The organism is Pseudomonas sp. AIG, from assembly GCF_977020205.1.
This window is the reverse complement of the sequence record NZ_CDROCK010000002.1, coordinates 171,710-284,013: the sequence shown is the minus strand read 5'-3', so window position 1 is coordinate 284,013 and position 112,304 is coordinate 171,710. Positions and strand designations below refer to the sequence as shown.

The window sequence follows — 112,304 nt, the reverse complement described above, 5'->3', positions numbered from 1 at the left end:
ATTGGCAAAACCATCGCCACGCCCTTCGTTTCCACCTCCCACTACAGCCTGCTCGGTGCACTCAAGCACTGGGGCCTGGACGCCTCGAAAGTCAAAGTGGTGAACCTGCAACCCGCAGAGATCGCTGCCGCGTGGAAGCGTGGCGACATCGATGGTGCTTTTGTCTGGTCGCCGGCGCTGGGAGAAATCCGCAAGACCGGCAAAACCCTGACTGATGCCGCGCAGGTCGGCCAGTGGGGCGCGCCGACCTTCGAGGTTTGGGTTGCCCGTAAAGACTTCGCCGAAAAGCATCCTGACGTTGTGGCCAAATTTGCCAAAGTCACTCTAGACGCGTTTGCCGATTACGCCAGCCATAAAGACAGCTGGACGGCTGAGTCCGAGCCTGTGCAAAAAATCGCCAAACTGACCGGTGCCAATGCCGCTGATGTGCCGGAGTTGCTCGCAGGTTCAGCGTTCCCGGATGCCAAGGCGCAGCAAACCACGGCGCTGCTGGAGGGCGGCACGGCGAAGGCGATTGGTGAGACGGCGAAGTTTTTGAAGGAACAGGGCAAGGTTGAAACGGTGCTGCCGGATTATTCACCGTACGTCAGTGCGAAGTTCATCGCCCAGTAAAAAGCTTCGCGAGCAGGCTCGCTCCCACACTTTGGAATGCATTTTCCTGTGGGAGCGAGCCTGCTCGCGAATGGAGCGACGAGGTTTATAGGGTCTTTTCGAAGATTTTAGAATTACGTTGAAAGTTGTACAGCGAAGCCCGCGCCGCCGGCAGGCGTTCGACGCTGCTCGGCTCGAACCCGCGCTCGCGGAACCAGTGCGCGGTGCGCGTGGTGAGGACGAACAAGGTCTTCAAACCCTGCGCCCGTGCGCGAGTTTCGATGCGTTCCAGCAGCTCATCACCGCGACCGCCATGGCGGTACTCCGGGTTCACCGCCAGGCACGCCAGCTCTCCGGCATCGGAATCGGCAATCTGATACAGCGCCGCGCAGGCGATGATCATGCCTTCACGCTCAACCACGCTGAACTGCTCGATCTCGCGTTCCAGCACTTCGCGCGAGCGACGCACCAGAATCCCCTGCTCTTCCAGCGGACTGATCAAGTCGAGCAAGCCGCCAACGTCTTCAATCGCCGCCTCGCGGACCAGTTCGAATTGCTCCTGCGCGACCAAAGTACCGCCACCGTCACGAGTGAACAGCTCGGTCAGCAGCGCGCCGTCTTCGGCGTAGCTGACGATATGGCTGCGCGCCACGCCGCCACGGCAGGCTTCGGCAGCGGCATCGAGCAGTTCTGCCTGATAGTTGCTGCCAAGGCGTTGCAAATGTGCCGGCACCTGTTGCGGGCGCAGTTCGCGCACCAGTTTGCCGTTTTCGTCGATCAGACCGAGGTCGGCACCGAACAGCAGCAACTTGTCAGCACCCAGATCGATAGCGGCGCGGGTGGCGACGTCTTCGCAGGCGAGGTTGAAGATTTCACCGGTCGGCGAGTAGCCCAAAGGCGACAGCAACACGATCGAACGCTCGTCGAGCAGACGATTGATACCCTTGCGGTCAACCCGGCGCACTTCGCCGGTGTGGTGATAGTCGACGCCTTCGAGCACGCCAATCGGCCGCGCCGTGACGAGGTTGCCGCTGGCCACGCGCAGACGCGAGCCCTGCATCGGCGACGAAGCCATGTCCATCGACAGCCGCGCTTCAATGGCAATGCGCAACTGACCGACCGCGTCGATCACACACTCCAGCGTCGCGGCATCGGTGATGCGCATGCCGTGATGGTAATGCGGGGTCAGGCCGCGCGCGGCGAGGCGGGTTTCAATCTGCGGGCGCGAACCGTGCACCAGCACCAGCCGCACGCCAAGGCTGTGCAGCAAGACCAGGTCGTGGACGATGTTGCCGAAGTTCGGATGCTCCACGCCGTCGCCGGGCAGCATGACGACGAAGGTGCAATCGCGGTGGGCATTGATGTAAGGGGACGCGTGACGAAGCCAATTAACGTATTCGGGCATGAACCTGGGCCTGTAATAAATAGCAGCCTAAAAAGGGGCGAAACGGAAAACGCACAGCGGGCTGATGGTTATCGTCGGAACAGGCTTGGCGACACGCGCGCTCTCCTCATGAATACGGGTTGGGGTGCTGGCAATTTACAGCGTTTGATCGGGCAAAACACAATCCCTGTGGGAGCGAGCTTGCTCGCGAAAGCGGTGTATCAGTCGACATCGAGGTGTCTGAAATGGCGCTTTCGCGAGCAGGCTCGCTCCCACAGGTGTGGATCATCGTTCGTCAGCGGTCAGGCAGTAATGTTCAATCAGTTGCCGTAATAGATGCACGGTAGGCTGCAAACGTGACATTTCCAGGTATTCGCCGGGCTGATGCGCGCAGGCGATATCGCCTGGGCCGAGAACAATGGTTTCGCAGCCGAGGCGCTGAAGATAAGGCGCTTCGGTGCCGAACGCTACTGCTTCGGCGCGATGACCGGTGAGCTTTTCGGCGATGCGCACCAGTTCGGCGTCTTCCGACTGTTCAAACGATGGTACTTCCGGGAACAACGGTTTGTAATCGATCTTCACCTGGTGGCGTTCAGCGACCGGGTTGAGCTTGCGCAGAATCTCCGCGCGCAGGACTTTCGGGTCCATGCCCGGCAATGGCCGCAGGTCGAATTCCAGCGAACACTGGCCGCAGATACGGTTGGGATTGTCGCCGCCATGGATACAACCGAAATTCATCGTCGGTTGCGGCACGCTGAATTGCGGGTTGTTGAATTCACGTTGCCACAACAGGCGCAGGCCGCGCAGTTCGCCGATCGCATCGTGCATCGCTTCGAGGGCGCTGTGGCCCAGGCGCGGATCCGACGAATGGCCGCTCTGCCCAAGGATATCGATGCGTTCCATCATGATGCCTTTGTGCATGCGAATCGGCTTGAGCCCGGTCGGCTCGCCGATTACCGCTGCGCGGCCCAACGGACGCCCGGCCTCGGCCAGCGCGCGGGCGCCGGACATCGAGCTTTCTTCATCGCAGGTGGCCAAAATCAGCAGTGGTTGCTTGAACGGCTGATCGAGCAGCGGCTGCACGGCTTCGATGATCAGGGCGAAAAAGCCCTTCATGTCGCAACTGCCGAGGCCAACCCAGCGGCCATCGACTTCGGTGAGCTTCAGCGGATCGGTCTGCCACAACGCATCGTCGTACGGCACCGTGTCGCTGTGCCCGGCCAGCACCAGCCCACCGGGACCGCTGCCGAAACTGGCGAGCAGGTTGAACTTGCCGGGGCTGACCTGCTGGATATCGCAGTTGAAACCCAGGTCACCCAGCCAACCGGAGAGCAAATCGATCACCGCGCGGTTGGACTGATCGAGGTTCGGTTGGGTACAGCTGACCGATGGCGCGGCAATCAGCGCAGCGAACTGGTCTTGCATGGACGGCAAAGGCATCGCTGACTCCAACTCCCGAATTGAAGTCCATCATAGAGCCATCTGACGCTCGGAATAAACCGCCGCAGGGCGTAGGACGAATCAGTCCTGTACACTGCACGGCCTTGGCAGCCACCTATTCCCCGGCTGCGCTCCCGATCCTGGATTTTCCGGCCATGCAGAAAGAAACCGAAATCAAACTCCGCGTCAGCCGCGAAACCCTCGCTGCCCTGCGCGAGCACCCGTTACTGAAAAAACGCAACAAAAGTGGCTGGGAACGCCGTGAGTTGATGAACCAGTACTTCGACACCCCCGAGCGTGACCTGGCCCAGGCCAAAGTTGCCCTGCGCCTGCGCAAGGACGGTGACGAAGTGATTCAGACCCTCAAGACCCGTGGCCAGAGCGTCGCCGGTCTGTCCGAGCGCAATGAGTACGACTGGAAGTTGCCGAAAGCCAAGCTCGACGTGAAGAAACTCGACGGCGAATGCTGGCCCGAGTCGCTGGCCGAGCTGGATAAGAAAACCCTCAAGCCGATCTTCACCACCGATTTCGTCCGCGAGCGCGCCGAAATCGCCTGGGGCCGTGGCAAGACCAAAGTGGTCATCGAAGCCGCGCTGGACCTCGGGCACGTGGTAGTCGGCAAGCAGAAAGAAGAAATCTGCGAGCTGGAACTGGAACTGCGCGAAGGCGAACCTGCCGCGCTGCTGGAACTGGCCGCTGAACTGGCGGAAACCCTGGCGCTGATGCCGTGCGACATCAGCAAGGCTGAGCGCGGTTATCGTCTGTACGACGCCAACAGCTATTCGCTGAGCCTGCCGGCGCCGGAACTGACCGCGGAAACCCAGCTCGACGACGCCTTCGCCGCGCTGAGCTGGCACTTGCTCGGCAGCAGCCAGCGTCTGGCTGAACAGTACCGTTTCAACGGCCACTGGCGCCTGTTGCTCGACTGGGTCGAGAACCTCGCCGAAATGCGCGCCCTGCTCAGCAGCCTCGGCCAGGCCGCACCGCGCCAGTCGACGCACGACTTGCGCGCTGCGCTGGATGCGTTGCTGGAAGACTGGCGCCCGCTGGTGCAGGCCGGTATCGAAGACGAAGACGTGCGCAAAGCCGCGCCGGAGCAGTTCCTCGAAGAACTCGAAGACCCGCGCTGGGGCCTGTTCTCGCTGACCACGTCGCGCTGGTTGCTGGCCCGCACCTGGACCGCCGAGCGTAACGTGCGTGGCAACCGTCAGGGCGGCGCGCAGTTGCACAGCTGGTTGCCGCGCACATTGGGCGAAGAGGCCACGGCCCTGCAATTGCAGCGTTATCAGCAGCAGCCGGAAGATCTGGCCGAACAACTGCCGCGCATCGAGCGCATTCAGGTCTGGCTGCACCACGCCCGTAACGTGCTGGGGATCCCGGAAATGGATCGCTTGTACGGCGAGCTGAACAAACTGGCGCAACTGGCCAACGAGCCGACGATTACTGACGAACTGCTCGACGCGCGCAAGCAGCAGGCGATTGCGGTTTACCAGAATCGCGCGTGGAAAATGCTGCTGCGCATGTAACACCGCTAAAAGATCGCAGCCTTCGGCAGCTCCTACAGGGTGTACAACCGCCCCATGTAGGAGCTGCCGCAGGCTGCGATCTTTTGCTTTATCGCAAGACAGGCAAGCTTGTGGTGGATTTGATCTCCGACAACGCCACAATCGAATTCACTTCCTGGATCCCCGGCACCAGCGACAGCTTCTCGAAGAAGAACCGCTCATACGCCTCGATGTCCGCCGCGACAATCCGCAACAGAAAGTCCACCGCGCCCATCAGCACATAACACTCCAGCACTTCCGGAAAGCCGCGAATCGCTTCGGTGAACTCGGTGAAGTTCGAACGCCCGTGGGCGTTGAGTTTGATTTCGGCAAAGATCTGCGTGTTCAGGCCGATCTTCTTGCGATCGAGCAAGGTCACCTGTCCGCGAATGATGCCCTCTTCCTTCATCCGCTGAATCCGTCGCCAGCACGGCGATTGCGACAGGCCGACCTGTTCGGCGATCTGCGCGCTCGAGAGCGAAGCGTCCTCTTGCAGCAGGGCAAGAATCTTGCGGTCGTAGCTGTCCAGCTCACTGTGCATAGAAATACCTGAATAACGTTGTATTACGAATTGATCACATCGATCAATCGCCAATAGCGCCGATCATAGCCAAGAAATACCCCGTGCCGAATGTAAAAATTCCTCCAGAGATTTTGGAGACTCGTCATGCCACACCTCGAAGCCGTGAACAGCGCCCCAACCCGCGCCGACGTCTGGAACGTCAGCAACACTCACTGCCTGGCGCAGTATCAGATTCTCGCCGAAGCCGAACCGGATCTGCTGGTGCGCGTGCTCAATCTGTTCGCCCTGCAATTCCTCACGCCCGAGCAGGTCAACGTGCAGCGGATGGACGATTTGATGTCGATCGACATCGTCATGGGCGGTTTCAGTTGGCACCGTGCACAAGTGATCGCGGAAAAACTTCGTAACCTGATCAGCGTTTGCTCGGTGAACCTGCAAAACGCCGACAGCGTCTGGGATGCGCCCGCGCAAGCCGCCGGCTGACAAATCCGGCAACGGCTTCGTCGGGTAGTGGCCCAACGGTCTGCGGGGCCGCGACTATCCTTTTGCGCACTGTCGCTCAAAAGGAAGCCCGCATGTCCGTTCAACTTGCCACTCAGGACCGCTGGCTGGAACTCAACGAGGTGCTGCGTGAACTGGTCGCCCAAGGCTTTATCAGCCAGGACTCGGCGGAGCAGGCGCTGAATGCCCGCCGTCGTCATGCTGCCCACGGTCAGATGCATCCGCTGGAATTCATCGCCAGCCAGCAACTGGACGACCTAAGTCGGCCAGGCAAACACCTCGATCTGGAAAGCCTGACCCTGTGGCTGGCGCAGCAGGCCGGCCAGCCGTATTTGCGCATCGACCCGCTGAAAATCAACGTCGCCGCGATCACGCCATTGATGTCTTACGCCTTCGCGCAACGGCACAAGATCCTCGCCGTGGCGATCGACCGCGATGCGGTGACCGTGGCCAGCGCCCAGCCCTACGTCACCGGCTGGGAAGCCGATCTGACTCACGTGTTGAAGCTGCCGATCAAACGGGTAGTGGCCAACCCGGCAGATATTCAGCGCTTCAGCGTCGAGTTTTTTCGTCTGGCGAAATCGGTCAGCGGCGCCAGCAATGCCGATGCCCAGAGCGGCAATCTCGGCAACTTCGAACAACTGCTCAACCTCGGCGCCAGCGATCAGGAGCCGGACGCCAACGACGCGCACATCGTCAACATCGTTGACTGGCTGTTTCAGTACGCCTTTCAACAGCGGGCCAGTGATATCCACATCGAACCGCGACGCGAACAAGGCACCGTGCGTTTCCGCATCGATGGCGTGCTGCATAACGTCTATCAATTCCCGCCGCAGGTGACCATGGCAATTGTCAGTCGCCTGAAAAGCCTCGGGCGGATGAACGTCGCCGAAAAGCGCAAACCCCAGGACGGCCGGGTCAAGACCAAGACCCCGGACGGCGGCGAGGTGGAGTTGCGTTTATCCACGCTGCCGACCGCGTTCGGCGAAAAAATGGTCATGCGGATTTTCGACCCGGAGGTGCTGCTCAAGGATTTCGATCAGTTGGGCTTCAGCGCCGATGACTTGCGCCGCTGGCAAGACATGACCCGCCAGCCTAACGGCATCATTCTGGTCACCGGGCCGACCGGTTCGGGCAAGACCACCACGCTGTACACCACGCTGAAAAAACTGGCGACGCCGGAAGTGAACCTCTGCACCATCGAAGACCCGATCGAAATGGTCGAGCCGGCGTTCAACCAGATGCAGGTGCAGCACAACATTGACCTGAGCTTCGCTGCCGGGGTGCGCGCACTGATGCGGCAAGACCCGGACATCATCATGATTGGCGAGATCCGTGATCTGGAAACCGCTGAAATGGCGATTCAGGCGGCGCTCACCGGTCACTTGGTGCTGTCGACCTTGCACACCAACGACGCGCCCAGCGCGATCAGCCGTTTGCTCGAACTCGGCGTGCCGCATTACCTGATCAAAGCCACTGTGCTTGGCGTCATGGCCCAGCGTCTGGTACGCACCTTGTGCCCGCACTGCAAGGCGCCGCTGACGCTGGAAGACGAGGATTGGCAAACCCTGACCCGCCCGTGGCAAGCGCCGCTGCCGGGCAACGCGCAACGTGCCATCGGTTGCGTGGAATGCCGAGACACCGGCTATCGCGGCCGCGCCGGGGTCTACGAAATCATGCAACTGAGCGACAGCCTCAAGGCCTTCATTACCCCGGACACCGACCTCACGGCGATTCGCCGGCAGGCCTTCAAGGAAGGCATGCGCAGTTTGCGTTTGTCCGGTGCGCAAAAAGTCGCCGCGGGGCTGACGACGGTTGAGGAAGTGCTAAGGGTGACACCGCAGAGCGAGCAGAAATAAGCCACCACGGAACCGGATCGGGGAAATGGCGATCCAACGCCCTAGTTAACCCCCAGGAGTCACCACATCATGCGTCTCAAACTTGCTGTTGCCACACTGGCCTTGCTGTCCCTTCCCGTTGGTTCGGCCATGGCGGACAGCTTCTGGCGTAATGTCATCTCGTCCGGTGCGACCACCGGTTCGACCTACCTGACGTTCAAGGATCACAAGCTGATCATCGCCGCGCAGGACGATGCCGGCAGTTTCGTTGCCAGTGACGGCGGCATTCGCGGCCCATATCTGGAAGCGGCGATGCAGAAAGTCCGCGCCGACAATCCGGGTCTGCAGGCGACGGACATGGAACTGGCGAATGCGATTCTGGCAAAGAACGCCGTGGCTTCCGAGTAAGCCATCCGCCAACAAAAATGCCGCTCAAACGAGCGGCATTTTTTTGCCTGTCTTCTGAGACCAGCACAAAACCCTGTGGGAGCGAGCTTGCTCGCGAAGGCAATTTCACATCCGAAATATGCGGTGACTGACACGCCGTCTTCGCGAGCAAGCTCACTCCCACAAGGACCGCATACAGTCTGGATGTCAGCGGTAATCATCGACCGGGACACAAGCGCAGAACAGGTTACGGTCGCCGTAGACGTTATCGACCCGGCTCACTGCCGGCCAATACTTGTGCGCCTTGGTGTGCGCATCCGGGGTAATTCCTTGCTCGATGCTGTACGGCCGCTCCCAAACCCCGGTGATATCCGCCAGTGTATGCGGCGCTCGTTTCAGTGGGTTGTCCTCGGCCGGCCAGTTGCCGTTCTGCACTTCAGTGATTTCTGCGCGAATGCTCAACATTGCACCAATAAATCGGTCCAGCTCAGCCTTGGATTCACTCTCGGTCGGTTCGACCATCAAGGTCCCCGGCACCGGGAATGACATGGTCGGTGCATGAAAGCCGTAATCCATCAGACGCTTGGCAACGTCTTCCTCACTGATCCCGGTCTGCGCCTTCAATGGCCTTAGATCGAGAATGCACTCATGAGCCACCCGCCCGTTGCGCCCGGTGTACAGCACCGGGAATGCGCCGGACAGATGCTGCGCGAGGTAATTCGCCGCCAGAATCGCCACCTCGCTGGCGTCCGCCAGTTGCGGGCCCATCATGGCGATGTACATCCAGCTGATCGGCAGGATGCTCGCACTGCCCCACGGCGCGGCGCTGACCGCACCGTTCTGCGCCAGCGGCCCGTCGATCGGTACCACCGGGTGGTTGGCGACAAACGGCGCCAGGTGCGCGCGAATGCCGATCGGGCCCATGCCCGGCCCGCCACCGCCATGGGGAATGCAGAACGTCTTGTGCAAGTTCATGTGCGACACGTCGGCGCCAATGTCCGCCGGCCGCGCCAGGCCGACCTGCGCATTGAGGTTGGCGCCGTCCATGTACACCTGACCGCCGTACTTGTGGATCACTTCGCAGATTTCGCTGATGCCCTCCTCGTACACGCCGTGGGTCGACGGGTAGGTCGCCATCAGGCAGGACAACTTCGCCCCGGCCTCGGCCGCCTTGGCTTTCAAGTCATCGAGATCAACGTTGCCGGCCTCGTCGCACTCAACGATCACCACCCGTAAGCCGACCATCTGCGCCGAGGCCGGGTTGGTGCCATGGGCCGAGGACGGAATCAGGCACACATCACGCCCGCCCTGCTGGCGGCTCTCATGGTATTTGCGAATCGCCAGCAGCCCGGCGTACTCGCCTTGGGCGCCGGAGTTGGGCTGCATGCAGATCGCATCGAACCCGGTGATTGCGCACAGCCAGCGCTCCAGCTCTTCGATCATCAGCGTGTAACCGACCGCCTGCTCTCTCGGCACGAACGGGTGCAGGTTGGCGAATTGCGGCCAGGTGATCGGGATCATTTCGCTGGTGGCGTTGAGTTTCATGGTGCAGGAGCCCAGCGGGATCATCGACTGGTTGAGCGCCAGATCCTTGTTCTCCAGTTGTTTGAGGTAGCGCAGCATCTCGGTTTCGCTGTGATGGGCGTTGAACACCGGATGGCGCAGGTACGAGGTTTTGCGCTGGAGTTGATCCGGGATGCCTGATACCAGCACCTCAGCGTCGAGTTCAGCGACGTTCAACCCATGATCGGCACCGAGCAGAACATCGAACAATTTCGCCACGGTGGTTTCATCGCAGGTTTCGTCGAGACTCAGCCCGACCCGGCCACGGCCGAGAATCCTCAGGTTGATCTGCGTCGCCTGCGCGCTTTCGATAATCGCGGTTTGCGCGCCACCGACGTCCAGCGTCAGCGTGTCGAAAAACTGCGCATTGACCCGTTTGATACCGTGACGCTCCAGCCCCGCAGCCAAGATGCAGGTCAACCGATGCGTGCGCTGGGCGATACGCCTCAAGCCTTCCGGCCCGTGATATACCGCGTAGCAACTGGCGATGTTGGCCAGCAACACTTGCGCCGTACAGATGTTCGAATTGGCCTTCTCGCGGCGGATATGCTGCTCACGGGTTTGCAGGGCCATGCGCAACGCCACGTTGCCCCGGGCATCTTTCGACACACCGATGATCCGCCCCGGAATCGCCCGTTTGAATTCCTCGCGACTGGCAAAGAACGCCGCGTGCGGACCGCCATAACCCATCGGCACGCCAAAGCGCTGGGACGAGCCGAACACCACATCGGCGCCCAGTTCGCCCGGCGGCGTCAGCAACAGCAAGCTCAACAAATCGGTCGCCACACACGCCAGGGCCTGCTGCGCATGCAAGTGATCGATCAACGGCCGCAGATCACGGATCTCGCCGTGAGTGTCGGGATACTGCAGCAGCGCGCCGAATACCTGGTGCTGCTTCAAGTTATCCACAGCGTCGATGATCAATTCGAAGCCAAAACCTTCGGCGCGGGTCTGCACCACGGAAATGGTTTGCGGATGACAGTTCTCATCGACAAAAAACAGATTGCTCTTCGACTTCGCGACACGCTTGGCCAGCGCCATGGCTTCGGCAGCCGCCGTGGCTTCATCGAGCAGCGAGGCGTTGGCCAGTTCGAGGCCGGTGAGGTCGATGGTCAGTTGCTGGAAATTCAGCAGCGCTTCGAGCCGGCCCTGCGCGATCTCCGGTTGATAGGGGGTGTACGCGGTGTACCAGCCGGGATTTTCCAGAACGTTGCGCAAGATGACCGTGGGCGTGAGCGTGCCGTGATAGCCCATGCCGATCAGGCTGGTCCAGACCTGGTTCTGTTCGGCATAACCACGCAGTTTGGCCAGCGCCGCCTGTTCATCCAGTGCCGGTGGCAGGTCGAGCGCGCGGTTGAAGCGAATGCCTGGCGGCACGGTCTGTTCGATCAGTTCGACGCGGCTGCCGAGGCCGAGGCTGTCGAGCATCGCCTGTTGTTCGGCAGTATCGGGGCCGAGGTGACGGCGCAGGAAGGCATCGGGATCGCGTAACTGGCTCAGGGACGGCAACTGGGACATGACGGGCTCTCTCTTGGCTGGCGCTCGGCGTCAATGCAACACGGTCAAACCAGCATAGCAGTCGATATCGGCGCGCACGGCTTGGCGGCCAAGGCTGTTCCGGGCCATGCTGTGGCGCCTGCCTCAGGCGTCCAACCAGCGGATGATCAAAGCCTCATGAGCCAACTGCCGTTCCTGCCATTTTCCAAACCTGTCATCGATGAAGCCACCATTGCCGCCGTCGGCGAGGTCTTGCGCTCTGGCTGGATCACCAGCGGGCCGAAGGTTCAGGCCTTTGAAGCGCAGCTGTCGGAATATTTCGCTGGCCGCCCGGTGCGCACTTTCAATTCCGGCACCTGCACCATGGAAATCGCCTTGCGCATTGCCGGCATCGGCCCGGGTGACGAAGTGATCACCACGCCGATTTCCTGGGTGGCGACGGCCAACGTGATTCTTGCAGTCGGCGCTACACCGGTGTTTGCCGATATCGACCCGGTGACCCGCAACATCGATCTGGATCAACTGGAAGCGGCCATCACCCCGCGCACCAAAGCGCTGATTCCGGTTTATCTCGCCGGCCTGCCGGTGGACATGGAGCGCCTGTACGCCATCGCCCGTAAACACAATCTGCGCATCATCGAAGACGCCGCACAGGCGCTGGGTTCGAGCTGGAATGGCCGGCGTATTGGCGCCACGGGCGATTTCGTGTCGTTCAGTTTTCAGGCGAACAAGAACGTCACCTGCTCCGAGGGTGGTTGCCTGGTGCTGAACACGCCGGAGGAGGCACGGTTGGCAGAGAAGTACCGTTTGCAAGGCGTGACCCGCACCGGTTTCGATGGTCTGGATGTCGATGTGCTCGGCGGCAAGTTCAACATGACCGATGTCGCTGCCACAATCGGTCTGGGCCAGTTTGCTCATATCGAAGCGCTGACGGCGCATCGGCGTGAACTGGCGCGGCATTATTTCCAGTGCTTTGGCGATGACTTTGAAGCGACCTATGGCGCCCAACTGCCGCCAGCGGACTTCACCAACAGCAACTGGCACCTGTTCCAGCTGGTGCTGCCGGAGCGCATGGACGGCTTGCCGGCGCGGGCGACATTCATGGAGCAGATGCAGGCGCAGGGCATCGGGATCGGCTATCACTACCCGCCAATTCATTTGCTGAGTCTGTACCGCGAGCGCGGTTTCAAAGAGGGGATGTTGCCGGTGGCGGAGCGGGTCGGACGGCTGATCGTGTCGTTGCCGATGTTTACCGCGATGAGCAAAGAGGATGTCGAACGCTCGGTCGCGGCAGTGAAAGCGGTGTTGCGCAACGCCTGACAGACACCCATAAAAAAGCCCCGACAGGTCGGGGCTTTGGGGTGTTGCTTAACGCTTACTCGCCGATGGCAGCCTTGTAAGCGGCAGCGTCCAGCAGCTTGTCCAGCTCAGCCTTGTCGCTTGGCTTGAGCTTGAAGATCCACGCGCCGTACGGGTCGGAGTTCAGCAGCTCGGGCGAGCCGCCCAGCTCTTCGTTGATCGCGATGACTTCACCGCTGATCGGCGAGTATATGTCCGACGCCGCCTTCACCGACTCGACCACACCAGCCTGATCTTCAGCAGCGAAAACCTTGCCTACTTCGGTCAGCTCAACGAACACCACATCGCCCAGCGCTTCCTGCGCGTGATCGCTGATGCCCACGGTGACGGTGCCGTCGGCTTCCAGACGGGCCCATTCATGACTTTCGGCAAAACGCAGTTCAGCGGGGATATTGCTCATCTTCGGTGTCCTCGGGAATTGGGTCAGCGGTCATGCCCGCCGGAAAAGGTTAGATCAAAGTTTTGCCATGGCGTACGAAGGTCGGCTTGACCACTCGCACCGGGTACCACTTGCCACGGATTTCCACTTCGGCGCGGTCGGCGGTTGCCATCGGAACACGCGCCAGGGCAATCGATTTGCTTAGCGTAGGAGAGAAACTACCACTGGTGATCTCCCCTTCGCCAACATCGGCGATACGAACCACTTGATGAGCGCGCAAAACGCCGCGCTCTTCCAACACCAGACCGACCAGTTTGTGCGCAACGCCGGCGGCTTTTTCTGCTTCCAGCGCAGCGCGGCCGATGAACTGGCGCGTGGCCGGTTCCCAGGCAATGCTCCAGGCCATATTCGAGGCCAGCGGCGAAACGTCCTGATGAATGTCCTGACCGTAGAGGTTCATTCCGGCCTCAACGCGCAAAGTATCGCGGGCACCGAGGCCGATCGGGGAAATGCCGGCACCGACCAGATCGTTGAAAAAACCCGGCGCCTGATTGGCCGGCAGGCAGATTTCCAGACCATCTTCACCGGTATAGCCGGTACGGGCGATAAACCAGTCGCCGTCGGTATAGCCTTCGAAGGGTTTGAGGTGCTGGATCAGCGTGGCGCGCGACTGGGTCACCAGTTCGGCAATCTTGTGCCGGGCCTGCGGACCTTGAATGGCGAGCATCGCCAGCTCGGAACGCTCGTGCAACTGCACGTCATAATCGCCGAGCTGCGCGGTCATCCAGGCCAGATCCTGATCGCGGGTGGAGGCGTTGAACACCAGGCGATAAGCGTCGTCGAGGCGGTAGACGATCATGTCGTCGACGATGCCGCCGCGCTCGTTGAGCATGGTGCTGTACAACGCACGGCCGGGGCGGTGCAGGCGGTCGACATCATTGGCCAGCAAATGCTGCAGCCAGGCTTTGGCCTGAGTGCCGGTGACATCGATCACGGTCATGTGGGATACATCGAACACCCCGCAATCGCGGCGCACCTCGTGGTGCTCCTCGACCTGCGAGCCGTAATGCAGTGGCATGTCCCAACCGCCAAAATCGACCATCTTCGCGCCTAAGGCGAGATGCAGGTCATACAGAGGCGTACGCTGTCCCATGGGTTTCTCCTTCCGGGCGTGGCGAAGGTGCGGACAGCCGCTGCACGGGTGAAAGCCTTGAAATAGAAGGCTCTCAGCCGATTCCAGCGAACCGGTCTGTCAGACTAACCGCACCGAATGCCGCGCATTGTAGCCGCATGATTCAGGACTGACGACTAAGTGTTTCGGTGCGCCGAGCGGCGAATCAGTCCAATGACCGGCAACAACCCGACCAGGACCAGGGTCAACGCCGGCAACGACGCCCGTGCCCATTCGCCTTCGCTGGTCATTTCAAAGATCCGCACCGCCAGCGTGTCCCAGCCAAACGGGCGCATCAGCAGGGTCGCGGGCATTTCCTTGAGCACATCGACGAACACCAGCAGCGCCGCGCTCAGCGTGCCGGGCAGCAACAGCGGCAGATACACTTTGAAAAACAGTCGCGGCCCACTGACACCCAGGCTACGTGCCGCTTCAGGCAAAGATGGCCGTATACGCGCCAGACTGTTTTCCAGCGGGCCATAAGCGACCGCGATAAAGCGCACCAGATAGGCCATCAACAACGCCGCCAGACTGCCAAGCAGCAGCGGTTTACCCGCACCGCCGAGCCAACCGGAGAGCGGAATCACCAGCTCGCGATCCAGATAACTGAACGCCAGCATGATCGACACCGCCAGCACCGAGCCCGGCAGCGCGTAGCCCAAGTTAGCCAGACCCACACCGGAGTTGATTGCCCGGGTCGGCGCCAATCGCCGGGCGAAGGCCAGCAACAACGCAACGCTGACGGTAATCAGCGCCGCCATGCCGCCCAGATACAAGGTGTGCAGGATCAGCCCGGCGTAGCGTTCATCCAGATCGAAACGGCCGCGCTGCCAGAACCAGACGACCAGTTGCAGCACCGGAATGACGAAGGCGCAGGCGAAGATCAATCCGCACCAGCTCATCGCTGCGAAAGCCTTGAGCCCGCGCAAGTGATACAGCGCTTTGACCCGTGGCCGTTCGTTGCTCGCCCGATTGGCGCCGCGCGCACGACGCTCGCCGTAGAGCACCAGCATCACCACCAGCAGCAACAAGCTGGCCAGTTGCGCCGCGCTCGACAGGCTGAAAAAGCCGTACCAGGTCTTGTAGATCGCCGTGGTGAAGGTGTCGAAGTTGAACACCGACACTGCACCGAAATCCGCCAGGGTTTCCATCAGTGCCAGCGCCACACCGGCACCAATCGCCGGGCGTGCCATCGGCAACGCCACGCGCCAGAAGGCTTGCCACGGCGACTGACCAAGTACTCGCGCGGCTTCCATCAGGCCTTTGCCCTGCGCGAGAAACGCGGTGCGCGCCAGCAGGTAAACGTAGGGATAGAAGACCAGCACCAGCACGATAATCACCCCGCCGGTGGAGCGCACCCGGGGCAGGCGCAAGCCTGTGCCGAACCATTCGCGCAGCAGGGTTTGCACAGGGCCGGCGAAGTCGAGCAGGCCGACGAAGACAAACGCCAACACGTACGCGGGGATGGCGAAGGGCAGCATCAGCGCCCAGTCGAGCCAGCGCCGCCCGGGGAACTCGCAGAGGCTGGTGAGCCAGGCGAGGCTGACGCCGAGCAGTGTCACGCCGACACCGACGCCGACTACCAACGTCAGGGTGTTGCCAAGCAGGCGCGGCATTTGGGTTTGCCACAGGTGCGACCAGATTTGCTGATCGATGGTCTGCCATGAGAGCAGCAGAACGCTCAGGGGCAACAGCACCAACGCGGCGATGGCGAAGACGATGGGGTACCAGCGGCGTTGGGCGGGGTGGGCCAAGGAAACAGTCTCGTTCAAATGATTGTGCCCACGCTCTGCGTGGGCACACATCCTGTGACGCTCTGCGTCACGCTGTCGGCGGCACGACGCAGAGCGTCGATGGATGCATTCCCACGCAGAGCGTGGGAACGATCAGTGTCGCGTGGCGCAGTATAAACGCCGGGTCAGTTCCAACCCGCCCGATCCATCATCCGAATCGCCTCGGCCTGACGCTTGCCCGCCACTTCCACCGGCAAGGTATCAGCAATGAACTTGCCCCACGCCGCCACTTCTTCCGAAGGTGCCACCGCCGGGTTTGCCGGGAATTCCTGGTTCACGTCAGCGAAAATCTTCTGCGCCTCAGGCGTGGTCATCCACTCGACCAGCGCTTTGGCCGCTTCCGGGTGCGGCGCATGCTTGGTCAGACCGATGCCCGACAGGTTCACGTGTACGCCACGATCCGCCTGGTTCGGCCAGAACAGCTTCACCGGCAGCTCCGGCTTCTGCTTGTGCAGGCGACCGTAGTAGTAGGTGTTGACGATGCCGACGTCGCACTGACCGGCGTTGATCGCTTCAAGCACCGCAACGTCATCGGAGAACACGTCAGTGGAAAGATTGTTGACCCAGCCCTTGAGGATCTTCTCGGTCTTTTCGGCGCCATGGACTTCGATCATGGTGGCGGTCAGCGACTGGTTGTAGACCTTCTTCGCCGTGCGCAGGCACAGGCGCCCTTCCCAGTTCTTGTCGGCCAGTGCTTCGTAGGTGGTCAGCTCGCCCGGTTTCACCCGTTCGGTGGAGTAAGCGATGGTCCGCGCGCGCAGGCTCAGGCCAGTCCAGGCATGGGTGGACGAGCGATATTGCAGCGGGATATTGGCGTCGATGGTTTTCGAAGTGAACGGCTGGAGGATGCCCATCTGCTCGGCCTGCCAGAGGTTGCCGGCGTCGACGGTGAGCAACAGGTCGGCAGTGGCGTTTTCGCCTTCGGCCTTGATGCGCTGCATCAGCGGCGCTTCCTTGTCGGTGATGAACTTGATCTTCACCCCGGTCTTGGCGGTGTAGGCATCGAAGACCGGTTTGATCAGCTCATCGATGCGCGACGAGTAAACCACCACCTCATCAGCGGCCTGGGCCGTGGTGCTACCGATCAGGGTCAGGGCCAGTGCAGTCAGAAGACGCTTGGGTGCCAACATGGGAGTGGTCTCTCGGTCGGAAAATGTGGGCCAAATGATAAGGACTCACATTTACCACCTCAATCGAACTCTTTTTGAAGGAGTTACCAGATGTTGCACAGTTTGAACATTGTGGTGCCTGGATGGGCGCCATCGCGAGCAGGCTCACTCCTACATTTGAAATGCGTTCCCCTGTAGGAGTGAGCCTGCTCGCGATGAGGCCATCAGCAGCAACAAAAAAGATCAGGCCTTGGCCAGCGCCGGAAGATCACCGGTCAACCCGAGGGCTTCGCGCACAAACAGCGCCTTCGCCTCCGGCATCTGCTCCACCAACTTCAACCCGGCATTACGCAACCACCTCACCGGCAACGGATCCGCCTGGAACAACCGCTCAAAGCCCTCCATCGCCGCCATCAGCGCCAGGTTATGCGGCATGCGCCGACGCTCGTAACGGCTCAGCACTTTCACATCCGCCAGACGCTCACCGCGTTCCGCCGCTTGCAACAGCACTTCCGCCAACACCGCCGCATCAAGGAAACCCAGGTTTACGCCCTGCCCCGCCAACGGATGAATGGTGTGCGCCGCATCGCCGATCAGCGCCAGACCTTCAGCCACATAACGCTTGGCGTGGCGCTGACGCAGCGGCACGCACAGTCGCGGATCAGCACTGATGACTTCGCCGAGGCGCCCTTCAAAAGCGCGTTCCAGCTCCCGGCAGAAATCCGCTTCATCCAGCGCCATCAAGCGCTCGGCTTCGCTCGGCGTGGTCGACCAGACGATCGAACACCAATCCTGCTGGCCATCACGCTCCAACGGCAGAAATGCCAACGGCCCGTGATCGGTAAAACGCTGCCACGCGGTCATCTGGTGCGGCTTGCTGCTGCGCACACTGGTGACAATGGCGTGGTGCAGATAATCCCACTCGCGCGTCGCCACGCCGGTCAGGCGCCGCACTGCCGAGTTGGCACCGTCAGCGGCAATCACCAGCGGCGCACGCAACTGACGACCATCGGCCAGCGTCAGCAGCCAGTCATCGCCCGAACGACGCATCTGCTCCAGCCGCGCATTGGCGAGCATGCCCAGATCGCAATCGTGCAAACGGTCGAGCAAGGCGTCCTGCACCACGCGGTTTTCGACGATGTGGCCCAGCACCTCGGCGTGCACGCTGCTCGCCGAAAAGTGAATCTGCCCGGTGCCGCTGCCGTCCCAGACGTGCATGTCGGTGTACGGGCTGCTGCGCCGTGCGGCGATGCCGTCCCACACGCCGAGGCGTTCAAGGATTCGCTGGCTAGCCGCCGACAAGGCACTCACGCGCGGTTCAAACGCAGCTTCGGCGTCGAACGGTTTGACGCTCAGCGGGCTGCCGTCGAGCAGCAGGACTTCCAGCCCGCTGTCCTGCAACGCCAACGCTAGGGCGCTGCCGACCATTCCGGCTCCGACAATCAGCAGATCTGCGCGCATGTCCATGCTTTAAACCTGTCTCGCTTGCGGCTTGAGCCGCACGTAAAGGGTTTTACCGACCCGCGCCACCAGATTGCCGGCGCCGTCATGAATGTCGACCTGCAACTGCGGCAGGTATTTCTCGCCACTGGCGGTCTGCCGGCGGATCTCGGCGAGCAAGGTTTCGTCGATGCTGAACCGGGCGAATACCGGGCCTTTGCCCGGCGCAATGAAATCGATGTCGGCGGCCTTGTCCCAGACGATGTACTTCGAGCCAAGGTTTTCCATGAGCATCAGCATGAAGAACGGGTCGACCATCGAATACAGACTGCCGCCAAACTGCGTGCCGACGTAGTTGCGGTTGTACCAGCCGAGACCCATCGACACCTGCACATCGCGAAAGTCATCGCTGATGTGCCGAACCCGTACACCGGCGCCAAGATACGGCGGGTAGAACGTCATGACCCAGCGCATCAACCGCGCCTTGCCGAATTTAGCGGTCAGCCACTTAAGCATCCGGACGCGTTCCCAAACCCATGGCCTGACGGGCAAACCAGCGCTTGGCCGGCGGCAACAGGTCGAGGCCGAGCAGGCCGATATTACGACCCAGCGAGACCAACGGCTGGGTACTGCCGAACAGGCGCGTGACCTGATCGGAGAAACCAACGGTGAGATCCTGATCGAGACGCTGACGCTCGCGGTAAGCCTGCAACGTGGCGAAATCGCCCAGCGGCTTTTCGCTGCCGAGCAAGGCAGCGGCCAGCGCATCGGCATCACGCAGCGACAGGTTGAAACCCTGCCCGGCAATCGGATGCAGGCTGTGCGCGGCGTTGCCGAGCACGGCCAAGTGCGAGCGTACTTGTTCTTCGGCCTCGACCAGCGTCAGCGGATATAAATGCCGCGCGCCGACCTGTTTCAACGTGCCGAGGCGATATCCGAACACACCCTGCAATTCGCTGAGGAAATCGCGCTCGCTCAGATCGGCCAGACGCTGCGCGTCCATGCCCAGACGGGTCCAGACCAAAGCGCAGCGATTCTCCGGGAGTGGCAGCAGCGCCATCGGCCCTTCGTCGGTGAAGCGCTCGAAGGCCATGCCGTTGTGCGCTTCGCTCGGAGTGATGTTGGCGATCAGGGCGCTCTGGTTGTACGGACGCTTGCGCACGTTGATGCCCAACTGCTCGCGCAGACCGGAGCGACCGCCATCGGCGAGCACCGCGAGGTCGCATTCAAGGGTGGTTTCATCGTTGAGGGTCAGGCGATAGCCGTCGGGCAGCGGTTCCATGCGCGTGACTTCCGCCGGGCAGCGCCAGCTGATCACGTCTTTGTCGACGTGTTGCCAAAGGCACTGGCCGAGCCAGGCGTTTTCCACCACATAGCCGAGCGCCGGCACACCCTCTTCCATCGCCGACAAGCGCGCGGTGGAGAAGCGGCCACGGTCGGAGACGTGAATCTGTTTGATCGGCTCGGCGCGGCGGGAGATTTCCTGCCACACGCCCAAGCGTTGATAGATCTGCCGCGAACCGAAGGACAATGCCGACGACCGCGCGTCGTAGCTTGGCTGCCAGCTGTCGCCCGGAGCGAACGGCTCGATCAGCACGATCTTCCAGCCACGCGCCTTGGCCCCGGCCTGCAAGGCCAACGCCAGACTGGCGCCGACCAGACCGCCACCGATGATTGCCAGATTGACTCGACTCATGCCGCGTGTGTCCTTGCTTGCGCCATCAGCGCTTCGATTTCAGCGACGGTTTTCGGTACGCCGCTGGTGAGGATTTCACAGCCCGTTTTGGTCACGACCACGTCGTCCTCGATGCGCACGCCAATGCCACGCCATTTCTTCGCGACGTTCTGATTGTCCGGGGCGATGTAGATGCCCGGCTCAACGGTCAGCGCCATGCCGACTTCCAGCACGCGCCATTCGCCGCCGACCTTGTACTCGCCAACGTCATGAACATCCATGCCCAGCCAGTGACCGGCGCGGTGCATGTAAAACGCTTTATAGGCTTCGCTGGCGATCAACTCGTCGACCTCGCCTTGCAGCAATCCGAGTTTCACCAAGCCTGTGGTGATCACCCGAACCGTAGCTTCGTGCGCCTGATTCCAGTGTTTGTTCGGGGCGATTTCGGCGAACGCGGCTTCCTGCGAGGCCAATACCAGTTCGTAGATCGCTTTCTGCTCGGGCGAAAACTTGCCGTTGACCGGCCAGGTGCGGGTGATGTCGCTGGCGTAGCAATCGATCTCGCAACCGGCGTCGATCAGCACCAGATCGCCGTCCTTGAGCAGCGCGTCATTCTGCTGGTAATGCAGGATGCAGCTGTTGCGCCCGGCGGCGACGATCGAACCATAAGCCGGCATTTTCGCCCCGCCCTTGCGGAATTCGTAGTCGAGTTCGGCTTCAAGGCTGTACTCGTGGAGCCCGGTCCGACTGGCCTGCATCGCACGGATATGCGCCTGCGCCGAGATCCGCGCGGCTTCGCGCATCACCTTCACTTCTGCCGCCGATTTATACAGGCGCATGTCGTGCAGCAGATGATCCAGGGCAACGAATTCGTTCGGCGGCTGGGCGCCGAGGTGCGCCTTGGAGCGGATCACGTTGATCCAGTCCATCAGATGGCGGTCGAATTCGGGGTTGCTGCCCATCGCCGAATACACCCGGTCGCGACCTTCGATCAGGCCCGGGAGGATGTCGTCGATGTCGGTAATCGGAAAGGCGTCGTCGGCACCGAAGTCGCGGATCGCGCCTTCTTGCCCGGCGCGCAGGCCGTCCCACAATTCGCGTTCGGCGTTGCGTTCACGGCAAAACAGCACGTATTCGCCATGCTCGCGCCCCGGCATCAGGACGATGACGGCTTGCGGCTCGGGAAACCCGCTGAGGTACTGAAAGTCGCTGTCCTGACGGTAAACATGCTCGACGTCGCGGTTGCGAATCGCCACCGCGGCGGCGGGCAGGATCGCGATGCTGTTGGGTTCCATCTGCGCCATCAGGGCCTTGCGGCGACGGCTGTATTCCGCTTTGGGGATATGGGTCATGGGCAGATGGCTTTCCCTGGCACGCGATTAATGCAGCGACGGCTTGGCGGCTGGCGGCACGTCGGCTTTCTTGGTTTCCGAGAACAGCAGCAGCGGCGCGACGCGCAGGTACTCCATGACTTCCATGTAGTCATTTTCGCCGTCATCGGACTCTTCAAGGGCGTCCTGCACCTGGGAAATGGCAGCCAGATCCTGCAGCACTTCGGTGGCTTCAGCGCTGAGCATGCTGCTGTCGCGGCAGTTCAGACCGAACCCGCTGAGGAAGCCCTGGCACCATTCGCCCAGTGCAGCGGCGCGGTCGGCCAGCGGTGCGTCATCGGTCGGCAGCAGCAGAACGACGGTGACGTCGTCGCCGGTCAGCTCGCCTTTGACCATCTCTTGCAGGCCAATCAGCGCGTTACGGACGTTGTCCTGGATGTCACCTTCGAGCAGTTCGGCGGCATCGATCAGCCAGCCTTCGTTATCGAAGCCGGCACCGGCGCAACTGCGCCCGAGCAGCACGCCGTGCAGTTCGGCAGGCGAGACGTTGTGGCCGCTGGAGGTCAGCAGGGTGGCAAAGGCTTGGTACGGGGAATTCGCAATGGTCATGGGCAGCTAGGCGCCAGACGGCGCTATGTCTAGAATGAAGGCCTTGTATCCTACATCGACAGACTCGCCAAGACTATTAAAGGCTGTCCGCCAGCTATCCCATCAGACAGACTCCGACCCAGTGGACACAATGGAAGACACCGACCTGCAAGCGCTGATGGCCAGACTCGAACTGCTGATTGGCCGAGTCGAGCAACTTAAGAGTCAAAATGCACTCTTACTAGCTCAGGAAAAGACCTGGCGCGAGGAACGCGCTCACCTCATTGAAAAAAACGAAATCGCCCGGCGTAAGGTCGAATCGATGATTTCGCGCCTCAAGGCCCTGGAGCAAGACTCATGAGTTCAAGCAATAGCGTCACCGTGCAGATCCTCGATAAAGAGTATTCGATCATCTGCCCGCAGGAAGAACGCAGCAATCTGGTCAGCGCCGCGCGCTACCTCGATGGCAAGATGCGCGAAATCCGCAGCAGCGGCAAAGTCATCGGCGCCGACCGCATCGCCGTGATGGCCGCGCTGAACATCACCCATGACCTCTTGCACAAAGAAGAGCGCCCGGACATCCAGGCCAGCGGTTCGACCCGTGAACAGGTGCGCGACTTGCTCGATCGTGTCGATCTGGTGCTCGCCGACGATCAGAACACCACCAAGGGCTGATTCGACTGGCCGCTTGCGGTATACTCGCGGCACTCCCTGGGGTGCTTGCCAGTTGACGATGTCCCTGAGCCGATTCGCACTACCCTGGAAGTTGCACGTTGGGCTGGTGTGCATGTCCGCTAGACGGAAAGCCTTAAAGTCTACTGCATCTTCCACCTTGAACTTTCGGGTTCAAGGGCTAAGTTGACAGCGGTTCATCCGGGGAGCCTGATTCGAATCCGATGTCGGTGAAAACTGACATCGGATTTTTTATGCGTACGTTTTCGTCCAACCTGCCGAAGCCGAACCATGACCGAACCCGCGCTGCTGCCCCGCCCGCAACTCCGTCGCCTACTGCGCAAGGCGCGCCGTTCGCTGAGCAAAAGCGAACAACGCGAGGCCGCCAAAGGCCTGTACCGGCAATTGGCGCAAGACCCGCACTTTCGCCGGGCCAAACACATCTCTCTGTATTTACCCACCGACGGTGAAATCGATCCGCGCCTGCTACTGCGTGAAGCGCAGCGTCGCGGCAAGGCGACTTACCTGCCGGTGCTCAGCGCCTGGCCACGAACCAAAATGGTTTTCCAGCGCATTCGCCCCGGCGAGAAACTCAAACCCAACCGCTTCCGCATTCTCGAGCCACGGGCCTGTCTGGCACAGCAACGCAAAGCCTGGGCGCTGGATCTGGTGTTGTTGCCGTTGGTAGGGTTCGACGATGTCGGCGGGCGACTGGGGATGGGCGGCGGTTTTTATGATCGTAGCCTTGCCTATCTGGCCCGACGCAAAAACTGGCGCAAGCCGACTTTACTGGGTCTGGCCCACGAATGTCAGAAGGTCGAACGATTGGCGCAGGCAAGCTGGGATGTACCGTTACAAGGCACGGTCAGCGACAAGGCGTGGTATTTCGCGGGATAGGACGCCGCGCAGATCAGCGGCGTCGAGAAAGCAGTTTCAGCGTTTGAAGGCTGTCGACTGTTGAACTTGTTGTGCGACTTCGATCGGCGCATCGGCCTTGTTGGCCCACAAGCTCTGCGCGTAACCGGTGGTCACGACACCCAAGCCAAACAAAATTACCAAAGTCCATAGTAAATCCGGTTTGCGTTTCATCGATTGCCCCCCTCAAGGCACATCATCACGATGACAGCAGCGGTTTCCGTTTGTAGGCCGTGCAGCAGCGTCAAGCTTTAAAGGCCGGCATTTTGCGACAACGTGAACCTGCGCGCAAACGCTGACGTCAACCGACTGTCGGTTTGTCATAAAATTGCCCGACAACCTGCCCGATGACCGTTTCAGGAGCAAAAAACCATGGCCTATTGGCTGATGAAGTCCGAGCCCGACGAACTCTCGATCAAAGGTCTGGAAAAACTCGGCAAAGCGCGCTGGGACGGGGTTCGCAACTATCAGGCACGCAACTTCCTGCGCGCGATGGCGGTGGGCGATGAGTTCTTTTTCTACCATTCCAGCTGCCCGGAGCCGGGAATTGCCGGGATTGGCAAAATAATCGAGGCGGCGTACCCGGATCCCACCGCACTGGAGCCAGAGAGTCATTATTTCGATCCGAAGGCAACGCCGGAGAAAAATGCCTGGAGTGCGATTGATGTCGAACACGTCGAGACGTTTGCCCGGGTGTTGAAGCTGGACTATCTGAAGCAGCAGACGGCGTTAGCGGAGATGCCATTGGTGCAGAAGGGTTCGCGGTTGTCGGTGATGCCGGTCACACCCGAGCAGTGGGCGGCGGTGATTGCGCTCAAACCCTGAGGAATATGTTGCTTGAAACATCGCCATCGCGAGCAGGCTCACTCCTACAGGGGAACGCATTCCAACTGTAGGAGTGAGCCTGCTCGCGATGAGGCCAGCCCGGACAACGGATGACTTATTGGATGATCAGGTTGTTGAACAACAGATCTTCAACCACCGGCTTGCCGGTCTCGTCATTCATCACTTGCTGGGTCTGCTTCAAGGCTTCCTGACGCAGCTTCTCTTTACCTTCGATGCTGCCCATCGCCTCGGTCGTCTGCTGAGTAAACAGCGCCACCAGTTGATTGCGGATCAACGGTTCGTTGGCCTTGACCAGTTTCGCCGACTCCTCGCCGGTCACACGCAGCGCCACGTCAGCCTTGAAGACCTTGAGCTTCGGCGTGCCGTCCAGGCCGTAGTTGCCCACGAACGGCGGGCTCAGGGTGATGTAGCTTACCTTCGGCGCCTCGCCTTCTTTGGCTTCTTCGGCCAGCGCTGCCACAGGCAGAGACAGGGCCAGCAACAACATGATCCACGCTTTCACAATTCGCTCCTTATCCGGTTTGCGGCCTAGCATAACGACCCGCCGCGCAAGCACAAGCTTATGGCTGACTATCAGGGCCGGGCATGCTCGTTGACCCGTTGACTGACACACCTACACTTATCGGCCATCACTCCCAAAGGAATAGCCCTGATGAAAGCCGTGCTGTGCAAAGCCTTCGGCCCTGCCGAATCGCTGGTGCTGGAAGACGTCGCCAGTCCTGTCGCGAAGAAGAACGAAATCCTGCTGGAGGTGCACGCCGCCGGGGTCAACTTCCCGGACACGCTGATCATCGAGGGCAAGTATCAATTCAAGCCGCCCTTCCCGTTCTCGCCGGGTGGCGAAGCGGCAGGTGTGGTTCGCGAAGTCGGCGAAAAAGTCAGCCACCTCAAGGTCGGCGATCGGGTCATGGCCCTGACCGGTTGGGGCAGCTTCGCCGAACAAGTCGCGGTGCCGAGCTACAACGTGCTGCCGATTCCGCCGTCGATGGATTTCAACATCGCTGCCGCTTTCAGCATGACCTACGGCACCTCGATGCACGCGCTCAAGCAGCGCGCCAACCTGCAACCGGGCGAAACCCTGCTGGTGCTCGGTGCGTCCGGCGGCGTCGGCCTGGCGGCGGTGGAAATCGGCAAAGCCATGGGCGCCCGCGTCATCGCGGCTGCCAGCAGTGCCGAGAAACTGGCGGTGGCCAAGGCTGCCGGCGCCGATGAGCTGATCAACTACAGCGAAACCAGCCTCAAGGATGAAATCAAACGCCTCACCGACGGCCAGGGCGCCGACGTGATTTACGACCCGGTCGGCGGCGACCTGTTCGACCAGGCCATTCGCGCCATCGCCTGGAACGGCCGCCTGCTGGTGGTCGGTTTCGCCAGCGGACGCATCCCGGAACTACCGGTCAACCTCGCCCTGCTCAAAGGCGCGGCGGTACTCGGCGTGTTCTGGGGCTCCTTCGCCCAGCGCCAGCCGCAAGACAATGCGGCGAACTTCCAGCAATTGTTCGGCTGGTTCGCCGAGGGCAAGTTGAAGCCGTTGGTGTCGCAGGTCTATCCGCTGAGCAATGCGGCGCAGGCGATCAATGATCTCGGCCAGCGCAAGGCTGTCGGCAAGGTGGTGGTGCAGGTGCGCTGAGTAACTGCCTTGTCAAAAGGCCAGATCTACCCGACTGGGTAGCTCTGGCTTTTTTATGCGCACAGCAAATTCGACGCCCCTTGCAACACTCTTTATTAATTTGGCGGTAACTATGTACCGCAGTCATTTCGGCAAATATCGATAACTTAATGCCATACAGACACAAGGAGTAACTGTATGAGCGATCAAAACTGGCGCCGGGGTCACTTAGACTTACCCACAACTCACGTCATAGCAAACGAGAAACAGACCTACTCTATAACCAATGATGGTGGTGGATATGACGCAAGAGCGCGTAACAACACCTTAAGACCAACCGCGGCCAGAGAATCTTTAAAACAACGAGCTCCAATAGACAGCGACTACCAGCAAAAACTGATCAACCTTCCTAATCAGATCCAGATGGAGATCTCAAACTCTGGCGCCACTCGCGCGACGACAATCCTCACAACAGATCCAGCAAGTATCGCGCATGACAAGGTAATCATCGACAGGCTGACACAACAAAAGTCTCAGCTTTTACAAAACAGCCTGGCAGAAGCAAACTCGTTTTATGGCAGTGACCCGCACAATAAATCCGAAAAAGAATATATAAACGCGTTCAATAGTTACCTCCAGCAGGACCGCCGCCCGGGTGAGACTTACCAGCATTGGGCAAGAGCCTACTCCGCCGGCTATACGGTAAAACTTTATTCCGAGTCCATCCGTTTGCTGAATGAAAGGTCTCATCAGCTTGGTGTTGCTTATATGAATGCACTTGCTCGTCAGGAAGCGGAACGACAAGCGCAAGCCGCAGTTCTGGCTTTGAGAGCAAAAGCCGAGGCCGAGCATGCGGCCAGAGTCGCAGCGCAGATTGCGAAAGCAAAGGTCGATGCTGAGTACGCGGCCAACATCGCGGCGCAGACTGCGAAAGCAAAAGCCGATGCTGAGTATGCAGCCAGAATCGCGGCACAGATTGCGCAGGCTGAACACGAAGCGAGGGAAGCAGCACTGTGGGAAGCGGAACAAAAGAAAGCAAAAGAGCAAGTGAGAAAGCGTGAAGCGAAAAAACAGGCCGAGCGGCGAAAAAAAATAAGGGTAGCGTCAAAGGTTGCCGCTGACTTTGACTCGATGCTGAACCAATTCACTCACAACCGGCCAGAGGATATCGACGAGAAGCTGCGGTGGATGAACGACACCTACCAAGGGCTCCGAGCCAAATACCTCGAAGTGTCCAAAGCCGAGAACGCGGTCGGAGGTTTTTACCGGGCACCGGGAGAGGAAAACCGCTGGAACGCTTTGAATAACGCTCAGAACGAAATCAAGACGTTAATTCGTCTAAAACACAAGATCGAAATAGTACAAATACCCCCAGCTAGCGGCGCAATCATCGCTGCTCGACCACTGGTTAGCACCACAGACGGACTGATTGCCGGGTTTGAGGGGTCGCCATTTTCTCTCAATAATGCGCTGAGTACTCTAAACAGCTTACGCACAGCGATCACCAGTGGCCCTATAAGCACATTTCTTGCGTTGGTTTTCTACTCACCATCATTGGGAAATGGTGAGATTCAGCGCAACCCTATAGTCCTCACCATCCCGCTTGCGCAACTAGACCCTGACAAAAAACACGAGCGCATAGGTCGCCCGGCAACCCTCCATGGAATCAGCAGTCGCGTGACGTCGTCCATTCGAGGAGACCATACACAGCTTATTCTTGAGTCAACTGATTACAGTTTTCCGGTAAGAGTTCGGCAGGCAGTTCTGGACTCCACGACAAATCAATGCACCTTCACGACAGAAGGTTTGGTGCCGATCACACTGACCTGGACACCGAAATCTCCTCCCGGGATTGCCAACTCCAGCAGCACCGAATTGCCGATCACGCAATCCCCAATCCGGATCTACCCTGGCGCTCGAGTTACACAAGTTGATGCCCGGCTGGATGACCATCCTGCATGTAGCCATGATGATCCGGATGATTACATTCTGGAGTTTCCGATAGAGTCGGGAATCGAATCCATCTACATGATGGCCACTCGTGGTGGCCCGCGGTATGAGCCGGGGACGGCTACAGGCAAGGGGCAAGATGTCGGCGAAAATTGGTTGGCCGGCGCGACACAATCAAGTGGCTCCCCAGTCCCTGCACAGATTGCCGATCAGTTGCGTGGTCAAGATTTCAGGAATTTTGACAGATTCAGAGAGAAATTCTGGCGCTCGGTCGCTGCTGATCCGAAACTTTCCAAGCAATTCAGCAAAGCTGATCTCAAGTTATTAACGAACGGTGCAGCTCCCAGCACTGACGAGGTAGACTCTGTTGGCCGAAGGGACAAATACGAAATTCACCACATAGAACATATCAAAGACGGCGGCGAAGTTTATAACATTGACAATTTAACTATAATAACCCCTAGCGCGCATATAGAACTGCACAAGAACGGTATAAAGCCATGAAATTAAAAGATAAATTTGAAGACTATACCGAAGCTGAATTCCTGCTTTTTGTGACGGAATTTTTTGAAGATACAAATGGACTTACCGGCGACGCACTAAGTGCATACACAAGCAATCTCGCACTTCATTTTGAAAAAATAACTGAGCACCCGAAAAAGCGCGCCGTTATATTTCGCCCGACACCCGACCGCGAAGACAGTCCCGCAGGAGTCGTAAAAGAAATCAAAGAATGGCGCAAAGCAAACGGCAAACCCGGCTTTAAACCAGAGTAATGCGACGAAACAGCGCCACACAGTGGTGCTGTTTCGCATCAAGGTCAAAACAACTCACGAATCTCCGAAGGCAAAAGACTCACATACTTACGCGAAGGGCTATCCCGGCACCCTCGCACAATAACCGGAATGCGCTTGTTCAATTTGGCAATCATCGCCAGTCGCTGCTCATCCGGTAGCTGAGACTTGTGGAAGATATTGGAAAGGTAGGCCCGGGTGTGCACGAACACCTTTGTATCGATCCACGAATACTCGGCAATGCTTGCGAGATTTTCGTTGATGGTGCGGCACTTCAACGCTTTTAGTTGTTGGTTGACGTGGATGGGTTGATCCAGATCGAGCCTGAACACCATGGGCGCGATAATGGTCTTTTCAGCGGGTGTATCACCCTCTACCGACCAGGGCTTGAAGCGCCACTGGGCGACGGCGGCTCTGACCGCTTCAGACAATTGTGGATGGTCACTGCGAAGGATATTTACCTTGCTGATCGAACCGTCTGCGTGAGCAATGAAGCTGATCTGCACCTCACCGGTGACGCCTGCCCTGAACAGAGCCAGAGGGTAGGTCGGTTTCGGATTGTTTTCAGGTATCAAAAAAACTTCGGATGCGTGCACCCACCCATCGACCCACAACAGACACATAACAAAAACCCACCGCATGATCCCCCCTTCGCAACTGAAAGCCTCTTCCGGCAACAGCACAAAGGTTACGGAGCAATGGCTTTTAACTGAATGGCGCAGCTTCGCCTTTAAGCGCAGGACATTTCCTAATCACCAACGGTAAATCGAGTAAAAAACCTGCGCGAAGGGTCGCAGGTAACTTTTCTGACGGACGTTTAGCCACCACTTGCGTCCGCAATGTCGCCCGGCATCAGATGCTCCTGAACCTTTTCGCTACGCGACTCAACCAACTGCCCGCTGTCATCGAAGCGCAGAACAATCAGCCAGTCATAAACATCCACCGGCCACTTCGGCTGGCCGATCAGCGCCGGGCCATCGCCGCCGAACGCAGCAATCAGTTTATTGATGTGGCCGTGATGCCAAGCGATCAGCACGGTTTTCGCCTGATTATTCTTGCGCAGCGAGCTGACCAGTTTGTCGACGTCGTTATTGGCGTAGGGCTGTTCGATGGGCAATTGCAGGCGCTGGGACAGTGGAATCAGTGTCTGACGCGGTCGTATGCTTTCCGCACTGTCGGCGGTAGCGATCAGACGTTGGGGCGTAAGTGTCTGGTCGTCCAGCTGCAACGAAGTGAAATAGTCCGCGTAGGCAGCGGCGCGCTGTTCGCCCCGAGCATTGAGTTCACGGCCGACCTCAGGCTTTTCCGCATGGCGGACGATCAACACGGTGACATTGCGCAGGCCCGGCGCTGCAGAACCCTGTGCGAAGCTCAACACCAGCACTGAAGCAGCCACCACAGCAACCATCAACAGTCTGGGTATTAGCCTGCGAACTTTCGGGGTCATCGTTTATCTCGCGAAATCAGTCGATCGGGAGATCGCGAGTCTAAGACACAACGTCCCGAGCGCGACAAAAACGCCCCGTTCTTACAGCTGAGCGACAGGTTCGTAAAAGAACATGCGACTTCCAACATTTTCCGCTATTTGCTCGATGCGAACCGGTGCTATTTTCGGTAACGAAACTGTAACATTCGCATCCGCAGTCAAAACAAGAAATCTGGAGCTCTTGAATGTTTGCTTTCTTTCGTCCTGCCGCACATCAGGCTCCATTGCCTGAAGAAAAAATAGACAGCACCTACCGACGCCTGCGCTGGCAGATCTTCGCCGGTATTTTCTTTGGCTATGCGGGTTACTACCTGCTGCGCAAAAACTTCTCGCTGGCCATGCCGTACCTGATCGACGAAGGCTACAGCCGCGGTGATCTGGGTCTGGCGATGTCGGCGATCGCCATTGCCTACGGCTTGTCGAAATTCCTCATGGGCCTGGTGTCCGATCGTTCCAACCCACGCTTCTTCCTGCCGTTCGGCTTGCTGGTCTCGGCCGGGGTGATGTTTGTGTTCGGTTTCGCGCCTTGGGCAACGTCCAGCGTGACCATGATGTTCATCCTGCTGTTCATCAACGGCTGGGCCCAGGGCATGGGCTGGCCGCCAAGTGGCCGGACGATGGTGCACTGGTGGTCGCAGAAAGAGCGCGGCGGCGTGGTGTCGGTGTGGAACGTGGCGCATAACGTCGGCGGTGGTCTGATCGGCCCGTTGTTCCTGCTCGGCATGGGCCTGTTCAACGACTGGCACGCAGCGTTCTACGTACCGGCAGCGGTAGCGCTGGGCGTGGCGGTGTTCGCCTTCATCACTATGCGCGACACCCCGCAATCGGTCGGCCTGCCGCCAATCGAGAAGTACAAGAACGATTACCCGGAAGGCTACGACGCCAGCCACGAAGACGAATTCAGCGCGAAAGAGATCTTCGTCAAATACGTGCTGCGCAACAAAATGCTCTGGTACATCGCCATGGCCAACGTGTTTGTTTATCTGCTGCGCTACGGTGTGCTGGATTGGGCGCCGACCTATCTCAAGGAAGCCAAGGGTTTCACCGTGGATAAAACCTCGTGGGCCTATTTCTTCTACGAGTGGGCGGGTATCCCGGGCACGCTGCTGTGCGGCTGGATGTCGGATAAGATCTTCCGTGGCAACCGTGGCCTGACCGGCATGGTGTTCATGGCGCTGGTGACTGTCGCGACGCTGGTTTACTGGCTGAACCCGGCCGGCAACCCGACCGTCGACATGATCGCGCTGTTCTCGATCGGCTTCCTGATCTACGGCCCAGTGATGCTGATCGGCCTGCAGGCGCTGGAACTGGCACCGAAGAAAGCCGCCGGCACCGCTGCGGGCTTCACGGGCTTGTTCGGTTATCTCGGTGGCTCGGTCGCGGCCAGTGCCGCGATGGGCTACACCGTGGACCATTTCGGTTGGGACGGTGGTTTTGTCCTGCTGGTAGGCGCTTGCCTGCTGTCGATGGCCTTCCTGGCCCCGACGCTGTGGCACAAACAAGTCGCCAGTCAGAGCCGTGAAGCGGTCGCTTGATCGGACTGTGATTGACAGCGCTTGAGCCGCGCCTCCAGATTGCGGTCTGGCATGGCGTGGCTGCGCAGGGCGTGTGCGGTCTGCTCGACATAATCGCGAGTGGTGCCGTAACGCCCGCTGGCGCTTTCGAACACCTGGCTCAGCACATGATCCGGCAGGTTGCCGGCATAGCTGGGCAGGTGTCGCTCCAAAACGAATCCCAACGCCTGCACCTGAGTGCCGTCTTCGAGTCGGCAGTTGAGCCAGTGTGGCCGATAGGACGGCACCGGCATCTCGCGTTTCCACAGTGCGTACAGCGCCGCATCGAGACTGTCTTCCGGCAAGCGATAGGCGAAGCCGCTGCACGAACCGCCGCGATCCAGACCAAACACCAAACCCGGCAACTCCGGCGTCCCACGGTGCTCGTGCGACCACAGGTACAAGCCGCGATGGTAGCCATGCACACGTCCGCGTACCCGCTCCACCGCCGAACACTCCGGCCGCCAGATCAGCGAACCGTACGCAAACAGCCATACCGGCCCGCCCTTGTGGCGCGCCATGGTCGATTGCATGGAAGCGAGAAGTTGTTCGTGCGTCAGCTGCGGCCCAAGATCGAGCCGCGGAGGGTAATTCAAATTCAGAAAAGCGTTTTCAATGGCGCTCATGGCGAATAGCGTTCAGCTCCCCGCGGGTAAAGAATTACTTAATAGAACGCACCGCTGTAACAATAAGGCACATATGTTTTAAGGCAATTTGAGTGCCATGGCACAGTTCTTAATTAATTGCCTGATTGATATATAACCTAGCGGTATTTATGCAATTACATAAATACCGATCGGCTATATAGAGAGTTATAACGGACTCAGGAACGCGGCTCAAGAGCGCGGGGCGTAGGCGAACACGTCCGCACGCATTTGATGGGCGTCCATCCCGGCTTCGACCAATGCGTCGAGCGTGCCGTAGACCATGGCCGGCGAGCCGCTGGCGTAGACGTGCAGCGGTTTCAGATCCGGGAAGTCTTCACAGACTGCCTCGTGCAGCATGCCGCAGCGCCCTTCCCAACCGCATTGATCGCTGACGACTTTGTGCAGGAACAGGTTGGGTAATTTCAGCCATTCGTCCCAATGTTCGATTTCATAGAAATCTTCCGGACGGCGCACGCCCCAGTACAGATGCACCGGATGTTTGAAGCCGTTGGCGCGGCAGTGTTCGATCAGCGCGTGAATCTGACCCATGCCAGTACCCGCGGCAACGAGCACCAGCGGCCCGTCGGGCAGCTCGGCCAGATGCGTGTCACCGAATGGCAGCTCGACCCGCACCATCGCGTTGCGTTGCAGCTGTTCGATCAGGCTCAGTGCACTGGCTTCGCGCGCCAGCACATGGATTTCCAGATCGCGCCCGCCGTGCGGTGCCGAGGCCATGGAAAACGCCGATTTCTCACCGTTCTCGCGCTCGATCATCAAATACTGCCCGGCGTGATAGCGCGGCGGCTTGCCGGCCGGCGCCCGCAGGCGCACACGCCAGGTGTCGCCACCGACATCGCGGCATTCGATGACCTGACATGACAGGCTGCGCACCGGCAGTTCTCCCAGCGCAAGCACGCCATCCCACAGCAGGATGCAGTCTTCCAGCGGCTCGGCTATGCAAGTGTAGAACTCGCCGTGGTCATGCACCTTGCCGTCCTGCGCAACGCTGCCTTCAACCAGCAACGCCGCACACACATGACAATTGCCGTTGCGGCAGCTTTGCGGGCATTCGTAGCCCAAGCGCCGCGCGCCATCGAGAATCCGCTCACCGGGCTGTATCTCAAGCACCGCTCCGGAGGGCTGCAGGGTTACACGCATCAATCTATTCCTAACTGATTCCAGATGGCATCGATCCGTTGGGTGACGGCGTCGTCCTTGACGATCACGCGCCCCCACTCGCGAGTGGTTTCGCCCGGCCACTTGTGGGTGGCATCGAGGCCCATTTTCGAACCTAACCCTGAGATCGGCGAGGCGAAGTCGAGGTAGTCGATTGGCGTGTTATCGATCATCACCGTGTCGCGCTTGGGGTCCATGCGCGTGGTGATGGCCCAGATCACGTCATTCCAGTCGCGGGCGTTGATATCGTCGTCAGTGACGATAACGAACTTGGTGTACATGAACTGTCGCAAAAACGACCAGACACCGAGCATCACGCGCTTGGCATGCCCCGGATACGACTTCTTCATGGTCACGATAGCCATGCGGTATGAGCAGCCTTCCGGCGGCAGGTAGAAATCGGTGATTTCCGGGAACTGCTTCTGCAGGATCGGCACGAACACTTCGTTCAGCGCCACGCCGAGGATCGCGGGCTCATCCGGCGGACGGCCGGTGTAGGTGCTGTGATAAATCGGTTTGATTCGATGGGTGATGCGTTCGACGGTGAACACCGGAAAGCTGTCGACTTCGTTGTAGTAACCGGTGTGGTCGCCGTACGGACCTTCATCGGCCATTTCGCCCGGATGGATCACACCTTCGAGGATGATCTCGGCGGTGGCCGGCACTTGCAGGTCGTTGCCACGGCACTTGACCAGTTCGGTGCGGTTACCGCGCAGCAGACCTGCAAACGCGTATTCGGACAGGCTGTCCGGCACTGGCGTCACGGCGCCGAGGATGGTCGCCGGGTCCGCGCCCAGCGCCACGGACACCGGGAACGGCTGACCGGGATGCTTTTCGCACCACTCGCGGAAGTCGAGGGCGCCGCCACGGTGGCTGAGCCAGCGCATGATCACCTTGTTGCGGCCGATCACTTGCTGACGGTAGATACCGAGATTCTGGCGTTCCTTGTTCGGACCTTTGGTGACGGTCAGGCCCCAGGTGATCAGCGGGCCGACGTCGCCGGGCCAGCAGGTCTGCACCGGCAGCATGGCCAGATCGACGTCGTCGCCTTCGATGACCACTTCCTGGCACACCGCGTCTTTGACGACTTTCGGCGCCATCGAGATGATCTTGCGGAAGATCGGCAGCTTCGACCACGCGTCTTTCAAGCCCTTCGGCGGCTCCGGCTCCTTGAGGAACGCCAGCAGTTTGCCGATTTCGCGCAGCTCGCTGACCGACTCGGCGCCCATGCCCATCGCCACCCGTTCAGGGGTGCCGAACAGGTTGCCGAGCACCGGAATGTCGTAGCCGGTGGGTTTCTCGAACAGCAGCGCCGGGCCCTTGGCCCGCAGCGTGCGATCGCACACCTCGGTCATTTCCAGCACCGGCGAGACGGGAATCTGGATGCGTTTCAACTCTCCGCGCTGCTCAAGCTGCTGCACGAAATCCCGAAGATCCTTGAATTTCATTGACGATGGCACCCTCAAAATAGGCGTACATCCTACCTGCTCTGACGGGCAAACAGCAGCCCGTCAGTGCCCGGCATCGCTCAATTCTGGTTGGCGCCCAGCAGCATCGGTGCAAACAACGGGCTCAGCCTGGCGCTGCCGACGTCGGAAAGGTGATCCGCATCCTTGTATTGCGAGTGGCCGTCGACATCGATTGCGCAGAGCCCGTTTTTACACATCAAGGGGGTCGGGTCGATGACGTGAACGCCGGAATCGGCGGCGCTCATCGAGCCGAACAGGTCCGTGAAAAACTGCTGACGCGCCAGATGCTCACTGAGCGGACGACCAAGCCCTTCTGCCGAACGGCCGATACGGGCCAGGCTGGTCAGACGATCGATGTAGCTCTTGTGTTGCAGCGGCACTTCCTTGAACAGCCAGACCTGCACACCGGCTTCGCGCAGCTCGGCCACACGCGCCTTGATAGCGGTGGCCATGCGCTGCTCTGCCTGGCGCGGGTTGTCTTTGCGATCAAGCAGGAACTGCCGATCCCCGTCGCCGTCTTCGCGACCATACACGTACAGGCTCCAGTTCGCCGCCAGCACCACATCCTTGATCCCCAGACTCGTGACGCGGTCCATGTTGCGCTGGTTGAAGTCCTTGCACTGCGGGCGCAGGCTGTCATCGATGATCGGCGGGCAACCCGTCAGGCTGTACAGCCACACTGGCTGCACCATGCGACTGGCATTGCCTTCGATGGCTGGCAACAACGCTGCGGCGTGACTGTCACCCCAGAACATTTTTGTCGCCGTAATATTTTGCTCACCGCCCACCAGACAGGACTTGGTCAGCGCCTTGTCAGTGCTCAAATGCATGCAGTTCGACTGCCCTGCATTCCACTCGCGCGACTGCGCATATTCCAGCGCCTTGCCGGTCAGGCGCTGTGGAATACCCTCTGCCGAGCGGATGGCCGAGCCGGTAATCGCCAGAACGGTGATCGACACCAGGCCACCGACCAACACCGAATTACGGCTGGCGAACACGCGTTTCTCACGAAATGGCAGCTCGACGTATCGAAGGCTCAGCCAGGCCAGCGCTAACGCGAGCGCCATCCAGCCGAGCGCCTCCAGTGGCTGAATGCCATCGATGGAGATCGCGTTGGCATACACGTAAACCGGCCAGTGCCACAGATAAAGGGAATAGGAGAGCAAGCCGACCCACACCAGAACGCCGACACTCAACAGCCGGCTCGCCCACGTTGGGCCCTGTGCGCCTGACCAGATCAACGCTGTCGTACCCAGTACCGGCAACAGTGCAGCCCAGCCCGGGAACACCGTGGTCCTGTCGAAAGCGAACACCGCCACCAGCACCGCCGCCAGACCGGCCAGGCCAACAGACTGCCGCAGCCACGGTCGCGCGACATGCCTGGGCACGGGCATCACCGCCAGCATGGCCCCGCAGAGCAGCTCCCACGCGCGGGTCGGCAACGAGAAAAAGGCAAACTCCGGCCGGCGCTCGATGTAGATGATGTTCAAGCCGAACGACACCAGCAGCACCGCGAACAGCATCCAGCGCCATTGGCGGACATAGCGCATCATCACCACCATCATCAGCGGGAAGAAGATGTAGTACTGCTCCTCCACCGCCAGCGACCAGGTATGCAGCAACGGTTTGAGTTCCGAGGCAGGCTCGAAGTAGCCGTCTTCGCGCATGAACAGAATGTTGGAAATGAACAGCGACTGGTAACGAATCGTCCGCCCCAGCTCGGCGAGGTCTTTGGCGGTCAGCAACAACCAGCCTAATGCCAGCGTCACCACCACAACCACGGTCAACGCTGGCAGGATACGCCGGGCGCGACGCCCCCAGAAGTCGAGGAAACTGAAGCGCTGGGCGCTGATTTCGCGAAACAGGATCGAAGTGATCAGGAAACCGGAAATGACGAAGAACACATCGACGCCGACAAAGCCGCCGCTGAATGTAGTGAATCCGAAATGAAACAGTACGACGGGGATGACCGCCAGTGCCCGTAATCCGTCGATATCACGGCGATTGCCAAACGTGTGCATAACCTTTCTTATCCTTGTAGGTACAAACCGCTCCAGACAAGGACAGTAGCGCGTTACGAAAGTTATGCGGCGCGTACGCAAAAAAAAACGCCCCCTTTCGGGAGCGTTCTTTTTTACAGCGTGTGTATTACTTGCGCTTCATCGACAAGAAGAACTCGTCGTTGGTCTTGGTCGTTTTCAGCTTGTCGACCAGGAACTCGATGGCAGCCACTTCGTCCATCGGGTGCAGCAGCTTGCGCAGGATCCACATACGCTGCAGTTCGTCGTCGGCCGTCAGCAACTCTTCGCGGCGGGTGCCGGAGCGGTTGATGTTGATGGCCGGGAACACGCGCTTCTCGGCGATCTTGCGATCCAGAGGCAGTTCCATGTTGCCGGTACCCTTGAACTCTTCGTAGATCACTTCGTCCATCTTCGAGCCGGTTTCAACCAGCGCGGTGGCGATAATGGTCAGCGAGCCGCCTTCTTCGATGTTACGCGCAGCACCGAAGAAACGCTTTGGCTTCTCCAGGGCGTGAGCATCGACACCACCGGTCAATACCTTGCCGGAGCTCGGGATCACGGTGTTGTAGGCACGGGCCAGACGGGTGATGGAGTCGAGCAGGATCACCACGTCTTTCTTGTGCTCGACCAGGCGCTTGGCCTTCTCGATCACCATTTCGGCAACCTGCACGTGACGGGTCGGCGGCTCGTCGAAGGTCGAGGCAACCACTTCGCCGCGCACGGTGCGCTGCATTTCGGTTACTTCTTCCGGACGCTCGTCGATCAGCAGCACGATCAGGTGAACTTCAGGGTTGTTACGGGCGATGTTCGCTGCGATGTTTTGCAGCATGATCGTTTTACCGGCTTTCGGCGGTGCGACGATCAGACCACGCTGGCCTTTGCCGATCGGGGCGCACAGGTCGATCACACGACCGGTCAAGTCTTCGGTGGAACCGTTACCGGCTTCCATCTTCATGCGCACGGTCGGGAACAGCGGGGTCAGGTTCTCGAAGAGAATCTTGTTTTTCGCGTTCTCGGGACGATCGAAGTTGATCGTGTCGACCTTGAGCAGCGCGAAATACCGCTCGCCTTCCTTCGGAGGGCGGATCTTGCCAACGATGGTGTCACCGGTGCGCAAGTTGAAGCGGCGGATCTGGCTTGGCGAGACGTAGATATCGTCCGGGCCGGCCAGATAGGAAGCGTCAGCGGAGCGCAGGAAGCCGAAGCCGTCCTGGAGAATCTCCAGCACGCCATCACCGGAGATTTCCTCGCCGCTTTTCGCGTGCTTTTTCAGCAGGGAGAAAATCACGTCCTGCTTGCGCGAACGGGCCATATTTTCTATGCCCATCTGTTCGGCCAATTCGAGCAGTTCGGTAATCGGCTTTTGCTTGAGTTCAGTCAGATTCATATAGGAATGACGTAATCATTTATGGAGGGGGGGAAATTAAGCTTTTGGCTTAATGAGGCCGCGCCGCGGAGAAGGCGACAGGATCGCGAACTAATTCGAAAAGGAGTGCGTCGGCGACGGCTAGCAGGGGGCAATGGAGAAACCAGTGCGGGGCCGAATGTACCACCTGAGTTTCGGAGCGTCTAGCCCTGAATACGCAAAAAGCCCCGCTAATTGCGGGGCTTTTTTTCAGGCACTTTACAGCGACGCTTAGATGTTGGCGTCGAGGAAAGCAGCCAGTTGCGACTTCGACAGGGCGCCGACTTTGGTCGCTTCAACGTTGCCGTTCTTGAACAGCATCAGGGTCGGGATACCACGTACGCCGTGCTTGGCCGGGGTTTCCTGGTTCTCGTCGATGTTCAGTTTGGCAACGGTCAGCTTGCCTTTGTAAGTCTCGGCAATCTCGTCCAGAACCGGAGCGATCATTTTGCAAGGACCGCACCATTCAGCCCAGTAATCGACCAGGACAGCGCCTTCGGCCTTGAGTACGTCGGCTTCGAAGCTAGCGTCGCTAACGTGTTTGATAAGATCGCTGCTCATGGAATTCTCCAGGTTGTAAGCAAAAAAACGTGGCCCATCATAGCCGCCCTTCCCCTGTTCAGGAAGCCGCAGTTGATTGAGTCTTGCTATGGCACTCGATGAGTTTGGGTATAGCTCAAGTCACGCCGTGGCGGGGGCAATGAAGGAAATTCCAGTACGCAGGGCGGCGTTGCGCACGTGCTCCTGCATGGCTTTTTGCGCAGCGCCGGAGGCCCGGCGCGCGAGGGCCCGCAGAATCTTGCGGTGCTCCTGCCAGGTTTCCATGGCGCGCTCGGCGCGGATGAACGGCAGTTTCTGGCTCTCCAGGAACATCTCGGCGCTGGCGGTGAGGATGCTCAGCATCGCCTGATTGCCGCTGGCCAAGAGAATACGGCGGTGGAATTCGAAGTCGAGTTTCGCGGCGGCCTCAAAGTCGCCACCCTTCAATTGCTCGCGCATGGCCGCGACGTTGTCTTCCAGCGCATCCAGATCGAATGTGCTCAACGTCACCGCTGCCAGCCCGGCGGCAAACCCTTCCAGCGCGTAGCGCAATTGAAAGATGTCCAGCGGCGGCGCCTGCGCTGCAAATGACCACCCTGGCGTGTGATCGCCGCGCGACAACTCCACCGGTGCCTGCACGAACACGCCTTTACCCGGCTGAATACTGACCACACCCAACGCACTCAGCGACGACAGCGCCTCACGCAACGATGCCCGGCTAACGCCCAGTTGCAACGCCAGATCCCGCTGCGACGGCAAAGCGTCGCCCGCACCGAAACCCTGTTCGGTGATCAATTTGCGGATCGCTTGCAGCGCCACTTCGGGTACCGCACGGGAAATCGAGTTCATGGTTTTTCAGACGCGCCAGGCCAATGTGCGGCTAGTTGTAAAGCTATTCGTCGAGTCCGGCAAGTCGTGCCCCAGCGGGGTTCGGTGCTGCGGAGCGATGCGCGATAGCGGTGCGAAAAACAACCTGACTGTTCAGACCAGTAAGACCGAGCGAAGTCGCTGAAACTGCGGTCTGCGGGGGCGAAAACCACGTATTGGCACGGCCCATGCTCTGTCAGATCGCAGAAATCACTTCTCGCCGATCCGGAGATTGTCCATGACCAAGCGTTACAGCGCCCTCCTCGCCGCTCTGTTTTCCTCTCTGTTGCTCAGTCAGGTCCCGGCTCACGCCGACGGTCTCGACGATGTGGTCAAACGCGGCACACTGAAAGTCGCTGTACCTCAGGACTTCCCGCCGTTCGGCTCGGTCGGCCCGGACATGAAACCGCGCGGCCTCGATATCGACACGGCAAAACTGCTGGCTGATCAACTCAAGGTCAAACTCGAACTGACGCCGGTCAACAGCACCAACCGCATCCCGTTCCTGACCACCGGCAAGGTCGATCTGGTGATTTCCAGCCTCGGCAAAAACCCCGAGCGCGAGAAGGTCATCGACTTCTCCCGCGCCTACGCCCCCTTCTACCTCGCCGTGTTCGGTCCGCCAGACGCTGCGATCGCCAGCCTCGACGACCTCAAGGGCAAGACCATCAGCGTCACCCGTGGCGCCATCGAAGACATCGAATTGACCAAGGTCGCCCCCGAAGGCGTGACCATCAAGCGCTTCGAAGACAACAACTCGACCATCGCCGCCTACCTCGCAGGCCAGGTTGACCTGATCGCCAGCGGCAACGTGGTGATGGTCGCAATCAGCGAAAAGAACCCGAAACGCGTCCCGGCACTGAAAGTGAAGCTCAAGGATTCGCCGGTCTACGTTGGCGTGAACAAGAACGAAGCGGCGCTGCTGGCCAAGGTCAACGACATCCTGACCACGGCCAAGGCTGACGGCGCACTGGAAAAGAATTCGCAGACCTGGCTGAAAGAGCCGCTGCCGGCCGATCTCTGATCGACTGCGCGGGAGACCTTCATGGCTTATCAGTTCGATTTCATGCCGGTGGTGCAAAACACCGACCTGCTGCTGCGCGGGGCGCTGTTCACCCTTGAGCTGACGGCCATCGGCGCGTTGCTCGGGGTCGGCGTCGGGATTGTCGGGGCGCTGGTGCGGGCGTGGAACATCCGCCCGTTCTCGGCAATCTTCGGCGTCTACGTCGAGTTGATCCGCAACACGCCGTTTCTGGTGCAGTTGTTCTTCATCTTCTTCGGTTTACCGTCACTTGGCGTGCAGATTTCCGAGTGGCAGGCAGCGGTGCTGGCGATGGTGATCAACCTCGGCGCCTATTCGACGGAGATCATTCGCGCCGGCATTCAGGCGATCCCGCGCGGACAGCTGGAGGCCGCAGCGGCATTGGCGATGACCCGCTTCGAAGCGTTCCGCCACGTGGTACTGCTGCCGGCGCTGGGCAAAGTCTGGCCGGCGCTGAGCAGCCAGATCATCATCGTCATGCTCGGCTCGGCGGTGTGTTCGCAGATCGCCACGGAAGAGCTGAGCTTCGCCGCCAACTTCATTCAATCGCGCAACTTCCGCGCCTTTGAAACCTACGCGCTGACCACGCTGATCTACCTGTGCATGGCGCTGCTGATTCGCCAGTTGCTCAATTGGATCGGTCGCCGCTACATCAGCAGGAGCCGCGCATGAGCGATTTCACCTTCTGGGACATCCTGCGCAACCTCCTCGTCGGCCTGCAATGGACGCTGGCGTTGTCGCTGGTGGCGTTTATCGGCGGCGGCCTCGTCGGGCTGCTGATCCTGATCATGCGCATCTCGAAAAACCCGCTGCCGAGCAGCATCGCCCGCACCTGGATCGAGCTGTTTCAAGGCACGCCGCTGCTGATGCAGCTGTTTCTGGTGTTCTTCGGCGTTGCGTTGGCCGGGATCGAAATCTCGCCGTGGATGGCCGCAGCGATTGCCCTGACCTTGTTTACCAGCGCCTATCTGGCGGAGATCTGGCGCGGTTGCGTCGAATCGATTTCCAATGGCCAGTGGGAAGCCTCAGCGAGTCTGGCGCTCAATCCGCTGGAGCAACTGCGCTACGTGATCCTGCCGCAAGCGCTGCGCATTGCCGTGGCGCCGACCGTGGGCTTCTCGGTGCAAGTAGTCAAAGGCACCGCCGTGACCTCGATCATCGGTTTCACCGAACTGACCAAGACTGGCGGCATGCTTGCCAACGCCACGTTTGAACCGTTCATGGTCTACGGCCTCGTCGCCCTCGGCTATTTCCTGCTCTGCTACCCCTTGTCCCTCAGTGCGCGCTACCTGGAAAGGAGACTGCATGCCTCTGCTTAGAATTTCCGCCCTGCATAAATACTACGGCGATCACCACGTGCTCAAAGGCATCGACCTCAGCGTTGAAGAAGGCCAGGTGGTAGCGATCATCGGCCGCAGCGGCTCGGGCAAATCCACCCTGCTGCGCACACTTAATGGCCTGGAGTCGATCAACGACGGCGTGATCGAAGTCGACGGCGAATACCTCGACGCTGCCCGCGCTGACCTGCGCAGCTTGCGGCAGAAGGTCGGCATGGTCTTTCAGCAATTCAATCTGTTCCCGCACCTGACCGTCGGCGAAAACGTCATGCTCGCGCCGCAGGTGGTGCAGAAAGTGCCGAAAGCCAAAGCGGCGGAACTGGCGCGCGAGATGCTTGAACGCGTGGGTCTCGGGGAAAAGTTTGATGCGTTCCCCGATCGCTTGTCCGGTGGTCAGCAGCAGCGTGTGGCGATTGCCCGGGCATTGGCGATGTCGCCGAAAGTTTTGCTGTGCGACGAGATCACCTCGGCGCTCGACCCGGAACTGGTCAATGAAGTGCTCAGCGTCGTGCGGCAGCTGGCCAAGGAAGGCATGACGCTGATCATGGTCACCCATGAAATGCGCTTTGCCCGCGAGGTTGGCGACAAACTGGTGTTCATGCACCATGGCAAGGTGCATGAGGTGGGGGATCCGAAGGTGTTGTTCGCCAATCCGCAGACGGCGGAGCTGGCGAACTTTATTGGCACGGTGGAAGCGACAGCCTGAAGCAGCCTCATCCTGATCGTTCCCACGCTCCGCGTGGGAATGCAGCCAGGGACGCTCCGCGTCCCAAAAGCGGACGCAGAGCGTCCGGTGAGGCATTCCCACGCAGAGCGTGGGAGCGATCAGGTTCGGGGTGCGCGCTCCGGCGGTTTGAACCATGCGCGTTGGCGCCAGCCTTTGATCGTGGCACGATGTCGAGGTTATCGACCGAGACCCCCTGACCATGCCGCAATCCCAAGCCAAGAATCTGTCCCTGATCGCTGCAATCGACCTGGGCTCCAACAGCTTTCACATGGTCGTGGCCAAGGCCCAGAATGGCGAAATCCGCATTCTCGAGCGGCTCGGCGAGAAGGTTCAGCTGGCTGCCGGCATCGACGATGAGCGCAAGCTCAACGAAGAATCGATGCAACGCGGCCTCGATTGCCTCAAGCGCTTCGCCCAACTGATCAACGGTATGCCGCTGGGCGCCGTGCGTATTGTTGGTACCAACGCCTTGCGCGAAGCGCGCAACCGCCTCGAATTCATCCACCGCGCCGAAGAAATCCTCGGCCATCCGGTGGAAGTCATCTCCGGCCGTGAAGAGGCGCGCCTGATTTATCTGGGCGTGTCGCACACCCTCGCCGACACCCCGGGCAAACGTTTGGTCGCCGACATCGGCGGCGGCAGTACCGAATTCATCATTGGGCAAAGATTCGAGCCGCTGCTGCGCGAAAGCCTGCAGATGGGCTGCGTCAGCTTCACCCAGCGCTACTTCAAGGACGGCAAGATCACCCCTGCCCGCTACGCCCAGGCGTACACGGCGGCGCGGCTGGAGATCATGAGCATCGAACACGCCCTGCACCGCCTGACCTGGGATGAAGCCATCGGCTCCTCGGGCACCATCCGCGCCATCGGCCTGGCGCTGAAGGCCGGCGGACACGGCACTGGCGAAGTGAACGCCGAAGGCCTGGCCTGGCTCAAGCGCCGCCTGTTCAAACTCGGCGACGTCGACAAGATCGATTTTGAAGGCATCAAACCGGATCGCCGGACCATTTTCCCGGCGGGTCTGGCGATTCTCGAAGCGATTTTCGACGCCCTCGAACTGCAACGCATGGACCACTGCGACGGCGCGCTGCGTGAAGGCGTGCTGTACGACCTGCTCGGCCGCCATCACCACGAGGACGTGCGCGAACGTACCCTGACCTCGCTGATGGAGCGTTACCACGTCGACCTGGAACAGGCGGCGCGGGTTGAGCGCAAAGCCTTGCACGCGTTCGATCAGGTCGCGGCAGACTGGGAGCTGGACGACGGCATCTGGCGCGAACTCCTCGGTTGGGCGGCGAAAGTGCATGAAGTCGGCCTCGATATCGCCCACTATCACTACCACAAGCACGGTGCCTACCTGATCGAGCACTCGGACCTCGCCGGCTTCTCCCGCGAAGACCAACAGATGCTCGCCCTGCTGGTGCGCGGCCATCGCCGTAATATTCCCAAGGACAAGTTTGCTGACTTTGGCGACGACGGCGACAAGCTGATTCGCCTGTGCGTGCTGCTGCGCTTTGCGATCCTGTTCCACCACATTCGTGGGACTCAGGCGATGCCGCAGGTGGTGTTGCATGCGAAGGGTGACAACCTGGATGTGGAGTTTCCGGAGAACTGGCTGGATGAGAACCAGCTGACTCAGGCGGATTTCGGGCTTGAGGCGGAGTGGCTGACGCGGGTTGGTATCGTTCTTACCGTCCACTGAGACGGGCAGACACAAAAAAGGCGATCCGCAGGGATCGCCTTTTTTATTGGGTGTTCAGCTGGGTTCAGGGGATGTGACTAAGATCGATCCCCCTCACCCCAACCCTCTCCCCCAAGTGGTAGAGGGGAAAGGGAGCCGACCGCATGCTGTTCAAAACCTGAGTTCGACTCGAAAGTTCAGGTCGGCGTAGCTCGAAAAGTCACCTCGGTCAGTCCCCTCTCCCTCCGGGAGAGGGCTAGGGTGAGGGGCTCTTGCTCTTGGCTTTAGCTGCTCACCGGCAATATCGGACTACCCAACCGCTCCAGCAACGTCGCCTGCGCACTCCTCGGGTTCTGATTGCCAGTCGGCGTGTTGCGAATGTAACGACCATCCGACTGCAGGCTCCAGCTGTGGGTGTTGTCGGTCAGGTACAGCTCCAGCTCTTTCTTCACCCGGGTCAGCAGTTTCTTGCCTTCGACCGGGAAGCAAGTCTCGACGCGCTTGTCGAGGTTGCGCTCCATCCAGTCGGCACTGGAGAGGAACATCTGCTCGTCGCCGCCATTGAGGAAGTAGAACACCCGCGTATGCTCAAGGAAGCGGCCGATGATCGAGCGTACATGGATGTTGTGCGAAACCCCGGCGATGCCCGGACGCAGGCAGCACATGCCGCGCACCACCAGATCGATGCGCACGCCGGACTGGCTGGCCTTGTACAGCGCGCGGATGATCTTCGGATCGGTCAGCGAGTTGAACTTGGCGATGATGTGCGCCGGTTTGCCTTCGACGGCGAACTGGGTCTCGCGGGCAATCATGTCGAGCATGCCCTTCTTCAGGGTGAACGGCGCATGCAGCAGCTTCTTCATGCGCAGGGTTTTACCCATGCCGATCAACTGGCTGAACAGTTTGCCGACGTCTTCGCACAAGGCGTCGTCGGAAGTCAGCAAGCTGTAGTCGGTGTACAGCTTGGCGTTGCCGGCGTGGTAGTTGCCGGTGCCGAGGTGCGCGTAGCGGACGATCTCGCCGGCTTCGCGACGCAGGATCAGCATCATCTTGGCGTGGGTCTTGAAGCCGACCACGCCGTAGATCACCACCGCACCGGCCGCTTGCAGACGGCTGGCCAGTTGCAGGTTGGACTCTTCGTCGAACCGCGCACGCAGCTCGATGACCGCCGTGACTTCCTTGCCGTTACGCGCGGCGTCCACCAGCGCATCGACGATCTCGGAGTTGGCGCCCGAGCGGTACAGGGTCTGGCGCACAGCGAGTACGTGCGGGTCTTTCGCGGCTTGACGCAGCAGGTCGACCACCGGGGTGAACGACTCGAACGGGTGCAGCAGCAAGATGTCCTGCTTGCTGACCACGCTGAAAATGTTTTCGCTGTTCTGTAGCAGTTTCGGGATCTGCGGGGTGAACGGCGTGTATTGCAGCTCCGGATGACTGTCCAGGCCGGTGATGCTGAACAGCCGCGTCAGGTTGACCGGGCCGTTGACCTGGTACAGCTCGCTCTCGCTCAGGTTGAACTGCTTGAGCAGGTAGTCCGAGAGGTGTTTCGGGCAGGTGTCAGCGACTTCCAGACGCACCGCATCACCGTAGCGACGCGAGAACAACTCGCCACGCAGCGCGCGGGCCAGGTCTTCTACATCTTCGGAATCGAGCGCCAGGTCGGCGTTTCGGGTCAGACGGAACTGGTAACAACCTTTAACCTTCATGCCCTGGAACAGGTCATCGGCGTGGGCGTGGATCATCGACGACAGGAACACATAGTTGTCGCCCGGGCCGCCGACTTCTTCCGGCACCTTGATGATCCGTGGCAGCAGACGCGGTGCCGGGATGATCGCCAGACCGGAGTCGCGACCAAAGGCGTCGATGCCTTCCAGTTCAACGATGAAGTTCAGACTCTTGTTCACCAGCAGCGGGAACGGGTGCGTCGGGTCGAGGCCGATCGGGGTGATGATCGGCGCGATCTCGTCGCGGAAGTAGCGGCGCACCCAGGTTTTGATCTTGGTTGTCCAGTGCCGGCGACGGATGAAGCGCACTTGGTGCTTCTCCAGCTCCGGCAACAGAATGTCGTTGAGGATCGCGTACTGGCGATCAACGTGACCGTGCACCAACTCGCTGATCCGCGCCAGCGCTTGATGCGGCTGCAAGCCGTCAGCACCCGCCTGTTCACGGGCGAAGGTGATTTGCTTCTTCAGGCCGGCGACGCGGATTTCAAAGAATTCATCGAGGTTGCTGGAGAAGATCAGCAGGAACTTCAAGCGCTCCAGCAGCGGATAGGACTCGTCCAGCGCCTGTTCCAGCACGCGGATATTGAATTGCAGTTGCGAAAGCTCACGGTGGATGTACAGGCTGCTGTCATCCAGGCCCGGTATCGCAATCACTGGCGCCGCCGCGACAGGTTCGGTGACTGGCGCGGGTGGCGCAGGCTCCAGCTCCGGCGGGGTTTCGGTGATTTGCTCGACCACCGGTTGAGCTTCTTTTACTGCAACTTCCGTGAGTCCTTCGGTATTCATTGAATGTTCCTGGGAGGGCTATTTCTGCTCTCGTAACAATTGAGCGGCGCGGACAGCAAAGTAAGTCAGGATGCCATCAGCGCCGGCACGTTTAAAGGCGGTCAGTGATTCAAGAATCACCGCCTCGCTCAACCAGCCATTCTGGATCGCCGCCATGTGCATGGCGTATTCGCCGCTAACCTGATAGACGAAGGTCGGCACTTTGAAGGCATCTTTTACCCGGAAAAGAATGTCCAGGTAGGGCATGCCCGGCTTGACCATGACCATGTCCGCGCCTTCAGACAAGTCCGCACCCACTTCGTGCAGCGCTTCGTCGCTGTTGGCCGGGTCCATCTGATAAGAGGCTTTGTTTGCCTTGCCGAGGTTCGAGGCTGAACCCACGGCGTCGCGGAACGGGCCGTAATAGGCGCTGGCGTACTTGGCCGAGTAGGCCATGATCCGCACATTGACGTGACCGGCGATTTCCAGCGCTTCGCGAATCGCTTGAATGCGACCGTCCATCATGTCCGATGGCGCGACGACCTGAGCGCCGGCTTCGGCATGGGACAGGGCTTGGCGCACCAGTGCGTCGACGGTGATGTCGTTCTGTACGTAGCCTTCTTCGTCGAGGATGCCGTCCTGACCGTGAGTGGTGAACGGATCAAGCGCCACATCGGTGATCACGCCGAGTTCCGGGAAGCGCTCACGCAAGGCGCGAGTGGCGCGCTGGGCGATGCCTTGAGGATTCCAGGCTTCGGCGGCGTCGAGGGATTTCAATTCGGCTGGAGTGACCGGGAACAGCGCCAGCGCCGGAATCCCCAGCTCGACCCACTTGGCCGCTTCTTCCAGCAGCAGATCGATTGTCAACCGCTCTACCCCGGGCATCGAGGCCACGGCTTCGCGGCGGTTTTCACCGTCAAGCACGAACACCGGCAGGATCAGGTCATCGACCGTCAGCACATTTTCCCGCACCAGCCGACGCGAAAAATCATCACGGCGATTGCGGCGCAGGCGCGTGGCGGGGAACAAACGGTTGGCTGAGGTAAAGCTCACGGCGGACTCCTGAGCCCGCGCAAACGGGCGAGCGTGACAGTTATAGACGGCCATTATGACCAACAGATGACAGTTGTGTGAGACCTGTGACGCGTAGCCGCATTCCATTCTCAGTGTAGGAATTGTTCACGTCGAGACACATTTGGACACTTTCATGAATGTGTCCGAAGGGTTAGGCTGCGCGTTCATTTCGCCAGCACCCAGACAATGCTCCAACAATTTCTGCATGACTTTGGCTACTTTGCCTTGTTCCTCGGCACGTTTTTCGAAGGCGAAACCATTCTGGTGCTCGCGGGCTTCCTCGCGTTCCGTGGATACATGGACATCAACCTGGTGGTGGTCGTGGCGTTCTTCGGCAGCTATGCCGGCGATCAGCTGTGGTACTTCCTCGGCCGCAAGCACGGGCGAAAATTGCTCGCGCGCAAACCGCGCTGGCAGCTGATGGGCGACCGCGCGCTGGAGCATATTCGCAAGCATCCGGACATCTGGGTGCTGAGTTTCCGTTTCGTTTACGGTCTGCGCACGGTGATGCCGGTGGCGATCGGCCTGTCGGGGTATCCGCCGGGACGTTATCTGCTGCTCAACGGTATCGGTGCAGCGATCTGGGCGACCGCGCTGGCCGCCGCCGCTTACCACTTCGGTGCGGTGCTGGAAGGCATGCTTGGCAGCATCAAGAAGTACGAGTTGTGGGTACTCGGTGCGCTGCTGATTCTTGGCGTTGGCCTGTGGTTGCGCCGCCGCTTCAAGAATGCGCGGCTGGCCAAGCAGGTGTACGCTGACGAGCAAGCCGCGAAAGCTGCACTGCTGAATCAGGCCGAAGAACCCAAGCCTGCCGAACCGAAGACGCCAGCGGAGTAACGCGCTGGCGACTTGCTACAGCCCGCCGGCACTGAGCGGGCTGGCCGCCTCTTTCAGTCATTTATCCCCTCTGCGCTGGCGGACTCCCGCTCGTCAGCGGTGTTCTCACGCCAAAAAACAACCGCTCGCCACGCAACAGACATCCCAAATAATGAACACCCCGCCGTTGTTGCGATCCATGTAAAAAGCGCTCCATGCAGGTGCAACCGCCACTTGAGCCTATGGCAACGCGCGACAATTTAGTGGACATTTAGCGCCATGAATCTGGAGAGAAACCCATGAGCAAAAAAGTTGCAGTGATCCTGTCCGGCAGTGGCGTGTACGACGGCGCCGAAATCCATGAAAGCGTGATCACCCTGCTGCGCCTCGACCAACGCGGCGCCCAGGTCCAGTGCTTCGCCCCGAACATCGCGCAATTGCACGTGATCAACCACCTGACCGGCGAAGAAATGCCCGAGTCGCGCAACGTCCTGGTGGAATCGGCGCGCATTGCCCGCGGCAATATCAAGGATATCCGCGACGCCGACGTCGACGACTTCGATGCGCTGATCGTGCCGGGTGGTTTCGGTGCGGCGAAGAACCTCTCGAACTTCGCCGTCGAAGGCGCCGGCTGCAGCGTGCAGCCTGAAGTGCTGGCGCTGGCCGAGGCATTTGCCGAAGCGGGCAAACCGGTCGGTCTGATGTGCATCTCGCCGGCACTCGCAGCGAAGATCTACGGCCCGGGCGTGACCTGCACCATCGGCAACGACGCCGACACCGCCACAGCGATGAACAAGATGGGCGCCACTCACGAAGACTGTGCGGTGACGGAAATCATCGAAGACAAGGCGCGCAAACTGGTGACGACCCCGGCTTACATGCTGGCGCAGAACATCAGTGAGGCGGCTTCGGGGATCAACAAGCTCGTGGATCGCGTCCTCGAACTGACCCACGAAAACGACGCCTGATTCCCCGCAGTACACAAAACCCAATGTGGGAGCGAGCCTGCTCGCGAAGGCGGTGTGTCATTCAACTCTATGTTGTCTGATACAACGCATTCGCGAGCAGGCTCGCTCCCACAGGGGATTTGTGTAGGGCTTAAGACTTGCGGGTCAGGCGCGTGAGGATCCGGTCCAGCGCATTGGCGAACGCCTGCTTCTCGCGATCGCCAAACGGTGCGGGCCCGCCGCTCATCTGGCCTTGCTCGCGCAGATCGGTGAACAGGTTGCGCACGGCCAGGCGCTCGCCCATGTTCTGCGCATCGAACTCCTTGCCGCGCGGATCCAGCGCCGCCACACCCTTCTTCACCAAACGATCAGCCAGCGGGATATCGCTGCAAATCACCAGTTCACCGGGTACCGCGTGCTCGACCAGATAATCGTCCGCCGCATCCGGGCCGCTCGGCACCACGATCAGTTTGACGATGGCCAGCCCGGGCTTGATCTGCGGCTGCCCGGCCACCAGCACCACTTCGAACTGGCGCTTGAGCGCGAACTTCACCACCAGATCCTTCGCCGCCCGTGGGCAGGCATCGGCATCGATCCATACACGCATTTTGTTTACCTCATAAAGCAAAAGATCGCAGCCTGCGGCAGCGCCTACAGGTATACACGAACCTATGTAGGAGCTGCCGAAGGCTGCGATCTTTTAAGGGAGCACTCAATCAAGCAGGCGAAACCCGCCGCTTCTCCGCCACCCAACTACGCCCATACAACACAACAATCGCCAGAATCGCCACCGTCTGCGCCGTCAACGAATACGCATCGGCATGAATCCCCAACCAGTCGAATTCAAAGAACGCCACCGGCCGCGTGCCGAAGATCCCGGCTTCCTGCAACGCCTTCACGCCATGCCCGGCAAACACCACCGACAGCGCGCACAACAGCGCCGCGTTGATGCTGAAGAACAATGTCAGCGGCAGTTTCGCCGAACCGCGCAGGATCACCCACGCCAGACCGAACAGCAGCACCAGTGCTGTCGCACCGCCGGCGAGCACCGCGTCATGCCCGGCCGGGCCCGCCTGCAACCACAGGGTTTCGTAGAACAGGATCACTTCGAACAACTCGCGATACACCGAGAAGAACGCCAGAATCGCGAAGCCGAAACGTCCGCCACCACCGACCAGACTGCTCTTGATGTAATCCTGCCAGGCCGCTGCGTGCCGACGGTCATGCATCCACACGCCGAGCCACAGGACCATGACACTGGCGAACAGCGCCGTCGCGCCTTCCAGCAGTTCACGCTGCGAGCCGCTGACGTCGATGACGTACGCCGCCAGCGCCCAGGTGCCGAGGCCGGCCAGCAGTGCCAGGCCCCAACCGACGTTGACGCTGCGCACAGCCGATTGCTGGCCGGTGTTACGCAGAAAGGCAAGAATCGCCGCCAGCACCAGAATCGCTTCCAGACCTTCACGCAGCAGAATCAGCAGGCCGGAAATGTAGCTCAGCGACCAGCTCAGGCCGTCGCTGCCGAGTAAACCAGCGGACTCTTTCAATTTCGCTTTGGCCGCCTCCAGACGCTGCTCGGCCTGCTCGACCGGCAAACCGTCCTGCAACGATTGACGATAAGCCATCAAGGATTTTTCGGTGTCTTTGCGCACGTTGGCGTCGACGTTATCCAGCGAGCTTTCGACCAGTTCGAAGCCTTCCAGATAGGCCGCGACCGACAGGTCGTAGGCCTGATCGTGTTCGCCGGCGCGGTAGGCGGCAAGGCTCTTGTCCAGGGTTGCAGCGGTGTAGTCGAGCAACTGCGCCGGGCCTCGCTTGACCTGCGGCGGCTGCGCGCGTTGCGCACGGAAGGTCGCCGACGCTTGCGGGCCGTCGGCAGCCTGCACTTCGGCCGGGGTCTGGCGTGCCAGGTCGGCGATGTTGTAGGTCTTCTCGGACTTGGCCGCCGCCGGATCGGCGCTGAAGCCGGCAATGTAAGTCGCCAGATCCCAGCGCTGACGGTCGTCGAGCTGATCGGCAAACGCCGGCATGTCGGTGCCTTCAACGCCTTGGCCGAGGGTGTTGTAGATCGCATACAGACTCAGGTGATCCAACCGCGCGGCGTCACGCAGATTGGCCGGTGCCGGGGTCATGCCGAGCCCGGCCGGGCCGTCACCGGCACCGCTGTCGCCGTGGCACACCGAGCAATTCTGCGCATAGAGCGGCGCACCTCGGGTGGGATCGGGGGTGATGATCGGTGCCTGGCTGACTTCATAGGCCACCGCCAGTTGCGCGCCCAGTTGCCGCGCTTGACGGGCCACTTCGCCGCCATCCTGTTTCGCGCTGATCGCCGCGTGCAGGGCTTCAACGCCCTGCTCCAGCGCAGCCTTTTCCGACTTGGCCGGCATGCCAGCGATCAGCCCTTGCAGCGCCTGGGTAAATTCCAGTTGCTCGCGGTATTCGGCGTCATCGACGACATTTCCCGCCTCGACCGTCGGCGGGTAGTCAGCGCTGATGTAATCGAGCAGGTGCAGCGCTTGCGGTGCGCCTTCCACGGTATCGGCCAGCAGATTGACGCTGCTCAAGGCACACAACGGGAACACCAGCCAGGCCAGAATTCGGGACGAGGCAGTCATGAAGAAGTCTCAGGGGAAATACGGAGTTACATATTGTTCACTCCGCGGACTTTTCTCTCAAGCTTTGTCGGTGTTTCGCTTTGATCGGGCGGAATAGCCCGGCAGACGAACACCGAAAAATCGCCGAGGATTGCCTCAGGGACAGGGTCTTCGATCGGCGCGCACCGACCCCGAACCTGACTCGCAGCCACTGGCCAGCATCCGTCACTATACTGCGCACGCCTTCAACATTCCGGCTCAAGGAAACACACCGTTTATGCGGATCATCCCGTTGTTCGTCGTGCTCGCCACTGCTGTTTTTTTGAACGGTTGCGCGGCTTACCGCAATTACGATCAGGAAATGCAGCAAACCACCGACGAGATGACCAAGGGCAACCTCACCGGCGCACTGGCACTGGTCGAGATGCACAACCCGTGGGAAGACAAGGATCTGCTGTATTACCTGGAAACAGGCGCCATCCTCAGCGCTGGCAGCGCTCTGCCCGAAAGTCAGCAAGCGTGGCGCAGTGCTGACCGGATGATCTTCCAGCGCGAAGAGGCCAACCCATCCGGCGCCATGAAGCTGCTGTCCCGGTTCGGCAATGAAATGGGCACCATGCTCGTCAACGACAAGCTGCTGCGCTACGAAGGCTATGACTACGAGAAGGTCATGTTGACCACGCAAATGGCCCTCAATCAGTTATCCGTCAACGATTTCGATGGTGCTCGCGCCGATATCAAGAAGACCCATGAACGCGAAGGACTGATCGCCCGGCAACGCGAATTGCAATACGAAGCGGCGGAGGCAGAGGCCAAGTCCCAGGGCATCACCCTGCGCTACAAAGATCTGCAAGGTTATCCGGTGGCCATACTCGATGCGCCACAAGTGCTCGAACTGAAGAACGGCTACCAGAGTGCGTTCAGCCACTACCTGGCCGGGTTCACCTACGAAGCTCTGGGTGAGCGGGACCTCGCGGCGCCGGGCTATCGTCAGGCGATCGAATTGCGCCCGGACATGCCGTTTCTGCAGAAAGCTCTGCGTAACCTCGACAAGCCTGTAGCGAAAGCCGATGAAAGTGACGTTCTGATCATTGTGCAAAGCGGGCTGGCACCGGCGCGCAACTCGGTTCAAGTGCCGATTCCGGTGCAACTGAACGAAAGTCTGGTGATCGTCGCGCCGATATCCTTTCCGGTGATGATTCCGGATGCCGTCACCCCGACGTTCAGTCACCTGAGCATTGATGGCCGTAAACAGCCACTGACAGTCATCAACAGCGTGACCGACATGGCCATGCGAACACTGCGCGATGACATGCCTGAAATCATCTCGCGCGCCATGTTCCGCGCCAATATGGCCGCGATCGGCCAGGCCCAGGAAAACGATCGCAACCCGGCCAAGGCCTCGCTGGTGGTGACAAACAAGGATCCTTTCGAGGAGGCCGATACACGCACCTGGCGCGCCCTGCCTGACAAAACGCTCGTCACTCGTCTGCGCCTGAAAAAGGGCCTGCACACGATCGACGTGCCCATCTACCCGCCGGGCCATCCCCTGACCTTACGTGTCGATCAAGATCATCAGATACTCAATTTGCGCGTGTTCCGGGATCAGACCTATTACGTCGGGTCGGCCTTCGTTGCGCCTGCAACGCCTTTACCAGACAAAGTAACCCGTTCGAAACAAGTAATGGCACCTAACTAACCAGTGCAATTAAAAAGCTATTACATAGCCATCACCACCCGCTTATAATGCCGCGCCCTCGCTATCGCGAAACGGCATTAAAGCTCCTCTGGTTATGAGGAATTGGCAGGAGGCCAGCGCCACTGCCGATGGGTCACACCAGCCCGACCAGCATCCGCGGCTGTATTACTCCAGGGAAGAAGTACCCCCATGGCATTCCGCGCCCCCACTCTGATCGCGCTCAGCGCCGTCACTCTGCTGTCCGGCTGTTCGGCGTTTCGCAACTACGATTCCGAACTGGCACAGACCAACCAGCAACTGGCCACCGGCAACGTCGACGCCGCGCTGACCCTGCTGGAAAAGAACAACACCGGCCCGGACAAAGACCTGCTCTATTACTTCGAGAAAGGTGAGTTGCTGCGCGCCAAGGGCGACCTCTCCGGCAGCCAGAACGCCTGGACCAGCGCCGATGTAGTGGTGGGTCAGTGGGAAGATTCGGTCAAGCTCGACACCGGTAAGTACCTGGCCCAGTTCGGCAGCTTCATCGTCAATGACAAAGTGCGTCGCTACGAAGGCTACGACTACGAAAAAGTCATGCTGACCACGCAGATGGCCCTGAACCTGCTGGCGGTCAATGACTTTGACGGTGCACGCACTGCGATCAAGAAAACTCACGAACGTGAAGCGGTGATTGCCGACCTGCGCGACAAGGAATACCTCAAGAGCGAGGAAGAGGCCGAGAAAGAAGGCATCAAGACCCAGTACAAAGATCTGCAGGGTTATCCAGTCGCCAGTCTCGACGCGCCGGAAGTGGTTGGCCTGAAAAACAGCTACCAGAGTGCGTTCAGCCATTATCTGTCCGGTTTCGTCTATGAAGCGTTGGGCGAGAAAGGCCTGGCTGCACCGGGCTACCGCAAGGCTGCCGAACTGCGCCCGAACACGCCGCTGCTGGAGCAGGCGCTGGTCAATCTCGACAAGCCAAGCAAGTCCGACGACAGCGACATCCTGATCGTGGTGCAAAGCGGTCTGGCGCCGGCCCGCGACTCGATCCGCGTACCGTTGCCATTGCCGATCTCCAACAACGTGGTGATCACGCCGCTGTCGTTTCCGATCATCAAACCGGACACCTCCACCGCGCCGTTCGCACAGATCGGTGTCGACGGTCAGCAGGTCGATCTGACCGCGCTGAACAGCACCACCGCCATGTCCCGCCGCGCCCTGCGTGACGACATGCCGGGGATCATTCTGCGCACCACCGTCCGTGCAATCACCAAAGGTGTAGCGCAGAAGAAGATCAACGAAACCAACCCGCTGGCCGGCCTCGCCGTCGGTATCTCTTCAGCTGTGCTCGAAGGTGCCGATACCCGTACGTGGCGCACCCTGCCGGACAACACCCAAGTGGTGCGTCTGCGTCTGAAAAAGGGTGAGCATCAGGTTACCCTGCCGAGCGCCGTGGGCGGTTCGGTAGTCAAGGTCACTGTCGATCAGCGATATCAAGTGATCACCCTGCGCGCCGTGGGCAACCAGGTGTTCGCCGGTGGCCTCGCCGCACACGTCATCCCGAGCGCCAGCGCGACCAACGTCGCCAGCCTCAAACAACCTTAAGAACGGAGTCTTTGCATGCGCTTCAAACTCATCGCCGTCGCCGCCCTCGCCTTGCTGGCGAGCGGCTGCGCCACCCCGCCACCGCCAGAGCCGGGCAGCGCCGCGAGCAAAGTCGTGGCCATGGGTCCGCAGAAACACATCGTCGTCGGCGCCATGCGCGTCGCCCGCGAAAACGGCTTCATGACGGTCAATGTGCAGTTGAGCAACACCCTCAACAGCAACAAGATTTTCTACTACCGCTTCGCTTGGCTCGGCGCGGAAGGCTTCCCGATTGCCGAAGAAGAAGTGTGGAAAAGCCAAATGATGTACGGCGCCCAGACCAGCTTCATTCAGGGTATCGCCCCGACTCCGAAAGCTGTGGACTTCCGTCTGGAAATCAAGACGCCGTAAGCCTGCCACCCTATTCCTGTTTTAGAGAGCATTCCCATGTTTGCACGCTTTTCCTGCATCGCCGTTATCGCCCTGCTGGCCTCCGGTTGCGCCAATACTTCGCCGACCCTGGGCAGCAAGAACATCAGCTACGGCGACACCAAAGCGGTTGAAACCGTGACCAACGAATTCGGTTCGACCGACCTGCAAATGATCGCCGAGTCGATGACCCGCTCGCTGGCCCAGTCCGGCATTCTGCAGGGCCGTCCGGTGGTTCAGGTCTACGACGTGAAGAACAAGACCAGCGAGTACATCGACACCCGCGAAATCACCACCAGCATCAAGACTCAGCTGATGAAGACCGGTGTTGCGCGTTTCGCCAGCGACAACAACGCGATGCAGAGCCAGGTTGACCAGCTCAAGCTGCAAAACCAGAGCGGCCTGTACAAGAAGAGCACCGTGGCCAAGACCGGCAACATGGTTGCCGCCAAGTACCGCATCGAAGGCTCGATCAGCTCGATCGTCAAGCGCAGCAGCGACTACAAGGACGTCTTCTACAAATTCAGCCTGCAACTGATCGACGTTGAAAGCGGTCTGGCCGAGTGGATGGACGAAAAAGAGATCCGCAAAACCACGGAGCGTTAATTGATGCGCGCATGGATTGGCATGATGGCCCTGGCTTGTGCGTTCAGCGTGCAAGCGGCCCCGAAAGTCGCGGTGACGGATCTGGCGTACCAGGAACGTGTGGAGCAATACATCCACATCGTTTCGGCCCAGAGCAATCATCGCGAGGGTTACTACAGCTCCAGCGGCTCGTCGAGCTACAACGAGATCGAAGCGAGCACCAGCTACATCGAGCAAGGCGAGTTGCGCAAATTCACCGGCGACATCAAGGGTGAAATCCTGCGCACCGGCATGTTCCAGCTGGTGCAGGGCACGCCGTACACCGCCTCGTCCAAGGGTGACGTCTACGACGTGATCAAACGCATCAAGGCCGGCAACTTCAAAGGCGCCGACTATGTGCTGTTCGGCACCGTGTCGGACATCGATTTCACCCAGGACGTCAACGAGCTGGCGAATACCGACAGCTATTCGGCGGTGCTGGGCCTGACATTGGTGGCCGACTTCAGCCTGATCAACACCAAGACCTTCGAGATCACCTCAGCCTTCACGGCGATGGGCGAAGCGCAGGACACCAAACTGGTGAACCACCGCGACATCAAGATCTCGCTGAACCGCCCTCGGGTGGTACGTGATGTGTCGAAGGCGCTGGGTGAGGATGTGGCCGGGCAACTGAGCATGCAGCTCGGTGGCGGCGGTTACGAGCAGCCGCGCGAAGCACCGCAGCGCAACAATCTGCCGCGTGATACTGCGCCGGTGATCCTGCACTGATGACTGGCCCCTGATCATTCCCATGCTCCGCGTGGGAATGCATCCCGGGACGCTCTGCGTCCCAGCCACAATAAAGGCGACCTGCAAAGGTCGCCTTTTTTGTGGCTACGCGCTTTACGCCGCCGCTTTGCGCAACGTCGCCATAAACGCCGCCGCACCGATGAACAGCCCGGCAAACGTGCGGTTCATGCGCTTCTGCTGCTGCGGTGTGCGCAACAGACGCAATACCTTCGAGGCCAGACCGGTGTAGCCCGCCATGACGATCAGGTCCACGCAGACCATCGTCACACCAATCACCACATACTGAATCAGCAACGGTGCATGCGGGTTGATGAACTGCGGCAGCACCGCGAGCATGAACACCAAGGCCTTGGGGTTGCTGATGTTCACCAGAAAGCCACGGAACACCAGCGCCAGCGGTTTGCCGATCGGCCGTACCGCCGCGTCATCGCTCATGTCCATGGGCAGCGCGCGCCACTGCTTGATGGCCAGATACACGAGGTAAGCGACACCGAACCATTTGATCGCGTGGAAGGCCGTGGCCGAAGCGGTGAGGATTGCGCCAACACCGGCGCCGACAATCGCGATCTGCACCGCCAGACCAATCTGCAGGCCGAGGGCGTTCCAGTAACCGCGCCAGAAACCGTATTGCAGACCGCTGGACATCGACGCAATGGCGCCAGCACCCGGGGACAGACTGATCACCCAGCAGGCGGCAAAAAACGCCAGCCATGTTTGAAGCTCCATCGCACACCTCGACTCATGCTCGTGACAAATGCCTAAGCTAATGCGGGTTTGAATGGATGACTACCGATTTTTTGCTGAATGTTGCAGGTGCTGCTGAGGGCCCCTTCGCGAGCAAGCTCGCTCCCACAGTAGACCGCGATCAAATGTGGGAGCGAGCTTGCTCGCGAAGGCGTCAGAACAGACGCCGCAGAATCTACTTCTCGAAACCGCTCGACGGAAACACATCCGTACCGCGCCAACGCCGCACCGAGCGCTGGAAAAACAAGCTGTTCGGCACCTGCACCATCGCGCTACCAGTTCCGAGTTCTTCAGCCTCGATCAACGTGGTGTAAAGCAGATTGATCGCCACCACCCTGCCTTTGACGCCGGGCTTGTCGGTGGTATCGACCAGTTCAACGATATCCCCCAGCCGAAACGGCCCGACCGTGAAGATCAGAATCGCGCAGAGCAGGTTCGACAGCACGCTCCACATCGCAAAAAACGCCACCGCCGCCACCGCGACGAACCCCGACAGCGCCGTCCACAAAACAGTGGCCGAGACACCGAGGCGCTCCAGTACAAAGATCAGCGCACTGCCCATGATCAGCCAGCGCAACACGCCCCGCAGCGGCATCAGCAACTGCGGCGGAAACGGATAGCGCTCACCCAGTCGGGTCAGGCCTTTGGCAACGAAGCCCTGAGTGAGGTAACCGGCCAGCAGAATCAGCAGAATCTGCACCGTAAACCAGATCGGCTCGACCCACACCGCCGGCAGCGGCAGCTTGAACGCTTCCATCAGGACAGCGCCTCCAGCTCCGCCTGCATGCTTTCCAGCACCTCGAGGGCTTCCATCCACGCCTCTTCCAGCTCGCCTTCGCGAACCTTCAGTTTGGCCTGTTCGGCGAGCAGATCACGCAATTCGTTCTTGCGCGCCGGCTCGTAGATGTCGCTGTCGCCGAGGCTGGCGTCGACCTTGGCCAGTTTCTCGTGAAGCTTGCCCAACTCGGCTTCGAGCTTGTCGGCTTCACGCTTGTGCGGGGCCAGTTGCTGACGCAATGCAGCAGCAGCCTGACGCTGGGCCTTTTTGTCGGTCTTGTCCGGATTCACCGGGGTGTTACTGACCGGCGCGTTACGCTGGCGGTACTCCACCAGCCAGCGCGCGTAGTCTTCGAGGTCGCCATCGAACTCTTCGACCTTGCCATCAGCGACCAGGTAGAAGTTGTCGGTGGTGCTCTTGAGCAAGTGACGATCGTGAGACACCACCAGCACCGCGCCGCTGAATTCCTGCAGCGCCATGGTCAGCGCCAGGCGCATTTCCAGGTCGAGGTGGTTGGTCGGTTCGTCGAGCAGCAGCAGGTTCGGGCGTTCCCAGGCGATCAACGCCAAAGCCAGACGCGCCTTTTCGCCACCGGAGAAATTCAGCACCGGCTCATCAATGCGCGCACCCCGGAAGTCGAAACCACCGAGGAAATCACGCAGGGTCTGCTCGCGTTCGCTCGGCGCCAGACGCTGCATGTGCAGCAACGGGCTGGCCTTGGAATCCAGCGAGTCGAGTTGATGCTGAGCGAAATAGCCGACCACGGTGTTCTCGCCACGGGTCAGGCGCCCGGCGATCGGTGACAGCTCGCCGGCAAGGTTCTTGATCAGCGTCGATTTACCCGCGCCGTTCGGCCCGAGCAGGCCGATCCGCGCACCCGGGGTCAGTTGCAGCTTGACCTTCTCGAGGATGGTTTTGTCGCCATAACCCAGGCTCGCATCGGACAGGTCGATCAGCGGGCTGGAGATCTTGCTCGACTCGCGGAAGACGAAATCGAACGGCGAATCAACGTGGGCCGCCGACAGCTCTTCCATCCGCTCCAGCGCCTTGATCCGGCTCTGCGCCTGACGGGCCTTGGTCGCTTGCGCCTTGAAGCGGGCGATGTAGCTTTCCATGTGCGCACGTTGCGCCTGCTGCTTCTCGTAGGCCTGTTGCTGCTGGGCCAGACGTTCGGCACGGGCGCGTTCGAATGCGGTATAGCCGCCGCGATAGAGGGTGATTTTGCGCTGATCGACATGCGCGACGTGATCGACGACTTCGTCGAGGAAATCGCGGTCGTGGGAAATCAGCAGCAAGGTGCCCGGGTAGCTTTTCAGCCACTCCTCGAGCCAGATGATGGCGTCGAGATCCAAGTGGTTGGTCGGTTCGTCGAGCAGCAACAAGTCCGAGGGGCACATCAAGGCTTGCGCCAGGTTCAGACGCATGCGCCAACCGCCGGAGAAATCCCCGACCTGACGATCCATCTGCTCGTTGGTGAAACCGAGACCGGCGAGCAGCTTGCGCGCTCGCGCATCGGCGGTGTAACCGTCGGCGCTGTCGAGTTCCGAGTGCAGGCGGGCCTGAGCGGCACCGTCGTGCGCCGCTTCGGCAGCGGCGAGGTCACGTTGCACCTCGCGTAGACGCAGGTCGCCATCGAGCACATAGTCGACGGCCAGACGCTCGAGCGTCTCGATCTCCTGGCGCATGTGGGCGATGCGCCAGTCGGCCGGCAAGAAGCAATCACCCGAGTCGGGGTGCAGCTCACCCCGAATCAAGGCGAACAGGCTCGATTTGCCGGCGCCGTTGGCACCGATGAGGCCGGCTTTGTGGCCGGCGTGCAGGGTCAGCTCGGCGTCTTCTAGCAGACGTTGCGGGCCACGCTGTAAAGTCAGGTTCTGAAGTCGGATCATAATGGCGGCGGAGTCTACCAGCTTCGCTCACAACTGGCGCGAGTAGCACGATGTCCTCTGACCTGTGGAGCTTTTCCCTTGCCACCTATGCCCGACCGGGCGTGGAAGATGCCTGCCTGCAACTGCAAACGGCGGGCGCGAACGTGTGCCTGCTGTTGTGCGGCTTATGGCTGGAACAACGCGGGGTGACGTGCGATGAACAACGCGTGAGTGTGCTTCAGGCACTGACCGAGCCTTGGGATACCGAGGTGGTGCAGCCACTGCGCTCACTGCGCATGCAATGGAAAGCACGGGCGGTGGATGACGCGGTGTTGAAAGGCATGCGCGAGCAAATCAAATCACTCGAGCTTGAGGCTGAGCGAGCGTTGCTGTCACGGCTTGAGGGTGTGGCGCAGGAGTGGCTGCGAAACGATGCAGGTTCAACAACCTGGCTGGAGGGATTGGCCGGCACGGCGGCCAGCCCGAACCGCGACGCGCTGCAAGTGCTGCGCGTCGCGGCAACCGGCACTTAGGAAGCGCTGGTCGGGTTGTTGCTGGCGCTCGACGCAGTGGCTGGCGATGGCGCAGTCGAAGGGGTCGAGGTGGTAGCGGCAGGTGCCGGTGCAGCTGGCGCAGCCGAAGTGGCCGGTGCGGCAGGCTTGGCAGCTGGAGCAGTAGCCGGTTTGGCGGCAGCTGGTTTGGCAGCGGCTGGCTTTTTAACGGCTGGTTTTGCCGCTGGCTTGGCGGCGGGTTTTGCAGCAGCAGGCTTGGCGGCAGCAGTCGCAGGTTTAGCAGCAACGGCCGGTTTCGCGGCTGGCTTGGCTGCCGGTTTGGCGGCGGCTTTCACGGCTGGTTTTGCAGCCGGTTTGGCAGCAGCTTTAGCTGGCGCTTTTGCCGCAGGTTTGGCGGCAGTCTTGGCAGCGGGTTTAGCAGTGGCAGTACGAGCAGCAGGTTTTGCCGCTGGTTTTGCGACAGCTTTGGCAGCAGGTTTAGCGGCTGCGGTTTTCGCCGGAGCAACTTTGGCAGCAGCCGGTTTGGCAGCGGCGGCACGGCTAGCTGGTTTAGCAGCGGCAGTGCGGGCAGCTGGTTTGGCCGCAGTGGTTTTAGCCGCTGGTTTTGCTGCGCTCGCTGCAGCCGGTTTTTTCACTGCAGGTTTTGCCGCAGCTTTGGCAGCTGGTTTTGCAGCGGCTTTCACCGGTGCTTTCACCGGTGCTTTTGCAGCAGGCTTGGCGGTAGTTTTAGCAGCAGCTTTTGCCGCAGGCTTGGCCGCTGCAGTTTTCGCTGGAGCCTTGGCTGCAGCAGGTTTGGCAGCCGCTTTCTTCGCCGGTGCCGCTGCCGGTTTGGCTGCACGCGAGGACAACACTTTGCCCACGGCTTCTTGAACGCGACCCACGCCCTGGGCCAGTTTCAGGCTTTCCTGGGCATCGCGCTTGAGTTGCAGAATGTAGCTGCGAGTGTCGGACTGACGCTCCTTCAAGGCATCGAGCAGGTCTTCGAGTTCTTTCACAGCGCCCTTGGCTTTGGTCTGTGCCTTGGCTTTGCCGGCGGCAGCTGCGTCCTGCAATTTGGTGCGGGATTTGTGCAGTTTTTCTTGCGCCTTGCCGCGTTGCTTTTCCAGTTTGGCGAGCAGTTTTTCAGCATCAGCCAAGGCTTGGGAGCAAGCGTTTTCCAGATGCTCGAGCAAGCTGCCCGAGAGTTGTTGGAGTAAGTGCAACGGAGTATTTACAGGCTTCTTGGTGGCCGACATGGTTTACCTCCTGGCTGACGTGAGTGCGGCTCATACTAGACCTCTGCAGTTACCGCCGCTAGGGCATCTTGACAGTATCGATTGCGTTGCGTTGCACCGAATCGAAAATGTTCTGCACGAAGTCAAAAGCAGTTCACCGTTGCAGACGTTCGCGCTGGCATAATCCACCGCATCTCAGGACGGAGAGTGCCCATGTCGCGCTACTTTTTTTTATCCCTCTGCGTGGTTTTTTCGGTCGCTCACGCCGACGAAAAAACCACCGCGAACGATGCTCACGATCTGGCCTACAGCCTCGGCGCCAGCCTCGGTGAACGGCTGCGTCAGGAAGTCCCGCAATTGCAGATTCAGGCGCTGGTTGACGGCTTGCAACAAGCCTATCAAGGCAAGCCGCTGGCACTGAGCGAAGCACGCATCGAACAGATTCTGGCCGATCATGAAGCGCAAAATGCCGAGCACTCTGCACAGCCTTCAAGTGATGCGGCGATGGAAAACGAGCAACGTTTTCTGACCGCTGAAAAAGCCAAACCCGGCGTGAAAGAATTGGCCGATGGCATCCTGCTCACCGAGCTCAATCCTGGCACCGGCGCCAAGGCCGGCCCCGATGGAAAAGTGCAGGTGCTGTATGTCGGACGGTTGCCGGATGGCACCGTGTTCGATCAGAACACGCAGCCACAATGGTTCAATCTCGACAGCGTGATTGCCGGTTGGCGCACCGCGTTGCAGAACATGCCGGTGGGCGCGAAATGGCGCCTGGTGATTCCGTCAGATCAAGCCTATGGCGCCGACGGTGCCGGCGACTTGATCGCGCCATTTACACCGTTGGTATTTGAAGTGGAGTTGCGCGGCGCAACCAGTTGAGCAGGCAATAAAAAACGGTGCGCTTTGGGCGCACCGTTTTTTTTCGATCAGAGAAAAGGATCAGGCCTGGACCGGATCTTCTTCCTTGTGTGCTGTGTGCAGCACTTCAATCAGGCAGTCTTCGAGTTCGAAGCGCTCGTGCAGCAAGCCACCGAGCTCTTTGAATTTCTCGGCAACGCATTTGCCTTCATCGCACAGGTCATTGAACGCAAGCAGCTTCTCGGTGATGACATCGATACGCGGATAGATCGTCTCGGCGAGTTCAAGACCACGCTTGTCGTTGAACGCCTTGGCTTCGCCCGTCAGCTGTTCATAGATTTCGAAATGCCCGGCCGACACGTAATCGACCAACACACCACAGAATTCCTGCAAGGGCTTGCGGCTCTCGGACAGCGACTCAGGCTGCGCACCGAGTTTGTCGTAGGCGCCGATCAGCTCTTCACGCTCTTGCAACCAGCGGTCGATCAGCAGATGAACTCCACCCCAACGTTCCTGAGCATTCTGACAACTTTCGAGCATGGCGATCTCTCTTCCCTTGTGGGTCATGCTGCTCTACACCCGCGCCCCTCTTTTGATTTTGCCTTGGGGGTCGGCCGGGCAGAGCGTCATCGAACAACATAATTCCAATGACACGTGCGGGCCAGATTATGCCCGCACGCCTATGGCTTCAAGGTACGCAGGAGATAAAGTTCATACAAGTGTTTAATCCCGCTGCAGCACCGGGTGCGACGCTTCGCCGCTGAGCGGGCGTTGCAGAGCACTCCAGACCAGCCGCAACAATTGATACACCGCCAGAATCGAGACCGCGACAAAGAACAGCAGGCTCCATTCCGGGATGCTCAGGTCGAACAGCGTCCAGGAAATTTCCGCACAATCGGCACCGCCACTAAACATCGTTTGCAGAGCACAGATCCACGGCAGACCACTGAATAATGTCTCGGGGGCTGGCGAGCAATTGAGCAGATGCAGCAGCGGATCACTCTGGATCAACACCTGCCGCCAGGCAGCCGTAGTGCCACCAAGGCTCGCGCCCAGCGTCATCAGCCAGTAGAACCACAAACCGACACGCATGGGGCCGTGCACCGCCGCCACACCGCTGGATACGCACAGCAGCGTAAGGAACAGGCGCTGCACCAGGCACAGGCTGCACGGCGTCAGACCGACAGCGTATTCAAGATAATAGGAAGCTCCCAGAGCAAAGGCCCCCGCAGTGAAAGCCATGAAGAACAAGGAGCGTGAGCAGGCCAACGACATGGCTTTTCCGTAACAGTAGAGACAGACGGTTACGGTAGAGGAAAGCGTGTCAGCCTTTCAAGGCGAGGCCCTGCCGACAGTTCACCAGAGGTGTAGGGAAAACCCGACAGGTTAGAGAGGAATTGGTGTAGCCCGGCGTAGGAATTTACCTCGGGCATTCACTGGAGTTGAAATTTCAGCCACAAAAGGTAAGCGAGGGAGCATCCTCCCTCACCTCTTCAGACGTGAGCCAGAACCGGCAACGGCGCCGCCAGCAGGCGTTCGTCGAGCAGACCGAGGCCTTCCTGAAACAACTGATTGCTGCGTTCGGTATCGCCCAACTGTGCGAGCAGGCGCGCCAGTTCCGCACAGGCTTCAGGATTGCGCTGCACACGCAGGCTGCTTTCCAGATAATCCCGCGCCTTGCCCCACAGACTGGTTTGCAGACACAGTCGGCCGAGGGTCAAGAGCAAGCTCGGATCGCTCGGATGATCCTTCAGCCAGCCTTCAGCGGTTTGCAACTGACGGGCTGGATCGCTACCGCGCACAAGCCCGTAGAGACGGGCCAGATGACTGTCGTATTTGCGTTTGAGGGCGGTGCGCAGCACCTCTTCCGCTTCGACCTGAGCGCCCAACTGGCGCAACTGTTCGGCGTAAGCCAACACCAGCGGCGGTTCCTGACGCTGCGCCGAGGTCAGTTGCTGCCAGGCGCGCGTGAGCGACTGCAAACCAACGGTCCCATCCTCTTCACGCTGCGCTGCCAGCGTCAGGTTTTCACCCCAGGCGCGGCGTTCAAGCTCAGCCAATTCGGCGGGTGGCAAGACTTTGTCCTTGCGTAACTCCGGCAGCAAACGAATCACCGCCGACCATTCGCCGCGCTGCTGATGCAAGCGCTGCAACTGGCGCAGCGTCTGCGCATTGTGCGGATGGCGATCGTGCATCGCTTGCAGGGTGACCAAGGCGCCGTCGGTATCGCCACGGTCGGTCTGCAACTGCGCATGACTCAGAGCGATGGCCAGTTCTGCTTGAGGCTGACGCTCCAGTGCGCGCTCCAGCAAACGATCGCACTCTTCGTAATTGCCTTGCTCATTGGCTGCGCGGGCAGCGCCGAGGTAGTACAGCAATGGCTGACGCTCGGCTTCAGCTGCTCGATAGAGATGACGCTGAGCACTGGCCCAACGACCTTCCGCCAGATCCAGTTGACCGTGCTCGATCGCCACTTGGACACGGCGACTGCGGTTGCGGCGCGACCATGGATTGACCACGCCACTGGAGGTCATGACTAATTCGACCAGCGCCTTGATGCCCCAGATCAGCAGCCACAACACTGCGATCACCGCCAGCGTCGCCCATAGGCTCGACTCATAGCGGAAGCTCTTGTAGGCCACCAGCACGTAACCGGAGTGCTCGGCAATCGCCAGACCCAGTGCCGCCGTCGCCGCGATCACCAGAAACACGATCACATACAGGCGTTTCATGGCGTGGTCTCCTGCGCGGTGTTGGCGGCAGGTTTGGCAAAGGGTTTCACCGACTCTTCGGCGTTGACGTTGCGCCGTTCAAGATAGGCTTGCACCGCACTCAGCGTACCAGCCAGATCCGGCGTCGTGACCGTGACCGGTTCCTTGCTCAACTCACCGACCTGTTCGAGCATCACTTTGCTTTGCGGATTGTCCGGGTTGAAATTGCCCTTGAGCACATCACGTGCTTCGGCCAGTGCCTGGGTGTAGACCGGCGCCTGCCCGTTGAGCGCTGCCCACTGCGCCTGCTCAAGCGCAAGGCTCAGGGCCAGACGCACCTGAATCAGACTCTGCCCGGCCAGCAGCGGCCGCACATTCTTGTCGGCATTGAAATCGATACGGATGTAGCGCGAGACCTGATCCCACCACTGCGCCCAACGACTGGCGCCGTCACCGTCGGCGGTCAGGCCCAACAGCGATTCGCCGCGATCCTTGTACTCCGGCGCCAGTTCGGTGAGGTCGATGACCTGATCACGCAGCGCGCCGAGGCGCAGGAACAACCCGGTGCGATCCGGTTGCGCGGTGCTGCGCAGCGCCACCAGGGTTTTCGCCACTTGCTCGCGAGCGGCGAAAGAACCCGGATCGTTTTGCTCACGAAGAATTTCGTCAGCGCCCTGCACCAGCGCCTGAGCACTGCTGATGTCCTGCAATGCCGAGAGACGCAGGCTGGCCAGACGTAGCAGGTGCTCGGCCTCAGCCAGACGCCAGTCCTTGCGGCTGGCACCCAACACCGTTTCCAGACGTTGATTGAGGCGCTGTTGATCGCCCTGAAGCTGCGTCACCAGACGCTGACGCTCGGCAAGTTCGTCGGCACCCGGCAACTGCGCGAGGCGCTCGGTCAAACGCTGTTCATTGAGCTTCAGGCTCTGCGCCTGATCATTCAATGCCTGCACTTCACCGGACTGTTGCTGAGTATTGGTCTGCAGGTGACGGACCTGCCAGACACCCCAGCCACCGATCGCGACGCCGGCAGCGCCGAGCAACAAGGCGACGATCGCCAGTCCATTGCCTCGGCGCGGCTCTGTGGCCGGCGGTGGAGTTTCAACCTGGGTTTCAATCACAGGCTGGACGTCATCTTTGGGCAAGGCTGTTTCGCTCACGTATCCATCCTTTGCATTAAAAAACGGGTTCGGGATGCTCCCGTAACGCCGTCAGCAAAGCCGCAGCACTCGCGCCGCGGCAATCCACAACTGTTTGAGCCCCGGCGGCACGTGCCAGCTCGGCGACTCTTGGGCTTGGTACAAACAACGGCAACGGCGCGATTGTCGGCCAGGCATCACCGGCCATTTGGCGCAGGTGCTCGAAACCCTGTCCACTGCTGACCACCAGCCCGTTCAAGCGTTCCGCTTCGATCCGCCGTGGCAGTTCTTGCGGCGCATAGTCCGGGAGGTCGCGTCGATACAATTCCAGATACTCGACACTAGCACCTAGCTCACGCAAGCGCTCGGCGAGCAACTCGCGGCCGCCCTCCCCGCGCAGGATCAACACCCTGGCACAGGGCTGGCTGAGCGCTTCACGCAGACGCGGCAATTGCAGCAAGGCTTCGCTGTCATCACCGTCAACCGGGAAGTGTGCGTCGATGCCGTGATCGAGCAGGATCTGCGCGGTCGCCGCACCGACACTGAACCAGGGCATCGCCAGCGCAGACGAGTCGTCGAGCAGATCCAGCGCAATGCGCGCCGCCGGTTTGCTGACCACGATCACCGCATTGCAACACCGCAACCGCGTCATCGCCTGACGAATCGTCTCAGAAACCGGCAGTGGAACAATGTCCAGAAGCGGCAAGCAGCTACTGAAAATCCCCTGCTCGGCCAACGTCTGCGCCAGCGCCGCACAGTCTTCCGCAGGGCGCGTCAGCAGCAGGCGCCAACCGGTCACTCGTGACCTGCCTCGCCGTAGACCGCTTTGAGAATATCGGCTGCACCCTGGCTGAGCAGGTCTTCGGCGACCTTCACGCCCAACGCTTCGGCATCGGCACGTGGCGCGCGAGCTTCGGCGCTGAGCAGCTTGCCACCGCTCGGCTCACCGACCAGACCACGCAACCACAACTGCTCACCTTCGAGTACGGCGTAGCAGGCGATCGGCACTTGGCAGCCGCCATTCAGGTGTTTGTTGAGGGCGCGCTCGGCAGTCACGCGCGACGTGGTATCGGCGTGATGCAGCGGTGCGAGCAAGGCGTGGATTTCCGTATCGGCGCTGCGGCATTCGATGCCGACCGCACCCTGGCCACCGGCGGGCAGACTGTCGTCGACGCTGATCGGCGAAGTGATGCGGTCTTCGAAACCGAGGCGGATCAAACCGGCAGCGGCGAGGATGATCGCGTCATACTCGCCGGCATCGAGCTTGGCCAGACGCGTATTGACGTTGCCGCGCAGGAAGCGGATTTGCAGATCCGGGCGGCGCGTCAGCAATTGCGCCTGACGACGCAGGCTCGAGGTACCGACGATGGCGCCGGCAGGCAACGCATCGAGGCTTGCATAGGCATTGGAAACGAAGGCATCGCGCGGATCTTCGCGTTCGCAGATACAGAACAGACCGAGGCCTTCAGGGAAATCCATCGGCACGTCTTTCATCGAGTGCACGGCGATATCGGCTTCATTTTCCAGCAGCGCGGTTTCCAGCTCCTTGACGAACAGGCCTTTACCGCCAATCTTCGACAGTGGCGAATCAAGCAGCTTGTCGCCGCGACTGACCATGGGCACCAGCGTCACCAGCAGGCCCGGATGGGCCGCTTCCAGACGGGCTTTGACGTATTCGGCCTGCCAGAGGGCCAGCGCACTTTTACGGGTGGCGATGCGGATTTCGCGAGAGGACATGGATCAATCCGTACTGAATAGATACGGCGGATAATAACAGCTCAGCCAAATCCACTTTGACTTGAATCAGAGTCGGCGCGGCCTCCCTGGCCGGCAATGCCTGGTAAAAGAAAGAAGGACCGCCCGGAATGACCGGGTTACAGCCCCTGCATCATTTTGCGCACACCGGCCACATGCCGACGGCTGACGATCAGCGCATCACCGTTGAGGCCTTTGAGGAATAGCTGGAAATGCCCCAGCGGCGTGCGTTGCAGACGTTCGATGCGGTCACGGGCGACCAGCGCGTTGCGGTGGATACGTACGAAGCGCTCGCCGAATTCATCCTCAAGCGCCTTGAGGGGTTCGTCCAGCAACACTTCACCCGCCTCATGACGCAGGGTCACGTATTTGTGGTCGGCAATGAAATAGACCACCTGATCCAGCGGAATCAGTTCGATACCTTTGCGGGTGCGGGCGCTGATATGGCTGCGCGGGCCGTTGCCACTTTCGGCAGCGGGACGGGTCAGGGCCGAAAGTTGCGCCCGATTGGGACGTTCAGCCCGTTTCAGGGCGTCATGCAGATGTTCGGTTCGCACGGGTTTCACCACATAGCCCACGGCGCTGGCCTGCAGGGCTTCCACGGCAAATTCATCGGGGCTGGTGCAAAACACCACGGCCGGCGGCGTTTCGCGTTCGCACAGACGGGCAGCAACCTGCAGGCCATCGAGGCCCGGCATACGAATATCGAGCAGCACGATATCCGGCTTGTGGCTGTCGATCAGTGCCAACGCCTCTTCGCCATTCGTGGCGCTGGGCTCCAGAACTGTGTAGCCCTCGAGCTCGCTCACCATTCGGCTGAGGCGCTCGCGAGCCAGTGGTTCGTCATCAACGATCAGGACATTCATATTGCGCTGGATTCCTGCGTGAGTCTCGCACAAGGATAGCGTAGACAGGTGAAGTGACGTCCGTCACCGCGATCCACGCTAAGACTAGCCCGAGCGCCAAAAAGTGCCGTACGTCGGCCAGCAATATTTGCCAGTGCCCGGGTCGTACTGCTCGAAGCCCGCTGTTTCCTGCGTTTTTCACGGGGATTGCCGAAGGACAATTACACCCACCCCCCTCTTCTTATAGTCGGCGGCCAGACCTTTGCGCGATCCGCGTTCGCGCCGACCCTTATGTCCTACTGTAGACGCTCGTCGGGCCGATATTGCTCAATCGAAAAATATCCTTGAGCAAATCCCCCGGGCGCAGCGCCGACTATGGCGCACACAATGAGAAAAAAACGTATCGACCGGTGTCAGCGACAGTCTGGGCAACCCTGTTATTATCCGCGCCAGCGTTTCACGCCTTTTTTCTTCAAGCCGATACGAGCGAATTCATGAGCACTGACAAGACCAATCAGTCCTGGGGCGGCCGCTTCAGTGAACCCGTCGACGCCTTCGTCGCCCGCTTCACCGCCTCCGTCACTTTCGACCAGCGCCTGTATCGCCACGACATCATGGGTTCGATCGCCCACGCCACCATGCTGGCCAAGGTCGGCGTGCTGACCGATGCCGAGCGCGACAGCATCATCGATGGCCTGAAGACCATTCAGGGCGAAATCGAGGCCGGCCAGTTCGACTGGCGCATCGACCTCGAAGACGTGCACATGAACATCGAAGCACGCCTGACCGATCGCATCGGCGTCACCGGCAAAAAGCTGCACACCGGGCGCAGCCGCAACGACCAGGTCGCCACCGACATCCGCCTGTGGCTGCGTGACGAGATCGACCTGATCCTCGCCGAAATCACCCGCCTGCAAAAAGGCCTGCTGGAGCAAGCCGAGCGTGAAGCCGCGAGCATCATGCCGGGCTTCACCCATCTGCAAACCGCGCAGCCAGTGACGTTCGGTCACCACATGCTGGCCTGGTTCGAGATGCTCAGCCGTGATTACGAGCGCCTGGTCGACTGCCGCAAGCGCACCAACCGCATGCCACTGGGCAGCGCCGCGCTGGCCGGCACCACCTACCCGATCGACCGCGAATACACCGCGCAACTGCTCGGTTTCGACGCCGTCGGCGGCAACTCGCTGGACAACGTCTCCGATCGCGACTTCGCCATCGAATTCTGTTCCGCGGCGAGCATCGCGATGATGCACCTGTCGCGCTTCTCCGAAGAGCTGGTGCTGTGGACCAGCGCGCAATTCCAGTTCATCGATCTGCCGGACCGATTCTGCACCGGCAGCTCGATCATGCCGCAAAAGAAAAACCCCGACGTGCCAGAGCTGGTGCGTGGCAAGACCGGCCGTGTGTTCGGCGCACTGATGGGCCTGCTGACCCTGATGAAGGGCCAGCCACTGGCCTACAACAAGGACAACCAGGAAGACAAAGAACCGCTGTTCGACGCCGCCGATACCCTGCGCGACTCGCTGCGGGCCTTTGCCGACATGATCCCGGCGATCAAACCGAAGCACGCGATCATGCGTGAAGCGGCGCTGCGCGGTTTCTCCACCGCGACCGATCTGGCGGATTATCTGGTGCGCCGTGGTCTGCCGTTCCGTGACTGCCACGAGATCGTTGGCCATGCCGTTAAGTACGGCGTGGACACGGGCAAGGATCTGGCCGAGATGAGCCTGGAAGAACTGCGCCAGTTCAGCGACCAGATCGAGCAGGATGTGTTTGCCGTGCTGACCCTGGAAGGCTCGGTGAATGCCCGTGACCATATCGGCGGCACTGCGCCGGCGCAGGTCAAGGCTGCTGTGGTTCGCGGTCAGGCGCTGTTGGCCGGCCGCTAAAAGTCAAAAGCTTCGCGAGCAGGCTCGCTCCCACAGGTTTTGCGTCGGACACGTAATCGTGTTTCAGCACATAACTCTGTGGGAGCGAGCCTGCTCGCGAATGCGACCTTCAGAACAGCAAAAAAATCACTTCTTGGCAGCGATCATCGCCAAAAACGCAGGCATCGCCGCTTCCTTGTCCGCCGCAATCTTCTGCACATGCGGATTCTGCTCAAGCCGCTCCAGCAACGCCTTCGCCTGCGGCATCTCTGCCAGCAAATCAATCCCGAACAGCTTCTGCCCGACCGCACAGGCCAGCGGCACGCTGTAGAGGAAATACAAATCGGCAATGCTCAGACTGTCGCCCGCCACGTACGGAGAGAATTTACCGTGTCGTCCCAGCGCAGCAAAACCCAACAGTAATTCGCTCTTGGTCTTTTCCTTGATCGCGTCCGGCAGGCTCATGCCGAAAAATGCTTCGCCATAACAGGCACGCCCCGGCAGCTCGATGTACAGCTCGATTTCCTTGGCAATCGCCAACACCTGCGCGCGCTCGAACGGGTCGCTCGGCAGCAGCGGTGTGCCTTTCTGGGTTTGTTCGAGGTATTCGAGGATGATCGCCGTTTCGTTGATGAAACCAGCCTCAACACCCAGCACCGGGACTTTGCCGCGCGGACTGATGGCCAGTGATTCCGGGGTCTGCGTCGGGTAGAACGTGACCTCCTCGAACGGCAGGCCTTTTTCCAGCAGCGCCAGTTTGACCATGTTGTAGTAGTTGCTGACTGAGAATCCGTAGAGCTTGAACATCACATAGCCTCCAGGCCGTGCGGGGTGGGCAGGGCCTGTTTATAGATCGTGCAGGCGAATCGCGCCAGCAGCATCACCCCGCTGAATGCGGGTAAACTGGCGCCTTTCCTTGAGGAGCCTGCCATGAGCGACCCGACAGACATCGACAATGACGAAGAAGAGTTCACCGAGGCTACGTTGATCGAAGCCATCGAGAACCAGATCGAAAGCGACAACCCACCGACAGCCAAAGCGACGTTCAACAAATTGACCCTGGTGGGCGTCGAGCGCGAAGAGATCCTCAATCTGATGGCGCACGTGCTGGCCTATGAGATTGACGCGATGCTCGATGAAGACCGCCCGTTCGATACCGAGTGGTACGAAGCGGCGCTGCGTGCATTGCCGGAATTACCGCCAGAAAAGCAGTAAGCCAAACACATCCCCTTGTGGGAGCGAGCCTGCTCGCGAATGCCGTGTATCAGCAAAAACAACGCTAAATGACACACCGCTTTCGCGAGCAGGCTCGCTCCCACACAATTTGTCACCCATCCATCCAGCCAACTCTCGGGCCCCGACTACACTGGAATCCGCCTCAAGACAAAATCCCTGATCTGAGCACTGGACATGCCGCAAAAGCGGGTTCACCTTAGGGACGCTGTCGTCCAATTCCTAGAAAGTCTGGAGTCCTTATGTCGCTTACCCCTGAGTTGGTTGCCGAACTGGAAGTCCTCGCACTCTTTCCCCTGGACAGTTCCCAGGAAGGTTTGAAAATTCATCAGACCGCTGCCCCGAAACATATTTCTGCCGCCAAACGCCTCTTTGAAAAAGACCTGACCGATCAGCCCGATGGCGGCTATCTGACCAGCCTCGGTCGCGACGCCGCACAAAATGTGCAAACCGTGCTGACCATTCTGAGAGAGCAAGAAACCGCCTGATCCTCCCCGACTTTGCCCACGGGAACTCCTGCCACGGGATTTCCGCGGGCCTGCCCGGTCGCCCGCGATGGAAATCTGACGTCAAAAAACAAATTCAGCTTAAAAGTCCCGCCGCGCAAAGGCTAAACTGCCTGACATTCCGAGACCCTCTACGTCCGAGCCTGTGAGCCGGTTTGAGCTGACATGACGCGCACCCACGAAATCCGCCCCGACCTGGACGAAGGCATTGACCGCAAAGTCCTCAGCCAACTGCGCGCGCGCTTTCTCAAACTCAATGAAGGCCGACTCGGCCGCGCCCTCGAAGGCTTGTCGCCACGCCAACAGAGCGTACTGACGCTGTTGCCATTGTTCTTCCACGTCAATCATCCGCTGCTGCCGGGCTATGTCTCGGGCAGTACGCCGGCCGGCCTGTCGAATTACGAGCCGGACGCCAACACCCTCGCCGAAGCGCAACGCCTGACCCGTTCGTTTTCCTACAAGCCGCGCCACGGCAGCAATCCACCGCGGCCGATTCACGGCCTGTTCCTGATGGGCAGCCTCGGCACGCTGGCGCAGGCCGATCAGAGCGACATGGACGTGTGGGTCTGCCACGCGCCGGATCTGAGCGAAAGCGAACTCGCCGAGCTCAGCAAGAAATGTCAGTTGCTGGAAGCCTGGGCCGCGAGTCAGGGCGCCGAGGCACATTTTTTCCTGATCGATCCGGTGCGCTTCGTCAAAGGCGAACGCGACACTCAGCTCAGTTCGGAAAACTGCGGGTCCACGCAGCACTATCTGCTACTCGACGAGTTCTACCGCACCGCGATCTGGCTGGCCGGGCGCACACCGATCTGGTGGTTGGTGCCGGTTTACGAAGAAACCGCCTACGACCTTTACACCCATACCCTGCTGTCCAAGCGCTTTATCCGCGCCGACGAAACCCTTGACCTTGGCCATCTGGCGAGGATTCCGCCGGGCGAGTTCATTGGTGCCGGATTGTGGCAGTTGTTCAAAGGCATCGAGTCGCCCTACAAGTCGGTATTGAAACTGCTGCTGACCGAGGTCTACGCCAGCGAACACCCGCAGGTGCAGTGTTTGAGCCTGCGCTTCAAAAAAGCCGTGTTCGCCAATCAGCTCGATCTCGATGAGCTGGATCCGTACATGGTCGTGTACCGGCGCATCGAGGAATACCTCATTGCGCGCAACGAACCGGAACGGCTGGAACTGGTACGCCGCGCGCTGTACCTGAAGGTCAACCGCAAGCTCACCGGCAACAGCCGCACCCAGAGCTGGCAACGTTCGTTGCTGGAGCGGCTGGCCAGCGAATGGCATTGGGATCAGCGACAACTGACGCTGCTGGATAGCCGCAGCCAGTGGAAAGTCCGTCAGGTCAGCGCCGAACGCCGCGCACTGGTCAACGAGCTGAATTACAGCTATCGCTTTCTGACCCAGTTCGCCCGCACTGAGCAGACTGTCAGCCTGATCAACAAACGTGACCTCAATGTGCTCGGCCGCCGGCTCTATGCCGCCTTCGAACGCAAGGCCGACAAGGTCGAGTTCATCAACCCCGGCATCGCCCCGGACCTGGCCGAGGACACCCTGACCCTGGTGCAGTCGCGCAATAAAAAGGAGCCGGGGCAAACCCAGTGGGGCCTGTACAACGGCAGCCTCACGGCACTTGAGTGGGAACACTTCGCACCAATCAAACGCAGCCGCGAACTGCTTGAACTGCTGACCTGGTGTCACCGCAACGGCGTGATCGACAGCAGCACGCGCCTGGCCCTGCACCCCGGCACCAGCGACCTGAGCGAGTTCGAGCTGTTCAACCTGCTCGGCAGCCTGCAACAGTGCATCGCCCTGCCCTTGCCTACCGTCGCCGAAGAGCCGTTGCTGCGCGCCGCCGTGCCGAGCGAAGTGCTGATGCTGGTCAACGTCGGTATCGACCCGCTCAAGCATCACCGCGACCTGAACATCCTGATGACCACCGAGCGTACCGACTCGCTGAGTTACGCCGGCGTGCGCGAAAACCTCGTGCTGACGCTCGACCAAGTGACGCTCAACAGCTGGAACGAAGTGCTGGTCAACCGCTTCGATGGCCCGCACGCCCTGCTCGATTGCCTGCGCGATTACCTCAACAACTTGCCACGCGGGCCACTGCAGCCGTCGTTGAAGGTGCGTTGTTTCTGCCACAACCGCGCGCAGTTCATTGCCCGTCGGGTCGAGGAAATCGTCGACACCGCACAGAACCTGTTGCTCAGCGAGCTGAACCACCGCTATCTGATTCAAGTGCAGCAGCACTATCACGTGCTGGAATTGGTGCCGGGCCAGGTCAACCACGTCGCCCTCGCCACCCTGCCGGCCCTGCTCGATTACCTCGGTGAAGAGCAGCCGCGCTACAGCCCGCTGCATCTGGACCCAATGGCGCTGGAAGATCACGACCTTGCCTTGATCCTGCCGATGGGCCAGCCGGAATGCATTCAAGTGTTCTACCGCATCACCGAGCAGCAGGCCGAGCTGTATGTTCTGGATGAGTTCAACGCACTGTGGCAGCAGCATTTGCCTTATCACGACGAGCAGAGTCTGCTGGTGCCGTTGCAGCGTTTCCTGCAATCGATCCTGTTCCGCCGCGAAGCCGTGCTGCCGATGGACGCTGGTCCCGACGGCCGTCTCGACACTTTGTATTACCAGTTATTGCCTTCAGGTCCGGGACGCGCGCGCCGGGTCGAAGCACGGCCGGCACCGCAGACGCCGGTGAACAAGCCGTTCTATGACGTGCAGGCAATTGTCGGCAAAGCCGCACCGGGCGAAGTGCAAGTCACCCTGTATTGCAATCAAAGGGAATTCAGCGAACTGGAACATGGCGACCAGCTGTTCAGCGTGGTCGCCCGGGAAATTGTCGAGCAGCGCCGCGAGAGCGAACGCTATCGCTGCTACATCACCGACCTCGACCTTTCGGGCCTGCTCGGTGACGGGCAGAGTTCAAGCAATCTGTATCTGCGCTACAAGGCTGACCTGGAGCGCGCCCTGAACGAGGCACTCGAACAGGTCTGAGGCGGGTTACTCGGGAAACGCGCCACCGTTGGCCGGCTGCGATTCGACTTCCAGCAAGGTCAGTTTGAGGGTCTTGCCGCCTGGTGCCGGCCAGTCGATGTGCTGACCGACCTTCAGGCCCAGCAGTGCGCTGCCGACTGGCGCCAGGATCGAGATCTTGCCTTCATCGGCGTTGGCATCCTTGGGATAGACCAGCGTCAGGTGATAGTCCTTGCCACTGCCTTCTTCGCGGCAGTGCACACGGGAATTCATCGTCACGACATCGGCGGGCACCTCATCGTGGCCGACCACGGTATCGGCGCGGTCCAGCTCGGTTTGCAGCGCAATCACGCCCGGCAGCGTGTCATCCAGGCTGTCGATCAGGCGCTCCAGACGTTGCACGTCCAGACGGGTAAGGGTGATGGAAGGTGCGGTCATGATCCGGGCAGACTCCTTTCTTCTGCACACAAAAAAAGCAAAACCCCGCCAAAAAAGACGGGGTTTTCACCAGGCCTCGATGGGTTGAGGCGTGTTCGGACACTATCACAGCTCAAAAAATATACAAGTCACGCCCCGCCGCACTGCTTGCGCCGGGACGCCTGCGCGCAAATCACTCGCCGGCGCTCATCGTCCGCCGAACGCCATTCGCGAATGTCTTCGACATGCCGGAAGCAGCCGAGGCAGACCTTTTGCTCGTCCAGTCGGCACACACCGCTGCACGGCGAAGGCACGGCCGGGCTGATGTTGCTGTAAAGCGGCTTCGGTGGACGAACAGGCGCAGTGTCAGTCACAGAATCACAGGCCTTCGAAGTCGAATTCAGCACCCGCCTGCTGCTTGACGATGCGCTCGAGCATTTCGCCCAATTGCTCTTCGCTCTTGTCGCACATCCAGCGCTCGCTTTCTTCGTCGTAGTCGAAGTGGAAACCACCGGACACCGCCGCCAGCCACAGCTGACGCAGCGGCTCCTGACGGCTGAAGATCAGCTGCGAGCCGTTTTCGAACTTGACGGTGAGCACACCGGCCGAGTTCTCCATGTCGATATCCAGATCACTTTCGTCAAAGATGTCTTCCAGTTTTTCCTGGGTTTCATCGACCAGATCGTGAAAACGGGCTTCGGACAAACTCATTGCGGCAACCTCAAAAAATGTCTGATCAGGCTCAAGCGCCGAAAGATACGGACGCTGCCGGCCGATTGCAAAGATTAACGACCAAGCACCGTTTCCCGTCCAGCACTGCCCCCTGTGGGAGCGAGCTTGCTCGCGAAGGCGCCGGAAAATTCAACATCGATGGCGACTGACATACCGCTTTCGCGAGCAAGCTCGCTCCCACAGGGTTACCAGTGCTCACGGACGAGCCCCGCCGGACGGGAACCCCCTCGCATAGGCAAGCTGCCGGGCGGCCGGTATACTCCGGCGCAATTAACGCATTTTCAAGGATTTCGCCATGAAGCGCCTGATCTCTTCCCTTGCTGCGCTCGTCGCGGTTGCCTGCCTCGTTTCGGCCTGTGGTCAAAAAGGCCCGCTGTACCTGCCGGATGACGATCAGGACCCGGCAGAACAAGCCCAGTCTTCGCAGAAGCAGCCGTCCAAAGCACACAAGCACGACGTTTACCAATAAGGGATCGCCATGGACGCTTTTAACTACCGTGGCGGGGAACTGTTCGCGGAAGGCGTGGCGCTGTCCGCCATCGCCGATCGCTTCGGTACGCCTACTTATGTGTACTCGCGTGCGCACATCGAAGCTCAGTATCTGGCTTACGCCGATGCCTTGGCCGGCATGCCGCACCTGGTCTGCTTTGCGGTCAAAGCCAACTCCAACCTCGGCGTACTGAATGTCCTGGCCCGCCTCGGTGCCGGTTTCGACATCGTTTCCCGTGGTGAACTGGAGCGTGTACTCGCCGCTGGCGGTAGCCCTGACAAGATCGTCTTCTCCGGCGTCGGCAAGACCCGTGACGACATGCGCCGCGCACTGGAAGTCGGCGTGCACTGCTTCAACGTCGAATCCACCGACGAGCTCGAGCGCCTGCAAGTGGTCGCCGCCGAACTGGGCGTTCGCGCGCCGGTGTCGCTGCGGGTGAACCCGGACGTCGATGCTGGCACCCACCCGTACATTTCCACCGGTCTCAAAGAGAACAAGTTCGGCATCGCCATTGCCGACGCCGAAGACGTGTACGTTCGCGCCGCGCATCTGCCGAACCTGGAAGTGGTCGGCGTCGACTGCCACATCGGTTCGCAACTGACCACGCTGCCACCGTTCCTCGATGCCCTCGACCGTCTGCTGGATCTGGTCGATCGTCTCGGCGATTGCGGCATTCACCTGCGCCATATCGATCTCGGTGGCGGTTTGGGCGTGCGTTATCGCGATGAAGAGCCGCCATTGGCCGCCGACTACATCAAAGCCGTGCGCGAGCGTCTGAACGGTCGTGATCTGGCGCTGGTGTTCGAGCCGGGCCGTTTCATCGTTGCCAACGCCGGCGTGCTGCTGACTCAGGTCGAGTACCTCAAGCACACTGAGCACAAAGATTTTGCCATCGTCGACGCGGCGATGAACGACCTGATCCGCCCGGCGCTGTATCAGGCGTGGATGGACGTCACGGCGGTCAAACCGCGTGACACCGCTGCGCGCAAATACGACATCGTTGGCCCGATCTGCGAAACCGGCGACTTCCTCGCCAAGGATCGCGAATTGGCCCTGGCCGAAGGCGATCTGCTGGCCGTGCATTCGGCCGGTGCCTACGGTTTTGTCATGAGTTCCAACTACAACACTCGTGGCCGTGCCGCTGAAGTGCTGGTAGACGGAGACCAGTTTTTTGAAGTGCGCCGCCGCGAAACCGTGGCCGAGCTGTTTGCCGGCGAAAGCCTGCTGCCGGAGTAACCCATGCTGCTGCGTTTTACTAAAATGCACGGCTTGGGCAATGACTTCATGGTTCTCGACCTGGTCAGCCAGCACGCGCATATTCAGCCAAAGCACGCCAAGCAATGGGGCGACCGCCACACTGGCATTGGTTTCGACCAGTTGCTGATCGTCGAGGCGCCGAGCAATCCGGACGTGGATTTCCGTTACCGGATCTTCAATTCCGATGGATCGGAAGTCGAGCAGTGCGGCAACGGTGCGCGCTGCTTCGCGCGTTTCGTGCTCGACAAGCGTCTGACCGCGAAACGGCAGATCCGCGTCGAGACCAAGGGCGGCATCATTGAGCTGGATGTGCGTAACGACGGCCAGATCGGCGTGAACATGGGCGCCCCGCGTCTGGTGCCAGCGGACATTCCGTTCGAAGCGCCGGCGCAGGCCATCAGCTATCAGCTGGAAGTCGACGGCACCACGGTTGAACTGGCCGCCGTTTCCATGGGCAACCCACACGCGGTATTGCGCGTGCAGGACATCAACAGTGCACCGGTGCATGAGCTGGGGCCGAAAATCGAACACCATCCGCGCTTCCCGGCGCGAGTGAACGTCGGTTTCCTCCAGGTCATCGACCGTAACCGTGCGCAGTTGCGCGTGTGGGAACGCGGTGCCGGGGAAACCCAGGCCTGCGGTACCGGCGCCTGTGCCGCAGCTGTCGCGGCCATCAGTCAGGGGTGGATGGATTCGCCACTATTGATCGACCTGCCTGGCGGGCGTCTGTCCATTGAATGGGCGGGCCCTGGCCAACCGGTGCTGATGACCGGTCCGGCAGTGCGTGTATACGAAGGACAAGTACGTCTTTGAGTGAGCAGAAACCATGACCGATAAGCCTCAGGTACCCGCCCGACAGTCCGACGAATCAGCGTCCGAGAGCCTGGAGGCGGCAGCGGTTGCCGCATACCTGGAGGCTCATCCGGACTTCTTCGTCGAGCACGAAGAACTGCTGCCCGCCCTGCGCATTCCGCACCAGCGTGGCGATACCGTTTCGCTGGTCGAGCGGCAGATGACCATTCTGCGCGACCGCAACATCGAGATGCGTCATCGCCTCTCACAGTTGATGGACGTCGCCCGCGACAACGATCGGCTGTTCGACAAGACTCGCCGCCTGATTCTTTCTCTGATGGACGCCGCCAGCCTGGAAGACGTGGTGATCAGCGTCGAAGACAGTTTGCGTCAGGACTTTCAGGTGCCTTTTGTCAGCCTGATCCTGCTCGGCGACAACCCCGCGCCGGTTGGTCGCTGGGTCACTCACGCCGACGCACAAGTCGCCATCGGCGGCCTGCTCACCGAAGGCAAAAGCGTCAGCGGCAGCCTGCGTGAGCACGAACTGGACTTCCTCTTCGGCGAAGAACAGCGCAAGCAGATCGGCTCCACCGCTGTGGTCGCCGTCAGCCATCAAGGCATCCACGGCATTCTGGCAATTGCCAGCCGTGATCCGCAGCACTACAAGAGTTCGGTCGGTACGCTGTTCCTCAGCTACATCGCCGAAGTCATGGGCCGCGTGCTGCCACGGGTCAACAGCCCCCTGCGCTCGGTACGCTGAGCATGGAACGGCAACTGGACGCTTACTGCGAACACCTGCGCAGTGAGCGACAGGTGTCGCCGCACACGCTGTCGGCCTACCGCCGCGACCTCGACAAAGTCCTCGGCTGGTGCGTCAAACAGAACATCGGCAGCTGGGCCGCGCTGGATATTCAACGCCTGCGCAGCCTGATCGCACGCCTGCATGCGCAAGGTCAATCCTCGCGCAGCCTCGCCCGCCTGCTCTCGGCGGTGCGCGGGCTGTATCACTATCTGAATAGAGAAGGTCTCTGCGACCACGATCCGGCGACCGGTCTGGCACCGCCGAAAGGTGAACGTCGCCTGCCGAAAACCCTCGACACTGACCGTGCGCTGCAACTGCTTGAAGGTGCGGTCGAGGATGATTTTCTTGCGCGGCGCGATCAGGCGATTATGGAGTTGTTCTACTCCTCCGGTCTGCGCCTCTCCGAGCTGACCGGGCTTAATCTTGATCAACTTGATCTGGCCGATGGCATGGTTCAAGTGCTTGGCAAAGGCAGCAAAACCCGTCTGCTGCCAGTGGGTAAAAAGGCCCGCGAAGCACTGGAACAATGGCTGCCGTTACGGGCCATGACCAACCCCGCAGACGACGCCGTGTTCGTCAGCCAGCAAGGCCGGCGCCTCGGCCCGCGAGCGATTCAGGTGCGGGTCAAACTGGCCGGCGAACGCGAACTGGGACAGAACCTGCACCCGCACATGCTGCGGCACTCCTTCGCCAGCCATCTGCTCGAATCCTCGCAGGATCTGCGCGCGGTGCAGGAATTGCTCGGCCACTCCGACATCAAGACCACGCAGATCTACACCCACCTGGACTTCCAGCACCTGGCGGCGGTCTACGACAGCGCCCATCCACGGGCCAAACGCATGAAAGGCGACGATTCATGAGCATCCAGTTGATCACCTTCGACCTCGACGACACCTTGTGGGACACCGCTCCGGTGATCGTCAGCGCCGAAGCGGTATTGCGCGAATGGCTGAGCGAACACGCGCCGAACCTGGGCGCGGTGCCGGTGGAGCATTTGTGGGCGATCCGCGAGCGGGTGCTGGCCAACGAGCCGGGACTCAAGCATCGGATCAGCGCTCTACGTCGGCGGGTGTTGTTGCATGCGATGGGAGACGCTGGGTACGCCCATGGCGAAGCCACCGACTTGGCAGACAAGGGCTTTGAAGTGTTTCTGCATGCGCGGCATCAGATCGAAGTGTTCCCCGAAGTCGAGCCCGTGCTGGAGATTCTCGCCAATCACTATGCGCTTGGCGTGGTCACCAATGGCAATGCCGATGTGCGGCGGTTGGGGTTGGCGGACTACTTCAAGTTTGCGTTGTGCGCGGAAGACATCGGCATCGCCAAACCGGATGCCCGGTTGTTTCATGAAGCGTTGCAGCGTGGCGGCGCCACGGCCGAAACCGCAGTTCATATTGGTGATCATCCGGGTGATGACATTGCTGGAGCGCAACAGGCGGGGTTGCGGGCAATCTGGTTTAACCCGGCGGGCAAAGTCTGGGAAGCGGATCGTCTGCCGGATGCCGAGATTCGCAGCCTGAGTGATTTGCCAGCGGTGCTTGCCCGCTGGAATGCCCTCTCGAACTGACAAAGTTCCCTTGTAGGAGTGAGCCTGCTCGCGATAGCGGTGTGTCAGATACATCTGGGCTGACTGACACACCGCTATCGCGAGCAGGCTCACTCCTACAGGGGGATCGTGGCGCGTCCCGAATTCCAGACATGAAAAAGCCCGCAGCGACGGCGGGCTTTTTCAGCAAGCCAGCGGCACGCCTCAGATAGGGCGGCTGCCGTACTTGTTGTCTGGCTTCTTCGGCGGATCGGCGACCACATTGGCCTCCACTTCCTGAACCTTGCCGCCACGCGACAGGAACTCTTCCATGGCCTTGGCCAGGGCGTCGCGTTCCTTGTTCTTGGCTTCAATGCTCGGCAACTCGTCTACCGACACCGCAGCCTTGGCTTTGCCTTTGGCAGCCGGAGCCGGCGTATCGTCACCGCCATCGTCGTCAGCAACGTCTTCCGCTGCTGCTTCCAGACCTTCCTCGGCCTCGTCTTCGTCGCCTACTTCGAGGTCGTCGTTTTCCAGATCATCGTCGCTCATGTTCTACCTCATGACTTGCGAAAAGCAGATTAGTTATAGACCAGCTTTGGCAACTGTCGAAAGTCGCCGTTAAAAAATCAGTAACCATTGGTGACCAACGGTTTATGCCCCTTCACCGTGCAAGGTGGCGAGGACTTTTCGAGCACCGCCATGATCACGGTGCTCGCCCAGATAAACGCCTTGCCAGGTCCCCAGTGCCAGGCGACCCGCCGAAACCGGCAGACTGATCTGGCAACCAAGCACGCTGGCCTTGAAGTGCGCCGGGAGGTCGTCCAGGCCTTCGTCGTTATGCTCATAGCCGTCTGTTCCTTGTGGGATCAGACGATTGAAAAATCGTTCGAAGTCGCGACGTACCGCCGGATCGGCGTTCTCGTTGATGGTCAACGACGCCGAGGTATGCTGCAGCCACAAATGCAACAGACCGACCCGGCACTCCCTGAGTTCAGGCAGGCCGGCGAGTAACTCGTCCGTTACCAGATGAAAGCCCCGGGGCCGAGCCCGCAGGGTTATCAGAGTCTGTTGCCACATACAGTTCTCCGCACGTTCGGGGCGCATTCTAGCGCGCTCTGGGAAAAAACAAAGGCCCTAATATTCCTGCAATGATGTAAGCCATTGGCCGCAGAAAAACGCCCGTCGTAAACACGACCAAAGCCGTACGAAAAATCCTTTCAGCTGCTCTCTGAATGACAAATTCCAGACAAAAAAATGCCCGGCGAACCGGGCAAGTTTTTAATGCGCGTACTTACAGGTTGTAGCCGCGTTCGTTGTGTTGTGCCAGATCGAGGCCAACCGACTCTTCTTCCTCGGTCACACGCAGACCCATTACGGCGTCCAGCACCTTGAGAATGATGAAGGTGACGATCGCGGTGTAGATGACGGTGAAGCCGACACCTTTGCACTGAATCCACACTTGTGCGGCGATGTCGGTCACGGTGCCGAAGCCACCCAGCGACGGTGCAGCGAAAACACCGGTGAGGATCGCGCCGAGGATACCGCCGATACCGTGTACGCCGAACGCGTCCAGGGAGTCGTCATAACCGAGTTTGCGTTTCAGGGTGGTGGCGCAGAAGAAGCACACCACGCCCGCCGCCAGACCGATCACCAGTGCGCCCATCGGGCCCACCGTGCCAGCAGCCGGAGTGATTGCGACCAGACCGGCCACCACACCCGAGGCGATGCCCAGTGCGCTTGGCTTGCCGTGGGTGACCCACTCGGCAAACATCCAGCCCAGTGCGGCAGCAGCGGTAGCGATCTGAGTGACCAGCATCGCCATGCCGGCGGTGCCGTTGGCCGCTGCAGCGGAACCGGCGTTGAAGCCGAACCAGCCGACCCACAGCATCGCCGCGCCCATCAGGGTGTAACCGAGGTTGTGCGGCGCCATCGGGGTGGTCGGGAAGCCTTTACGCTTGCCCAATACCAGGCAGGCAATCAGACCGGCCACACCGGCGTTGATGTGCACCACGGTGCCGCCCGCGAAGTCGAGTACGCCCCAGTCCCACATCAGGCCGCCGTTGCCGGACCAGACCATGTGCGCGATCGGTGCATAAACCAGGGTGAACCAGATGCCCATGAAGATCAGCATCGCGGAGAACTTCATCCGCTCGGCGAACGCACCGACGATCAGCGCCGGGGTGATGATCGCGAAGGTCATCTGGAAAGTAATGAACACCGCCTCGGGGAACAACGCCGCAGGCCCGGTCAGGCTCGAAGGCGTGACACCGGCGAGGAACGCCTTGCCCATGCCGCCGAAGAACGAGTTGAAGTTGACGACGCCCTGCTCCATGCCGGTGGTGTCGAACGCAATGCTGTAGCCATAAATGACCCACAGGATGCTGATCAGACCGGTAATGGCGAAGCACTGCATCATCACGGAAAGAATGTTTTTCGAGCGAACCATGCCGCCGTAGAACAGCGCCAGGCCGGGGATGGTCATGAACAGCACGAGGGCTGTCGAGGTGAGCATCCAGGCAGTGTCGCCGGAATTGAGGACCGGGGCCGCCACTTCGTCTGCCGCCATAGCAAGGCCGGGCATTACGATAGACAACAGGGCTCCTAGCCCTGCGAATTTACGCAGAGTCATATTGTTTTCTCCTGGGGCGTTGGGGTTTGTGGCGGCGTTTAAATCGCGTCGGTATCGGTTTCGCCGGTACGGATGCGAATCGCCTGTTCCAGATTGACCACGAAGATCTTGCCGTCACCGATCTTGCCGGTGTTGGCCGCTTTGGTTATCGCCTCGATAACCCGATCCAGATCCTTGTCGTCGATGGCCACGTCGATTTTCACCTTGGGCAGAAAATCGACCACATATTCCGCGCCGCGATACAGCTCGGTGTGACCCTTCTGCCGGCCGAAGCCTTTGACTTCAGTAACGGTAATGCCCTGCACGCCGATTTCGGACAGCGACTCGCGCACGTCGTCCAACTTGAACGGCTTGATGATGGCAGTGACTAGCTTCATGAAAACTCTCTCCCGAATTGGTGGACTTGCCCCAGGAAAACAAACCCGACTCAAGTCTAAGCGCAGTGCCTGGCTTTGTAACGCATCGTCGGCCGTACCTGCCCGACTGACGCCAGCTAACCGCTGCCGACGAAACTCCCCGCTCCGTCTGCCGCACTGCATTCGTCACAGCGACTGCATCAGTGCATGGGTCGAAGGTGACTAAGCAGAAACCTTGCCATCTCGCCAAAATCCCCTGATTTCAATCCCTTGGCCGCTGCCGCAAGCCGTCCCGTGCAAAAGGCCCTGCGGATACGCACAACAACGGTGCGTCGCCGTCCGTCCGCCTGCGCGAAAAGCGTGCATCCCTGACCACGAGATTGACTATAGACACTGCGTGATACACTGCCGGCCATTGTTTCCAGGACATCCACCATGCTCGCGCCCAAAGACTTCCTCGACGCCCTGAGCGGCACCGCCTCCCGCCTGTTCAGCGGCGACACCCCGCTGCCGAAAGCCGAAATCGAAAGCCAGTTCAAGATGCTGCTGCAAAGTGCGTTCAGCAAACTCGATCTGGTCAGCCGCGAAGAATTTGATAGCCAGATGGTTGTGTTGGCGCGCACTCGTGCCCGACTTGAGAGTCTCGAAGCCAAGGTTGCCGAGATGGAAGCCAAGCTGACGCCGCCAGCCGAATAACCCCGCAATTCCCTGTGGGAGCTAGCCTGCTAGCAATTGAAGGTCGGCACGACCTTCCCGTTCTTGGCAAACATTCGAAGTATGTATGTCGAAATGTCAATAAAACCGCTCCTGCCGAGACAGGAGCGGTTTCCGTCAGATCAATCCTTACAACGAATTATTCCAACGGTCTCGCAGAATCTCGTACAGGCGAAAAGCCCATAACGCGATCCTGACGAGGCGCCACATATGTTTAAGAAACTTAGACATACTTTGGCCCTCCTTGCGTGGGGCCAAACCTCCGATGCACTTTCCGGCGTACGAACACCTTCGGGACTACACACGAGTGTGTCCGCCAAGGCGGCCGGGTGTGGGCTCCCCAAGATCAGCACCGGCACGGGTCTCAAACCGTGTCGAGGAACATGAATTTTTTTCGCTCCCGACCACACTTTGCGAACACTCGATGAGTGGGCATCGTCACGGCGAATGGTATTCGCTGTCCGGCCGTGGCATTTAAACAAGTTGTATCAAGTCGTTATCATGTACCAGCAAACCGATTTCGGTCCTCGAATCTTTTAATAGATTGATTGGCTGAAATTTCAATGATGCTTGCGCCACCGGTCAAATATGCATAATCTCGGGCAACACGAGTGTGTCCGCTATGGATAAGCAGGCCTTGGCCTCACCGAAGCCTGCATATAAAAAACCGCCTTCTCAAGGCGGTTTTTTTTCGTCTCGATTTTTAAGGGGCGTGACCCATAATCCACGTTTACCTCACGGAGGCCACTGCGAAGCATCCATGTGAAAGCACCGAACTATTTGCGGAGTGCCTACGCCTACCATGCTAGCCAGCTCCAATGTCCTTCATTCAAGTAAGCAGCGTCCTACAATGACTTTCCCCTCGCCTGATTGAGTGAGCATCCTCACTTCGATATTGTCTGCTACCCGATACAAGCAGAGCACAAACTATGTCTATGGATCTAGAAGCCTTGGCAGCAGGCGTTCGAGACGTAAGGTGTCCATGAAACAGAAGAAGCAGAAAACCCAACCGGCACGGGTGTCCAAACCGGGTACCGAGGCACTCGGATTACCGGACAGAGTTTCAGCCAGCCAGCGGCATTTTCTGAAAGTGGCCGCGACCTATGGCAAGGAAATGGAGCCCGATGGTTGGCTTGCCGGTGGTGGAACCTGAGTACCGCAAAAATGACCGCCTGACAGGCGGTTTTTTTATGCCTGAGGATTAGTGCCTTCAGCAACATCCAGTGAAAGTTCGCCCTTAAAACTGTCCGACCAACGCCCTCTCCCCAGACTACCCTTCAAAAACCCGCAGGAAGCGGCCCCCGATTCAGCTCAAGGAACGACCATGTCCCTCTCCATCGTCCACAGCCGCGCCCAGATTGGCGTGGAAGCCCCCGCTGTCACCGTCGAAGTCCATCTTGCCAACGGTCTGCCGTCGCTGACCATGGTCGGTCTGCCCGAGGCGGCGGTGAAGGAGAGCAAGGATCGGGTGCGCAGCGCGATCATCAATTCCGGGCTGCAGTTTCCGGCGCGGCGGATCACTTTGAATCTGGCGCCAGCGGATTTGCCCAAGGATGGTGGGCGGTTTGATCTGGCGATTGCCTTGGGGATTCTGTCGGCGAGTGTGCAGGTGCCGTGTCTGACGCTGGATGATGTGGAATGTCTGGGCGAGTTGGCGTTGTCCGGCGCCGTACGAGCGGTGCGCGGCGTATTACCGGCAGCGTTGGCAGCGCGCAAGGCGGGGCGCGCGCTGGTGGTGCCGCGGGCGAATGCCGAGGAGGCATGCCTGGCTTCGGGGTTGAAGGTCTACGCCGTGGATCATTTGCTGGAGGCGGTGGCGCATTTCAATGGGCATACGCCGGTTGAGCCGTATGTGTCCGACGGGTTGATGCACGCCAGCAAGCCTTATCCCGACTTGAATGAAGTGCAGGGGCAACTGGCGGCAAAACGCGCGCTGCTGATTGCTGCTGCAGGTGCGCATAACTTGTTGTTCAGCGGACCGCCGGGCACCGGCAAGACCTTGTTGGCAAGCCGGTTGCCTGGGCTGTTGCCACCCTTGACCGAGAGCGAAGCACTGGAGGTCGCGGCAATACAATCAGTTGCCAGTGGCGCGCCGCTGACTCATTGGCCGCAGCGTCCGTTCCGTCAACCGCACCACTCGGCATCCGGGCCGGCACTGGTCGGCGGCAGTTCGAAACCGCAACCCGGCGAAATCACCCTCGCCCACCACGGCGTGCTGTTCCTCGATGAGCTGCCGGAATTTGATCGCAAGGTGCTGGAAGTTTTACGGGAGCCTTTGGAGTCGGGGTTCATCGTGATCGCTCGAGCCAAGGATCGCGTGCGTTTCCCCGCGCGCTTTCAGTTGGTGGCCGCGATGAACCCTTGCCCCTGTGGATATCTTGGTGAACCCAGCGGCAAGTGTTCGTGCACGCCGGACATGGTTCAGCGTTATCGCAACAAGTTGTCGGGTCCCCTGTTGGACCGAATCGACTTACACCTGACGGTTGCGCGTGAGGCGACAGCGCTGAACCCTGCGGTAAAGCCAGGAGAAGACAGCGCCAGTGCAGCCGCATTGGTAGCCGAGGCTCGCGAGCGACAACAGAAACGCCAGGGATGTGCCAATGCGTTTCTTGATCTGCCAGGCCTGCGTCGCCACTGCAAGTTATCCACAGCCGATGAGACCTGGCTGGAGTCAGCCTGTGAACGGCTGACCCTGTCACTGCGCTCGGCGCACCGGTTGCTCAAGGTCGCCAGGACGTTGGCCGATCTGAGCCAGGAAAAGGACATCACCCGCGAACATCTGGCGGAGGCTTTGCAGTATCGGCCGGCAACACAATGAAAATGACAGCGCTACTCGCAAGCGGACTGCCCCGAAAATAAACATCCGAGCGGCGATGGCCATTGGCCGAGATGTGATATAACGACGGCGCTCTTTTTTACGACTTATCCGTCTATCGTCAAGACATAGAGCATTTTTCAGCGTGAAAATGGAGGCGGGACATCATGGACAAGATTTCTACTGTTCACCGGGCAAAGCTGCTCAATCAACCAGTGTAGTCATGACTCAAGCCAAACCTGGCTTGTGTGCGTGTACCTGGTCATTTATTCAAACCCAGACAACTAAGAAGCCCTTGCCCAGCGTTATGACTCCGTTTGACATTGGCCCTATTCAAACAAACTTCAAAAGCAAAACTTCATCATGAAAAATGTTTATTTACTCAGCAACGTGGCGGACGGTGGCAAAACATATCTCGAATATCTGATTCCAGCGCTCAAATCACTTCGAGAAAATTACAACTGTGTCGTACTCAATACTGATCGTACCGGCTTAAGCCGGGAGGAAGTCGAAGCGCTCCTCGATTTCCCGGTAAAGCAGATTGGCAATGACTTCATTGCAAGCCTGAAATCGCAGATTGTCATTTCAAATGATGCCTACGCCGGACGCCTGCTGGACAACTCGAATTTTGGCATCTTCATCAGCCACGGCAATGTCGGGATGCCGACCAAAGACAAGTATTACTACGCCGAATTGACCTCCTACTGGGATGTGGTCATCTCCTCTTCGCGGTCAGGCTTTGATTTGATTACGGCCGGGCTGCAGGCATACCGTCGCGACAGAAAGGCCCTGAAAACCATGTTGATCGATGGACTGGCCTTGCGTTCGGACATGCGCAGCACCAGCCCGGTGGCGACGCTGCCGGTGAAAATCCCCGGCAATTTCGAATCATCCCCGCCATCGCAAAAGACTTCGGACAACTATGTTGTAGGGCTTCTGCCGACCCAACTGGGTATCTGCCCGAACGGGGCGACACTGTATGAGAACCTGCAGACCGTCATCAATGCAGTCAAATCGCAAATTCCCCACGCAACGTTCATCTTGCGTCCGTACATGGCCGAGCTTTCCCATCCGACTGTAAAGGCACTGTGCGAAGAACTGTCTGCCTATGACTGGATAACCATCGACAAGGCCGGCACCAGCAGCACGGCTTTCTACACACAATGCGACACGGTCATCACCGATGCCTCCACTGGTGGTGTGTCGTTCATGCTCAACACTTGCAAACTGCCGATTTATTACGTGCCGTTAACTGAGGAAAATAATCTCACCGTCAACGCCTGGCTGAATCAAATGGACAACTTGTTGCCAATCGCCAGAAGCAGCAATGAACTCCGAGACATGGCGTTAGGGTTCAGCCTGCTGGCACAAGAAGACAGCTATTACATATACAACAAGTTCTATCAGGCACAGTACAGCGACTTGCCACTGCCTCAGGAAGTGTTCCACGACTTGATTGAATTCCGCCACGAGTCGAAATATTGCCCGCTCTCGGTTGACTCTTTCGGAGACATTATCGAGCGCGACAAACATTAAAAAAAGCAGGCCTGACCTCATGCGAGGGAACAACCTGCCGATACATTCCAATCGAACATAAGTCAGAACACTATGAAACGTGATGCTGGTGGACAGGTAATCTGGATTACGGGCCTTTCAGGAGCGGGCAAATCGACGCTGGCCGGTGAGTTCGTTACCCGAATGCGCGCTGAAGGACACTCGGTCGTCATGCTCGATGGTGATGAATTGCGCGAGGTATTTGGCGCCGCCGCCAGCAGCACGCAAAACCACGGCCGCGAAGGTCGCCTGGCGCTCGCTCTGCAATACGCTCGGCTGTGCAAAATGATCGCTGCACAGGGACAAACCGTGGTGATCGCCACGATTTCGCTGTTTCGCGAGGTTCACGAGTGGAACCGCGCCCATCTGCCCAATTATTTCGAGATTTACCTGAAGGTGCCCGTGGAGGAGTTGCGTCGCCGCGACCCCAAGGACATCTATCGCCGTTTCGATGCGGGCGAACTGCATAACGTTGCCGGGCTCGACCTGGCCATTGATGAACCGCTGGCCGCCGACTGCCTGGTTGAGTTCGATCGCGAACGCTCCAGCCAACGCCTGGCCGATGATTTGCTCCCTAAAATTCTTGGAAGGAACTGACTATGAAAACCGAATGGGACTACACCACCCTGGCCGATGCCTATTTGAAGCGCCCTGACTACGCCGACGCGGCCATCGACGCCATGCTGTCGATTGCCGGTGCCGAGCAAGGCGACAAGTTCTGCGACGTCGGCGCGGGTGTTGCGCACTTGACGCTGATGCTGGCCGCCCGCGGCCTGGATGTCACAGCGGTAGAACCCAACGATGCGATGCGCGCCAACGGCATCAAGCGCACCGCCGAACTGCAAAACGTCAAATGGCACGAAGGCACCGGTGAAGCCACCGGCCAGGCGGCACAAGCGTTCGACATGGTCACGTTCGGCAGCTCCTTCAACGTCTGCGACCGTCAGCAGGCCCTCAAGGAAACCGCACGCATTCTGAAGCCACGCGGCTGGTTTGCCTGCATGTGGAACCACCGCAATCTGGAAGACCCGATCCAGGCGCGCATCGAAGCGATCATCAAAGAGCGCGTGGCCGGTTATGGCTACGGCACCCGTCGCGAAGACCAGACCGCCGTGATCGATGCCAGCGAATTGTTCGGTGCGGTCGTGCATCTGGATGCCCGCGTGATTCACGAGCAGTCGATCGAAGAATGCCTCGAAGCCTGGCGCTCGCACGCCACGCTGGAACGTCAGGCTGGCGCCAGCTTCCATGAAGTGATCGCGGCCATCGACGACTACCTGAAAAGCCTGCAGACGCCGTCGATCCAGATCCCGTACTCGACCAACATCTGGGTTGCTCAACTGAGATAACCGCTGATGGCCCTGCATTTCTCAACCAAGGCCGGCACCCTGACCAGCCTGCAAGGACGGCTCGCCTCGGCGCACATCGCGCCGTTGCTGGCGTTCACGGTGGCGGACTGGCAACTGGATCAGCGCGCCTGCGTTGAGAACATCCAGCGCCGGCTGCCGGGCGCCCCGTGGATCGTGCGCTCCAGTTGCGGGCGCGAGGACAGTGCGCAGGCGTCGTTCGCCGGCGCCTTCCTGTCGGTGCCGAATGTCGAGGAGGCTGGACTGGTCTCGGCGATCGAACACGTCATCGCCAGTTACGGCGAGGTGCACCTGACTGACGAGATCCTGATTCAGCCAATGCTCGGCAATGTAGCGCGCTCCGGCGTGGCCTTCTCTCACGACCCCAACACCTGCGCACCTTATCGCGTGGTGAACTGGTCGGAGGGCGATGACACCGCCGCCGTCACCGGCGGCATGGGTGGTCGGCTCTGGCAGCAGGCAGCGCACAGTGAAGTGGCAGCGCCAGCGTCGCTCGCACCAGTGGTGGCTTTGCTCGAAGAATTGCTCGGCCTGTTTGGTGAGCAACCGGTCGACTGCGAGTTCGCGGTCACCCGCGACGCTGAAGGCGAGACACTCTGGCTGCTGCAAGCCCGGCCACTGATTCTGCCGGCTGTGCCTGAATCTGCGGCCACCCAGTTCGCCCGCCTGCAAAGCATTCAGAGCAAAGTCGAAAGGGGCATGCGGCCGCACCCATTTCTGATCGGTCAGCGCACGGTGTACGGCGTCATGCCTGACTGGAACCCGGCGGAAATCATCGGCATCCGCCCCAAACCGCTGGCGCTTTCGCTGTATCGGGATCTGGTGACTGACTCGATCTGGGCCTACCAGCGCCACAACTATGGCTATCGCAACTTGCGCAGCTTCCCGCTGATGCCGCATTTTTTCGGTCTGCCGTATATCGATGTGCGCCTGTCGTTCAACTCGTTCATTCCCGCCGACCTTGATGAAGGGCTGGCCGGACGCCTGGTCGATTACTACATCGATCGCTTGCTGGCGGAACCGACGCTGCACGACAAGGTAGAGTTCGAGATCGTGTTCTCCTGCTACACCCTCGACCTGTCGCAGCAACTGGAACGTTTGCGCAGTGCCGGTTTTCTTGAGCATGAACTGGACGCCATCAGCACCAGTCTGCGCAAGCTGACCAACCGCATCGTGCACCCCAAGGACGGTTTGTGGCGCAGCGATGCCAACAAGCTAGAGGTGCTCAACGCTCGTCGCGAAGAGCTGCTGGCCTCCAATGCCGATCCGCTCGAACGCATCTACTGGCTGCTGGAGGATGCCAAGCGTTACGGCACCCTGCCCTTCGCCGGCCTGGCCCGCGCCGGGTTTGTTGCCGTGCAGATGCTGCGATCGCTGGTCAGTGTCGGCGTGTTTTCGCAGGCGGATTACGATGCGTTCATGGCCGGGGTTTCCACGGTCAGCGGTCAGTTGGCCCGTGACCGCGCCACCCTCGACAAAACCACGTTCCTCGCCCGTTACGGGCATTTGCGACCGGGCACTTACGACATCCTCTCGCCGCGTTACGACGAGGCGCCAGAGCTGTATTTCGACTGGACGCAAAGCCCCGCCGCGCCGGAACCGCTGCGACCGTTTTCGCTGACGCTGCCGCAGATGCGCGAAATCGTCAAACAGCTCGAGGCCCATGGCCTGCAGCCTGATCCGGTGGGATTGCTGGACTTCCTGCAGAACGGAATCGAGCTGCGCGAGCTGGCCAAGTTTCACTTCACGCGTAACCTCTCCGATGCCTTGGCGCTGATCGCGCAGGTCGGTGCGCAGTACGGCATTGATCGTGAGGATCTGGCCTATTGCGACATCAGCGCCTTCCAGGAGCTGCATGTCGCCGCAGCAGATCCGAAGGAAGTGCTGATGCGCAGCATCGAACAGGGCAAGGCGCGTTACGCCGAAACGCTCAAGGTGTCGCTACCGCCGGTGATCACCTGCCCAGAAGATGTCTGGTGTTTCGAGTGGCCGGAAACGGCGCCCAATTTCATTACGCAAAAACGCGTGACCGCGCCGGTGGTGCTGTGTGATGACCGGGAAAAACTCGCCGGGGCGATTGTTTGCATTCCCAATGCCGATCCGGGGTTTGACTGGCTGTTCGCCTACCCGATTGCCGGGCTGATCACTGCGTGGGGCGGGGCCAATTCGCACATGGCGATACGTGCCGGTGAGCTTGGCCTGCCGGCGGTGATTGGCGCTGGCGAAGTGCTCTACCGTCGATGGTCGACGGCAGACTTTCTGCACCTCGATTGTCCGGGGCGCCGAGTGGAGTTGATGTCATGAAAGTGGTTGCGATCAGTCAACGTGTCGACATGCACCCTGAGCGCGGCGAAAGCCGTGACGCGCTGGATCAGCGCCTGATCGCGTTTGTGCTGGCAGCAGGCCTTATCCCCGTGCCGGTCCCCAACCGTTGGCAAACCCCTGATGACCTCGATCGTTGGCTGACAGCGGTTAACCCACAAGCCATCGTGCTGTCGGGCGGCAATGACATCGGTCAGTGCCCGGCCCGTGATCAGACTGAAAGCAGACTGCTGGATCACGCCCATGCGCGCCATCTGCCGTTGTTGGGGATTTGCCGGGGCATGCAGATGGTTGCGCACTGGTCGGGTGTCTCGCTGAAACCGGTCACTGGCCATGTCCGCACCCGGCATCAGCTATGCGGGCAGATCGTCGCCGAGGTCAACAGCTATCACACCTTCGCCCTCGCCGATTGCCCACTCGGGTTCGAGGTGCTGGCGCGCAGCGAGGACGGCGAAATCGAAGCGATCCGCCACCTGCAACGACCGTGGCAGGGCTGGATGTGGCACCCGGAGCGCGAGAACGATTTCGCGTCGCACGACCTTCAGCGTCTGCAGCAACTGTTTGGCGAAACCGATTCCACTGAAGAATTCACGGGATAGACCTGTAGTGAAAGCCATTATTCTGGCTGCCGGACGTGGCAGCCGCATGAAAAGCCTCACCGATGAACGCCCAAAATGTCTGGTCGAGTTGCGCGGTAAACCGCTGCTGGAATGGCAGCTGGAGTCATTGCGGGCAGCGGGTATCAGCGACATCGCGGTGGTGACCGGTTACAGGCGCGAGCTGCTGGCAGAACGTGGCCTGAGCGAGTTTCACAACCCGCGCTGGGCCGAGACCAACATGGTTTCATCACTGGCCTGCGCCGAGTCCTGGCTTGAGGGCCAGCCGTGCATCGTCAGCTATTCGGATATTTTCTACAGCCCTGTGGCGGTGCAGTCGTTGATCAACAGCGACGCAGCGTTGGCCGTCACCTACGACCCCAACTGGTTGCAGTTGTGGACCGAGCGTTTCGGCGACCCGTTGCTGGATGCCGAAACCTTTCGCCTGACCGCCACGCACACGCTGGCCGAAATCGGCAACAAACCGCAATCGGTGGACGATGTTCAGGGGCAGTACATGGGGCTTTTGCGCTTCACGCCCGAAGGCTGGGCGGAAGTCGTACGGCTGCGTGCCGAACTGTCGCCGCAGCAACGCGACAGCATGCACATGACCAACACTCTGCAACGCGTCATCGATGCCGGTCGTGTGCCAATTGAAGCTGTCGCCTACACCGGCGAATGGGGAGAGGTCGACTCCAGTGAGGACCTCTCGGTGTATCAATAAGGTACCGGCGCCTTAACGGAACCGGTCAACCTCCTGACGCAGTTCGGCCGCCAGACCTTCAAGTTCCTTGGCGGTCACGGCCAGGTTGGACACCACTTCGCGCTGCTCACTGTTGGCCATCGCAATGCTTTGCAGGTTACTGCTCAGCAAGGTCGCGGTGCTGCTCTGCTCCTGAGTCGCCGTGGTAATCGCGGCAAACTGCTGACCCGCCGAACGGCTCTGCTCATCGATGCGCGCCAGCGCCGAGGCAACATTGGCGTTGCGCGACAAGCCTTCCTGCATCAGCACATTGCCCTGTTCCATGGTGCTGATCGCGTTGCCGGTTTCCTGCTGAATGCTGTGAATCATGCTGGAAATTTCATCGGTGGCCTGACGGGTGCGCGAGGCCAGGCTGCGCACTTCATCCGCCACCACGGCAAAGCCGCGACCTTGCTCGCCGGCACGGGCGGCTTCAATAGCGGCGTTGAGCGCCAGCAAGTTGGTTTGTTCGGCAATCGACGTAATCACGCCGACGATGCCGCCAATCTCCTGGGAGCGTTGACCGAGGGTGTTGATCACGGTGGCGGTGCTGTTCAAGGCGCCAGCGATTTGCTCCAGCGAGGACGAAGCTTCCTCCATCGAGCTGCGGCCAATCTGCGTTTGCTGGGCGTTTTCCTGCGCCAGACGCTGGGTCGCGCCCATGTTGTCGGCAATGTTCAGCGAGGTCGCGCTGAACTCCTCCACCGCGCCAGCCATGCTGGTGATTTCGCCGGACTGCTGTTCCATGCCCTCATAAGCACCGCCGGACAAACCGGACAACGCCTGCGCACGGCTGTTAACTTCTTGCGAGGCGCGACGGATGTGCTCAACCATGGTCGATAAAGCCTGACTCATCTGGTTGAACGCGCGCGACAACTGGCCGATTTCGTCGTTGCTCGACACGTTCAGGCGCACGCTCAGATCACCGGCGCCCAAGGCTTCGGCCTGACGCACCAGGTCGCTCAGTGGCGCCAGTTTGCTGCGCAGCAGCCAGACCACCGACCCGACCGCCAACAGCATCGCCAACAGACTGCCGATTGCCAGTTGCGTACCGACACTCCAGGTCACCGCGCGAATCTCGGCTTTCGGCATGCTCGCCACGACCGACCACGGCCCGCCGTCGAAAGGCACGGCAACGCTGTAGAAATCCTCGGACTTGTCGTCCCAGAACTGACCTTTGCCCGGTGTTTTCGCCAGACCATTGATCAGCGGAATCGCCTGATCCAGCGCCTGCACACCCGCCGGGGCGACCAGCCATTTGTTTTGCTCGTCGAGCAGCGCCAGGGAACCGGTCTGGCCGATGCGGAAGCGCTTCAGGTTATCGAACTGGGCATTCTGCGCGTCGGTGTAATCGAAGCCGACGAACAGCACTGCAATCACCTTGCCGCTGCCGTCACGCACTGGCGTGTACTGAGTCATGTAGGAACGATCGAACAGCAAGGCGCGACCGACATACCCCTGCCCTGCCATCAGCTTCGCGTAGGCCGGGTGCGCGTGATCGAGCAAGGTGCCGATGGCGCGCGTGCCGTCCTGTTTGGTCAGCGAGGTGCTGACCCGGACGAAGTCTTCGCCGCTGCGCACGAACAGCGTGGCGACACCGGCGGTCATCTGCTTGAACTCGTCGACTTCCTTGAAGTTGTTGTTCAGCACTTCGCTGCCCAGGTGCAAACCCGGGGTCTGGGTGCCTGCCACCGCTACCGGCTCACTCGGGTGAATGCTCAAACCCGCGCTGAAGCGCTTCTCGAACAACCCGCTCAGACGCTGGGTGCTTTCCCGCAGCGTGCCGTGGAAGGTGCTCAGTTGGTCGGCCAACAGCCGCGCCTCACTGGCCAGATGCTCTTCACGGGTGGCGAGGTTGGCCGAATCCAGCGAACGCAGGGCGAACACTGTACTGCCACTGATGACAATCGCCAGTATCACGGCGAGCGCGAGGCCCAGCTGCGAGGCGATCCGAGCGCGAGGTTGAGACATGGACAGCTCCTGGCCGAGCCACGGGATCCTCCTTGATCTCGACTCGGATAATTTTCTAATAGTGGGGGTGAATCGTGGAGACCGGCACGACGGTTCCACTTGCTCATAGTCGGCGGTGAAACCGAATACTTGAGCGCGCAACGTGGGTATGGCGCAAGGCCGCCATTGTGGCGGCTCGAACGTTTCAGCTCAAGCGCGCAACCGCTGGCAGCTCCATGGCGCGGACTTCGCCTTGCAGGAAGTCGCTGAGACGACGCAAACGTTCACCTCCCGGACGGGTTTTTGGCCACACCAGGTAATAATTCAATCCGCTGGCGACCGCCGTTGGCCACGGCAGGCTCAGGCGTCCTTGCGCGACGTCCTCGGCGACCATCAACAGATCGCCCATCGACACCCCGTAACCGCGAGCCGCCGCGATCATGCCCAACTCCAGCGTATCGAACACCTGCCCGCCTTTAAGTGACACCTGCTCAGACAACCCCATATGTTCCAGCCAACTGCGCCAATCGCGACGATCCGGCGTCGGGTGAAGTAATTCGGTGCAGGCCAGCCGAGCCAGATCCCACGGTTGATCATTCAGCAGGTTCGGCGCCCCTACTGGAATAAGCTCTTCAGGAAACAGCAGGCTGGCCTCCCAGTCCGGCGGAAAATGCCCGTCACTCAGCAGCACAGCGCAATCGAACGGCTCATCGTTGAAGTCCACCGAATCGACATCCATCCAGGCGCTGGTCAGTTGCACTTCGTTGCCCGGCTGCAAGTGGCGAAAGCGACTGAGCCGCGCCAACAGCCAGCGCATGGTCAGGGTCGACGGCGCCTTCATGCGCAGAATGTCGTCTTCGGCGCGCAAGGTATTACAGGCCCGCTCCAGCGCACTGAACCCTTCGCGGATTCCGGGCAACAGTAAACGCGCGGCTTCGGTCAATTGCAGATTGCGCCCGCTGCGATGGAACAGCCGACAAGCGAAATGATCTTCCAGGGTTCGAATATGCCGACTGACCGCACTCTGGGTGATCGACAACTCTTCCGCCGCACGGGTGAACGAGCTATGTCGCGCCGCCGCTTCAAATGCGCGCAGGGCATACAAGGGAGGAAGACGACGAGACATACAGAAAGCTCCTATAGCGGGATGCAGCCGGACTGACAGAATCTGATCAGCATGAGTTTTAATCATGCCACCCATCCTTTTTATCCCTTTGTGCAAAGCCTGCCAAGGCCTGAGAATCGACGGTCTCCTGTTCCCTCTGAAATCGAGTGGTGATGACCATGCAGCATCCTGTGCGTACCGAACTCTGGGCCATTCTGCGGCTGGCAGGGCCGTTGATCGCTTCACAGTTGGCGCACATGCTGATGGTGCTGACCGACACCCTGATGATGGCGCGCCTGAGTCCCGAAGCCCTCGCGGGCGGCGGTCTCGGCGCGGCGAGCTATTCGTTTGTGTCGATTTTCTGCATTGGCGTGATTGCGGCGGTCGGCACGCTGGTGGCAATTCGCAAGGGCGCCGGCGACATCATCGGCGCCGCACGGCTGACTCAGGCCGGTCTGTGGCTGGCGTGGCTGATGGCGCTGGGCGCCGGTTTGCTGCTGTGGAACCTGAAACCGGTGTTGCTGCTGTTCGGCCAGACCGAAACCAACGTCAACGCCGCCGGGCAATTCCTGATCGCCCTGCCCTTCGCCCTGCCCGGCTACCTCAGCTTCATGGCTTTGCGCGGTTTCACCAGTGCGATTGGTCGGGCGACCCCGGTGATGGTTATCAGCCTCGCTGGCACCGTGGCCAACTTCCTGCTCAATTACGCGCTGATCACCGGCATGTTCGGTCTGCCGAAAATGGGCCTGACGGGCATCGGCCTGGTCACGGCGATTGTCGCCAATTGCATGGCACTCGCGTTGGCCTGGCATATCCGTCGGCATCCGGCGTATGACGCTTATCCGCTGCGCGCGGGCCTGTCGCGGCCGAATCGGCAGTACCTGAAAGAACTCTGGCGTCTTGGTCTGCCAATCGGCGGAACCTATGCCGTCGAAGTCGGTTTGTTCGCCTTCGCGGCATTGTGCATGGGCACCATGGGCAGCACGCAATTGGGCGCACACCAGATCGCCCTGCAAATCGTCTCAGTGGCGTTCATGGTGCCGGCGGGCATGTCGTATGCGATCACCATGCGCGTCGGCCAGCATTACGGCGCCGGGCAATTGAGCGATGCGCGGATGTCCGGGCGGGTCGGGATCGTCTTTGGCGCCGTGGTCATGCTGGGTTTCGCCATGGTGTTCTGGTTGCTGCCGAATCAGTTGGTCGGGTTGTTCCTTGATCACAACGACCCGGCGTTTGCCGAGGTGATTCGTCTGGCGGTGAGCCTGTTGGCAGTGGCGGCATGGTTTGAGTTGTTCGACGGCACGCAGACGATTGCCATGGGCTGCATCCGTGGACTCAAGGATGCGAAAACCACGTTTCTGGTCGGGCTCGCTTGCTATTGGTTGATTGGCGCGCCGGCGGCGTGGTGGATGGCGTTCCATTTGAACTGGGGGCCGACGGGCGTCTGGTGGGGATTGGCGCTGGGCCTGGCGTGTGCGGCGGTGAGTTTGACGCTGGCGTTCGAGTGGAAGATGAAGCGGATGATTCGGCTGGAGCCTGCGTCATCAAGTCAGTTCACTGTCCCGCAGACCGACTGAGATCCCTTGTAGGAGTGAGCCTGCTCGCGATAGCGGTGTGTCAGACAACTCATCATTTCTGACACACCGCTATCGCGAGCAGGCTCACTCCTACATTGGTTATGTGTTCAGCTCACGATTTCGAGGGCTGACTGCTGGCTTGAGCCGAAGGTCAGGTACTCAACCAACTCCGCCAACGGCAACGGCCGGCTGATCAAATAACCCTGCACCTGATCGCAACCAAATCCGCGCAGCAGCTCAAGTTGCTCCGGAGTTTCCACCCCCTCCGCGACCACTTCCAGATGCAGGTTGTGCGCGAGATTGATCATCGCGTGCACCAGTTTGCGGTTCTCTTCGCGCTGCTCCATGCCGCCGACGAAGCTCTTGTCGATCTTCAGCAAAGTGATTGGCAAGCTGTTGAGGTGCACGAACGACGAGAACCCGGTGCCGAAGTCATCCAGCGAGAAACGCACGCCGAGACGGCCGAGGGCGTCCATGGTCTGCTTGACCAGATCGCTGCGGCGCATCACCGCGGTTTCGGTCAGTTCGAATTCCAGCCACTGCGCCTCAACGCCACGCTCGACGATCAACCGGCTCAACGTCGGTAATAGCTGACTGTCCTGAAACTGGCGGAACGACAGGTTGATCGCCATGTGCAGCGCCGGCAGACCACGCTCACGCAACGCCTGCATGTCACGCAAGGCCCGGGAAATCACCCAGTAACCCAGCGGCACAATCAATCCGCTCTGCTCGGCCAACGGCACGAATTCACTCGGCGGCAGCAAACCACGTTCGCCATGGCGCCAGCGCACCAACGCTTCGAGGCCGACAATTTGGCCGTCCTCAAGATTCAGGCGTGGCTGGTAATGCAATTCCAGCTCATCACGACGCAAGGCCCGGCGCAGCTCGCTTTCGAGGTCAGCCATGCTCCGCGCATTGCGGTTGATGCGTTCGTTGAAGATGTGAAAGGTGCAGCCTTGCGTGCTCTTGGCCTGCTGCATGGCGATGTGGGCATGCCACATCAGCGGGTCGGCGCCGCCCTGCGCGCGGGCATGGGCGATGCCGAGGCTGGAGCCGATGAGCAGGCTCTCGCCATCGACCCAATACGGTTCGGCGAGCGCTTCGGTGATGCGTTCGGCCATCCATTCGGCGCGCTGCGGCGCGCGGCGGGTGTCGATCAGCAAGGCGAATTCATCACTGCCGAGACGGGCCAGTTGATCGCCCGCTTCCAGCTGACTTTTTAGCCGCGCCACGACCTGCAGGATCAGCCGATCGCCAGCCTGGTGGCCGAGGGCATCGTTGGCGTGGCGGAAGTTGTCGAGGTCGAGATGGCCGAGGGCCAGGCCGCGACCATCGCCTTCCGCAAGACGCGCGGCGAGCAAGGTCTGGAAACCCTGACGGTTGGCGATGCCGGTCAGCGGATCCTGTTCGGCGAGGCGTTGCAGGGTGTTTTCGAGAACGCCGCGTTCGCGCACATGGCGCAGGCAACGGCGCAGCATGCCGGCGTCAAGGGCGTCGAACACCAGCCAGTCACTGACGCCAACCGGCGCGGTGTCCGGTTCGTGTTCGAGCAACAATACCGTCGGCAGGCTGCAGCGGCCCGGTGCCGGTTGCAATGCCGGAAGGGTCAACAACACCGCGTGGCGGTTGTCTTCGAACAAACTGCTGACCGAGTCCCAGCTCGGCGCGCTGATCAGCACTGCCGCGCTCCCCATCGGAGCCAGACACTCGCGCAATAACGCTGTCCACGCTGGCTCTTCGGCCAGTAGCAGCAAACGCAAGGGTTCGACAGGCGTAGACAAGCTAGCTCCCTAGACTCTGCAAAGATGTGGGCGGGGCATTATGCCGTTGCGCCGTTCAATGACCAAATGACAACGGTTATCAAAACGTTATTTTGTGTCACGAATGAGAACATTAGCCGCAAAATCACCGCGCATCCTCCGCGAAAGTAACAAAACCGGCAAATTTGAATCGCGTGGTACGTCACAAGTCGGAGAGAGCAGCACAATTCTCTGAGCCTGTTAAAATGCCGGCCCATTTCGTCAACGACTCCCGAATTTTCGTATGTCCCGACTCAATCCCCGGCAGCAAGAAGCCGTGAACTACGTCGGCGGCCCTCTATTGGTGCTCGCCGGTGCTGGCTCCGGCAAGACCAGCGTGATCACGCGCAAAATCGCGCACCTGATCCAGAACTGCGGCATCCGTGCCCAGTACATCGTCGCCATGACCTTTACCAACAAGGCCGCGCGCGAGATGAAAGAGCGGGTCGGTACACTGTTGCGCGCCGGCGAAGGACGCGGCCTGACGGTCTGCACCTTCCACAACCTCGGTCTGAACATCATCCGCAAGGAACACGTGCGGCTGGGCTACAAACCCGGTTTCTCGATTTTTGACGAGACCGACGTCAAGTCCCTGATGACCGACATCATGCAGAAGGAATACGCGGGCGAAGACGGCGTCGACGAGATCAAGAACATGATCGGCGCCTGGAAAAACGACCTGATCCTGCCGCCTCAGGCGTTGGAAAACGCGCGTAATCCCAAGGAACAGACTGCCGCGATCGTCTACACCCACTATCAGCGCACGCTGAAAGCGTTCAACGCGGTGGACTTCGACGACCTGATCCTGCTGCCAGTAAAACTCTTCGAAGAACACGCCGACATCCTCGAAAAATGGCAGAACAAGGTCCGTTACCTGCTGGTCGACGAATATCAGGACACCAACGCCAGCCAATATTTGCTGGTGAAAATGCTCATTGGCACGCGCAACCAGTTCACCGTGGTCGGCGACGACGACCAGTCGATCTACGCCTGGCGCGGCGCGCGGCCGGAAAACCTGATGCTGCTCAAGGACGACTATCCGTCCTTGAAAGTGGTGATGCTCGAGCAGAACTACCGCTCGACGAGTCGCATCCTGCGCTGCGCCAACGTGCTGATCTCGAACAACCCGCACGAATTCGAAAAGCAGCTGTGGAGTGAGATGGGCCATGGCGACGAGATCCGCGTGATCCGCTGCCGCAACGAAGACGCCGAAGCCGAGCGCGTGGCCATGGAAATCCTCAGCCTGCACTTGCGCACCGACCGTCCGTACAGCGATTTCGCCATCCTCTATCGCGGTAACTATCAGGCCAAGCTGATCGAGCTGAAATTGCAGCACCATCAGGTGCCGTATCGCCTGAGCGGTGGCAACAGCTTCTTCGGCCGTCAGGAAGTGAAAGACCTGATGGCCTACTTCCGCCTGATCGTCAACCCGGATGACGACAACGCCTTCCTGCGGGTGATCAACGTGCCGCGCCGCGAAATCGGCTCGACCACTCTGGAAAAACTCGGCAACTACGCCACCGAACGCAAGATCTCGATGTACGCCGCCACCGACGAAATCGGCTTGGGCGAACATCTGGACAGCCGCTTCACCGATCGCCTGTCGCGCTTCAAGCGCTTCATGGACAAGGTGCGCGAGCAGTGCGCTGGCGAAGATCCGATCTCGGCGCTGCGCAGCATGGTCATGGACATCGACTACGAGAACTGGCTGCGCACCAACAGCTCCAGCGACAAGGCTGCCGACTACCGCATGAGCAACGTCTGGTTCCTGATCGAGGCGTTGAAAAACACCCTCGAGAAGGACGAAGAAGGCGAAATGACCGTCGAGGACGCCATCGGCAAACTGGTCCTGCGCGACATGCTCGAACGTCAGCAGGAAGAGGAAGACGGCGCCGAAGGCGTGCAGATGATGACCTTGCACGCCTCCAAGGGTCTGGAATTTCCTTACGTGTTCATCATGGGCATGGAAGAGGAAATCCTCCCGCACCGTTCCAGCATCGAAGCCGACACCATCGAAGAAGAGCGCCGTCTGGCCTACGTCGGCATCACCCGCGCGCGCCAGACCCTGGCCTTCACCTTCGCCGCCAAGCGCAAGCAATACGGCGAGATCATCGACTGCGCGCCGAGCCGCTTCCTCGATGAGCTGCCACCGGACGATCTGGCCTGGGAAGGCAACGACGACACACCCACCGAAGTCAAAGTCGTGCGCGGCAACAGCGCATTGGCTGATATACGCGCGATGTTAAAGCGCTAGAATTGACCACTTTTTTTACTAGACCTTCGGCGCACCAAGCGCCAAAAGAGGACAGCTTCATGGAAGCATTGCAGCAGAAAATCCGCGAACAAGGCATTGTGCTTTCCGACCAGGTCCTGAAGGTCGACGCCTTCCTGAACCACCAGATCGACCCGGCCCTGATGAAGCTGATCGGCGACGAATTCGCCTCGCTGTTCAAGGATTCGGGCATCACCAAGATCGTCACCATCGAAGCTTCGGGCATCGCCCCGGCGATCATGACCGGTCTGAATCTTGGCGTGCCGGTGATCTTCGCCCGCAAGCAACAGTCCCTGACCCTGACGGAAAACCTGCTGTCGGCGACCGTGTACTCGTTCACCAAGAAGACCGAAAGCACCGTGGCCATTTCCCCGCGCCACCTGACCAGCAGCGACCGCGTGCTGATCATCGACGACTTCCTGGCCAACGGTAAGGCCTCGCAAGCGCTGATCTCGATCATCAAACAGGCCGGCGCGACCGTTGCCGGTCTGGGCATCGTCATCGAGAAGTCGTTCCAGGGCGGCCGCGCCGAGCTGGACTCGCAGGGCTACCGCGTCGAATCGCTGGCCCGCGTGAAATCGCTGACGGGTGGCGTTGTCACCTTCATCGAATAAACCAGCCGCACCGCAATGCCCCTGTGGGAGCGAGCCTGCTCGCGAATGCTTAGGGTCAGTCGACATCTTGGTCGACTGATACACCGCTTTCGCGAGCAGGCTCGCTCCCACAGGTAAGTCTCAAGCCTTCGACAAATCCATTCTGTACCCCGCCCCCGGCACCCCTTCATGCATTGCAGCTTGAATATCCGCATACAAGGCATTCGCCTCGCCGGTAGTAATTGAGCGCGAACAATCACGCAGCACCACATGCAAAAGCACGTTTTCCTGACCCGGCAGCATTCCGAGTCGCTCAATGGCTTGCGCAGGTAAATCCGAACGTTGCCACCGCCCCTTGATTCGCATCTCCTCAATCCATCCAGAACAATCCCCTGCCGCCTGCAACATCCTCTCGGTCAATACCTCTTCACTCAATCCCGGCGTTACCGCCAACGAGATATCGCGGGCAATCGACGGCAAACGAGACACAGCAGTCCAGGGACCCAGATCATGCATCTGCGCCTGCACGCGCACATTCTGATCACGCAACAAACGAATATCAGGAATGCCTTTGCGCAACATCGTCAGGCGATCCAGCCCCATCCCAAGAGCGAGCCCGCCATGGTGCAGAGGATCAATCTGCAAACGCTGCAACAGCGACTTCGCGATACGCCCGCACTCTAGAACCTCAACCGACACGCCATCATTCAACACATTCACTTCAATCCCGCCCTCGGTGTAGTGATGTGGACTATCGCTATAAACCCAGGATTTTTCAGGAACTGCCGACTGCAAAATATCGCCAACAAGACGCAGCAAATGCTCATGGGATGCCAGTTCTGGATCGCCCAATACCCAAATGTCCATTTGGTGCGGCTCGGCGCAATGCCAACGATCTCGGCTATCACGCCTGAAGGTAATGCCTGGCGCTGCCAGCAAAATGGCTTGTCCCGGCTGACGAACCTCGGCGGCCTGCTGAAGCGCCGCGGGAATCTGGCTCGTGGTCTGAGTTCGCAAAAGCGAATGCTCATCGACCCAACGAGTGTGCTCGCTGCCAAGGGTAATTTCTGCCGGGTCGTAACCCAGCAAACCGTAGTTTTCTTCTGCGGACGCAATCCTTGGGCCAATCTGCAACTGCGCTCGGGGCCAGCCCTTTTCTTCGAGCCCCTGAAGGACTTCACTCAGTAATAGTCGGACAGCGTGTTCGGGATGGCTCTTTTCGGTTAAGTCAGTCAGAAGTAAGGCTTGATGGACAGATGCGTCTGTCAGGTATTTCTTTGATATATGCACTTTGCGCCCCTGTATTTATGGTTGGCATGAGCCCAAAAAACAAGACCCACAAATAAAACCTAACCAGACAACACCTCTCACCACAATTTAAAAACCTTGAATTTACAACTTTCAGAACAGGCCTACAGACGCAATCCACTTAAATAACCGAACCACCCATCCCACAAAACAAGACAGAAGAATTGAGTCTTAAAAAGCCAAAATAATTATTAATACGATCACAAAGTTATGTATTAATCCGCTCACCCTCATGCAACATGGGGAACCACAACAAAATCAAAAAAAAGGAAAATAAAATGCAACCTGAAAAAACCATAAAAGAAAATCTTAATCGAATCACTTCTGGCCCGGACAATTTCGGGTGGGCACCGTTAGCCTGGGCGCATACTGAAGATTAATTGAAAGCACCGCGCGGCAACCTCCGTTGCCGCGCACTTCAGAACAAGGAGGGTTTTATGTCATCGCCAAATATAGCGTCGACACTCTTCAATCATGAAGAATTTTCGATTATCGCCGACTCGAATGAATTCCTTAGAGAATGTGAACTCTTGGGATTCGCAACGGCCAATATCGCTCAATTAGAGGCATTTCCAAAAAACAGCATCGTTTTTTCTTTCAGCAACGAAGCTGCAAAAAAGACATTTGAGATCGCCAGAAAAACAGAACGCAAAAAAATCATCTTCTGCGCGACCCAGGTATTTGAGCCATCCTTAACCGCCGCGCTTTACAGCCTAGAGCTTCTGATGAACAGCGATTTTCAGCAATCGCTCTGCTCGCAGCGAGCTGTATTGAATATGCTTAACTCCTACCGGAGATTTTCGTTATCAGGTAACGAATCTAATGCAACAGTATCTATTCTTCCCCATGCACAGCCTTATGCATTACTTGGCGAAGATGTGACCGAGACTTTCGTGCAGTCCGTCGCAGAATTCTTTGAAGTTCATTACGCGCATATGAATCCATTAGAACCCTGCCCTTTTGTATTTTCAGGCACGCTGAATATTTCTGGAATACTGACAGTACTCCGAAAGCCCAACCCCGAATTACCTGACGGCCTAAAAACATCTCTAAAATGGCTAAGCGATCGGATAGCAAGTGAAAAGGCGTTGCTCACAATAAAAGAAAACAAAATAACCTCACTAACCATGAACAAAGAAGAGCACATCAAACTTCTGGATCTGGCTGCAGGAAAACGCGGGCTGAAACTTACGGAATTTGCCATCGGCGTTAACGAATCTATCTCGAACAAAATTGATTACACAATTAACTCCCAAATGAATGAGGGAGTCAATGGTGTTCATTTAGCTATTGGTGATGGTTCGTCTGGCTACCACATAGATTTTCTTAGCCCATCCGTGAGCGTCCATCCAACTCATTCGCTAGAACGCGCTTAATATGTAGGAGTGAGCCTGTTTGCAATACCGTACTGTCAGCTGATATTTCGTTGACTGGTACACGGCTATCGCGAGCAGGCTCACTCCTACAGTGAGTTTTGCGGTGGGCGGTTACTGCGCGGTGGCTTTGAGGCCGGTGAGGAGCAGGCGTTGGAAGAGGTCTTCTTTCAGGCCTTCCGGGTTTATGAGTTGCATGCGTTCGAGGTGTTCGGGGTAGAGCGATGCCTCTGGTGCATCGAGGGCGGCTTTGCCGAGTTCGAGGATTTCGGTGAGTTTGAATTTGCTCTTCAGCCAGTTCAGCGCCCGCAGCAGATCCCGTTCGATCGCGGTGAAATCACAGCCCAGCGGATACTCCGGAAACAGGTTCGGATGCCGCGCGGCAATCGCTTGCAAGCGCTGTGGTGTGTTGTCGGCGAAGCGTGGATCGAGACGGAAATCCTTTGGCAGCTTGCCGACTTTTTGCGCTTGCTCGATCAGGCCCTGCTGGAAGCGCGAGTCACTGATGTTCAGCAGCGATTCGATCACTACGGCATCGGTTTTACCGCGCAGATCAGCGATGCCGTATTCGGTCACGACGATATCGCGCAGGTGCCGTGGGATCGTGCAGTGGCCGTATTCCCAGACGATGTTGGAACTGACGTCGCCACCGGATTCGCGCCAGCTGCGCAGGATCAGAATCGAACGGGCATCGTGCAGCGCGTGGCCCTGCGCGACGAAGTTGTACTGCCCGCCGACACCGCTGAGTACTCGTCCATCCTCCAGTTGATCCGCCACGCCAGCGCCGAGCAAGGTCATGGTGAACACGGTGTTGATGAACCGCGCGTCGAGGCGCTGTAAACGCTTGAGTTCTTCCTGCCCGTACAACTCGTTGATGTAGCTGATGCGGGTCATGTTGAATTCGAGGCGCTTGCTCTGTGGTAACTCGCGCAGGCGCTCGTAGAAACTGCGCGGGCCGAGGAAGAAGCCGCCGTGCACCGAGATGCCATCAGTTTGCGCGGCCTCGTCGAGGGTGCCGGCGTTGGCCTGTTCCTGCGTCGGTACATCGGGGTAGACCTTGCGCCGAATGATCCCGGCATCAGCCAGTACCAGCAGGCCGTTGACGAACATTTCGCTGCAACCGTACAGGCCTTTGGCGAACGGCCCGGTGCCGCCCTCGCGGTCGATCAACTGCGCCCATTGGCTGAGGTTGATGTCGTCGAGCAGCGCTTTATAGCCGGCATTATCGGCTTGACGTGCGAGCAGTGCGGCAGTCAGCGCATCACCCATCGAGCCGATGCCGATCTGCAGCGTGCCGCCGTCGCGCACCAGCGTGCTCGCGTGCACACCAATGAAATGATCCTGAAACCCCACCGGCATATTCGGCGTGGAAAACAGCGTGCTGCTGTCCTTCTCGTCCACCAACAGGTCGAAGGTGTCGATATCGACTTCGGCGTCTCCGGGCATATACGGCAGATCAGTGTGGACCTGGCCGACCAGCACAATCGTCTCCCCGGCGTCGCGGCGCTTGGCGATCATCGGCAACAGATCGAGGGTGATATCCGGGTTGCAGCTCAGGCTCAGGCGATCCGGGTGTTCGCTGCTGCTGGCGAGCAATTGCGCTACCAGATTCAGCCCGGCGGCATTGATGTCGCGGGCGGCGTGACTGTAGTTGCTGCTGACGTAATTCTGCTGGGCCGGCGCGCTGTTGAGCAGGCTGCCGGGTTGCATGAAGAACTGTTCGATGCGGATGTTGGCGGGCAGGCTGTCGCGGTGCAGGTCGGCGAGGAAATCAAATTCCGGGTAATCACCGAATATGCGCTCGACGAAGGGTTCGATGAAGCGCTTCTGCAAACCATCGCCCAACGCCGGGCGGCCGAGGCACAGCGCGGTGTAGATCGTCAGTTGCCGCTCGGGCAGGCCTTTGATCCGCCGGTACAGCGCGTTGACGAAGTGATTGGGTTTGCCCAACCCCAGCGGCATGCCCATGTGGATATGCGCGGGCAACCGCGCCAGCACGTCATCCACTGCCTGTTCGATCGAACACAACTGCACCATCTGAAGCCTCCTGCCCGTTCCGTGAATAGGGGTAGACCGAGATTGCCTTGAGTTTGCTGCAAAGGACAGCCCAAAGTCCTGGACGATTGTCGGCGACAGGGGTTGTTTATGGCTGGAGATTGTTTGCCCTCACCCTAGCCCTCTCCCAGAGGTAGAGGGGACAGATTGGGGGAGATTGGGGAGATACGCCGACTTGAAATAGCTTTGCTGAATCCATAATCGCTAAGGTCTTTCAGGTCGATGTATAGCGAAAGACACCTCGGTCGGCCCCCTCTCCCTCCGGGAGAGGGCTGGGGTGAGGGGCTCTTGAATTGCAGGCACAAAAAAACCGTCCGAAGACGGTTTTTTTCGTCAGAAGCGCGCCTTATTTCAGGCCAGACATCTTCTGAATCGCGCCCTTCAGCTCGTCATCCGAGCAATCGGCGCAGGTGCCTTTTGGCGGCATGGCGTTCAGGCCGGTAATGGCTTTGGCCAACAGACCGTCGAGGCCGCCCTGGTGATCGGCGCGGTCTTTCCAGGCGGCGGCATCACCGATTTTCGGCGCGCCCAACAGGCCCGTACCGTGGCAAGCGTTGCAATGTTTGGCAATCACTTCATCCGGAGTTTTCGCCCCGCCACCGCCGCCTGCGGAAGCAGCCACTTCCATCCCCTTGCATTCCTGCCCTTGAACACACACCTGGCCGACCGGCTCGAGGCGTTTGGCAATGTCGTCATTCGTCGCAGCTTGAGCGCTGACAGCCCAGAGGGCCAATACGGTTGCTGGTGCAGCCAGCATTTTCATAATTAGATTCACGCGTTCACCCTCAATGGTGGCTATTCACGCCTGCGGCCACGGTTCGCAGGCGGGCGCAAGTATAGCGGGTAGCCCGCCACACTGAAACAACCCCATAGTCGAAGGGGTTATACCGCACGGTAGAAAAACTGTCCGGGTGCCTTTGCCATCATGGCTTGGCACCTCTTTGTTAAAAATTCGCCGGCGTGGCTGCGCTGATTAGTCGCGCAGGCAAGTCGAACGGATTACGGAAACGATGCGGCTTGGTACTTTCAAAGTAGTAGCTGTCGCCGGCTTCGAGAATAAAAGTTTCCAGACCCACCACCAATTCCAGACGACCCTCCACCAAAATCCCGGTTTCCTCGCCTTCATGGGTGAGCATTTCTTCGCCGGTGTCGGCGCCCGGCGGGTAGATTTCGTTGAGGAAGGCGATGGCGCGGCTGGGGTGCGCGCGGCCGACCAGTTTCATGGTCACGGCGCCGTCGGAGATGTCGATCAGCTCGTTGGCCTTGTAGACGATCTGGGTCGGGACTTCCTGCAGGATTTCTTCGGAAAAGAACTCGACCATCGACATGGGAATCCCGCCCAGCACCTTCCTCAGCGAACTGATCGAAGGGCTGACGCTGTTCTTTTCGATCATCGAAATGGTGCTGTTGGTGACGCCCGCGCGTTTGGCGAGTTCACGCTGGGAAAGCCCTTTGAGCTTGCGGATCGATTGCAGTCGTTCACCGACGTCCAAGGCGCGAGCCTCCTGATGTTGTAAGAATATTGAGCGTTATCATGGCGACAGCGTTCAGTATTTACAACACTTGGCCCCCGCAGCGGCGTCAACCCTCGGAATAGAGCCTTGGCACCCGACGCAGGTTGCAGAAGATCTGGTACGGAATGGTGTCGGCCCACTTCGCCACTTCACTGGCGAGGATATTTTTGCCCCACAATTCGACGGTCGACCCCAAACCGGCTTCCGGCACATCGGTAAGATCGATGCAAAGCATGTCCATCGACACGCGACCGATAATGCGGCTGCGTTTGCCCGCCACCAAAACCGGCGTGCCGGTCGGCGCCTGACGCGGGTAGCCGTCGGCGTAACCCATGGCGACCACGCCGATGCGCATCGGTTTTTCGGTGATGAATTTGGCGCCGTAACCCACCGGCTCGCCAGCCGGCAATTCACGCACGCTGATGACTTTCGATTCCAGGGTCATCACCGGTTGCAGGCGATCAGCCACGGCGTTGGCTTCTTCGAACGGGGTCGCGCCGTAAAGCATGATGCCCGGGCGCACCCAATCGCTGTGAATCTGCGGCCAACCGAGCACGGCCGGAGAGTTGCGCAGACTGACTTCTGCCGCCAGACCCTGACGCGCCGCTTCAAACACCGCGACTTGCTCGGTGCTGCTCTGCGCGTGCAGTTCATCGGCGCGGGCGAAGTGGCTCATCAAGACAATTTTCGACACTTTGCCGCTGGCCAGCAGACGCTGATAAGCCGCCGGATAATCCTTTGGATGCAACCCGACGCGGTGCATGCCCGAATCGAGCTTCAGCCACACGGTGATC

The 112,304-nt window shown here is 59.8% G+C and carries 106 protein-coding genes, 1 other RNA gene and 1 pseudogene (2 of these 108 running past the window's edge); 52 read left to right on the top strand and 56 right to left on the bottom strand.

Annotated features, from left to right (window positions below; translation table 11 throughout):
- Positions 1–612, top strand: the 3' portion of a protein-coding gene (gene tauA, locus ACWR1S_RS02790; RefSeq protein ID WP_454562344.1) for a taurine ABC transporter substrate-binding protein. It extends 378 nt beyond the left edge of the window; only the last 612 of its 990 coding nucleotides appear in the window; its start codon lies off the left edge, out of view; it ends in the stop codon at positions 610–612.
- Positions 613–697: 85 nt separating this feature from the next.
- On the opposite strand, the gene argA is transcribed toward tauA, so the two are convergent.
- Together argA and argE are read right to left on the bottom strand one after the other, a co-directional pair.
- On the bottom strand, positions 698–1,996 hold the full coding sequence (argA, locus tag ACWR1S_RS02785) for an amino-acid N-acetyltransferase (RefSeq protein WP_095119881.1): 1,299 nt from the start codon (positions 1,994–1,996) through the stop codon (positions 698–700).
- Positions 1,997–2,260: 264 nt separating this feature from the next.
- The gene (gene argE, locus ACWR1S_RS02780; RefSeq protein ID WP_454562343.1) at positions 2,261–3,415 is read right to left on the bottom strand and encodes an acetylornithine deacetylase; all 1,155 of its coding nucleotides are present in this window, start codon (positions 3,413–3,415) and stop codon (positions 2,261–2,263) included.
- A gap of 155 nt (positions 3,416–3,570) precedes the next feature.
- On the opposite strand from argE, the gene ACWR1S_RS02775 reads away from it, so the two are divergent.
- Positions 3,571–4,941, top strand: coding sequence for a CYTH domain-containing protein (locus ACWR1S_RS02775; RefSeq protein WP_454562342.1), 1,371 nt, complete (start codon positions 3,571–3,573; stop codon positions 4,939–4,941).
- 88 nt (positions 4,942–5,029) lie between these two features.
- On the opposite strand, the gene ACWR1S_RS02770 is transcribed toward ACWR1S_RS02775, so the two are convergent.
- A complete protein-coding gene (locus tag ACWR1S_RS02770; RefSeq protein WP_007913818.1) occupies positions 5,030–5,500 on the bottom strand; it encodes an Lrp/AsnC family transcriptional regulator in 471 nt (156 codons plus the stop codon).
- Between the two features lie 126 nt (positions 5,501–5,626).
- Between ACWR1S_RS02770 and ACWR1S_RS02765 the strand changes: the two genes are divergently transcribed.
- The 3 genes from ACWR1S_RS02765 (at position 5,627) to ACWR1S_RS02755 (ending at position 8,229) form a co-directional block, all read left to right on the top strand.
- On the top strand, positions 5,627–5,965 hold the full coding sequence (locus ACWR1S_RS02765; RefSeq protein ID WP_454562341.1) for a hypothetical protein: 339 nt from the start codon (positions 5,627–5,629) through the stop codon (positions 5,963–5,965).
- Between the two features lie 92 nt (positions 5,966–6,057).
- A complete protein-coding gene (locus tag ACWR1S_RS02760; protein ID WP_454562340.1) occupies positions 6,058–7,842 on the top strand; it encodes a GspE/PulE family protein in 1,785 nt (594 codons plus the stop codon).
- A gap of 66 nt (positions 7,843–7,908) precedes the next feature.
- On the top strand, positions 7,909–8,229 hold the full coding sequence (locus ACWR1S_RS02755) for a DUF2388 domain-containing protein (protein WP_171057234.1): 321 nt from the start codon (positions 7,909–7,911) through the stop codon (positions 8,227–8,229).
- A 186-nt stretch (positions 8,230–8,415) separates the two neighbouring features.
- Here ACWR1S_RS02755 and gcvP read toward each other — a convergent pair whose 3' ends face one another.
- Entirely contained in the window at positions 8,416–11,289 is a 2,874-nt protein-coding gene (gene gcvP, locus ACWR1S_RS02750; protein ID WP_454562339.1) for an aminomethyl-transferring glycine dehydrogenase, read from the bottom strand.
- A 156-nt stretch (positions 11,290–11,445) separates the two neighbouring features.
- Between gcvP and ACWR1S_RS02745 the strand changes: the two genes are divergently transcribed.
- Positions 11,446–12,588: a DegT/DnrJ/EryC1/StrS family aminotransferase gene (locus ACWR1S_RS02745; RefSeq protein WP_454562338.1), complete on the top strand. Its 1,143-nt coding sequence runs from the start codon at positions 11,446–11,448 to the stop codon at positions 12,586–12,588.
- 55 nt (positions 12,589–12,643) lie between these two features.
- On the opposite strand, the gene gcvH is transcribed toward ACWR1S_RS02745, so the two are convergent.
- From gcvH to ACWR1S_RS02700, 9 genes are all read right to left on the bottom strand, one after another.
- On the bottom strand, positions 12,644–13,027 hold the full coding sequence (gcvH, locus tag ACWR1S_RS02740; RefSeq protein ID WP_122596654.1) for a glycine cleavage system protein GcvH: 384 nt from the start codon (positions 13,025–13,027) through the stop codon (positions 12,644–12,646).
- Positions 13,028–13,076: 49 nt separating this feature from the next.
- A complete protein-coding gene (gcvT, locus tag ACWR1S_RS02735) occupies positions 13,077–14,159 on the bottom strand; it encodes a glycine cleavage system aminomethyltransferase GcvT (protein WP_454562337.1) in 1,083 nt (360 codons plus the stop codon).
- Positions 14,160–14,314: 155 nt separating this feature from the next.
- A complete protein-coding gene (locus tag ACWR1S_RS02730; RefSeq protein ID WP_454562336.1) occupies positions 14,315–15,931 on the bottom strand; it encodes an ABC transporter permease in 1,617 nt (538 codons plus the stop codon).
- A 164-nt stretch (positions 15,932–16,095) separates the two neighbouring features.
- Positions 16,096–17,100 carry an extracellular solute-binding protein gene (locus ACWR1S_RS02725; RefSeq protein ID WP_016772637.1) on the bottom strand — a complete coding sequence of 335 codons (1,005 nt, stop codon included), beginning with the start codon at positions 17,098–17,100 and terminating at the stop codon, positions 16,096–16,098.
- 222 nt (positions 17,101–17,322) lie between these two features.
- Complete coding sequence (locus ACWR1S_RS02720) at positions 17,323–18,540, bottom strand: 2-octaprenyl-3-methyl-6-methoxy-1,4-benzoquinol hydroxylase (protein ID WP_454562349.1); 1,218 nt, start codon at positions 18,538–18,540, stop codon at positions 17,323–17,325.
- Positions 18,541–18,549: 9 nt separating this feature from the next.
- Positions 18,550–19,035: a DUF4442 domain-containing protein gene (locus ACWR1S_RS02715; RefSeq protein ID WP_454562335.1), complete on the bottom strand. Its 486-nt coding sequence runs from the start codon at positions 19,033–19,035 to the stop codon at positions 18,550–18,552.
- Entirely contained in the window at positions 19,028–20,215 is a 1,188-nt protein-coding gene (ubiH, locus tag ACWR1S_RS02710) for a 2-octaprenyl-6-methoxyphenyl hydroxylase (RefSeq protein WP_454562334.1), read from the bottom strand. Before ubiH ends, ACWR1S_RS02715 begins: the two co-directional genes overlap by 8 nt.
- A complete protein-coding gene (gene pepP, locus ACWR1S_RS02705; protein WP_454562333.1) occupies positions 20,212–21,546 on the bottom strand; it encodes a Xaa-Pro aminopeptidase in 1,335 nt (444 codons plus the stop codon). The genes ubiH and pepP overlap by 4 nt, the downstream gene beginning before the upstream one ends.
- Before the next feature lie 27 nt (positions 21,547–21,573).
- Positions 21,574–22,134: a YecA/YgfB family protein gene (locus ACWR1S_RS02700; protein WP_454562332.1), complete on the bottom strand. Its 561-nt coding sequence runs from the start codon at positions 22,132–22,134 to the stop codon at positions 21,574–21,576.
- Positions 22,135–22,264: 130 nt separating this feature from the next.
- Here ACWR1S_RS02700 and ACWR1S_RS02695 point away from each other — a divergent pair, with 130 nt between their 5' ends.
- From ACWR1S_RS02695 to ACWR1S_RS02680, 4 genes are all read left to right on the top strand, one after another.
- Positions 22,265–22,474, top strand: coding sequence for a TIGR02449 family protein (locus ACWR1S_RS02695; protein ID WP_007911197.1), 210 nt, complete (start codon positions 22,265–22,267; stop codon positions 22,472–22,474).
- The gene (locus tag ACWR1S_RS02690; RefSeq protein ID WP_034151990.1) at positions 22,471–22,788 is read left to right on the top strand and encodes a cell division protein ZapA; all 318 of its coding nucleotides are present in this window, start codon (positions 22,471–22,473) and stop codon (positions 22,786–22,788) included. Before ACWR1S_RS02695 ends, ACWR1S_RS02690 begins: the two co-directional genes overlap by 4 nt.
- 30 nt (positions 22,789–22,818) lie before the next feature.
- Positions 22,819–22,997: non-coding RNA, 6S RNA (ssrS, locus tag ACWR1S_RS02685), on the top strand.
- A gap of 79 nt (positions 22,998–23,076) precedes the next feature.
- Positions 23,077–23,682: a 5-formyltetrahydrofolate cyclo-ligase gene (locus tag ACWR1S_RS02680; protein ID WP_454562331.1), complete on the top strand. Its 606-nt coding sequence runs from the start codon at positions 23,077–23,079 to the stop codon at positions 23,680–23,682.
- Between the two features lie 36 nt (positions 23,683–23,718).
- Here ACWR1S_RS02680 and ACWR1S_RS02675 read toward each other — a convergent pair whose 3' ends face one another.
- A complete protein-coding gene (locus ACWR1S_RS02675; protein WP_007911192.1) occupies positions 23,719–23,874 on the bottom strand; it encodes a hypothetical protein in 156 nt (51 codons plus the stop codon).
- 198 nt (positions 23,875–24,072) lie between these two features.
- Here ACWR1S_RS02675 and ACWR1S_RS02670 point away from each other — a divergent pair, with 198 nt between their 5' ends.
- A complete protein-coding gene (locus ACWR1S_RS02670) occupies positions 24,073–24,525 on the top strand; it encodes an EVE domain-containing protein (protein WP_150647578.1) in 453 nt (150 codons plus the stop codon).
- Between the two features lie 115 nt (positions 24,526–24,640).
- Here ACWR1S_RS02670 and ACWR1S_RS02665 read toward each other — a convergent pair whose 3' ends face one another.
- Positions 24,641–25,048, bottom strand: coding sequence for a flagellar basal body-associated protein FliL (locus ACWR1S_RS02665; RefSeq protein WP_242207722.1), 408 nt, complete (start codon positions 25,046–25,048; stop codon positions 24,641–24,643).
- Positions 25,049–25,198: 150 nt separating this feature from the next.
- On the opposite strand from ACWR1S_RS02665, the gene ACWR1S_RS02660 reads away from it, so the two are divergent.
- The 3 genes from ACWR1S_RS02660 to ACWR1S_RS02650 all read left to right on the top strand — a co-directional run bounded on the left by ACWR1S_RS02660 (position 25,199) and on the right by ACWR1S_RS02650 (position 28,881).
- A complete protein-coding gene (locus ACWR1S_RS02660) occupies positions 25,199–26,176 on the top strand; it encodes an NADPH:quinone oxidoreductase family protein (RefSeq protein WP_454562330.1) in 978 nt (325 codons plus the stop codon).
- Positions 26,177–26,353: 177 nt separating this feature from the next.
- On the top strand, positions 26,354–28,609 hold the full coding sequence (locus ACWR1S_RS02655; protein ID WP_454562329.1) for an S-type pyocin domain-containing protein: 2,256 nt from the start codon (positions 26,354–26,356) through the stop codon (positions 28,607–28,609).
- Entirely contained in the window at positions 28,606–28,881 is a 276-nt protein-coding gene (locus tag ACWR1S_RS02650; protein ID WP_454562328.1) for a bacteriocin immunity protein, read from the top strand. Before ACWR1S_RS02655 ends, ACWR1S_RS02650 begins: the two co-directional genes overlap by 4 nt.
- Positions 28,882–28,925: 44 nt before the next feature.
- On the opposite strand, the gene ACWR1S_RS02645 is transcribed toward ACWR1S_RS02650, so the two are convergent.
- Both ACWR1S_RS02645 and ACWR1S_RS02640 read right to left on the bottom strand, forming a co-directional pair.
- A complete protein-coding gene (locus tag ACWR1S_RS02645; RefSeq protein WP_454562327.1) occupies positions 28,926–29,540 on the bottom strand; it encodes an energy transducer TonB in 615 nt (204 codons plus the stop codon).
- Between the two features lie 176 nt (positions 29,541–29,716).
- Positions 29,717–30,346 carry a flagellar basal body-associated protein FliL gene (locus ACWR1S_RS02640; RefSeq protein WP_454562326.1) on the bottom strand — a complete coding sequence of 210 codons (630 nt, stop codon included), beginning with the start codon at positions 30,344–30,346 and terminating at the stop codon, positions 29,717–29,719.
- Between the two features lie 224 nt (positions 30,347–30,570).
- On the opposite strand from ACWR1S_RS02640, the gene glpT reads away from it, so the two are divergent.
- Positions 30,571–31,920, top strand: coding sequence for a glycerol-3-phosphate transporter (gene glpT / locus ACWR1S_RS02635; protein WP_201229148.1), 1,350 nt, complete (start codon positions 30,571–30,573; stop codon positions 31,918–31,920).
- Here glpT and ACWR1S_RS02630 read toward each other — a convergent pair.
- The 7 genes from ACWR1S_RS02630 to ACWR1S_RS02600 form a co-directional block, all read right to left on the bottom strand.
- On the bottom strand, positions 31,896–32,564 hold the full coding sequence (locus ACWR1S_RS02630; protein WP_454562325.1) for a gamma-glutamylcyclotransferase: 669 nt from the start codon (positions 32,562–32,564) through the stop codon (positions 31,896–31,898). The genes glpT and ACWR1S_RS02630 overlap by 25 nt on opposite strands.
- A gap of 210 nt (positions 32,565–32,774) precedes the next feature.
- Positions 32,775–33,743 (bottom strand): CDP-6-deoxy-delta-3,4-glucoseen reductase, encoded by a 969-nt coding sequence (locus ACWR1S_RS02625; protein WP_034151997.1) that lies wholly within the window; start codon positions 33,741–33,743, stop codon positions 32,775–32,777.
- Positions 33,743–35,209 (bottom strand): 4-hydroxy-3-polyprenylbenzoate decarboxylase, encoded by a 1,467-nt coding sequence (gene ubiD, locus ACWR1S_RS02620; protein ID WP_008081413.1) that lies wholly within the window; start codon positions 35,207–35,209, stop codon positions 33,743–33,745. The genes ACWR1S_RS02625 and ubiD overlap by 1 nt, the downstream gene beginning before the upstream one ends.
- Positions 35,210–35,289: 80 nt before the next feature.
- Complete coding sequence (locus tag ACWR1S_RS02615) at positions 35,290–37,251, bottom strand: acyltransferase family protein (RefSeq protein ID WP_454562324.1); 1,962 nt, start codon at positions 37,249–37,251, stop codon at positions 35,290–35,292.
- A gap of 127 nt (positions 37,252–37,378) precedes the next feature.
- Positions 37,379–38,638 (bottom strand): transcription termination factor Rho, encoded by a 1,260-nt coding sequence (gene rho / locus ACWR1S_RS02610; RefSeq protein WP_003229334.1) that lies wholly within the window; start codon positions 38,636–38,638, stop codon positions 37,379–37,381.
- Between the two features lie 249 nt (positions 38,639–38,887).
- The gene (trxA, locus tag ACWR1S_RS02605; protein ID WP_003206727.1) at positions 38,888–39,217 is read right to left on the bottom strand and encodes a thioredoxin TrxA; all 330 of its coding nucleotides are present in this window, start codon (positions 39,215–39,217) and stop codon (positions 38,888–38,890) included.
- A 120-nt stretch (positions 39,218–39,337) separates the two neighbouring features.
- Entirely contained in the window at positions 39,338–40,045 is a 708-nt protein-coding gene (locus tag ACWR1S_RS02600) for a FadR/GntR family transcriptional regulator (protein WP_454562323.1), read from the bottom strand.
- Between the two features lie 256 nt (positions 40,046–40,301).
- Between ACWR1S_RS02600 and ACWR1S_RS02595 the strand changes: the two genes are divergently transcribed.
- The 5 genes from ACWR1S_RS02595 (at position 40,302) to ppx (ending at position 44,871) form a co-directional block, all read left to right on the top strand.
- Complete coding sequence (locus ACWR1S_RS02595) at positions 40,302–41,087, top strand: transporter substrate-binding domain-containing protein (protein WP_158832135.1); 786 nt, start codon at positions 40,302–40,304, stop codon at positions 41,085–41,087.
- Between the two features lie 21 nt (positions 41,088–41,108).
- Positions 41,109–41,777 (top strand): amino acid ABC transporter permease, encoded by a 669-nt coding sequence (locus ACWR1S_RS02590; RefSeq protein WP_150793753.1) that lies wholly within the window; start codon positions 41,109–41,111, stop codon positions 41,775–41,777.
- Positions 41,774–42,424 carry an amino acid ABC transporter permease gene (locus ACWR1S_RS02585; RefSeq protein WP_123376132.1) on the top strand — a complete coding sequence of 217 codons (651 nt, stop codon included), beginning with the start codon at positions 41,774–41,776 and terminating at the stop codon, positions 42,422–42,424. The genes ACWR1S_RS02590 and ACWR1S_RS02585 overlap by 4 nt, the downstream gene beginning before the upstream one ends.
- A complete protein-coding gene (locus ACWR1S_RS02580; protein ID WP_007911148.1) occupies positions 42,411–43,148 on the top strand; it encodes an amino acid ABC transporter ATP-binding protein in 738 nt (245 codons plus the stop codon). Before ACWR1S_RS02585 ends, ACWR1S_RS02580 begins: the two co-directional genes overlap by 14 nt.
- Before the next feature lie 220 nt (positions 43,149–43,368).
- Positions 43,369–44,871 (top strand): exopolyphosphatase, encoded by a 1,503-nt coding sequence (gene ppx, locus ACWR1S_RS02575; protein ID WP_454562322.1) that lies wholly within the window; start codon positions 43,369–43,371, stop codon positions 44,869–44,871.
- Positions 44,872–45,134: 263 nt separating this feature from the next.
- On the opposite strand, the gene ppk1 is transcribed toward ppx, so the two are convergent.
- Positions 45,135–47,360, bottom strand: coding sequence for a polyphosphate kinase 1 (ppk1, locus tag ACWR1S_RS02570; protein WP_454562321.1), 2,226 nt, complete (start codon positions 47,358–47,360; stop codon positions 45,135–45,137).
- Positions 47,361–47,378: 18 nt separating this feature from the next.
- Entirely contained in the window at positions 47,379–48,392 is a 1,014-nt protein-coding gene (gene hemB, locus ACWR1S_RS02565) for a porphobilinogen synthase (RefSeq protein WP_034152006.1), read from the bottom strand.
- Positions 48,393–48,599: 207 nt separating this feature from the next.
- Between hemB and ACWR1S_RS02560 the strand changes: the two genes are divergently transcribed.
- Together ACWR1S_RS02560 and elbB are read left to right on the top strand one after the other, a co-directional pair.
- Complete coding sequence (locus tag ACWR1S_RS02560; protein ID WP_277759788.1) at positions 48,600–49,250, top strand: DedA family protein; 651 nt, start codon at positions 48,600–48,602, stop codon at positions 49,248–49,250.
- 278 nt (positions 49,251–49,528) lie between these two features.
- Entirely contained in the window at positions 49,529–50,197 is a 669-nt protein-coding gene (gene elbB, locus ACWR1S_RS02555; RefSeq protein ID WP_368967794.1) for an isoprenoid biosynthesis glyoxalase ElbB, read from the top strand.
- Between the two features lie 130 nt (positions 50,198–50,327).
- On the opposite strand, the gene ACWR1S_RS02550 is transcribed toward elbB, so the two are convergent.
- Both ACWR1S_RS02550 and ACWR1S_RS02545 read right to left on the bottom strand, forming a co-directional pair.
- The gene (locus ACWR1S_RS02550) at positions 50,328–50,783 is read right to left on the bottom strand and encodes a YaiI/YqxD family protein (RefSeq protein ID WP_454562320.1); all 456 of its coding nucleotides are present in this window, start codon (positions 50,781–50,783) and stop codon (positions 50,328–50,330) included.
- Between the two features lie 109 nt (positions 50,784–50,892).
- The gene (locus ACWR1S_RS02545) at positions 50,893–52,791 is read right to left on the bottom strand and encodes an FTR1 family protein (protein ID WP_454562319.1); all 1,899 of its coding nucleotides are present in this window, start codon (positions 52,789–52,791) and stop codon (positions 50,893–50,895) included.
- 256 nt (positions 52,792–53,047) lie between these two features.
- Here ACWR1S_RS02545 and ACWR1S_RS02540 point away from each other — a divergent pair, with 256 nt between their 5' ends.
- The 5 genes from ACWR1S_RS02540 (at position 53,048) to ACWR1S_RS02520 (ending at position 57,814) form a co-directional block, all read left to right on the top strand.
- Positions 53,048–54,469: a COG3014 family protein gene (locus tag ACWR1S_RS02540; protein WP_454562318.1), complete on the top strand. Its 1,422-nt coding sequence runs from the start codon at positions 53,048–53,050 to the stop codon at positions 54,467–54,469.
- 189 nt (positions 54,470–54,658) lie between these two features.
- Positions 54,659–56,053 carry a COG3014 family protein gene (locus ACWR1S_RS02535; RefSeq protein WP_454562317.1) on the top strand — a complete coding sequence of 465 codons (1,395 nt, stop codon included), beginning with the start codon at positions 54,659–54,661 and terminating at the stop codon, positions 56,051–56,053.
- 15 nt (positions 56,054–56,068) lie between these two features.
- Positions 56,069–56,443, top strand: a complete 375-nt coding sequence (locus tag ACWR1S_RS02530; RefSeq protein WP_007911131.1) for a YcfL family protein — start codon at positions 56,069–56,071, stop codon at positions 56,441–56,443.
- A 36-nt stretch (positions 56,444–56,479) separates the two neighbouring features.
- Positions 56,480–57,067: a penicillin-binding protein activator LpoB gene (gene lpoB / locus ACWR1S_RS02525; protein WP_016772610.1), complete on the top strand. Its 588-nt coding sequence runs from the start codon at positions 56,480–56,482 to the stop codon at positions 57,065–57,067.
- Between the two features lie 3 nt (positions 57,068–57,070).
- Positions 57,071–57,814: a penicillin-binding protein activator LpoB gene (locus ACWR1S_RS02520; protein WP_454562316.1), complete on the top strand. Its 744-nt coding sequence runs from the start codon at positions 57,071–57,073 to the stop codon at positions 57,812–57,814.
- Positions 57,815–57,928: 114 nt separating this feature from the next.
- On the opposite strand, the gene rhtB is transcribed toward ACWR1S_RS02520, so the two are convergent.
- The 3 genes from rhtB to ACWR1S_RS02505 form a co-directional block, all read right to left on the bottom strand.
- Complete coding sequence (gene rhtB / locus ACWR1S_RS02515; protein WP_034152015.1) at positions 57,929–58,561, bottom strand: homoserine/homoserine lactone efflux protein; 633 nt, start codon at positions 58,559–58,561, stop codon at positions 57,929–57,931.
- A 193-nt stretch (positions 58,562–58,754) separates the two neighbouring features.
- Positions 58,755–59,336: a mechanosensitive ion channel domain-containing protein gene (locus ACWR1S_RS02510; protein WP_454562315.1), complete on the bottom strand. Its 582-nt coding sequence runs from the start codon at positions 59,334–59,336 to the stop codon at positions 58,755–58,757.
- Positions 59,336–61,246 carry an ATP-binding cassette domain-containing protein gene (locus tag ACWR1S_RS02505; RefSeq protein WP_160059858.1) on the bottom strand — a complete coding sequence of 637 codons (1,911 nt, stop codon included), beginning with the start codon at positions 61,244–61,246 and terminating at the stop codon, positions 59,336–59,338. Before ACWR1S_RS02505 ends, ACWR1S_RS02510 begins: the two co-directional genes overlap by 1 nt.
- 50 nt (positions 61,247–61,296) lie before the next feature.
- Here ACWR1S_RS02505 and ACWR1S_RS02500 point away from each other — a divergent pair, with 50 nt between their 5' ends.
- Complete coding sequence (locus ACWR1S_RS02500) at positions 61,297–61,758, top strand: TIGR02444 family protein (protein WP_454562314.1); 462 nt, start codon at positions 61,297–61,299, stop codon at positions 61,756–61,758.
- Here ACWR1S_RS02500 and ACWR1S_RS02495 read toward each other — a convergent pair.
- Positions 61,755–62,972, bottom strand: coding sequence for an AlgP family protein (locus ACWR1S_RS02495; protein ID WP_454562313.1), 1,218 nt, complete (start codon positions 62,970–62,972; stop codon positions 61,755–61,757). The genes ACWR1S_RS02500 and ACWR1S_RS02495 overlap by 4 nt on opposite strands.
- Positions 62,973–63,164: 192 nt before the next feature.
- Between ACWR1S_RS02495 and ACWR1S_RS02490 the strand changes: the two genes are divergently transcribed.
- The gene (locus ACWR1S_RS02490) at positions 63,165–63,830 is read left to right on the top strand and encodes an FKBP-type peptidyl-prolyl cis-trans isomerase (RefSeq protein ID WP_454562312.1); all 666 of its coding nucleotides are present in this window, start codon (positions 63,165–63,167) and stop codon (positions 63,828–63,830) included.
- 60 nt (positions 63,831–63,890) lie between these two features.
- On the opposite strand, the gene ACWR1S_RS02485 is transcribed toward ACWR1S_RS02490, so the two are convergent.
- From ACWR1S_RS02485 to ACWR1S_RS02450, 8 genes and pseudogenes are all read right to left on the bottom strand, one after another.
- Positions 63,891–64,349, bottom strand: coding sequence for an Rsd/AlgQ family anti-sigma factor (locus ACWR1S_RS02485; RefSeq protein ID WP_016985889.1), 459 nt, complete (start codon positions 64,347–64,349; stop codon positions 63,891–63,893).
- A 183-nt stretch (positions 64,350–64,532) separates the two neighbouring features.
- Entirely contained in the window at positions 64,533–65,084 is a 552-nt protein-coding gene (locus ACWR1S_RS02480; RefSeq protein ID WP_454562311.1) for a disulfide bond formation protein B, read from the bottom strand.
- A gap of 218 nt (positions 65,085–65,302) precedes the next feature.
- A complete protein-coding gene (locus ACWR1S_RS02475) occupies positions 65,303–66,541 on the bottom strand; it encodes a heme biosynthesis HemY N-terminal domain-containing protein (RefSeq protein WP_454562310.1) in 1,239 nt (412 codons plus the stop codon).
- Positions 66,538–67,680 (bottom strand): uroporphyrinogen-III C-methyltransferase, encoded by a 1,143-nt coding sequence (locus tag ACWR1S_RS02470; protein WP_454562309.1) that lies wholly within the window; start codon positions 67,678–67,680, stop codon positions 66,538–66,540. Before ACWR1S_RS02470 ends, ACWR1S_RS02475 begins: the two co-directional genes overlap by 4 nt.
- 16 nt (positions 67,681–67,696) lie before the next feature.
- Positions 67,697–68,458, bottom strand: coding sequence for a uroporphyrinogen-III synthase (locus tag ACWR1S_RS02465; RefSeq protein ID WP_454562308.1), 762 nt, complete (start codon positions 68,456–68,458; stop codon positions 67,697–67,699).
- Positions 68,455–69,396, bottom strand: a complete 942-nt coding sequence (gene hemC / locus ACWR1S_RS02460; RefSeq protein WP_454562307.1) for a hydroxymethylbilane synthase — start codon at positions 69,394–69,396, stop codon at positions 68,455–68,457. Before hemC ends, ACWR1S_RS02465 begins: the two co-directional genes overlap by 4 nt.
- Positions 69,397–69,533: 137 nt before the next feature.
- Positions 69,534–70,280, bottom strand: a complete 747-nt coding sequence (locus ACWR1S_RS02455; protein WP_038359143.1) for a LytR/AlgR family response regulator transcription factor — start codon at positions 70,278–70,280, stop codon at positions 69,534–69,536.
- Positions 70,277–70,480: pseudogene (locus ACWR1S_RS02450) on the bottom strand (sensor histidine kinase); the annotation flags it as partial. The gene ACWR1S_RS02455 and the pseudogene ACWR1S_RS02450, both read right to left, overlap by 4 nt.
- Before the next feature lie 273 nt (positions 70,481–70,753).
- On the opposite strand from ACWR1S_RS02450, the gene argH reads away from it, so the two are divergent.
- Positions 70,754–72,148 (top strand): argininosuccinate lyase, encoded by a 1,395-nt coding sequence (gene argH, locus ACWR1S_RS02445; RefSeq protein WP_454562306.1) that lies wholly within the window; start codon positions 70,754–70,756, stop codon positions 72,146–72,148.
- Positions 72,149–72,274: 126 nt separating this feature from the next.
- Here argH and ACWR1S_RS02440 read toward each other — a convergent pair whose 3' ends face one another.
- Positions 72,275–72,934 (bottom strand): glutathione S-transferase family protein, encoded by a 660-nt coding sequence (locus ACWR1S_RS02440; protein WP_454562305.1) that lies wholly within the window; start codon positions 72,932–72,934, stop codon positions 72,275–72,277.
- Positions 72,935–73,057: 123 nt separating this feature from the next.
- Here ACWR1S_RS02440 and ACWR1S_RS02435 point away from each other — a divergent pair, with 123 nt between their 5' ends.
- The 3 genes from ACWR1S_RS02435 to ACWR1S_RS02425 all read left to right on the top strand — a co-directional run bounded on the left by ACWR1S_RS02435 (position 73,058) and on the right by ACWR1S_RS02425 (position 76,875).
- The gene (locus ACWR1S_RS02435) at positions 73,058–73,342 is read left to right on the top strand and encodes a hypothetical protein (RefSeq protein ID WP_454562304.1); all 285 of its coding nucleotides are present in this window, start codon (positions 73,058–73,060) and stop codon (positions 73,340–73,342) included.
- A gap of 260 nt (positions 73,343–73,602) precedes the next feature.
- The gene (locus ACWR1S_RS02430; protein WP_008084565.1) at positions 73,603–73,848 is read left to right on the top strand and encodes a TIGR02647 family protein; all 246 of its coding nucleotides are present in this window, start codon (positions 73,603–73,605) and stop codon (positions 73,846–73,848) included.
- A 183-nt stretch (positions 73,849–74,031) separates the two neighbouring features.
- Positions 74,032–76,875, top strand: a complete 2,844-nt coding sequence (locus ACWR1S_RS02425) for a class I adenylate cyclase (RefSeq protein ID WP_454562303.1) — start codon at positions 74,032–74,034, stop codon at positions 76,873–76,875.
- Between the two features lie 6 nt (positions 76,876–76,881).
- Here ACWR1S_RS02425 and rnk read toward each other — a convergent pair whose 3' ends face one another.
- From rnk to cyaY, 3 genes are all read right to left on the bottom strand, one after another.
- A complete protein-coding gene (gene rnk / locus ACWR1S_RS02420; RefSeq protein WP_007911103.1) occupies positions 76,882–77,292 on the bottom strand; it encodes a nucleoside diphosphate kinase regulator in 411 nt (136 codons plus the stop codon).
- Positions 77,293–77,420: 128 nt separating this feature from the next.
- Positions 77,421–77,645 (bottom strand): DUF1289 domain-containing protein, encoded by a 225-nt coding sequence (locus ACWR1S_RS02415; RefSeq protein ID WP_454562302.1) that lies wholly within the window; start codon positions 77,643–77,645, stop codon positions 77,421–77,423.
- Positions 77,646–77,649: 4 nt separating this feature from the next.
- A complete protein-coding gene (cyaY, locus tag ACWR1S_RS02410) occupies positions 77,650–77,982 on the bottom strand; it encodes an iron donor protein CyaY (RefSeq protein WP_007911100.1) in 333 nt (110 codons plus the stop codon).
- Positions 77,983–78,298: 316 nt separating this feature from the next.
- On the opposite strand from cyaY, the gene lptM reads away from it, so the two are divergent.
- From lptM to ACWR1S_RS02380, 6 genes are read left to right on the top strand one after another with little or no spacing between them, the layout of a single operon-like run.
- On the top strand, positions 78,299–78,472 hold the full coding sequence (lptM, locus tag ACWR1S_RS02405) for an LPS translocon maturation chaperone LptM (RefSeq protein WP_007911098.1): 174 nt from the start codon (positions 78,299–78,301) through the stop codon (positions 78,470–78,472).
- A gap of 9 nt (positions 78,473–78,481) precedes the next feature.
- On the top strand, positions 78,482–79,729 hold the full coding sequence (gene lysA / locus ACWR1S_RS02400) for a diaminopimelate decarboxylase (protein WP_150694243.1): 1,248 nt from the start codon (positions 78,482–78,484) through the stop codon (positions 79,727–79,729).
- Between the two features lie 3 nt (positions 79,730–79,732).
- Positions 79,733–80,563 (top strand): diaminopimelate epimerase, encoded by an 831-nt coding sequence (gene dapF / locus ACWR1S_RS02395; RefSeq protein WP_008084573.1) that lies wholly within the window; start codon positions 79,733–79,735, stop codon positions 80,561–80,563.
- 13 nt (positions 80,564–80,576) lie between these two features.
- Positions 80,577–81,302, top strand: a complete 726-nt coding sequence (locus ACWR1S_RS02390) for a DUF484 family protein (protein ID WP_454562301.1) — start codon at positions 80,577–80,579, stop codon at positions 81,300–81,302.
- A 2-nt stretch (positions 81,303–81,304) separates the two neighbouring features.
- Positions 81,305–82,204, top strand: coding sequence for a tyrosine recombinase XerC (gene xerC, locus ACWR1S_RS02385; protein WP_454562300.1), 900 nt, complete (start codon positions 81,305–81,307; stop codon positions 82,202–82,204).
- The gene (locus ACWR1S_RS02380) at positions 82,201–82,908 is read left to right on the top strand and encodes an HAD family hydrolase (protein WP_454562299.1); all 708 of its coding nucleotides are present in this window, start codon (positions 82,201–82,203) and stop codon (positions 82,906–82,908) included. Before xerC ends, ACWR1S_RS02380 begins: the two co-directional genes overlap by 4 nt.
- 183 nt (positions 82,909–83,091) lie before the next feature.
- Here ACWR1S_RS02380 and sutA read toward each other — a convergent pair whose 3' ends face one another.
- The 4 genes from sutA to glnK all read right to left on the bottom strand — a co-directional run bounded on the left by sutA (position 83,092) and on the right by glnK (position 85,875).
- Positions 83,092–83,418, bottom strand: coding sequence for a transcriptional regulator SutA (sutA, locus tag ACWR1S_RS02375; protein WP_007920420.1), 327 nt, complete (start codon positions 83,416–83,418; stop codon positions 83,092–83,094).
- Positions 83,419–83,520: 102 nt separating this feature from the next.
- The gene (locus ACWR1S_RS02370) at positions 83,521–83,946 is read right to left on the bottom strand and encodes a secondary thiamine-phosphate synthase enzyme YjbQ (protein ID WP_007920418.1); all 426 of its coding nucleotides are present in this window, start codon (positions 83,944–83,946) and stop codon (positions 83,521–83,523) included.
- Between the two features lie 214 nt (positions 83,947–84,160).
- Positions 84,161–85,498 carry an ammonium transporter gene (locus ACWR1S_RS02365; RefSeq protein ID WP_141125908.1) on the bottom strand — a complete coding sequence of 446 codons (1,338 nt, stop codon included), beginning with the start codon at positions 85,496–85,498 and terminating at the stop codon, positions 84,161–84,163.
- Positions 85,499–85,536: 38 nt separating this feature from the next.
- Complete coding sequence (gene glnK, locus ACWR1S_RS02360) at positions 85,537–85,875, bottom strand: P-II family nitrogen regulator (protein ID WP_002555808.1); 339 nt, start codon at positions 85,873–85,875, stop codon at positions 85,537–85,539.
- A gap of 414 nt (positions 85,876–86,289) precedes the next feature.
- Here glnK and ACWR1S_RS02355 point away from each other — a divergent pair, with 414 nt between their 5' ends.
- The 9 genes from ACWR1S_RS02355 to ACWR1S_RS02315 all read left to right on the top strand — a co-directional run bounded on the left by ACWR1S_RS02355 (position 86,290) and on the right by ACWR1S_RS02315 (position 95,946).
- Positions 86,290–86,550, top strand: a complete 261-nt coding sequence (locus tag ACWR1S_RS02355; protein WP_007920416.1) for an accessory factor UbiK family protein — start codon at positions 86,290–86,292, stop codon at positions 86,548–86,550.
- 1,000 nt (positions 86,551–87,550) lie between these two features.
- Positions 87,551–87,721 (top strand): hypothetical protein, encoded by a 171-nt coding sequence (locus ACWR1S_RS02350; protein ID WP_171057229.1) that lies wholly within the window; start codon positions 87,551–87,553, stop codon positions 87,719–87,721.
- 171 nt (positions 87,722–87,892) lie between these two features.
- Positions 87,893–89,386, top strand: coding sequence for a YifB family Mg chelatase-like AAA ATPase (locus ACWR1S_RS02345; RefSeq protein WP_454562298.1), 1,494 nt, complete (start codon positions 87,893–87,895; stop codon positions 89,384–89,386).
- Between the two features lie 360 nt (positions 89,387–89,746).
- Positions 89,747–90,919: a hypothetical protein gene (locus ACWR1S_RS02340; protein WP_454562297.1), complete on the top strand. Its 1,173-nt coding sequence runs from the start codon at positions 89,747–89,749 to the stop codon at positions 90,917–90,919.
- Between the two features lie 72 nt (positions 90,920–90,991).
- Positions 90,992–91,534 carry an adenylyl-sulfate kinase gene (locus ACWR1S_RS02335; RefSeq protein WP_454562296.1) on the top strand — a complete coding sequence of 181 codons (543 nt, stop codon included), beginning with the start codon at positions 90,992–90,994 and terminating at the stop codon, positions 91,532–91,534.
- Positions 91,535–91,536: 2 nt separating this feature from the next.
- Positions 91,537–92,286 carry a class I SAM-dependent methyltransferase gene (locus ACWR1S_RS02330; RefSeq protein ID WP_454562295.1) on the top strand — a complete coding sequence of 250 codons (750 nt, stop codon included), beginning with the start codon at positions 91,537–91,539 and terminating at the stop codon, positions 92,284–92,286.
- A gap of 6 nt (positions 92,287–92,292) precedes the next feature.
- Entirely contained in the window at positions 92,293–94,608 is a 2,316-nt protein-coding gene (locus tag ACWR1S_RS02325) for a PEP/pyruvate-binding domain-containing protein (RefSeq protein ID WP_454562294.1), read from the top strand.
- Positions 94,605–95,225: a gamma-glutamyl-gamma-aminobutyrate hydrolase family protein gene (locus ACWR1S_RS02320; protein ID WP_454562293.1), complete on the top strand. Its 621-nt coding sequence runs from the start codon at positions 94,605–94,607 to the stop codon at positions 95,223–95,225. The genes ACWR1S_RS02325 and ACWR1S_RS02320 overlap by 4 nt, the downstream gene beginning before the upstream one ends.
- A 7-nt stretch (positions 95,226–95,232) precedes the next feature.
- Complete coding sequence (locus ACWR1S_RS02315; RefSeq protein ID WP_454562292.1) at positions 95,233–95,946, top strand: phosphocholine cytidylyltransferase family protein; 714 nt, start codon at positions 95,233–95,235, stop codon at positions 95,944–95,946.
- Positions 95,947–95,958: 12 nt separating this feature from the next.
- Here ACWR1S_RS02315 and ACWR1S_RS02310 read toward each other — a convergent pair whose 3' ends face one another.
- Both ACWR1S_RS02310 and ACWR1S_RS02305 read right to left on the bottom strand, forming a co-directional pair.
- Positions 95,959–97,935, bottom strand: coding sequence for a methyl-accepting chemotaxis protein (locus tag ACWR1S_RS02310; protein WP_454562291.1), 1,977 nt, complete (start codon positions 97,933–97,935; stop codon positions 95,959–95,961).
- A 184-nt stretch (positions 97,936–98,119) separates the two neighbouring features.
- Positions 98,120–99,040: a LysR substrate-binding domain-containing protein gene (locus ACWR1S_RS02305; protein ID WP_454562290.1), complete on the bottom strand. Its 921-nt coding sequence runs from the start codon at positions 99,038–99,040 to the stop codon at positions 98,120–98,122.
- A 158-nt stretch (positions 99,041–99,198) separates the two neighbouring features.
- Here ACWR1S_RS02305 and ACWR1S_RS02300 point away from each other — a divergent pair, with 158 nt between their 5' ends.
- The gene (locus tag ACWR1S_RS02300) at positions 99,199–100,596 is read left to right on the top strand and encodes a NorM family multidrug efflux MATE transporter (protein WP_454562289.1); all 1,398 of its coding nucleotides are present in this window, start codon (positions 99,199–99,201) and stop codon (positions 100,594–100,596) included.
- Between the two features lie 107 nt (positions 100,597–100,703).
- Here ACWR1S_RS02300 and ACWR1S_RS02295 read toward each other — a convergent pair whose 3' ends face one another.
- A complete protein-coding gene (locus ACWR1S_RS02295; protein WP_454562288.1) occupies positions 100,704–102,377 on the bottom strand; it encodes a putative bifunctional diguanylate cyclase/phosphodiesterase in 1,674 nt (557 codons plus the stop codon).
- Between the two features lie 262 nt (positions 102,378–102,639).
- Between ACWR1S_RS02295 and rep the strand changes: the two genes are divergently transcribed.
- Positions 102,640–104,649, top strand: coding sequence for a DNA helicase Rep (gene rep, locus ACWR1S_RS02290; RefSeq protein WP_454562287.1), 2,010 nt, complete (start codon positions 102,640–102,642; stop codon positions 104,647–104,649).
- Positions 104,650–104,708: 59 nt separating this feature from the next.
- Positions 104,709–105,281: a xanthine phosphoribosyltransferase gene (locus ACWR1S_RS02285; protein WP_034152041.1), complete on the top strand. Its 573-nt coding sequence runs from the start codon at positions 104,709–104,711 to the stop codon at positions 105,279–105,281.
- A gap of 120 nt (positions 105,282–105,401) precedes the next feature.
- Here the strand turns inward: ACWR1S_RS02285 and srmL are convergent, their stop codons facing one another.
- Positions 105,402–106,550 carry a PheS-related mystery ligase SrmL gene (gene srmL, locus ACWR1S_RS02280; protein WP_454562286.1) on the bottom strand — a complete coding sequence of 383 codons (1,149 nt, stop codon included), beginning with the start codon at positions 106,548–106,550 and terminating at the stop codon, positions 105,402–105,404.
- A 455-nt stretch (positions 106,551–107,005) separates the two neighbouring features.
- Between srmL and ACWR1S_RS02275 the strand changes: the two genes are divergently transcribed.
- Positions 107,006–107,944, top strand: a complete 939-nt coding sequence (locus ACWR1S_RS02275; protein ID WP_454562285.1) for a hypothetical protein — start codon at positions 107,006–107,008, stop codon at positions 107,942–107,944.
- 111 nt (positions 107,945–108,055) lie between these two features.
- Here ACWR1S_RS02275 and ACWR1S_RS02270 read toward each other — a convergent pair whose 3' ends face one another.
- The 4 genes from ACWR1S_RS02270 to alr all read right to left on the bottom strand — a co-directional run.
- Entirely contained in the window at positions 108,056–109,978 is a 1,923-nt protein-coding gene (locus ACWR1S_RS02270) for an acetyl-CoA hydrolase/transferase C-terminal domain-containing protein (RefSeq protein WP_454562284.1), read from the bottom strand.
- 364 nt (positions 109,979–110,342) lie between these two features.
- The gene (locus ACWR1S_RS02265; RefSeq protein ID WP_422610382.1) at positions 110,343–110,759 is read right to left on the bottom strand and encodes a c-type cytochrome; all 417 of its coding nucleotides are present in this window, start codon (positions 110,757–110,759) and stop codon (positions 110,343–110,345) included.
- Positions 110,760–110,940: 181 nt separating this feature from the next.
- The gene (locus ACWR1S_RS02260) at positions 110,941–111,489 is read right to left on the bottom strand and encodes a cupin domain-containing protein (RefSeq protein WP_008086779.1); all 549 of its coding nucleotides are present in this window, start codon (positions 111,487–111,489) and stop codon (positions 110,941–110,943) included.
- A gap of 88 nt (positions 111,490–111,577) precedes the next feature.
- Positions 111,578–112,304, bottom strand: the 3' portion of a protein-coding gene (gene alr, locus ACWR1S_RS02255; protein WP_454562283.1) for an alanine racemase. 347 nt of this gene lie beyond the right edge of the window; 727 of the gene's 1,074 nt are visible here — the last part of the coding sequence; the start codon falls outside the window, past its right edge — the gene reads right to left on this strand; it ends in the stop codon at positions 111,578–111,580.

Excerpts from the sequence above, each read along its gene's own strand:
- argA (WP_095119881.1), bottom strand. The coding sequence starts at position 1,996 with ATGCCCGAATACGTTAATTGGCTTCGTCACGCGTCCCCTTACATCAAT.
- argE (WP_454562343.1), bottom strand. The coding sequence starts at position 3,415 with ATGCCTTTGCCGTCCATGCAAGACCAGTTCGCTGCGCTGATTGCCGCG.
- ACWR1S_RS02775 (WP_454562342.1), top strand. The coding sequence starts at position 3,571 with ATGCAGAAAGAAACCGAAATCAAACTCCGCGTCAGCCGCGAAACCCTC.
- ACWR1S_RS02770 (WP_007913818.1), bottom strand. The coding sequence starts at position 5,500 with ATGCACAGTGAGCTGGACAGCTACGACCGCAAGATTCTTGCCCTGCTG.
- ACWR1S_RS02765 (WP_454562341.1), top strand. The coding sequence starts at position 5,627 with ATGCCACACCTCGAAGCCGTGAACAGCGCCCCAACCCGCGCCGACGTC.
- ACWR1S_RS02760 (WP_454562340.1), top strand. The coding sequence starts at position 6,058 with ATGTCCGTTCAACTTGCCACTCAGGACCGCTGGCTGGAACTCAACGAG.
- gcvP (WP_454562339.1), bottom strand. The coding sequence starts at position 11,289 with ATGTCCCAGTTGCCGTCCCTGAGCCAGTTACGCGATCCCGATGCCTTC.
- ACWR1S_RS02745 (WP_454562338.1), top strand. The coding sequence starts at position 11,446 with ATGAGCCAACTGCCGTTCCTGCCATTTTCCAAACCTGTCATCGATGAA.
- gcvH (WP_122596654.1), bottom strand. The coding sequence starts at position 13,027 with ATGAGCAATATCCCCGCTGAACTGCGTTTTGCCGAAAGTCATGAATGG.
- gcvT (WP_454562337.1), bottom strand. The coding sequence starts at position 14,159 with ATGGGACAGCGTACGCCTCTGTATGACCTGCATCTCGCCTTAGGCGCG.
- ACWR1S_RS02725 (WP_016772637.1), bottom strand. The coding sequence starts at position 17,100 with ATGTTGGCACCCAAGCGTCTTCTGACTGCACTGGCCCTGACCCTGATC.
- ACWR1S_RS02720 (WP_454562349.1), bottom strand. The coding sequence starts at position 18,540 with ATGCGCGCAGATCTGCTGATTGTCGGAGCCGGAATGGTCGGCAGCGCC.
- ACWR1S_RS02715 (WP_454562335.1), bottom strand. The coding sequence starts at position 19,035 with ATGCTTAAGTGGCTGACCGCTAAATTCGGCAAGGCGCGGTTGATGCGC.
- ubiH (WP_454562334.1), bottom strand. The coding sequence starts at position 20,215 with ATGAGTCGAGTCAATCTGGCAATCATCGGTGGCGGTCTGGTCGGCGCC.
- pepP (WP_454562333.1), bottom strand. The coding sequence starts at position 21,546 with ATGACCCATATCCCCAAAGCGGAATACAGCCGTCGCCGCAAGGCCCTG.
- ACWR1S_RS02700 (WP_454562332.1), bottom strand. The coding sequence starts at position 22,134 with ATGACCATTGCGAATTCCCCGTACCAAGCCTTTGCCACCCTGCTGACC.
- ACWR1S_RS02695 (WP_007911197.1), top strand. The coding sequence starts at position 22,265 with ATGGAAGACACCGACCTGCAAGCGCTGATGGCCAGACTCGAACTGCTG.
- ACWR1S_RS02690 (WP_034151990.1), top strand. The coding sequence starts at position 22,471 with ATGAGTTCAAGCAATAGCGTCACCGTGCAGATCCTCGATAAAGAGTAT.
- ACWR1S_RS02680 (WP_454562331.1), top strand. The coding sequence starts at position 23,077 with ATGACCGAACCCGCGCTGCTGCCCCGCCCGCAACTCCGTCGCCTACTG.
- ACWR1S_RS02675 (WP_007911192.1), bottom strand. The coding sequence starts at position 23,874 with ATGAAACGCAAACCGGATTTACTATGGACTTTGGTAATTTTGTTTGGC.
- ACWR1S_RS02670 (WP_150647578.1), top strand. The coding sequence starts at position 24,073 with ATGGCCTATTGGCTGATGAAGTCCGAGCCCGACGAACTCTCGATCAAA.
- ACWR1S_RS02660 (WP_454562330.1), top strand. The coding sequence starts at position 25,199 with ATGAAAGCCGTGCTGTGCAAAGCCTTCGGCCCTGCCGAATCGCTGGTG.
- ACWR1S_RS02655 (WP_454562329.1), top strand. The coding sequence starts at position 26,354 with ATGAGCGATCAAAACTGGCGCCGGGGTCACTTAGACTTACCCACAACT.
- ACWR1S_RS02650 (WP_454562328.1), top strand. The coding sequence starts at position 28,606 with ATGAAATTAAAAGATAAATTTGAAGACTATACCGAAGCTGAATTCCTG.
- ACWR1S_RS02645 (WP_454562327.1), bottom strand. The coding sequence starts at position 29,540 with ATGCGGTGGGTTTTTGTTATGTGTCTGTTGTGGGTCGATGGGTGGGTG.
- ACWR1S_RS02640 (WP_454562326.1), bottom strand. The coding sequence starts at position 30,346 with ATGACCCCGAAAGTTCGCAGGCTAATACCCAGACTGTTGATGGTTGCT.
- glpT (WP_201229148.1), top strand. The coding sequence starts at position 30,571 with ATGTTTGCTTTCTTTCGTCCTGCCGCACATCAGGCTCCATTGCCTGAA.
- ACWR1S_RS02630 (WP_454562325.1), bottom strand. The coding sequence starts at position 32,564 with ATGAGCGCCATTGAAAACGCTTTTCTGAATTTGAATTACCCTCCGCGG.
- ACWR1S_RS02625 (WP_034151997.1), bottom strand. The coding sequence starts at position 33,743 with ATGCGTGTAACCCTGCAGCCCTCCGGAGCGGTGCTTGAGATACAGCCC.
- ubiD (WP_008081413.1), bottom strand. The coding sequence starts at position 35,209 with ATGAAATTCAAGGATCTTCGGGATTTCGTGCAGCAGCTTGAGCAGCGC.
- ACWR1S_RS02615 (WP_454562324.1), bottom strand. The coding sequence starts at position 37,251 with ATGCACACGTTTGGCAATCGCCGTGATATCGACGGATTACGGGCACTG.
- rho (WP_003229334.1), bottom strand. The coding sequence starts at position 38,638 with ATGAATCTGACTGAACTCAAGCAAAAGCCGATTACCGAACTGCTCGAA.
- trxA (WP_003206727.1), bottom strand. The coding sequence starts at position 39,217 with ATGAGCAGCGATCTTATCAAACACGTTAGCGACGCTAGCTTCGAAGCC.
- ACWR1S_RS02600 (WP_454562323.1), bottom strand. The coding sequence starts at position 40,045 with ATGAACTCGATTTCCCGTGCGGTACCCGAAGTGGCGCTGCAAGCGATC.
- ACWR1S_RS02595 (WP_158832135.1), top strand. The coding sequence starts at position 40,302 with ATGACCAAGCGTTACAGCGCCCTCCTCGCCGCTCTGTTTTCCTCTCTG.
- ACWR1S_RS02590 (WP_150793753.1), top strand. The coding sequence starts at position 41,109 with ATGGCTTATCAGTTCGATTTCATGCCGGTGGTGCAAAACACCGACCTG.
- ACWR1S_RS02585 (WP_123376132.1), top strand. The coding sequence starts at position 41,774 with ATGAGCGATTTCACCTTCTGGGACATCCTGCGCAACCTCCTCGTCGGC.
- ACWR1S_RS02580 (WP_007911148.1), top strand. The coding sequence starts at position 42,411 with ATGCCTCTGCTTAGAATTTCCGCCCTGCATAAATACTACGGCGATCAC.
- ppx (WP_454562322.1), top strand. The coding sequence starts at position 43,369 with ATGCCGCAATCCCAAGCCAAGAATCTGTCCCTGATCGCTGCAATCGAC.
- ppk1 (WP_454562321.1), bottom strand. The coding sequence starts at position 47,360 with ATGAATACCGAAGGACTCACGGAAGTTGCAGTAAAAGAAGCTCAACCG.
- ACWR1S_RS02560 (WP_277759788.1), top strand. The coding sequence starts at position 48,600 with ATGCTCCAACAATTTCTGCATGACTTTGGCTACTTTGCCTTGTTCCTC.
- elbB (WP_368967794.1), top strand. The coding sequence starts at position 49,529 with ATGAGCAAAAAAGTTGCAGTGATCCTGTCCGGCAGTGGCGTGTACGAC.
- ACWR1S_RS02550 (WP_454562320.1), bottom strand. The coding sequence starts at position 50,783 with ATGCGTGTATGGATCGATGCCGATGCCTGCCCACGGGCGGCGAAGGAT.
- ACWR1S_RS02545 (WP_454562319.1), bottom strand. The coding sequence starts at position 52,791 with ATGACTGCCTCGTCCCGAATTCTGGCCTGGCTGGTGTTCCCGTTGTGT.
- ACWR1S_RS02540 (WP_454562318.1), top strand. The coding sequence starts at position 53,048 with ATGCGGATCATCCCGTTGTTCGTCGTGCTCGCCACTGCTGTTTTTTTG.
- ACWR1S_RS02535 (WP_454562317.1), top strand. The coding sequence starts at position 54,659 with ATGGCATTCCGCGCCCCCACTCTGATCGCGCTCAGCGCCGTCACTCTG.
- ACWR1S_RS02530 (WP_007911131.1), top strand. The coding sequence starts at position 56,069 with ATGCGCTTCAAACTCATCGCCGTCGCCGCCCTCGCCTTGCTGGCGAGC.
- lpoB (WP_016772610.1), top strand. The coding sequence starts at position 56,480 with ATGTTTGCACGCTTTTCCTGCATCGCCGTTATCGCCCTGCTGGCCTCC.
- ACWR1S_RS02520 (WP_454562316.1), top strand. The coding sequence starts at position 57,071 with ATGCGCGCATGGATTGGCATGATGGCCCTGGCTTGTGCGTTCAGCGTG.
- rhtB (WP_034152015.1), bottom strand. The coding sequence starts at position 58,561 with ATGGAGCTTCAAACATGGCTGGCGTTTTTTGCCGCCTGCTGGGTGATC.
- ACWR1S_RS02510 (WP_454562315.1), bottom strand. The coding sequence starts at position 59,336 with ATGGAAGCGTTCAAGCTGCCGCTGCCGGCGGTGTGGGTCGAGCCGATC.
- ACWR1S_RS02505 (WP_160059858.1), bottom strand. The coding sequence starts at position 61,246 with ATGATCCGACTTCAGAACCTGACTTTACAGCGTGGCCCGCAACGTCTG.
- ACWR1S_RS02500 (WP_454562314.1), top strand. The coding sequence starts at position 61,297 with ATGTCCTCTGACCTGTGGAGCTTTTCCCTTGCCACCTATGCCCGACCG.
- ACWR1S_RS02495 (WP_454562313.1), bottom strand. The coding sequence starts at position 62,972 with ATGTCGGCCACCAAGAAGCCTGTAAATACTCCGTTGCACTTACTCCAA.
- ACWR1S_RS02490 (WP_454562312.1), top strand. The coding sequence starts at position 63,165 with ATGTCGCGCTACTTTTTTTTATCCCTCTGCGTGGTTTTTTCGGTCGCT.
- ACWR1S_RS02485 (WP_016985889.1), bottom strand. The coding sequence starts at position 64,349 with ATGCTCGAAAGTTGTCAGAATGCTCAGGAACGTTGGGGTGGAGTTCAT.
- ACWR1S_RS02480 (WP_454562311.1), bottom strand. The coding sequence starts at position 65,084 with ATGTCGTTGGCCTGCTCACGCTCCTTGTTCTTCATGGCTTTCACTGCG.
- ACWR1S_RS02475 (WP_454562310.1), bottom strand. The coding sequence starts at position 66,541 with ATGAAACGCCTGTATGTGATCGTGTTTCTGGTGATCGCGGCGACGGCG.
- hemC (WP_454562307.1), bottom strand. The coding sequence starts at position 69,396 with ATGTCCTCTCGCGAAATCCGCATCGCCACCCGTAAAAGTGCGCTGGCC.
- ACWR1S_RS02455 (WP_038359143.1), bottom strand. The coding sequence starts at position 70,280 with ATGAATGTCCTGATCGTTGATGACGAACCACTGGCTCGCGAGCGCCTC.
- argH (WP_454562306.1), top strand. The coding sequence starts at position 70,754 with ATGAGCACTGACAAGACCAATCAGTCCTGGGGCGGCCGCTTCAGTGAA.
- ACWR1S_RS02440 (WP_454562305.1), bottom strand. The coding sequence starts at position 72,934 with ATGTTCAAGCTCTACGGATTCTCAGTCAGCAACTACTACAACATGGTC.
- ACWR1S_RS02435 (WP_454562304.1), top strand. The coding sequence starts at position 73,058 with ATGAGCGACCCGACAGACATCGACAATGACGAAGAAGAGTTCACCGAG.
- ACWR1S_RS02430 (WP_008084565.1), top strand. The coding sequence starts at position 73,603 with ATGTCGCTTACCCCTGAGTTGGTTGCCGAACTGGAAGTCCTCGCACTC.
- ACWR1S_RS02425 (WP_454562303.1), top strand. The coding sequence starts at position 74,032 with ATGACGCGCACCCACGAAATCCGCCCCGACCTGGACGAAGGCATTGAC.
- rnk (WP_007911103.1), bottom strand. The coding sequence starts at position 77,292 with ATGACCGCACCTTCCATCACCCTTACCCGTCTGGACGTGCAACGTCTG.
- cyaY (WP_007911100.1), bottom strand. The coding sequence starts at position 77,982 with ATGAGTTTGTCCGAAGCCCGTTTTCACGATCTGGTCGATGAAACCCAG.
- lptM (WP_007911098.1), top strand. The coding sequence starts at position 78,299 with ATGAAGCGCCTGATCTCTTCCCTTGCTGCGCTCGTCGCGGTTGCCTGC.
- lysA (WP_150694243.1), top strand. The coding sequence starts at position 78,482 with ATGGACGCTTTTAACTACCGTGGCGGGGAACTGTTCGCGGAAGGCGTG.
- dapF (WP_008084573.1), top strand. The coding sequence starts at position 79,733 with ATGCTGCTGCGTTTTACTAAAATGCACGGCTTGGGCAATGACTTCATG.
- ACWR1S_RS02390 (WP_454562301.1), top strand. The coding sequence starts at position 80,577 with ATGACCGATAAGCCTCAGGTACCCGCCCGACAGTCCGACGAATCAGCG.
- xerC (WP_454562300.1), top strand. The coding sequence starts at position 81,305 with ATGGAACGGCAACTGGACGCTTACTGCGAACACCTGCGCAGTGAGCGA.
- ACWR1S_RS02380 (WP_454562299.1), top strand. The coding sequence starts at position 82,201 with ATGAGCATCCAGTTGATCACCTTCGACCTCGACGACACCTTGTGGGAC.
- sutA (WP_007920420.1), bottom strand. The coding sequence starts at position 83,418 with ATGAGCGACGATGATCTGGAAAACGACGACCTCGAAGTAGGCGACGAA.
- ACWR1S_RS02370 (WP_007920418.1), bottom strand. The coding sequence starts at position 83,946 with ATGTGGCAACAGACTCTGATAACCCTGCGGGCTCGGCCCCGGGGCTTT.
- ACWR1S_RS02365 (WP_141125908.1), bottom strand. The coding sequence starts at position 85,498 with ATGACTCTGCGTAAATTCGCAGGGCTAGGAGCCCTGTTGTCTATCGTA.
- glnK (WP_002555808.1), bottom strand. The coding sequence starts at position 85,875 with ATGAAGCTAGTCACTGCCATCATCAAGCCGTTCAAGTTGGACGACGTG.
- ACWR1S_RS02355 (WP_007920416.1), top strand. The coding sequence starts at position 86,290 with ATGCTCGCGCCCAAAGACTTCCTCGACGCCCTGAGCGGCACCGCCTCC.
- ACWR1S_RS02350 (WP_171057229.1), top strand. The coding sequence starts at position 87,551 with ATGAAACAGAAGAAGCAGAAAACCCAACCGGCACGGGTGTCCAAACCG.
- ACWR1S_RS02345 (WP_454562298.1), top strand. The coding sequence starts at position 87,893 with ATGTCCCTCTCCATCGTCCACAGCCGCGCCCAGATTGGCGTGGAAGCC.
- ACWR1S_RS02340 (WP_454562297.1), top strand. The coding sequence starts at position 89,747 with ATGAAAAATGTTTATTTACTCAGCAACGTGGCGGACGGTGGCAAAACA.
- ACWR1S_RS02335 (WP_454562296.1), top strand. The coding sequence starts at position 90,992 with ATGAAACGTGATGCTGGTGGACAGGTAATCTGGATTACGGGCCTTTCA.
- ACWR1S_RS02330 (WP_454562295.1), top strand. The coding sequence starts at position 91,537 with ATGAAAACCGAATGGGACTACACCACCCTGGCCGATGCCTATTTGAAG.
- ACWR1S_RS02325 (WP_454562294.1), top strand. The coding sequence starts at position 92,293 with ATGGCCCTGCATTTCTCAACCAAGGCCGGCACCCTGACCAGCCTGCAA.
- ACWR1S_RS02320 (WP_454562293.1), top strand. The coding sequence starts at position 94,605 with ATGAAAGTGGTTGCGATCAGTCAACGTGTCGACATGCACCCTGAGCGC.
- ACWR1S_RS02310 (WP_454562291.1), bottom strand. The coding sequence starts at position 97,935 with ATGTCTCAACCTCGCGCTCGGATCGCCTCGCAGCTGGGCCTCGCGCTC.
- ACWR1S_RS02305 (WP_454562290.1), bottom strand. The coding sequence starts at position 99,040 with ATGTCTCGTCGTCTTCCTCCCTTGTATGCCCTGCGCGCATTTGAAGCG.
- ACWR1S_RS02300 (WP_454562289.1), top strand. The coding sequence starts at position 99,199 with ATGCAGCATCCTGTGCGTACCGAACTCTGGGCCATTCTGCGGCTGGCA.
- rep (WP_454562287.1), top strand. The coding sequence starts at position 102,640 with ATGTCCCGACTCAATCCCCGGCAGCAAGAAGCCGTGAACTACGTCGGC.
- ACWR1S_RS02285 (WP_034152041.1), top strand. The coding sequence starts at position 104,709 with ATGGAAGCATTGCAGCAGAAAATCCGCGAACAAGGCATTGTGCTTTCC.
- ACWR1S_RS02275 (WP_454562285.1), top strand. The coding sequence starts at position 107,006 with ATGTCATCGCCAAATATAGCGTCGACACTCTTCAATCATGAAGAATTT.
- ACWR1S_RS02270 (WP_454562284.1), bottom strand. The coding sequence starts at position 109,978 with ATGGTGCAGTTGTGTTCGATCGAACAGGCAGTGGATGACGTGCTGGCG.
- ACWR1S_RS02265 (WP_422610382.1), bottom strand. The coding sequence starts at position 110,759 with ATGAAAATGCTGGCTGCACCAGCAACCGTATTGGCCCTCTGGGCTGTC.